The organism is Nitratireductor indicus C115 (genome assembly GCF_000300515.1).
In the GTDB taxonomy this organism is placed as follows: Bacteria; Pseudomonadota; Alphaproteobacteria; order Rhizobiales; family Rhizobiaceae; genus Nitratireductor; species Nitratireductor indicus.
This window is the reverse complement of record NZ_AMSI01000005.1, coordinates 1-113,766: the sequence shown is the minus strand read 5'-3', so window position 1 is coordinate 113,766 and position 113,766 is coordinate 1. Positions and strand designations below refer to the sequence as shown.

The following is a 113,766-nucleotide window of genomic DNA, read 5'->3' as shown; positions in this document are numbered from 1 at the left end:
GCCAGAAGCACATTGGAGGTGCCGGTGAAAGAATCGCCGATACCCTCCTTCAGTGCCTCCACGCACCAGCGCTGCCAGAGGAAGGAGTGGCGGCGGCGGGTGCCGAAATCCGAAATCTTTATGTCGGGCAGTTTCTTGAGCCGTTCGACCTTGGACCACACCTTTGCCTTGGCGCGGGCATAAAGCACATCAAGCGCGAAGGGGCCGAGCGCGCGCATGGCGGCGCGCGAGCGTAACTCGTTGATGATGGCGAGCGCAGGAATCTCCCACATGGTGGTTTCCATCCACCGGCCATGGAAATTCAATTCGTACTGGCCGCCATCGCGTTTGAGTTCGTATTCCGGCAACCGGAAATCGGCGAGCCAGTTCAGAAATTCCGGCTGGAAGATCTGTTTGCGGCCATAGAAGGTATTGCCCGCCAGCCAGATCATCTCCTTCTTGCTGAAGCGAATGGCGCGGGCATGGTCGAGCTGTTCGCGCAGTTCTCCCTCATCGATTTCGTCGGCGAGAAACACTTTTTTGTTGCGGTTGATGAGCGTGAAGGTGGCGTCCACATGCGGATAAAGCCCCCAGATCATCTGCAACATCAGGAGTTTGTAAAAATCCGTATCCAGCAGGCTGCGGCAGATCGGATCGAGCTTCCAGGTGTGATTGTAGACCCGTCGGGCGATATCCGTCTTCGGCATTTTAAAGGTCGATCCTGCAGTGGCGCCGCAGCGCCTGTTTCGGGAGAGGCAGACGACAACGGGAGAGGGGGCTTTGTCAATCTCGCGGTGTCGACCGCAAGGTTTCACCGCCAGTCTCTTAAGATGCGATTAATGTCGTAAAGCTTTTGTTAACCATGCGGGAGAACAATCGTCCTCGGGAGGAGATCCGAGGAGACGATGATGTCCAGCTCAGGATCCGCTCCCATTTTGCGCGCAATGGCGAGCACCGCATTTTCCAGCGCAATCCTCCTATCGTTTGTCTTGTCGGTATCTGCCCATGAGGCCAAAACCGGCTGGCGCTATCCCTATGCCTGTTGTTCGGATCGCGATTGCCGTGAGGTGCAGGATGCCGCGATTTCCGAAATCCCGGACGGTTACCGCATTCAGGTGACGGGCGAGGTGATCGCCTATAGCGACAAGCGTATTCGGAATTCGCCTGACGGGGTCTTTCACTGGTGTTCGGTGGCGGGCAAGAACGATTCGCGCACGATCTGCCTGTTCGTCCCGCCGCGCAGTTTCTGATCGGGCGGGACAAGGGCACTTTAGGATGCGCGTGAGGACGGAGCGTGCCGCTCCCTTCTCAAAGGGGAATATTGTCGTGCTTCTTCCAGGGGTTCTGGAGATCCTTGTTGCGCAGCATGCGCAGCGCCCGCGCTAGTCTCTGGCGGGTGGAGTGGGGCATGATGACCTCATCCACATAGCCGCGTTCCGCCGCCACGAAGGGTGAAAGGAAGCGATCTTCATACATTTTCGTATGGGTGGCGATCTTCTGCGGATCGTCGATGTCCTTGCGGAAAATGATCTCGACCGCGCCCTTGGCGCCCATCACGGCGATCTGTGCCGATGGCCAGGCATAGTTGATGTCGCCGCGCAGGTGCTTGGAGGCCATGACGTCATAGGCGCCGCCAAAGGCCTTGCGGGTAATGACGGTGATCTTCGGCACGGTGGCTTCCGCATAGGCAAAGAGCAGCTTGGCGCCATGCTTGATGAGGCCGCCATATTCCTGTGCCGTACCCGGCAGGAAGCCCGGAACGTCCACATAGGTGACGATGGGAATGTTGAAGCAGTCGCAAAACCGGACGAAGCGTGCCGCCTTGCGAGAAGCATCCGAATCGAGAACACCCGCCAGCACCATGGGCTGGTTGGCGACGAACCCGACGGTGCGACCCTCCACACGCCCGAAGCCGGTCACGATGTTCTTCGCAAAGGAGGCCTGAATCTCGAAGAAGTCGCCTTCGTCGCAGGTCTTCAGGATGAGTTCCTTGATGTCGTAGGGCTTGTTAGCATTGTCGGGAACCAGCCTGTCGAGCGAAAAATCCTTCTCCGTCACCGACTGATAGCACTCCACTTCAGGCAGTTCAGCCGTGTTGGAGGCGGGCAGATAGTCGATCAGGCGACGCATCTGCAAAAGCGCCTCCACGTCGTTGTCATAGGCACCGTCGGCGATGGAGGATTTGACCGTATGCACCGAAGCGCCCCCCAGTTCTTCCGCGGTCACGGTCTCGTTGGTGACGGTCTTCACCACATCCGGGCCGGTCACGAACATGTAGGAGGTGTCGCGAACCATGAAGATGAAATCGGTCATTGCGGGAGAATAGACATCGCCGCCGGCGCAGGGGCCCATGATGACGGAAATCTGGGGAATGACACCGGAGGCAAGCACGTTGCGCTGGAATATCTCCGCGTAGCCGCCGAGCGCCGCGACGCCTTCCTGGATACGCGCGCCGCCAGCATCGTAGAAACCGATGATCGGCGCGCGGTTCTTGAGGGCCATTTCCTGCACCTTGACCACTTTTTCGGCATGGGCTTCCGAGAGGGAACCGCCGAAAACGGTAAAGTCCTTGGCGAAGACGAAGACGGTACGCCCGTTTACGGTGCCCCAGCCGGTCACCACACCATCGCCTGCGATCCTCGTATTCTCCATGCCGAAATCCGTCGAGCGATGCTCGACGAACATGTCGAATTCCTCGAAGGAGCCTTCATCCAGGAATGCTTCGATGCGCTCTCGCGCGGTCAGCTTACCCTTGGCGTGCTGTGCGTCGATGCGTTTCTGGCCACCACCTTCGCGAGCATTGGCCCGGCGGCGTTCCAGTTCGAGAAGCACTTCCTTCATGCGCGTCTCCCCCAGGGATTATGACTATGGATTATGATCTCATTACGTGCTGTTAGCATGCCGGCGCGAGGAGGCAAATACGACCTTGCGCCGGCATTGGGAGATCACCAGCTTCCAATGTTCTGCATGGAAGCCCAGGGCTCGGCCGGAGCCTTGGCCTCGCCCTTCTGCAGCAGTTCGATGGAAATGCCGTCGGGGGAGCGAATGAAGGCCATGTAGCCGTCGCGCGGGGGCCGGTTGATGGTCACCCCCTTGTCCATGAGATTCGCGCAAAGCGCGTAGATGTCGTCCACCTCATAGGCGAGGTGACCGAAATTGCGTCCACCCTGATAGTCCTCCGGATCCCAATTGTAGGTGAGTTCCAGGAGAGGCGCCTTCTCGCGCTGTCCGCGCTCCTTATCCTTGTCCGCTGCGAGGAAAACCAGCGTAAAGCGACCCTTCTCGCTTTCGGTGCGTCGCGTTTCGACCATGCCGAGCTTGTTGCAATAAAAATCAAGAGCTTCGTCGAGATCCCTCACTCGAACCATTGTGTGCAGATAACGCATGTTTCACCTCGCTTTCATCGTTACGTAAACAGTACTTCGGAGCTACTCCGCAATCCGGTGTCCTTGACCGTTAATGGATTGTCGAGCGCTGTTGAAGCCCTTCAAATCCCGGCATCTGCACCTTTTGTTGAAAATCGAAACTGGGTCTTGCTATGCCACAAAGCGCAAATGTTATCTTCAATCCTGACAATGAGTCGGGCGGGCTTGAAAAAAGGCAGGTCGGGATGGAAGACAAATCCTCTGCAACCAGGGGATACGGGGCGGATAACCGGGCAACGTCTACCGACGATGCCGCGGAGAGCGGGGAAGTTGTCGAGATTTCCGGCGCGATCAAATGGTTTGATGTCGCAAAAGGCTATGGCTTCGTCCTCCCCGACGAGGAAGGGCACGGCGACGTGCTTTTGCATGTGACATGCCTTCGTAAGGATGGCTTTCAAACGGCGCTCGAAGGGGCCCGCATCGAATGCCTGGCCCGTCAGGGCGACAAAGGCATGCAGGCTTTCAAGGTTATTTCCATCGATCTTTCGACCGCCGTTCATCCGGTTGAAGATCAAACGCCGCGCACCCATGTCACAGTCACGCCCGAAAGCGGACTGGAACGTGCGCTCGTCAAATGGTTCAACCGTACCAAGGGTTTCGGCTTTCTCACACGCGGTGAGGGGACGGAGGATATCTTCGTTCACATGGAAACCCTGAGGCGCTATGGCGTGACCGAGCTTCGCCCCGGTCAGGTCGTGCTGGTTCGTTTCGGCCGTGGCGACAAGGGCCTTATGGCTGCCGAAATCTATCCGGATAAAGGGACGCTGAACGCCGCGCATTGAGTCTGCATGGCGGTTTCCTTACGCTTCGCGGCGTGCAAATTTCGTGTGCCACCTTTGGGTGCCCGAATTTGGAAGTGACCAGACCGGATGTGATTTGATGGTTTCGACCGCAAACTGTTTCCTGCTCCGTAGAGTGGTTTTTCCCAGTCTTCAGCGTGTTCTGTTCTTGCTGGCATTCTTGCTTGCGAGCGCTGCTGGCGCCCTGGCGCAGACGACGGTCATGCGCTTGCCGGTCGATCCCGATCCGCTCATTATTGAAACGGTTTCGGGGGAAAAGCGCTTTGCAATCGAGATCGCCGACGAACCCGTCGAGCGGCAACGGGGGCTCATGTACCGGCAATCCATGCCTGAAGATCGCGGCATGCTGTTCATTTTTCCCTCCGAGGGGCGCCAGAGCTTCTGGATGAAGAACACGCCGCTCGCACTCGATCTGCTTTTCATAGACGCGGGTGGCAAGGTACGCGCGATCGGCAAGGGAGTGCCATTCTCCACGGCTGCCATTGCGCCAGGAGTCGAGGCCCAGTTCGTGCTTGAACTTGTCGCGGGAACCGCGCAGAAGACTGGCATCGAGGTCGGCAGCCGCCTGAGCCATCCGCGCATTGAGGCGCCCGCTGGCCGTTGATACGTTTCGGAGCGGAATATCATTCCGCTCCGTTTCAGGAAACGAGGTTGGAGCGGTCGCCAGTTCTGCGGCCGATCCGCGTTCACACGGTGTGCTAGCGGTTGCAATGAAGTTTTTCTCCCATGATGGGTTCGATATCGCCTTCATCGACGAAGGCGCAGGCGACCCGATCCTTCTCATCCACGGTTTTGCCTCCACCCATTTCGTCAACTGGGTGGCGCCCGGCTGGGTGAAGACCCTGCGAGATGCCGGATACCGCGTCATCGCGCTCGACAATCGCGGCCACGGCCAATCGTCGAAAAGCCACGACAAGGCCGATTACACGCCTCCGAAAATGGCCAGTGATGCTGCCGCCTTGCTCGATCATCTGGGTATAGAACGGGCCCATGTAATGGGCTATTCGATGGGTGCGCGCCTCTCTACCTTCCTGGCGTTGGCTAACCCGGAAAAAGTGGCGACGCTTATCCTGGGTGGGCTTGGCATGGGCATGATCGAGGGGGTGGGCGATTGGGACGAGATCGCCGAAGCGCTTCTAGCACCCGATCCGGCAAGCATCGTTTCCGAACGCGGCCAGATGTTCAGGAAATTTGCCGATCAGACGAGGAGCGATAGAAACGCGCTTGCCGCCTGCATCTCCACTTCGCGGGAATTGTTGAGCGCCGACGATGCGCGGCGGATCGCGCAGCCGACGCTCGTTGCGGTAGGAACACGCGACGATATTGCGGGCTCGCCTGAGGGGCTTGCCGATCTGTTGCCTGACGGTACGGCATTTGCGATTGAGAAAAGAGATCATATGCTGGCCGTGGGCGACCGCAGCTTCAAGGCGCGTGCGCTGGCTTTTCTGGAGGAACATCCCCTTGCTCGAGACTGAGGGCACGTTTTTCACCGGCGCTGAAGGCAACAGGCTCGCGGCCGATATCATGGATGGCGGTGGCCATCCCGTGATTTTTCTGCATGGCGGCGGCCAGACGAGACGTGCCTGGGACGCAACGGCAGAGGCTGTGGCGCGGCAGGGGATGCGGGCGGTTCTGGTGGATCAGCGCGGCCATGGCGAAAGCGATTGGGTGGAAAGCGGCAATTACGGTTTCAGCCATTACGGCGCCGATGCGGCTTGTCTGATCAGGCAGGTGGAGGAGCGCTTTCATGCGCGCCCCTCGCTGGTGGGCGCTTCGCTGGGCGGTCTTGCCGCCCTGACGGCGGAAAGCCGCGAGGGTCCGCTTCTCGAAACACTGATCCTCGTCGATATAACTCCGAGGCTCGATCCGCGCGGCGTCGACAAGATACAGGGTTTCATGGCCGATCGCATGGAAGAGGGGTTCGCAACGCTGGAGGAAGCTGCGGAGGCCATCTCCGCCTATCTTCCGAACCGCGCGCCCCGCCGTTCGCTCGATGGCTTGCGCAAGAATTTGCGCCGCGATGCCGATGGTCGCTACCGCTGGCATTGGGACCCTGCCTTCATCAAGGGCGAGGCAAACATCAACTCGGGTTCCGAAGAACTGATGCAGGAGCTGATGGCGGGGCTTCCGGCACTCCATCTGCCGGTGCTTCTGGTGCGCGGCATGCGCTCCGAACTGGTTCAGGAAGAGCACGCGCGCGAATTCGTCTCGCTTGCTCCTGGGGCATCCTATGTGGATGTTGGTGGAGCGGGGCATATGGTCGCCGGTGATCGCAATGATGTATTCGCTGCGGAAATCCTGAAATTCCTGGCCCGCGATCAGGCGGCCTGAGGCTTATTTCCCGATGAAACGAGCTGGCCGCCGTTCGCGGAATGCGGCTCGCCCCTCGGCGTAATCCTGGCTTTCAAAGGTGATGTCGCCGAGTTCCTGCGCCCGGATCGTGTCTTCGGGGCGCCCCGAAAGGGCTGCGGCGATGGAAGCCTTGGAGGCGCGTATCGAGAGCGGCGCCGCCTGCGCAAGCGAGTTGGCGATTTCACGTGCCCTAGGAACAAGCGAATCCATGTCGACGATTTCGAGCAGAAACCCGCATTCGAGCGCGCGCCTGGCGTCGATCCGTGCACCGCTGAAGGTCAGGTAGCGCGCCATCTGCGCGCCGGTGGACGCCACGATATCGGCCATTGCCTCGACGGGATATCCAAGGCCGAGCTTTGCGGCCGGCACTGCAAAGCGTGCGTCCGGCGCCGCGATGCGTAGATCGCAGCTTGCAGCAAGCCCGAAACCGCCGCCGAAACAAACACCGGAAATCATTGCAATCGTCGGTTTCGCGCAATTACGGATTGCCGAGAAGCTTGCCGCGTTGAGCGCCTCATAGTTGCGTGCCGTATGGGCATCGCGGCGCACTGTTTCGAATTCAGCGATGTCCGCACCGGCACAGAAATTGCCACCGTCGCCGCTGATGATCACGACCCGCACCCGCTCGTCAGCGCTCAGCTCTTCGAGACTTGTTGTAAGGGCCTGCCACATGGCAGCCGTCACGGCATTCAGCTTTTGTGGCCGTTCCAGCGTCAAATGGGCGATGCCATTGTCCACGCTGACGGAGAAGCCGTGTTCGGCGGAAGCGTTTTCGACAGCCATGGATCAATTCCCTGCAATGATGATCAAGGTTTTTTCGGTTCAATCGAAAGGGCTTCTGGCGTATGTTTTTGCACAACGCAAGATTCAAGCCCGACCGGAGACCTTTCATGAGCGTCCGTAAAGCGGTTCAGGAAACCGGCTCCCGCCAGGATAGCCTGCAACCTGTCGATCCCATCTGGCGCGCCGTGCGCAGCGAAGCGGAGGAGGCCGTCGCCAATGATCCGCTTCTGGCGGCTTTCCTTTATGCGACGATCCTCAACCATGACGATCTGGAGAGCGCGGTCATTCACCGTGTCGCCGAGCGGCTCGATCATCCCGATATGGGAGCGGATCTGATCCGCCAGACATTCCATGCCATGCTCAATGAAGAGCCGGAATGGCGCACCAATGTGCGTGTCGACATTCAGGCCTATTATGACCGGGACCCGGCATGCGACCGCTTCATCATGCCGGTGCTGTATTTCAAGGGCTTTCATGCGATCCAGACGCACCGCCTGGCGCACTGGCTCTGGAACGAGGGGCGCAGGGACTTCGCGCTCTACCTGCAGAGCAGGTCGTCGGCGGTTTTCCAGACCGACATCAATCCTGCCGCCCGCATGGGCAAGGGCATATTCATCGACCATGCGACGGGTGTCGTGATCGGCGAAACGGCGGTGGTGGAAGACAATGTCTCCATGCTTCATAGTGTGACGCTCGGCGGCACCGGCAAGGAGACGGGCGACCGGCATCCGAAAATCCGTCATGGCGTTCTGATCGGGGCAGGAGCAAAGATTCTGGGAAATATCGAGGTCGGCCATTGCGCGCGCGTTGCCGCCGGGTCCGTTCTCCTGTCCCCGGTTCCTGCAAACAAGACGGTTGCGGGCGTGCCCGCGCGTGTCGTGGGTGAATCGGGATGCAGCGAGCCCTCGCGCTCCATGGACCAGATATTGCGCGGTGAAGAATAGGCGCCAAGCGGGCCGGAAAATGCCCTGTTGACCTTCTGCCATCAGGAGGACGATATTTCGTGGCAAGGGTTTACATCGCAGCGGGGCTCGTGTCAGAAGCCCGTTCGATCCTGACGCACCGGCGCGAAAAGCGGAATCGATTTTCGGAAAGCACGGTGTGTGAATTCAATCACTTGCAGTGTCCTTCGTGTGTCTGAAGGGATGCACGGCGCTGTATAGCCTGCGGAGACGTTTCTTGAAGCCCGAAGAAGTCAGAAAACTCGAAGCCTATTTCAAGCGCACCCTGAATCCGGCCCTGACCGTTAAGGCGCGTCCGCGCAAGGAAGATTCCTGCGAGGTTTATCTCGGTGACGAGTTCCTCGGCATCGTCTTCAAAGACGAGGAAGAGGGCGAGCTTTCCTACAACTTCTCCATGGCCATTCTCGACATCGACCTGTGAGATAGCGGGCCGTCTGCCAGGGATGCCGCCTGTGTCGATGACGGGAACCACTTGAGAACCCGGAAGCCCGAAGGCTTCCGGGTTTTCTTTCGACCGTTCAGCAGTCGGATGGAAAAGTTCGCCGTCCGCATCAACAAGTGACAGCTCTCAGCGCGGGCCGCGTATGAGGGTGGACGCCTTGTCCCGCACCGCATGTTCCATCATGCGCCATTCGGCCAGAAGGCTCGCGGGGAAGCGATAGGTCATGCTCATATCGTTGCCGACCACCTCATCGCGCTCGCATGGGGCGAGCGCCTGCCGTGCCGCTTCACCGCTTAGGCAACGTGCGACGAAGGGCAGGGTCTGTCCTTCTTCATGGCCTACGGCGAGAACCTCGTCGCCGAAACCTGCTTCCGGCTTGAAACGGTAGAATAAAATGCCATTCGGTCCCTCGATGGGACCGGGTTCGATTATCTTGGAGTAGACGGTCTCGAAACGGTTGCTCATGTCGCGGGAGGTCATCTGTTCTTCGAAAGAGAGAAAGATGATCTGTTTCGAGCTGTCCACGTGGTTGAAGTCGTTGCGCGTTTCGCGGCTATATCCCTCAAGGTTCGGCCATCGCAGATAAAGATCGAGTCGCTGTGCAATACCATCATGCCTTGCCTCGGCGAAGCGGATGGCATTGTCCGGTACGGAAAGCACATTGTTGCCGATAACGATTTCGCGGAGCGTGGTCGCTTCGCTGTGACCGGCGTCCGCAAGCTGGGCACCGAACCATCGCCCGCCAAAGGCAATGCTGATGGACAATAGGAGAAGTAGGACACAGGCTTGGAACATGCGTATTACAAAGCGCGGCCTGAGCGCCTGCGGTCTTGTTTCCGATCCATCTATTTCAAGTCCTGCCGTCATCTCGCACGCCCCCAACGCTATGTCGCGCAGATCATGCGCGTGAAACGTCTACTGACACGGTTCGTTTCAACCTGACCCTGCGGCAACGTGGTAAATGCCCGGTAAATACACCGGCGATTGCGAGTGCCGCCGTCTGAAAATCCAATACTGCTGCGCAAGCATCCAAAGTGCTCTACAGCACCGTGCATCCTTTTGGACGCAGAACGGAGGCTGTAGGGTATTGAATGTGCGCATACTCCCTTCCGAAAGCCGATTCCGGTTTTCGGGCCGATACGCTAGGTTTGCCGGAACCGAAAGACAGGCCGGAACCGAAAGACAGGATTGAAAATATGCCGATCTATCAGCTTGCCGACATCAGCCCCGAATTCGACGACCGCGACAGCAACTGGATCGCTCCAGATGCTTCGCTCATGGGGCGTGTGAGGTTGGGGCGCAATGTGGGAATCTGGTTCGGTGCGGTGCTGCGCGGCGACAATGAATTGATTCATATTGAAGATGACAGCAACATTCAGGAACATTCCGTCCTGCACACGGACATGGGCTTTCCCCTGACCGTGGGACGCGGCTGCACCATCGGTCACCGGGCGATGCTGCACGGTTGCACGATTGGCGACAATTCCCTGATCGGCATGGGCGCCATCGTCCTCAATGGCGCGAAAATCGGCAGGAATTCACTGGTCGGTGCCGGAGCCTTGGTGACGGAAGGCAAGAGTTTCCCCGACAATTCCCTGATTGTCGGAAGCCCCGCAAAGGCTATCCGCACACTGGATGAGGCCGCTGTCGAGGGACTCAGGAAATCAGCTCAAAGCTATGTGAATAATGCCCGGCGCTTCAAGGCAGAGCTCAAGCCCGCCTGACTAGAGCATTTTGCAGTCAGGTGAAATCACCTAATCACCTGACGTCTGCATAAATACAAAGAGATAGATCGGTTCAGGGTTTCCGTGAAACGGTGAACCGATCTTGAGAGGCGGAGCCGGCCCAGGGGATGGGCCGGCTCCTGACCCGGTCGTTTGGGGACGGGGAGGTGGGGACTCGACCGGGTGTCCCGCACCGGGCCCGATCCCGATCTTGAACGATCGAGCAAGGCGGGCCCGGAAACTTTTTTGACAGGGTCGCGGCGCTTGGCATTTGGGCTGCGCGCCGCGACAGAGAGATTGGTTAGCGAGCCGTACCCACGCTGCCGACGGCCACGGCACGGCCATCGTTGACGCTGACCCATTTGCCCGAATTCATCGCCGACTGGCGTTTCAGGTAGGTGTAGGCCGTGTCGCTCCACAGAAGGACGCGTCCTTCCAGATTATCGAGAATATAATCTCCGAGATCCGTGACCACGGTCAGCACTGCATGACCATCGCCATTCGGTTGACGGACGACGGTGATGAGCAGGTTGCTTGCCGGCACGCCCGCCTTGATGAGCAGCCGGCGCTTCTCGAGAACATAATCCTCGCAATCGCCATATCCGTCGGGATAGGACCAGAATTCCTCGACGCCCCACATTTCCTGGTCCGTGCGTGGAATAACGGCGGTATTGACCGCGTTGTTGACGTCGATCAGCGTTTTCCAGAGCGCGCGGCTGAGTGCCACGCGGCGCGGACTGCTGGCGGTCTGGCGGCACTCGGAAGGCGAGCGCTGGCAAAGTTCGTAGTGGCCGATAGGCTGCGTTGTCAGACCCTCGGTCTTCATGAAATTCGGCGTGGCATTGGCGCTTGCCCCGAATGCGGCGAAAATTGCCGCAGCGCCAACGGTAAGCCGCAAGAGCTTTGAAGTCCCCATCGAAATGTCTCCCCGTTTGAGGCGACAATGGCAGGGGCGAATTTATTCCCGGCAAAATACCGAAGTAGAAATTGGCGTAAATTGTATGGTTATTTTCGGAAAACAAATAGAAAATCAGATTTTATTTTGATTTTTATTTGAATAGAATTTGTATAAAATTTTATCGATTGAGCCTGCATCTGTTGGTTTCTATGGTTCTGTGATTGCGGCGCAGCGTATGAAGAGGGATGCGGTTTTGCCGCAACAGCCTTTGTGCACGGTTGTTCAGGGGCGCTCGAAGGGCTCGGATCGAGACTGGTTTTTTGCGAAATATTTGCGCGAAGAGGGGAGCGAGGAATGGCGAATATCCGTGCACTGGTGTTTGATGTCTTCGGAACAGTCGTGGACTGGCGTGGCGGGGTTGCCCGCGAAGCGGAGAAATTTCTGAAACGGCATGCTGCGGATGCGCTGGATCCGGGCGTCTTTGCCGATGCATGGCGGGCGCGTTATCAACCGGCCATGGAAGAGATGCGCAGCGGCCGTCGGCCCTTTACGCGCCTCGATGTCCTGCATCGCGAGAATCTTGAGGCGATCCTTCCTGAAATGGGCATTGACCTCGAGGATGTTGCCGAAGATGAGTTGGCTGCGCTCAATCTTGCCTGGCACAGGCTCGATCCGTGGCCGGATGCTGTGGCCGGACTTCAGCGTTTGAAGCGCGGCTTTATCATCGCCCCTCTGTCCAACGGCAATGTGATCCTGATGTTGGACATGGCAAAGCGCGCGGGCCTGCCCTGGGATGCGATTCTGGGAGCGGAAGTCGCAGGTGCCTGCAAGCCGTCTCCGCAGGCTTATCTGCGCACCGTCGACATCTTGGGAATGTCGCCGGGCGAGGTGATGATGGTGGCTGCCCACAATAGCGATCTTGCCGCAGCTAGACGCTGCGGGCTGAAGACGGCGTTCGTGGCGCGCCCTCGCGAACACGGACCTGAACAGACCAGTGACCTTGTTCCGCTGGAGGACTGGGATATCTCTGTTGGAAGTTTTCTTGAGCTTGCAGAGGCACTAGGCGTCTAGAGCATACCGTACACTCTTCCGGGCGCACGATCCGCATTCTTCTGCTGTTCCGCGTGCGTCAGTGCAGGTCGCTGCAAACTGTCTGCGCGTCAATCGTCCTGTGCAAGCGAAAATTCCGCTTCCAGTGCCTGACGGTCCTGGATGCTGGCGAACTCGATGGCGATACCGTCTTCGAAATGGCGCACCACCTGGCCGCGCAATGTGCCAAGATGAACCAATGTTCCCTTTTCCGGACGGATATCGCTCTCGATGGCTGCACCCGAAAGGGAAAGGTCGATGATGCGGCTGCGGTATTCACTGCCATCGGGCAGGCGCAGCATGCAGTAGGGATTGCGCGGTGCGACGCGCTCGTGTCGGCGGTCTTCCGGCAGGTCCAGTTCGTGTTTGTTGGCGAGCCAGGTAAGCTGCGCGGCGAGCTTGTCGCGCTTGCGGTCGGAGGCTGAGATCGTCATGGCAAACCCGTTCTCATGGGTTCGCGTGATGACACCCTCTATGCGTCCGATATGATCCAGATAGGCAATGACCTTTTCACCGGGTCTGCCAGAGCGCTCGGCGATCAGCGAGACGTTTCCAGGCGACATGTCGGTGACACGGCATGCATGCTCGGTCCGGTCTTCAAGCATGTAGCGGCCATAGATGGTGACCCGCACACGCTGAAAGTTGCGTCTCTCGCTACCCAAGGAAGCCGGATTGAGCGCCGTCGCCATCGTTTTTCCATACCCTTTTCCCGGCGCGGGCCGGAAATGCTGACAAAGCAGGGTGAAAATACGCTGTGCCGGTTAACAAGCCGTAAGGGCTTCGCTCAGTCCGTGCGCCCACCCTCGAACACAACCAGATGCCGGAAGCGCCGGCCCTGGCCTGGCTCGATCAGGCTGTCGGTGATGGAGCGCCGCTCCGGCGCGAGCGGAGGAACGGCCATCGCCGGACGGTTTTTCAGGAACACTGGATCGCGATCCGGATCGATAAGGCGCAGCGAGCTGATGCGGCAGTCGACCACCGGTTCCGTCCCGAGCCAGAAAGGCTTGTCGCAGGCGATGATCGAACCGAGCGCGCGGGGGCTTTCCACGCCGCCATCGAGCGGAAGAAGCAGCAGTTCGAAATTCGCGGGTTCCCCGCTTTGCGTCCTGCCCTCGAAGGAGAAGGTGACCACCGATTTGGCGTCGAAGGCGCTGCGGGCGAGCTTCGCTGCAACGGACCGGTCACGCCCCGACCACAGCGAACCGAAGGCGAAGCCTTTCAGCTCCTTGCCGAAGATGGCGCAAAGCCGCGTACCTGCCAGACGGAACACGGCTTCGCCACGCGCATCCTTTTCCAGAATGAACGTATCGGCCAAAAGCATCTTGATGTCGGCTGGCTCGACCTCCGTACGCTTCGGCGCCGGCCGATTGCCTCGCAACCTGTCCCAATATTGGAACAGTGTTACAGAACCATCCTGTCTCATGCCTCTTGGCTCCCTGATTCCGGCCCGGGCCTGTCCCATAGGCGAACAGGCGAGGGTGTTTTCAATAGCGACATGTGGATGGCTGCAGATTGCGTGCCAGAGGAGCGGCGTTTGCCCCTGCGCACGCATCATTAAGGTTAAAAAAGGGTTTAGATTGCCGGCCTTGCGGCGTGGTGGCAGTGTGACGGTCACAGGGACACGCCGAAAAGGCGGGACGACGGGCAGTGCGCCGCGCTTTCAACAGATCGGCCAGGGGGGCTCGACCAAAGCCGTTCGGGAGAAATCCTGAGCGGCTTTTTTCCGTCCTGATCCTCTGCTACCGAAGGGCATGAGCGAAGAACAGCACGGCTTGCCGGAACCAGAAACCGGCCGCAATCATTCCGCAGGGCGCGAGCCCGTTTTCAACCTGGCGCCTGCCGTGGTCGGTTTCGCACTGATCTGCATCGCGATCTATGCGGTGCAGGCCATGCTTCTCGACGAGCAGGGCCAGATATGGCTCCTGGTTAACTTCGCATTCGTGCCGATCCGTTACACCGGCCCCTATGCGCTGGATTTGGCGGCGTTCATCAGCCCCGTCAGTTATTCGCTGCTGCACGGCAGTCTCGCGCATCTTTTCGTCAACATGATATGGCTTGCCGCCTTTGGCTCGCCTTTGGCGAACCGCATCGGCACGGCCCGGTTCGTAGCCTTCTGGGTCGCCGGCGCGCTGGCGGCTGTGGCGCTCCATTTTGCCATCTACCCTTCGTCGGCAACGCCGCTGGTCGGCGCCTCTGGCGCCATCTCGGCCATGATGGGGGCTGCGGCGCGTTTTGCCTTTTATGTCGATCGCAGGCAATCCAAACCGGCCTTCAACGGTCCCCTGCTGCCAATCTCCCTCGTGCTCTCCTCACGTTCGGTTCTCGTGTTCCTTGCCGTATGGATGGTGGTCAATGTCGTGACGGGAGTGGGCTTCGGAGGAGGGCCTGATTCGCAGCAGATCGCCTGGGAGGCACATATCGGCGGCTTTCTGCTGGGCTTCCTTGGGATCAAGTTTTTCGACCGGCCGTCTCGAAACGAGAACCTGCGCGAAACCCGGACAGAATAGGGGTATAGCTCCCGGTTGCACCGGCCATCACGCCCTAACATCCTCTTTATCAACGATCTTTGCAGCACTCTCCACCCTTCGGAGGCTTGCCAAGGGCGATTTCCGGGCGCAACATTCCTGTGTCTGGAAAGAGGAGGAAACTGCCATGACGGTTAAGGCCATTCTCGATTCCAAGGGGCGCAATGTTGTGACCATCAGCCCCGACAAGAGCCTTGCGGAAGCCGCAGGTCTCTTGGCCGAGCGCGGCATCGGCGCAGTGGTGGTGACGCGCGAGGAGGGCCTGATCGCGGGAATTCTCTCCGAACGCGATATTGTGCGTGCATTGGGACGCAATGGAGCCGAAGCTCTCGATCAACCCGTATCCGAGGTCATGACGGCGAAGGTGCAACGCTGCAAGGAGGCGCACACGGTCAACGAGGTCATGCAGATCATGACTGCCGGCCGTTTCCGTCATCTTCCCGTTGAGCACAATGGGCGGATTGCCGGCATCATCTCCATCGGCGATGTGGTCAAGAAGCGTATCGAGGAAGCGGAACGCGAGGCGGAAGAAATCCGCACATATATCGCAACCGCCTGAGACAGGAGGCTGTCCGGCTTCGCCCCGGTTCCGGCGAGATGAAGCCGGGCTTTCATCGAGCATGAGGTTTGCTGCAGTCAGGCGTTGCCGCCTGACTGCAAATGCGCCTACCTGTTGTCGGGTTGCGAGCGCACGAGTTCGAGCCCCCGTCTGGTGATCCGGTAGGGGCCGCCATTCACCGATCTGATAGCGCGTTTGCGCTTCAGTTTGCGAAAGAGCGTCATGTCGAGGCAGGCAAGGTGCCAGCCCTCGCGTGTGACGCAACTCAAATCGATGATGAGGCCGGTATCGTCTTTTTCGATGTCGATCCGGCCGCCCTGCGCGAGAATGTGCAGGACGCGCTGTTCCGCGCGTGAAATGTCCATGGTTTGAAATCCCGGGAAAACCGTTGGCAAAAAGCCAACACAAAACGCCGCGCCGTTTTGCCGGCACGGATGCTTGCGGTTTTCTCGCCCCGATCCTGATCCTCAGGTCGGGGCTTCAGCAGGACTCACTGTTGGTAGACATAAAAACTCCGAATGTCGGCGCTTCATAGCGCAACAAGCTGGCGGAATAAAGCCGCTCGGCTTGCCACGGCGGGATGATTGGTCTAGCGAAAGCGCAGTCCTTTCGAACAATCCGACCGCACGGCTCATGACCATTATCGACACGCGCACGCCCGATCCCAAGCGTTTCATCTCCGGCGCCACCGGCGACTGGGAAATCATCGTCGGCATGGAGATCCATGCCCAGGTGACGTCGCAGTCCAAGCTTTTCTCTGGTGCATCGACCGCATTCGGCGCCGAGCCCAATGCCAATGTCTCGCTGGTTGACGCAGCCATGCCCGGCATGCTGCCCGTCATCAACGAGGAATGCGTCAAGCAGGCGATCCGCACCGGCCTTGGCCTGAAGGCGCAGATCAATCATCGCTCCGTCTTCGACCGGAAGAATTATTTCTATCCGGACCTGCCGCAGGGCTATCAGATTTCCCAGTTCAAGCAGCCCATCGTGGGCGAGGGCAAGGTGGCGGTCTTCGTCGGCCCAGCCAAGGATGGCTCCTTCGAGGAGATCGAGGTGGGCATTGAACGCCTGCATCTGGAGCAGGATGCCGGCAAGTCCATGCACGACCAGCACCCGACCATGTCCTATGTGGATCTGAACCGTTCGGGTGTGGCACTGATGGAGATCGTGTCGAAGCCCGACATCCGTTCTTCCGACGAGGCGAAGGCGTTTCTCACCAAGCTGCGCACCATCCTGCGCTATCTCGGCACCTGCGACGGCAACATGGACGAAGGTTCCATGCGCGCCGACGTGAACGTTTCGGTGCGCCGTCCAGGCGGCGAATTCGGCACGCGCTGCGAGATCAAGAACGTGAATTCGATCCGTTTCGTCGGCCAGGCCATCGAATCGGAGGCCCGCCGCCAGATCGCCATCCTCGAGGATGGCGGGAAGATCGATCAGGAAACGCGCCTGTTCGATCCGGTAAAGGGCGAGACCCGCTCCATGCGCTCCAAGGAAGAAGCGCATGACTACCGCTATTTCCCGGATCCGGACCTGGTGCCGCTCGAGTTCGACCAGGCCTATGTGGACGCCCTCGCTGTTCATCTGCCGGAATTGCCCGACGACAAGAAGGCCCGTTTCATGGGCGATTTCGGACTGTCGGAATATGACGCCTCCGTTCTGATCGCCGAGAAGGCCACCGCCGACTATTTCGAGAAGGTGGCCGAAGGGCGTGACGGCAAGACCGCGGCCAACTGGGTTATCAACGATCTGCTGGGAGCCTTGAACAAGGCGGGCGAAGACCTTGAAACCACCCGTGTCACGCCCGATCAGCTCGGTGCCATCATCGACCTGATCAAGGATGGCACGATCTCGGGCAAGATCGCCAAGGATCTGTTCGAAATCGTTCTTGCCGAGGGCGGCGATCCGCGCGCCCTCGTTGAGGAACGCGGTCTGAAGCAGGTGACGGACACCGGCGCTATCGAGAAGGCCGTGGACGACGTCATCGCGGCCAACCCTGAAAAGGTCGAGCAGGCCAAGGCAAAACCGACGTTGGCCGGCTGGTTCGTCGGTCAGGTTATGAAGGCCACGGGTGGCAAGGCCAATCCCCAGGCCGTCAACGCGCTTGTGAAGGAAAAGCTCGGCATCGATGAGTAGCGCCGGGAATTATTTCATCCGCACCGCGAGCCGCCGGGACCTGCCGGCGGTTCGGGCTCTGCTGGTTGAGACCTGGCACGACACCTGCGATTCCATTTATGGCGCTGCGCGGGTGGGCGAGATCACGGATAGCTGGCACAGTCCGGAGGCGCTCGAAGCGCGTCTCGGGCAGCCAAATTCCGAGTTCGTCATTGCAGACAATGGCAGCGAGATCGCAGGCATGGCCTATGCGGTCAGCGGCGAAGGGGGCGGGGCGCTGCACCTTCAGCAACTTTACGTCCTGCCCGCCAGGCAAAGGCTTGGAATAGGCCGCGCCCTGCTTGCCGAAATCGAGGACAGCTTCCCCGAGGCCCGGGAAATCCGGCTGGAGGTCGAGGAGGCGAATGCTTCGGCGATCGCCTTTTACGTGGCCAACGGCTTCTCTCGTCTGGGCCGCGCCGACGCGGCGGACCAAACTGCCGGCAGCCTTCCTGCGCTGATCTACGGAAAGACCCTTTGATGGAGAGGCGTGCGCAAGAAGGCGCTGACGGTCTTGTCATTCGTGAAGCGCGGGAAAGCGATGTGCCGGCTATCGTGGCGCTCTTTGCCTCGGACGCACTTGGGGGCCATGGCGACACGACGGATCCGGCAGCCTATGACGATTATCTTGCGGCATTCCGGCGCATCGCGGCGAGCGCCGGCGACACGCTTTATGTGGCGGAACTGGATGCGCAGGTGGTTGGCACGTTTCAGACCACTTTCATCACCAGCATGACCGGACGTGGCGGCACCAGCATGACCATCGAGGCCGTGCAGACCCGCGAAGACATGCGTGGCAAGGGCATCGGCGCGACGATGATCGCTTACGCTGTCGAGGTGGCGCGGACCTCCGGCGCGCGTCTTGTCCAGCTCATGTCCAACGCCCAGCGCGACCGTGCCCACCACTTTTACGAACGACTTGGCTTTGCCCGCAGCCATGTGGGTTTCAAGATGAAACTGAAATGAGGGTAAGGCGTTATCTCCGGCCTTGCCTTCTGGCCGGACGGACGCCATAACGCAATCGAAGCCACATCGGATGATGACAGCGAGCGAACCGAGGAAGCCATGAAGAAGTTCCTGCTTCAGTTTTTTACCTGGTGGAACGGCCAGACACTGGGCACGCGCTTGCACACATGGCGCAAGGGCACCCGCGTGGGCGAGGACGAGTTCGGCAACGTCTATTTCGAGGGCGGCAAGGACTCGGAAGGACGCACGCGTCGCTGGGTCATCTATAACGGTATTTCTGACGCATCGCTGGTGCCGCCGGGCTGGCACGGCTGGTTGCATCACCGTGTCGACGTCGCACCCGTGAACGAGAATTACCGGCCGCATGAATGGCAGAAGCCGCACCAGCCGAATCTCACCGGCACGCCGGCCGCCTATCATCCGACAGGTTCGGTGCTGAGCGACAAGGAACGCCCGCGGGTCACCGGCGAATACGACGCCTGGACGCCCGGCAACTGAAACTGGCAGCAGAAACCTGCCGTCTTTCTTGCCACAATTGCGATTTAGTTCGGGCTCTTGCATGGACTCGGCGAATCCGTCGAGTTATCCCGGATAGAAATCGGACGAGACGGGTGTCGCACCACATGACTTCAGCCCTGAGCAAGAGGCGCCCCGGCTGGCGCGTCGCAGCATCGGCCCTTGCCTTGATCGTGGCGTCTTCCCTGCCGGCTTCGGCCGAGCGGCTGAAGAACCCGGTTGCCGAGTTCACCGGCATCGACAAGATCACCGGCCGTATCATTTCCTTTGACGTCTATATGGACGAAACGGTGCAGTTTGGCGCGCTGCAGGTCACGCCGCGCGTCTGCTATACCTCGCCCGAGACGGATGAACAGCGCACCGACGCCTTTGTCGAGGTGGATGAGATCACGCTCAATCGCGAGATTCGCCGCATCTTCACCGGCTGGATGTTCGCCGAAAGCCCCGGGCTGAACGCGGTCGAGCATCCGATCTATGATGTGTGGCTGAAAACCTGCAAAGAAAAATCCGACGTACCGCCACCTGAAAAGACCCAGTAATTCAGGCTGCCGGAAACCTCGATGACGAAGTTCCTTCTGTCGTTCGGCGTATCTTCCCTGGCGCTCCTGCACGCGGCGCAAGCCGAAGCGCGTACCGTCTGCACCCTCATGGTCGACGTGGAGACGGGAGATATTCTCCATGAAGAAGGCGATTGCGGAAGCCGCACCACACCTGCCTCGACCTTCAAGATACCGCTGGCCGTCATGGGGTATGACAGCGGCTTCCTGAAGGACGCAGAAACCCCCAGACTGCCCTTCCGTGCGGGCGATCCCGATTGGGGCGGTGCGAACTGGAAGAAGGACACGACACCGGAAAGCTGGCTACGCTATTCGGTGGTGTGGTACTCGCAGCGCATCACCCATGAGCTTGGCGCAAGTCGCCTGTCCGCCTACGCCCGCTCCATGGGCTACGGCAACGCCGATTTCTCCGGCGACAAGGGGTTCGACAACGGTCTGGACCGCGCCTGGATTGCATCTTCGCTTCAGGTCTCGCCCGGAGAGCAGGTTGCCTTCATGCGAGCGCTTGTGCTCGGGCGTCTCCCGGTGACGCAGAATGCCATCGAACGGACCCGCTCTATCGTCGAGCGCACGGGGATTGGACGCTGGACAATCCATGGCAAGACGGGCGGCGCCTATCCCCGGCGTGCAGACCGCAGCTTTGATTATGCACGCGGTTGGGGCTGGTTCGTCGGATGGGCAGAAGGCGAGGGCAGGAGAATTGCCTTTGCCCGCCTGACGCAGGATGAGCGGCGAGACGCTGTTTCCCCCGGCATTCGGGCTAAAAAGGCCCTGCTTGAGGAATGGCCCGCTTTGCTTGACGTAGCCCGATAAGCCCGCCGGGATGTTTTCCGCGTGGGAGCGGCCTCTGGCCTGGTGGCAGGAGTGCAAAGGTCGCGTTTGCGTTCGGCGCTGAAAAAGCCTCTCCATGGCGCTGCCAGCCGTCAGAATCGGGCTTCGCCGCGCAAGGCCTCCTGTAAAAGCTGCTCGTAACGCGCACGCGGAATATCGATGGCACCGAAGCGCTTCAAATGCGAGGTGGTGAATTGCGTGTCGAGCAGCACGAAGCCACGCTCGCGCAGCCGCTCGACCAGATGCACGAGGCAAATCTTGGATGCATCGGTCTGCCGTGAGAACATGCTTTCACCGAAGAAGGCGCGCCCCAGCGTGACACCGTAGAGCCCGCCCATCAGCCCGTCATCCGTCCAGGCCTCCACGGTGTGGCAATTTCCGCTTTCGAAGAGCAGGCTGTAGGCCTCCCGGATCGGCTCGTTGATCCAGGTGTCATCGGCGCCCGCCCGCTCTTCCGCGCAGCCTTCGATCACGCCTTCGAAGCTGGTGTCGAAGGCGATGCGGAAAGGATTGCGCCGCATGGTCTTGGCAAGGCTCTTGGGAATGTGAAATGCGTCGAGGGGGATGACGCCGCGCGTTTCGGGGCGCACCCAGAAGACTTCCGGATCGTCAGCACTCTCCGCCATCGGAAATACGCCCGTCGCATAAGCGCGCAGCAGGAGGTCGGGCGGAATCCTGTAACCAGGGGCAAAAGGGCGTGTCATTGCACAAACCGGCTTGTGGGCATTTTCGGCCGGACTTCAACCGGGCGGCAGGCAAGGCCGGTGGAGGGCGGGCAAGGCCCGCCCGTCACGGCATCAGTTTTCTTTCGCCAGATAGTTTTCCAGCCAATGGATGTCGTAGTCGCCATTGGCGATATCGGGGTTGCCGACGAGGTCCTGGAAGAGCGGCAGCGTCGTCTTGATGCCGTCCACGACGAATTCGTCGAGCGCGCGGCGTAGCCGCATCATGCACTCCACGCGATTGCGCCCATGCACGATCAGCTTGCCGATCAGGCTGTCGTAATAAGGGGGAATGCGATAGCCCGAATAGACGCCCGAATCGACACGGATACCCAGACCACCGGGCGTATGGAAATGCGAGATCGTGCCCGGCGAGGGCGTGAAGGTGCGCGGGTCCTCGGCATTGATGCGGCATTCGATGGCATGCCCTTCGAAGCGCACTTCGTCCTGCGTGCAAGACAAGCCGCCGCCCGACGCCACGCGGATTTGCTCATGCACCAGGTCGATCCCGGTGATCGCCTCCGTCACCGGATGCTCCACCTGCAGGCGGGTGTTCATCTCGATGAAATAGAACTCGCCGTTCTCGTAGAGGAACTCGATCGTGCCAGCACCGGAATAACCGAGATTGGCCATGGCGGTGGCGACCGTATCGCCGATCCTCGTTCGCTGCTCGATGTTGAGAGCGGGAGAATTGGCCTCTTCCCAGACCTTCTGGTGGCGGCGCTGCAGCGAACAGTCGCGCTCGCCGAGATGGATCGCCCTGCCAGCTCCGTCGCCCATCACCTGCACCTCGATATGGCGCGGCTTTTCGAGATATTTCTCGATATAGACGGCATCGTCGCCGAAGGCGGCGCCCGCTTCGCTGCGCGCCGTGGCAAGCGCTTCTGCAAGATCGGCTTCCGTCTTGGCAACCTTCATGCCGCGTCCGCCGCCGCCGGCCGAAGCCTTGATGAGGACCGGATAGCCGATATCGGCGGCAATCCGCTTGGCGTCCTCTTCGTCGGTAACCGCGCCATCCGAACCCGGAACGACAGGAATACCCAGATCCTTCGCCGTCTTCTTGGCGGTGATCTTGTCGCCCATGATGCGGATGTGATCGGCCGAGGGGCCGATGAAGGTGATGTTGTGGGCTGCCAGAATGTCGGCGAATTTGGCATTCTCCGACAGGAAGCCATAGCCAGGGTGAATGGCATCGGCGCCGGTAATTTCGCAGGCCGCCAGAATCTGATGGATGTTCAGATAGCTCTCGCGCGAGGGCGGGGGACCGATGCAGACGCTTTCATCGGCCAGCCGCACATGCATCGCGTCGGCATCTGCCGTGGAGTGAACGGCCACCGTCTTGATGCCGAGCTCCTTGGCCGCGCGCAGTACGCGGAGTGCGATTTCGCCCCGATTGGCGATGAGAATCTTGTGAAACATACGCTGAGGTCCCGGCCTATTCGATCACGACCAGCGGCTCGCCATATTCGACCGGCTGCGCGTCCTCGAAAAGGATCGCGGTCACCGTACCGGAGCGCGGCGCGGGAATCTGGTTCATCGTTTTCATGGCTTCGATGATGAGAAGCGTCTGGCCTTCGCGGACGGTCTGGCCGATCTCGATGAAGGCGTTGGCGCCGGGAGCCGGCGACCGGTATGCCGTGCCGACCATGGGCGAGGGAACGGCATTCTTGGAATCGGCTGCAGCAGGCTTCTCGTCGCCGGCGCGCGGCGCAGCCGCTGCTGGCGCGGCAGCAACCGGGGCAGGCGCTGGCGCATAGGCCTGAACCGCGGCTGCCGGAGACTGCTTGGAGACGCGTATGCGCAGGTCGTCCTGCTCCACTTCGATCTCGGTCAGCTGCGTCTCGTTGAGGATCGTCGCGAGCTCACGAATGAGTTGCTGATCGATGCCAGGTTTTTTTGTCGACATTTTTTCGTCCTGTTTGTTTTCAGCCCTGCAGGCGGGCGGCAAGCGCATCGAGCGCGAGTACATAACCGATTGTGCCCAGACCGCAAATCATACCTGTTGCAGCGGGCGCGAGCATCGAGCGATGCCGAAAGGGCTCCCGCGCATGAATGTTCGAGATATGCACCTCGATGACGGGGAGAGGATCGACCGCGCGCACCGCATCGTGCAGCGCGATTGACGTGTGCCCATAGGCGCCCGGATTGATGATCGCCCCGACAGCCTTGTCGCCGGCTTCCTGAACCCAGTCCACCAGATCGCCCTCGTGGTTGGATTGGCGGAACACGGGCTCCAGGCCGAGCACGGCTGCCTTTTCGGCGCACATCTTCTCGATGGCCTCGAGAGAGAGGGCTCCATAGATACCCGGCTCCCGTCTGCCAAGCATGTTCAAATTGGGTCCGTTCAGAATGAAGACCGTTTTTGCCATAAAAGTCCCCTTGGCCCCGCGCGGCACAATCAAGCGCCCTCTATAGAGGGCTTAGACCGCGTCGCAAAGATGGCAAGGGGCTTCTTGCTCTGTCCACAAAGGCCTTATAGGCACTTTACAGCGCCATGCGTCCTTTAGGACGCACAAGAGGCGCTGTAAATTATGCAATTGCGCATTGCGCTTGTTGAAAGCCGGTTTCCGATCGTCAGGCAGACGCGCCATCTGAAAATTGCCGAAAGAGGCTCAGCATTTCGTCGTCAGGCAAGCGCGGGCTTCCTCGATCTTCTCCTCCAGCGTAGCCTTGCCCAGGGCTCCGAAGACGACTTCATTGCCGATGACATAGGCCGGGGTGCCGGTCACGGCCAGCTTGTTGGCGAGATCGTAGGTCTTTCCGAAGACTTCCTGGATCTTGGCATCCTTCATATGTTCGCGAATGGCGGTCTCATCGATGCCGAGGCCGGTGGCGATCTGCATGGCAAGCTCGCCGTTCGCGCGGGCCTCTCCGCCGAGGAGCTTCTGGTGGAATTCAGCGTATTTGTCCGGGGCGGCCGCATGCACGGCCATCGATACCACATGGGCCTCGCGCGATTCAGGCGAAAGGATCGGGAACTCCTTCAGGACGAAGCGCACATCCTTGTTTTCCTCGACCAGAGCCTGCATGTCGCCAAGGGCGCGCTTGCAGAAACCGCAATTGTAATCGAAGAACTCGACGACGGTGACAGGCGCATCCGGATTGCCGATCACGCCGTCATAAGCGCTGCTGAAGATGGCTTCCCGCTCGCTTTCAAGAACGGCGCGCTGCGCGACTTCCTGCTGTTCGCGCTGCTTCTTCTCAAGCGCATCCTGCACTTCAAGCATGATTTCGGGGTTGGCAAGCAGATATTCGCGCACGATCGTCTCGACTTCAGCGCGGTCCAGCTCGGCGGCTGTTGACTGTGCAACGCCGGAAAGCGGGGAGACCAGAAGCGCGGTGGCGGTCAGGAGAACGCCGGCTTTTTGTGAAATTCGCATATTCGGTTCCAGTTCTTGGTGAGAAACGGTTTCAAGTCTGTGTGCCGTGAGCGGCAGAAAGGTTCATCGGTATCAGCTCTAAAGCGGCTGCCCCTAACGCGGCTGCCCTAACGCGGCTGCTTGTATTGAACGATATCCTGGGCGCGCAGCCAGCCGGGTGAGCCGCGCTTCATCTTCTGTTGTGCCCGCATCGCGAAAATTTTTGCATCGCGATATTGGCCCGAATGGAAATGCCCCTCGGCGGTTGCGAGGTCTGCCGCCGCAATATCGCCGCTCTGTCCATAGGCCTGTGCGAGATAGCGGTAGCCATTGGCGAATTCGGGTTCGCGCGATAATCCGGTGGCAAGCTCCGATGCCGCCTTTTTCACAAGTGTGGGCTTTCCGGTCGCAAGCAGTGCTTGCCCGTAGCCGACCTGCAGCAGCCCCGGTGTTCCAGGCGCAAGCGCGATGGCCTTCGCATAGGCGTTCGCCGCCTCCTCGGCCCGGTTGAGCTTGATGAGGACATCGCCGCGCAGCTCCTGAAGATAGGGATTGCGCGGCATGGACGAGATGAGTGCATCGGCCTTCTTCAGCGCATCGCGCGGATTGCCGGTAAGATAGGTCGAGATCGCATTTCCATAGCGTGCGGGAATGCCGTTCGGATCCTTGCGGAAAAGGCGGGGCACAGCCTGCGCGCCCTCGGTATAGGCGGCGACCTTCGCCCGCATCATATCGTGGCGCAGTTGCAGTTCCGGAGGATCCTTGCGGTCGAAATAGGGGCTCTTGCGGGCCTGTTCCTCAAGATTGGCGATACGCTCGCGCGGCAGGGGGTGGCTGACCTGATAGGGGTCCACATTCACGCCGGCGAGCGCCATTCCACCTGCGAGCCGCTGGAAGGTGGTCAACATGCCCTTGGCGGATTGTCCGGTCTTGTTGAGATAGTCGATCGCGGTGCGGTCGGCGGTTGCCTCTTCCGAACGCTGATAGCTCAACAGACCGCGCCGCGCGATCTCTGCACCGCCTGCAGCGATGCCTACGCCCGCCTGCGCCAGGTCTCCCGACTTGGAGGCCGCGCCGGCGACACCGGCACCAAGCCCGACAAGCGCGGCCACAATCGCCATGGTCTGCGCCCGGGCGATCTGCTGGCGCAACCGTTCCTGGTGTCCGCCGGCGATATGGCCAGCTTCATGCGCGATGATGCCGATGATCTCGTTCGGCGATTCCGCTTCCATCAGCGTTCCGGTGTGAATGAAGATGCGCCGGCCGGCCACAAACGCGTTGAAGCTGCGGTTGTTGACCAGAACGATGTCGATACCGGAGCGTGAAAGCCCCGCCGCCTTGAGGATGGGACGCGCATATTCGGTAACGAGCGCCTCGATCTCGGCATCGCGGACGATGGCGACACGTTGCTGCGCCACGGCGGCCGGCGGCGCCGCAAAGACGAAGACATGCGCGCAAGCCAGAAAAAGCGCCGCAAAACGGGACGAAGACAACCGGAAGAGGGGCCATTTTTTCCACATGGCCCGATAGGTAGACGAGCAAAAAGGCGTTGGAAAGACAAAACAGGCGCCGATCATGGAGTTTTGATCGGCGCCTTTGGACGCTGCGGAAAGAAAAAGGACCGGCTCATCGAGCCGGTCCCGTTCATTTCATTCCGTATGCCCCGTTCACCACGGGTGCATTGAGAGGCCAGACCTCAGAGGAAGCCCTTGCGCTGCCACCAGCCGGTTTTGCGCGGCGCATCGGCGTTTGCAGACTCGGAAGAAGAAACCACCGGCTCGAGCTTGGCTGGTTCCTTGGTTTCGGCCGCTGCAGTGTCGGCTTTTGTCTCGACCTCTGGCTCGGCCACGACCTCCGCCTTGGTTTCGGCTTCCGCTTCCGCCTTCGCCTTGCGGCGCGGTGCTGCGCGTTTGCGGGCAGGGGCCTTGGCCGGCTTTTCCTCATCTGCCGTTTCTGAGACCGCCTCGGTTGCCACGGTCTCTCCTGCTGCAGCCGGAGCCTCCCCCGCCTCATCCTTCGCTGCGGCCTTACGTGTACGCCGGCGCGGCTTCTTGGCGGGCTTCTCGTCCTCGGTGGCCTCGGGCGCTGCCACCTCGGCGGCAACCGGCGCATCAGCCTCCACGGTGTTCGCGGCATCCGCAACGGCGGTTTCCGTTTCGGTCACCTCATCGGACTGGCCGGAAAGCTCGGCTCCTGCCTCGGCGGTACCTTCGGCGGCGTCGCCTTCGGTCTCACCCGTTGTCTCGGCCTGCTGTTCGCCACGGCGATTGCGGCGACCGCCGCGCTTGCCGCGATGACGCTTCTTGCGCTCGCCCGTGCCCTCTGCCTGAGCGGCGTTTTCATCGCCATCTTCAGCCGGTGAAGCGGCCACAACCTCGCCGTCGTCAGTTTCGGCATCGGTGTTCTCGGCAATCTGATCGCCATTGGCCTGTTCGGCCTGCGCGTTGCCGTTGCGGTTGCGCCCGCCGCGGCGTTTGCGCTTGCGCCGCCGCTTGCGGCCTTCACCGTCCTCGTTTTCGTTTACCTCGGGAATGGGAGCCTCTTCCTCCTCATCCTCGATCTCCACATGGGCAATCACCGGTGCGGCGGGTGCCTCATGGGCGGATTTGTCGGCGAGCTGTTTCTTGACGATGGCGAAATGCTGTGCGCCCACCTCATCGTCCGCCTCGACCATGATGGAAACGCCGAAGCGGCTCTCCATCTCGATGAGGTTGGCCCGCTTCTGATTGAGCAGATAGAGCGCCGTCGCAGCCGGCGTGCGCACCACGATGTCGTTGCGTGCGTCCTTGAGCAGATACTCCTCGATGGAGCGCACCACATAGAGCGCCACAGAGGAATCCGAGCGGATCTGCCCGGTGCCGCCGCAATGGGGGCAGGGCTGCATCGTGCTTTCCAGAACGCTGGCACGGATGCGCTGGCGTGACATCTCCAGAAGGCCGAAATGCGAGATGCGCCCCACCTGGATGCGGGCACGATCGTTCTTCAGGCAATCCTTGAGGCGCTTTTCCACCGCACGGTTGTTGCGGTTCTCTTCCATGTCGATGAAATCGATCACGATGAGACCGGCCAGATCGCGCAGGCGGAGTTGGCGGGCGACTTCCTCCGCCGCTTCCAGATTGGTCTGCAGCGCGGTGTCTTCGATGGAATGTTCCTTGGTCGAGCGACCGGAGTTCACATCGATTGCCACCAGAGCTTCTGTCTGGTTGATGATAATGTAGCCGCCGGACTTCAACGTCACCTGCGGCTGCAGCATACGGTCGAGCTGTGCCTCGATGCCGTTGCCCGCAAAGATCGGCGTGACCTCGCGATAGGGCTGGACGACCTTTGCATGGCTCGGCATGAGCATGCGCATGAAGTCCTTGGCTTCGCGATAGCCTTCCTCGCCTGCCACAAGGATTTCGCCGATATCCTTGTTGTAGAGGTCGCGCACCGAACGCTTGATCAGGCTGCCTTCCTCATAGACGAGGGCGGGCGCCGTCGATTCGAGCGTCAGGCCGCGCACCTTCTCCCAAAGGCGCATCAGATAGTCGTAGTCCCGCTTGACCTCGACCTTGGTGCGGTTGGCGCCTGCCGTGCGCAGGATAACGCCCATGCCCTCCGGCACTTCGAGGTGGCGCACGATGTCCTTGAGCCGCTTGCGGTCCTGAACATTGGTGATCTTGCGCGAAATGCCGCCGCCACGCGCCGTGTTGGGCATCAGGACGGAGTACCGGCCGGCCAGCGACAGATAGGTCGTCAGGGCGGCGCCTTTGTTGCCGCGCTCTTCCTTGACCACCTGCACGAGCAGAATCTGACGGCGCTTGATAACTTCCTGAATCTTGTAGTTCTTGCGCGCCGGACGCCGGCGGTTTTGCGCCTCGTCGAGCGCATCTTCCGCGCCGACCGTGTCGACATGGTCGTCGTCGCCACCGTTTTCGTTGCCATTGGCGGCGCTGTCGTCGGAACCCGAGGCGTCTTCGCGCACTTCTTCAGAAACCGTTTCGTCGGAAACCTCTGCCGCGATGGCGGCCGGGCTGTCCTCGCCGTCGGTCTCGTCCTTTGCCTCGTCGTCGGCCCCGTTATCGGCTTTGCCGGCTTCTTTGCGGGGGGACTTCTTGGTGTTGGCGCGCCGCCGCTTGCGTCCGCCCTTCTGGGCTTGACGGGCTTCGTTTTCCTCGTCCTCGTCTTCCGCCTTGGCCTCTTCTGCCTCTGCGTCGATCAAGGCCTGCCGGTCGGCAACAGGAATTTGATAGTAATCGGGATGGATTTCGCTGAAGGCGAGGAAACCGTGCCGGTTGCCTCCATATTCAACGAACGCCGCCTGAAGCGAGGGTTCGACGCGCGTTACGCGCGCCAGATAGATGTTTCCCCTGAGCTGCTTCTTGTCTTGCGATTCGAAATCGAATTCTTCGATGCGGTTACCGCGAAGGACGACGACCCTTGTTTCCTCCGGATGGGAGGCGTCTATAAGCATTTTGTTCGGCATTAATTCTTGTCTCCCCGGCACCGCGCGAAAGCCTCAAGCCGTAAGGACTGTCGGTGTCGGATAATTTGAGGTCCGCTGGCGCCGGCAACCGCGCGAAAAAAGTCCGAGCTCCCGAATGAACGGGGCATGTTAGTCTGGAGCTTTTCTCTATCGCGCCTGCAGCCATTACATCGCCCGGCAGAACCGTTTCAACTAAGGCCCGAGCAGCGGGCCAGCTTTTGCTCACAGCGAGCCAGCAGGTGTTAAGACCCACCGTTTCTTGAAGTCAGAGCTTCCATCGTGGGGAAGGACCCTGAGAAATTCCTCTGAATCACCGCTCGTGCACAATATGACGGCGCGAGGTGCGGCGGCAGAAATGGTTCGCCCCATCTTTCATCGCCGGTGTCAGCGCGGACACTATTGAGGACGAGTAGCGCGATGATTCAAGACGCTTTTATGTTCTGGCAAATGCGTTGGCAACCCGTATTTCCATCGGCTGCCCCTGCGGCAGCCGTGCTGGGCAAAATGTCGGCCTCTTCGTGAAGGCCATTGTTGATTGCCTATCAACAATGTGGTTTGCGAAGCTTATGGACCCGTGCTGCAGTGATTCGGGCCCCAAAATCACCGCCTTTCCATACCAAATGGTCCCTGATTCGACGATGTCCCTGGCGACGCACCGGAGAAACATGGTTTTGAACAGAACGGCGATGTTCATGGCGGCGCTCCTTGCCGCACTTTTTCTGTGCATGCTTTCCGCGCGTGCCGAGGACAAGGCCTTCAAGGCATTCGACTACAAGATGGCAGGCGATCAGCAATATACGCGGATCGTCATGCATTTCGATCGTGACCCGGGCGCCAGATGGTTCCTGCTGCGTGATCCCTATCGGCTCGTGCTCGACCTGCCGAAGACTGAATTCGCTTTCGATCAGCGCGAGCTGGAAGCGCGCGGCCTTGTAAGCGCGGTTCAATACGGCGCCCTGGACGAAAAGCGGGCGCGTATCGTCTTCAGGACAGTGGGGCCTTTTGCCGTAGAAGCCGTCGAAACCGTCAAGAACGAGAATTCCGAAGGATATCGCCTGATGATCGGCCTGAAGGCCGCTTCACGCAAGGATTTCGATATTGCCCTGCGCAACAGCATGGGCGGGAGTGCGAGTGGGGCTGATGCGTCCGGGCTTAAGGCGCCTGTCGATACCGTGGAGCAGGACGAGCGCTTCACCGTCGTGCTCGACGCGGGGCATGGCGGAGCGGATGGTGGCGCGCGCGGCATCAACGGAACGGTCGAGAAAACGATCACGCTTCTTTTCGCGTTGGAATTGAAGAAAAAACTTGAAGAAACAGAACGTTACAAGGTTGTCCTGACTCGCGACGCGGATCGTTTCCTGCGCCTGGATCAGCGCGTGCGTATCGCGCGCGAACATGACGCCGATCTCTTCATCTCCATCCATGCGGATGCAATCGGGCTGCGCAACATGCGCGGCGCGACGGTCTATACTGTCTCGGACAAGGCGTCCGATGCGGAGGCCGCTGCCACTGCTGCGCGCGAAAACCTGTCCGATGAGATCGCGGGCATGGTTGTGGAAGAAAGAAAGGATGAGGTCGAGGATATTCTCGTTGAGCTCATTCGCCGCGAAACGCACGCTTTCTCGATCCGCTTTGCCCGCAATCTGGTCGGCGAGCTGTCGCATACGCTTCACATGGTCAACAATCCGCATCGCTATGCCGGATTTCGCGTCTTGCGCGCTCCCGATATCCCTTCGGTTCTTCTTGAACTGGGATATCTTTCGAATGAGAAGGATGAAGCGCAACTGCGCGATCCGGCGTGGAGATCGAAGACAATGGATGCAATCGTCACCGCAATCGGTTATTTCGCGAAGGCGAGGGCCGGGGCAGGTGGTTGAAGTGCCTATACTGCCTTGGAGCCGTTGCGTTTCTGCAACGTGACGTGGTTTAATGACGATCTGTTACAATCGCGATTCAATCGCCGTATTTTGCCCACAAGGCTGAGGCAAAAGCATGGGATATTATTGGTCCTCCGCATTACAGGGTGTCCGGCCGCGCCGCATGGCTTAGGCGGGGTTCTCCGGGCGGGGGCTTTGGGCAACCGGCCTGTCCTTATCGGGCGGCTGAATGCGACAGGGGCGCTCCGGCTGGACGGTACCGCTCCTGCGCGACTTGAGTGGAAAGGCATCGCAGCGCGCAACGGGTGGCAGCGTGGCGATGCATGAATTGGAGCGGGCATGATACGTCTGATCGGATATTTCTTTGGCGTCGGCATTGTGCTCGCCTTGCTGGTGGCTGCCGGCATCGCTCTTTATGTGAGCGACCTCACCAAGGACCTGCCCGACTACGAGGTGCTCGCCAAATACGAGCCGCCGGTAACGACCCGCGTTCATGCGGGCGATGGCGAGCTCATGGCCGAATTCGCCCGTGAGCGGCGCCTTTACCTGCCGATCCAGGCAATCCCCGACCGCGTCAAGGCGGCGTTTCTTTCTGCCGAAGACAAGAATTTCTATACGCATCCCGGCATCGACGTGACGGGTCTCGGCCGTGCCGTGCTGACCAATCTGCGCAATTTCGGTTCCGGCCGGCGTCCTGTCGGCGCTTCAACGATCACCCAGCAGGTGGCGAAGAACTTCCTTCTCAGCTCCGATCAGACCATGCAGCGCAAGATCAAGGAAATGGTCCTCGCCTTTCGCATCGAGCAGGCCTATTCCAAGGATCGAATTCTCGAGCTCTATCTCAACGAGATTTTCTTCGGTCTCGGTGCCTATGGTATCGCGGGTGCGGCACTCACCTATTACGACAAATCGGTCAACGAACTGACGCTTGCCGAGGCCGCCTATCTCGCTTCGCTGCCCAAGGGGCCTTCGAATTACCATCCTTTCCGCAACACCGACCGTGCGATCGAGCGCCGCAATTGGGTGATCGATCAGATGGTGGCCAATGGCTATGCCACGCGTGAGGAGGGAGACAAGGCCAAGGCAACCGGCCTCGATGTGAAGCCGCGCCGCGGCGGCAGCTATCTTTTCGCCAGCGAATATTTCACCGAGGAAGTCCGCCGCGATATCATCGCCCGCTATGGCGAGGACGCCCTTTATGAGGGTGGCTTGTCGGTGCGCACCACGCTCGATCCGAAGCTGCAGCTCTATGCCCGCAAGGCACTCCAGAACGGCCTTTTGCGCTACGACACGCTGCGTGGCTACCGCGGTCCGGTCAATACGATTGACGTCTCCGGCGATTGGGGGGCTCCGCTTGGCGAGGTTGACGGGTTGAGCGACGTGCCCGAGTGGCATCTGGCCGTGGTGCTTGGCACCGAGGATGGCAAGATTTCCATCGGCCTGAAGCCTGATCGCGAAATTTCCGGAAAGCTGTCGGAAACGCGCGAAACCGGTACCATCGCGGCCGAGGACATGCAGTGGGCGATGCGCCATGTGGTCGACGGCAAGCGCGTTAAGGCGAAATCCATCGAGGATGTGTTGAAGCCCGGCGATGTGGTGTTCGTCGAAAAGAAGAAGGACACCGAACGCTCTTGGCAGCTTCGCCAGCCGCCCGAGATCGAGGGAGCCCTGGTGGCCATGGATCCGCATACCGGCCGCGTGCTCGCGATGGTCGGCGGATTCTCCTACGCCGAATCCCAGTTCAACCGCGCAACGCAGGCCTATCGCCAGCCGGGATCCGCCTTCAAGCCGATCGTCTACGCTGCCGCGCTCGACAATGGCTATACGCCGGCCTCCGTGGTGCTGGATGCACCCATTTCCATCCAGGTGGGCAACAGTGTCTGGGAGCCGAAGAATTACGGTGGCAAGTCCGCGGGTCCCTCGACACTGCGCGCTGGCATCGAGCGTTCGCGCAACCTGATGACCGTGCGCCTGGCGAAGGACATGGGTATGAACCTCGTTGCCGAATATGCCGAGCATTTCGGCATCTACGACAAGATGCTGCCTGTGCTCGCCATGTCCCTCGGCTCCGGTGAAACGACCGTCATGCGCATGGTTTCGGCCTATGCCGTCTTCGCCAATGGCGGCAGGCAGATCACCCCCTCCTTGATCGACCGCATCCAGGACCGCTACGGCAAGACCGTCTACAAGCACGATCGCCGCGAATGCGAGGGCTGTGTCGCTCCCGATTGGGAAGGGCAGGCCGAACCGGAGATCGTGGACGATGCCGAGCAGGTGCTCGATCCGATGACCGCCTATCAGATCACCTCCATGATGCAGGGCGTGGTTCAGCGCGGCACCGCGGTGACGGTTTCCGAGCTCGGTCGCCCGATTGCCGGCAAGACCGGCACCACCAACGATGAAAAGGACGCCTGGTTCATCGGCTACACGCCCGACATCGTGGTTGGCGTCTTCATGGGTTTCGACACGCCACGCCCGATGGGGCACGGCTCGACGGGTGGCGGTCTTGCCGCACCGATCTTCAAGGATTTCATGACCAACGCGCTGAAGGACATGCGCCCGGTCGACTTCCAGGTTCCCGAGGGCATGAAAATCATCCCCATCGATCGCAAGACCGGTATGCAGGCTTCCGCGGGGCAGCCTGGCGTCATCATGGAAGCCTTCAAGCCCGGAACGGGTCCGGCCGACAGCTACTGGGTGATCGGCATGGAAGACCTGGAAGGCCAGGGCGGCCCCAGGGCCATCTCTCCGCAGGCCAACCGCGCCATCAGTTCCGGCGCCGGCGGGCTCTACTGACCCGCCCTGTCATCTCCGGCATGCCTGCTTTACAGCGGCGGGCATGCCTCTTATGTTCCGGTCCGATTCACAGGGTCTGACCCAAAGCAATCCTTTTAATCCGGGGTGTTGATCTGCCATGCGTGCGGAGACCGAAAATCTTGTCGACGAAATCAAGCAGGCCATAAGCCTGCTGAGGAGGCATCTTTGACTGGGACGAGGCGGTAAAGCGACTCGACTATCTCAATGCCCGCGCCGAAGAAGGCGACCTGTGGAACGATCCGCAGGAAGCTCAGAAGCTTATGCGCGAACGGCAGATGCTGGATGACGGCATCAATGCCGTGCGCGGTTTGTCCGCCGCGCTTGAGGACAATGTCGGGCTGATCGAGCTCGGCGAGGAAGAAGGCGACGACAGTGTCGTGCGCGAGGCTGAAGCGGCGCTGAAGGCGCTGAGCGAGGATGTCGCGGCGCGTCAGGTGGAAACGCTGCTCTCCGGCGAAGCGGATAGCAACGACACCTATCTGGAAGTCCATGCGGGCGCCGGCGGTACGGAGAGCCAGGACTGGGCCCAGATGCTGCTGCGCATGTACACGCGCTGGGCCGACCGTCACGGCATGAAAGTGGAAGTGCTGGAAATGCATGACGGCGAGGAAGCCGGCATCAAGTCCGCAACGCTTCTCATCAAGGGGCGCAATGCCTATGGCTGGCTGAAGACGGAATCGGGCGTGCATCGTCTCGTGCGCATTTCGCCTTTTGACAGCAATGCCCGCCGCCACACGTCATTTGCCAGTGCCTGGGTATACCCGGTGGTCGACGACACCATCGCGATCGATATTCCTGAATCGGAAGTACGCATCGATACCTATCGCGCTTCCGGTGCGGGCGGTCAGCACGTCAACACGACCGATTCTGCCGTGCGCATCACGCATATTCCCTCCGGCATCGTCGTGCAGTGCCAGAAGGAGAGGTCGCAGCACAAGAACCGTGCCACCGCATGGGAGATGTTGCGCTCGCGCCTCTATGAGGAAGAGCTGAAGAAGCGCGAGGAAGCTGCGAGTGCGACTGAAGCGAGCAAGACCGATATCGGCTGGGGCCACCAGATTCGCTCCTACGTGCTTCAGCCCTATCAGCTCGTGAAGGATCTGCGCACCGGTGTGGAAAGCACCAGCCCGCAGGACGTCCTGGATGGCGATCTCGACACCTTCATGGAAGCTTCCCTGTCCCAGCGTATCGAAGGCGGTGCGGGGGCTGAGGTCGAGGATATCGATTAGGGCACCGTGCAGTCAGGTGGAAGCACCTGACGTCCGCATATTGCGGCAGGCAGTATGATGAAACGCCGTGCGTTCAAGTGGATGCACGGCGTTTTCTTTTGATGCGGGCTGTGAGGGCGTTTTGGTAGCCCACATGCGGGCTGCCACCCCCAATGCCCATGCCCGTTGCTCACTCCAGATGCCCGCCTGCTGCGCCGATGATTTCAGCCAAGGGAGACCGGGCGGGCACGGGACGCTTTCTGAGCAGCGAGTTCCATAGATGGATCGCGATCGTTCGATGCGTGGTGATGTCCTTCAGCGACAATCCGGGCTCGAACAGGAGATTCGTATTGCCGTAGGAGAGCGGGTAGAGGAAATCGATAGGCAGAGCCTGGTCGCCGAGCTCCATTTCCGCAATCAGATGCGTCAGCAGCATAGGGCCGATTGTGCCCCAGGGCATTTTCGTTACTGGCTTTGCAATCCCCAGGCGCTTGCGCCAGCGGAGCTTTTCCTTGCGGCTGCGCTTGAGCCATGGCGGGATGAAGGTGGGGTCTTCCGCAGCCTTGCAAAGCGCTTGCAGCAAGGCGCACTGCGCCGGCATTTTGAGCACGGCGCCATTGATGCTCGTGTCGTTTTCCCAACCGAAGAGATATTCCGTGTCGGGCAGGGGGCGCAGGCAATAGACATCCGCATCGATCCACGCCCCCATATCGGCTTGCAGCATCCTATAGCGATAGATGTCGGAGGAAAGCGCGTAGCTCTGTTTCCAGTGTTCCCGGCGCAGCTCATCCTGTTTCATGAGGCGCGCTGCATCGAACAGTTCCACCCCGGTCGGCGTGTCCTGCGGTGGTTCATACACATGCAGGATCACCCTGTGCCCATGGCGCAGGAATGAATTCAGACACGCGGTGTGCAATACCCCCAGTCTCGGCCCGACCCACAGGCTGTTGACCGTGCAAGGTCCTGATTGATGTTTCATCCCCGGTCCCACCCGTATGCGGAGTAATTCACACGCATGAAGATGAAAACTCAAGGCCTGAGCGCGCGCGTCGGAAAAACGACGGGCTTGGTCCCGGCTATCCGGTGGGCATGATCAGGCGAGGGAATGGTGGGCGATGAGAGACTCGAACTCCCGACATCTTCGGTGTAAACGAAGCGCTCTACCAGCTGAGCTAATCGCCCATTCCAAGCGGTTCGTTTAGGGTGTTCGCGGCCTGATCGCAAGCGAAAATCGGTTTCCACAGGGCCATTCAAACTAATCGCAACAAAGTCTGATAAAGCGTGCGAACCCTGCTTGACAGCACCTCAAGAACCGCCTAATTCACCGCCCAACGACGCGTTGCTGCTTCGGCACAACGCCTCAAGCGCGGGTGTAGCTCAGTTGGTTAGAGTGCCGGCCTGTCACGCCGGAGGTCGCGGGTTCGAGCCCCGTCACTCGCGCCACTTTCCAAGCCTTGGAAAGTGGCCAGCGCAAAAGCCGAAGCGGCATTTCAACAAATCCCCATGATTTTCAGTGTAGACGCGCGGTTTCTTCATGTCGTGCTGCAAGCTATGCCGAATCGGTCGTTCTTTGATTCGACGAGCAAGGCCGGAATTCGGAGAAGCCGAAATGACTGCGACATTCACGATAGAGGGCAACGCCATTCGCGATATTCAGTCATTCTATGACGAGATCAACCGCCTCTTCATGGCGAATGAGGACTGGGAGCTCGGTCCCAGCCTGGATGCCTTGAACGACCTGCTTTACGGCGGCATTGGTACGCTCGAGGCGGGAAAGCCGGTGCGGATCGTTTGGCGGGACATTGAAAGAAGCAGGCTTGCTCTTGGTGTCGAGGCAACCCGCGCCCACCTGCGTCGGAAGCTGCTGCAACCAAAGACTTACGATGCCCGGCGCATGGCAAAAGAGCTTGCTGCGCTCGATGACGGTTCGGGCCCGACCTATTTCGACACGATCATCGAGATATTCGCCCAGCATCCGCATATCGAGCTTGTCGCGGCCTGATGATCGAACGCAAAAAAAAGCCCCCGCGTAAGGGCGGGGGCCTGAGTTGCGGACCTGCTGTTACTGAACCAGAACGGGCCGCTGGCAACTCACGCCAGTCACACGGATATCCGCCTCGCCGACCTTTACGCCCACCAGCGCCAGCACGTTGTAGAGAAGGGTGTCGATCGGAGCGGTGACATTTGCCAAAGTCGCCGAGAGCGCGGCCTTCAACAGGGGCTCAAGGCCGAGAGACAGCGTCAGCACTTTCACATCCAGATCGAGATTGTTGATCAGCGTTGAAGTTGTCGAGCTCAGTATGTCCTTTGTCGACACCGATTTGACGCGTGCCTGCGAAATATCCGAGCTTGAGAAGTTGAGCCGCGAAATCGAGAGGTTCTTGGCCTCGGTGTGGGCCATTCCCGAAATCTTCACGAGACCGATGGCGTTCACCAATTCGGCCTTTGTTACCCGTGCATCGTCTGAGAAATTCGACAGAACCGAAGGATTGACATCGCCGACGGCAAGTTCAAGCACTCCCGGCACGGCATCTATTGCCACTGTGCCGCTATTCTTCGAACTGTTGCTGCATTGGATATCGGCAATCCGCGCCTCCGCATGGGCGACCTCCACATAAAGGGGCAGTCGGATCTTGGTTCCGGCAAGAAGCTGAAGCCCGTCCACGCTCACTTCCAGCGTCAGTCGCGTCTGGGCCGTGCGCACGGCGGTTCCGATTGGGGCAAGTGCATGGCTCGGCGTGCCGACCGGCGGTTCGCCGATGGCGATGTTGAGCTTGACGCCCGCCAATCCCGGAAGATTGAGCCCGGTATTGATGCTTATCTGATTGGTACCGTTGGAAAGCGCCACCGCCGCGGTCACCATTTCCAGAGCTCCGATCTTCATGTCCCAGGGGGCATCGGTGGCAATCGTCAGCGGTCCCTTCGGGTCGAGGTTCAGGAGTTGCTCCAGCTTGAATGTGCGGTTGTCCTTCGAGGTGATGGTCTCAAGGGTGCGCAAAACCGTTTGCACGGTCGGCGGCACGCCACTCGTCAGGCGCATCGACGAGAGGAGCTGCGGAAGCGTCAGGTCTGTCGACAGGATTTCATCATAGGTGAGGGCGGTCAGGTTCAGCCTCGTCGCCAGCACATTGATGAAGGACAGGACATTCACATCGGCATCGAGCAGTGCCTCGTAATCCATGACTTTGAGCGACACGGTGGTGCCAAGCATGGCGCCGAGGAGGCTGTTGAGAATGCCCCCGTCGAGGCTTGCAAGGCGCGACCCTACCGAGAAGCCGGCAAGCTTTTCGGCAGATGAAGTTCCTTCCGCGCTCAATTCCGGCGCGGAACTGAACATCTTGCCGAAATAGAGGTCTCCCTCCTTGCGTATCATGACCTTGGCCGCATCCGGCGACGTGTTCATGGCGACGAAGCGCATATTCGTATCAATCGAAGGGTCAGGATAGTACCGGCCCAGTATAAGATGCGCTATTCCGCCTTTCGCATCGGCGACATATTCCTCACGAGGGATCAAATCGTTTCCAAGAAGAAGACCGTTGCTTGTCTCGACGGCAATCTTTTCATTGTTCAGTGCGAAGAATTGGGCGACAGCCTTTTCTGCATTTTTGATATCGGCGGCTGCAATGATCGAGGCAAGATCCGCAGTCTTCTGAAGCTTGCGCTGCTGAAGTGTCAGATTGCCATAGTCCACGCCGAGCGCCAGGCAGCCGATCATGATTGGCATGAACAAGGCAAAGAGCGTCGCCGTATTGGCGCTGCGGTCGGAAATGAGCTTGCTGACGGCTTTGGGGACACGCAACATCATGTCATATCCCTCCCAGCCGGATTGTTGAGAAGCCCTTGATTTCCTTGTCCGGCATGGCGAACGCGTAGAGCGACCAGATCGGCAGGTCCTCCGCGTTGTAGGACAGCGTAACGGTGAATTGCCCAGGATTTGCCGGGTCATCAGTGGTCAACACGCTGAGTTTCTGCGCATTGATGAACGGATGTCTGAGCGTCGACTGCTGAATGTAGTTCCGCGCCAGATATTGCCGTTCGGTCAGCGATAGGCCGGCAACGGCGGCTCGCGCCGCATCGGCACTCAATTGTTGAACGGAATGCGCGGCTCCCAGATAGATGCCATAGGCAATCATCGAAAAGACGCTCATGAAGAAGACGGGGGCAATAATGGCAAATTCGAGCGCCGCTGCACCGTCTGTCTTACGGATAAAACTGAAGAGGGATTTCCTTCTCACAACACTTACTCCCAAGCCCTGTGAGAAGGATTCAGGAGGAGAAATAAAAAAAGTATAAACTGGAAATTAGACTTGTATATACAATTTATGCAATCAAAGGTTACAAAAAATATTTTTAATCAACCTAAGATTATCATTGAAAATGACGATACACAACAACTTATGGTGTTGCAATAGGTATTTTATATTTGGATCATCGATCCGAAAAGCCCCGAATAACCTTGAGAATCAAGCCTTGCAGGGTCTGCATCTTTGGATTGAAGTTGAGAAAGAAAAAAATCGGTACATCCGTCTTGCTGAAAAAGCATTCGTTCCAGTTGGAGGAGAAAATCCGCCTGTATTCGGAAAAAATTTTTTCTGAAATCGTTCGTCATTCAAAAGCTACATACAAATCTGCGCCGTCTCTTTCACCGATCTGGCCGGTCCGCGGAATCAGCTTTCCAGATGGGCTTGCAGTATTTTGTCGAATTCTCCCCGTCCTTTTACCTCGATCTGATCGAGGCTGAGCCACTGGCACATTGCTGAGAGATTTTCCGCCAGGGCATCGACCGTATGTTCGGGCGCACCTTTTTCGCGATGTGCCGATTGAACGAGAAGCTTCCGGCCCGCCCGGTCCGCCTTCAGGTCAAGACGGGCCGCGATCCTGTCTCCAAGGAGGAAGGGCAGCACATAATAACCGTGAACGCGCTTGTGCGCGGGCGTATAGATTTCGATCCTGTAGCGGAAGCTGAAGATGCGCTCGGCGCGCGATCGCTCCCATACGACCGGATCGAAGGGGGCAAGCAGTGCCGAACGCTCTATTCTTCTGGGAAGGCGGGCGTCGCGATGGAGATAGGCCTGCTGGCGCCAGCCCTTGATCTCGACGGGAATGAGGGTGCCATCTTCCACCAGTTCGGGAATGCGCGGCGCCGCGTCGCTCGCCGAAAGCCGATGATAATCGCGCAGGTCCTGCTCGCTCGCCACGCCTAGCGAACGGGCGGCGAGGGCAAGGAGACTGCGATGGGCCTCTTCGGTCGAAGGCGTGGGGGTGTCGAGCACCGATGCAGGCAATACACGCTCCGGCACGTCATAAAGACGCTCGAAGCTGGGTCGGCGTGAATGGGTGGTAATCCGGCCGGCCCAGAACAACCACTCCAGGGCGCGTTTTGTGTCGCTCCATCCCCACCAGCCGCCGCTGCCCTTTTCTCCCTCGAAGTCTGAGGCGGCGAGGGGGCCGCGCATTTCAACCTCCCGAAAGAGCGCTTCGATGAAATCGCTGCGCGTTCGTGCGAAATGAGCAAGCCCCTTGTAGATGCCTTCGCCACGCTCCGCCCGCTGCATGCGCCAGCGAAACAGCGGCTGCATTTCCACCGGCAGCAGCGAGGCTTCGTGAGCCCAGTATTCGAACAGCATGCGCGGCTTGCGACCCTGTGCGCGGTCGAGAAGATCGAGCGGGTAGGGGCCGAGGCGCGAAAAGAGCGGCATGAGATGGGCGCGCGCGATCACGTTGACGGAATCGATCTGCAGCAGTCCCGTGCGTTCGATCGCGCGCCGCATATGATTGCGTCCGACCTGCGAAACAGGCCGCCTGTCGCCAAATCCTTGAGCGCCAAGGGCAATTCGCCGCACCTCGGAGGATGTCAAACGGTCTGCTCGCATCAGTTCATGCCTCTTCTGGTGCCTTTCGCTCAAAAAGAGTTAACCGCTGCTGCAAGGCGGTGCCACCCGTTTCGAAGGCGGTTGCGTGAGTCTCCTGACAGTGGATAAAACATTCTGTGGGGGCGTGAATGATGTGAAAACATGCTGCACGGACGGGGTGCCGAAAGGCATTATTTGCGTCATTCGGTGACTAAGCGACGCACAATGCCGTAATCTCGCCAAGGTTTGACTTGCGTCGCCAAGCGCCCTGCGCTAACCCTCGCCGCGTTGCAACATGAGCCAGCCTTGCCGCCTCGGCTGAAGAGCGCAAAGGCCGGTCTCGGGCCTTGATACGCAGCCTCGCCCGCGGCGGGCAACGGAAAGTCGGACCATGAATGAGCTTCTGAGTTCATACCTGCCTATCGTGATCTTTATCGGCGTCGCGCTGGTCGTGGCGCTTGCGCTTGTGGTGGCGCCATTCCTTGTTGCCTACCGCAATCCGGATCCTGAAAAGCTGTCGGCCTATGAGTGCGGGTTCAACGCCTTTGACGATGCGCGCATGAAATTCGACGTGCGTTTCTATCTGGTCGCGATTCTGTTCATCATTTTCGATCTGGAAGTCGCCTTCCTTTTCCCGTGGGCTGTTTCTTTCGGCGAGATCGGCTGGCTCGGTTTCTGGTCCATGATGGTCTTCCTCGGGGTTCTGACCATCGGCTTCATCTATGAATGGAAGAAGGGAGCGCTGGAATGGGATTGAACCAGGGCAGCACGCTCATAGCACCCGAGCCCAAGGGGCTCATAGATCCCCGCACTGGCAATCCGGTTGGTGCGGACGATCCGTTTTACACGGGGCTCAACAACGAACTGTCCGACAAGGGCTTTCTGGTCACTTCTTCTGAGGCGCTGATCACCTGGGCGCGCACCGGCTCCCTGATGTGGATGACCTTCGGTCTTGCCTGCTGCGCTGTGGAGATGATGCATATTTCCATGCCGCGCTACGACGCGGAGCGGTTCGGCATCGCGCCGCGGGCCTCGCCGCGCCAGTCCGACGTGATGATCGTTGCGGGCACGCTGACCAACAAGATGGCGCCGGCGCTGCGCAAGGTCTACGACCAGATGCCCGAGCCGCGCTATGTCATCTCCATGGGCTCCTGCGCCAATGGTGGCGGCTATTATCATTATTCCTATTCGGTGGTGCGCGGCTGCGATCGCGTCGTGCCCGTCGACATCTACGTGCCCGGCTGCCCGCCCACCGCGGAAGCGCTGCTTTACGGCATTCTTCTCCTGCAGAAGAAAATCCGGCGCACCGGCACGATCGAACGATAGAGGCGGATATGAGCGAAGCGCTGAAGGACCTGGCGGCTTACGTCACGGAAAAGCTCGACGCGCAGATTCAGGATGCGGTGGTCGCCTATGGCGAGCTGACTTTCCTGGTCGAGGCGGGCGATATCGTGGATGTGCTCAATTTCCTGAAGAACGACGTCCAGTGTCAGTTCTACGCCTTCATTGACATTTCTGGCGCCGATTATCCGGCCCGCGAGAAACGTTTCGAGGTGGTCTACCATCTTCTGTCGCCGCGGCAGAACCAGCGCGTGCGCGTCAAGCTGTCTACGGATGAGGACACGCCGGTTCCCTCCGTTGTCGAAGTTTTCCCCGCCGCCGACTGGTTCGAGCGCGAGATTTACGATCTTTACGGCGTCCTGTTCACCGGCCATCCGGACCTGCGTCGCATTCTCACGGACTATGGTTTCGAAGGGCATCCGCTGCGCAAGGACTTCCCGGTCACCGGTTTCGTCGAGGTTCGCTACGACGACGATCTCAAGCGCGTCGTCTACGAGCCGGTCGAGCTCAGGCAGGAATTCCGCAATTTCGATTTTCTCTCGCCCTGGGAAGGCACGGATTACGTGCTGCCGGGCGATGAGAAGGCGAAAGACTAGAGGTTGGGCCGCGTCATATGCCTGAAACATCCGTCCGCAATTTCAACATCAACTTCGGCCCTCAGCATCCGGCGGCCCATGGCGTTCTGCGCCTGGTGCTGGAGCTCGACGGCGAGGTGGTGGAACGCGTCGATCCGCATATCGGCCTCCTGCATCGCGGCACCGAGAAGCTGATCGAGCAGAAGACCTATTTGCAGGCCGTGCCCTATTTCGACCGGCTCGACTATGTCGCGCCGATGAATCAGGAGCATGCTTTCGCGCTCGGCGTCGAGCGTTTGATCGGTATCGATGTTCCCAGGCGCGGCCAGCTCATCCGTGTTCTCTATTCGGAGATCGGCCGCATCCTGAACCATCTCCTCAACGTCACTACGCAGGCCATGGACGTGGGCGCGCTCACCCCGCCGCTGTGGGGCTTCGAGGAACGCGAAAAGCTGATGGTGTTTTATGAGCGGGCCTGCGGCGCGCGCATGCACGCGGCTTATTTCCGTCCCGGCGGTGTCCATCAGGACCTGCCTGAAAAGCTGATCGAAGACATCGGCAACTGGATCGATCCGTTCTTCAAGACGCTGGACAATCTCGACAATCTCCTGACGGGCAACCGCATCTTCAAGCAGCGCAATGTCGATATCGGCGTGGTGACGCTGGAAGAAGCATGGGCCTGGGGCTTCTCCGGCGTCATGGTGCGCGGTTCGGGCGCTGCCTGGGATCTGCGCAAGAGCCAGCCCTATGAGTGCTATCCGGAGATGGATTTCGATATTCCGGTTGGCAAGAACGGCGACTGCTACGATCGTTATCTGATCCGCATGGAAGAAATGCGCCAGTCGGCGAAAATCATGCGTCAGTGTGTCGAGCTTCTTCTCGGCAAGGATCGTGTCGGCCCCGTTTCCAACATGGATGGGAAGGTCGTTCCGCCCAAGCGCGGCGAGATGAAGCGCTCGATGGAAGCGCTGATCCATCACTTCAAGCTTTACACCGAAGGTTATCACGTGCCCGAGGGTGAGGTTTATGCGGCCGTCGAGGCGCCCAAGGGCGAATTCGGCGTCTATCTCGTCTCCGACGGTTCCAACAAGCCCTATCGCTGCAAGTTGCGCGCTCCGGGCTTCGCCCATCTCCAGGCCATGGATTTCCTGTGCCGCGGTCACCTTCTGGCCGACGTCGCCGCCATTCTTGGCTCCCTCGATATCGTGTTTGGTGAGGTAGACAGATAAATGTCAGTCCGCCGTCTCGCAGACGAAGCCGTCCAGCCTGCTTCCTTCGCCTTCTCCCGCTCCATGAGCGGGGAGGTGAAGCGCTGGATCAAGAAATACCCCAAGGGCCGCGAGCAATCCGCTGTGATCCCGCTGCTCATGCTGGCGCAGGAGCAGGAAGGCTGGGTCACGCGCGCGGCCATCGAGCATGTAGCCAATATGCTGAACATGCCGCTGATCCGCGTTCTGGAAGTGGCGACTTTCTATACCCAGTTCCAGTTAGCGCCCGTCGGCACCCGCGCCCATGTGCAGGTCTGCGGCACAACGCCCTGCATGCTGCGGGGCGCGGGCGAACTGATCGACCTGTGCAAGAGCAAGATTCATCCCGAGCCGTTCCATCTGAACGAGGGCGGCACGCTTTCCTGGGAAGAGGTCGAATGCCAGGGCGCCTGCGTGAACGCGCCGATGGTCATGATCTTCAAGGACAGCTATGAGGATCTGACGCCCGAGCGCCTTTCCGAGATCATCGACGCCTTCGAGGCGGGCAAGGGCGACACCGTCAAGCCGGGCCCGCAGATCGACCGCATCTATTCCGCTCCGAAGGGCGGATTGACTGCACTGACCGACGAAAAGGCCGTCACCGGCAAAGGACGCGGCAAGGCTGCTGGCACTGCCAGGGCGAGCGCTGCGAAGGTGCCCCCGTCCAACGCGGCAAAGCCCAAGACGGATGCCATCGAGACCGCGAAGGCCGTCGCATCGCCATCGCCTGTGAAGACCGATGAGGCCGCGGCCCGCAAGGCTCCTGCCAGGAAGACACATGCAAAGAGCGCTCCGGCTGTTGCAAAAGCTTCCCCCGCGAAGGCTGCTGCAGCAAAGGCTGCCAAGCCTTCTCTCGAGGACAAGAACCGCCCGCAGGGCATTGCCCGACCGGTCACACCCGACGATCTCAAGATGATTTCCGGCGTTGGTCCCAAGATCGAAGGCATCCTGCACGATCTGGGCATTTTCACCTTCGCTCAGGTTGCGGCCTGGAAAAAGGCCGAGCGTGAGTGGGTCGACGGATATCTGAGCTTCCACGGCCGTATCGAGCGTGAAGACTGGGTCAAACAGGCCAAGGCGCTCGCCAAGGGCGGCGAAGCCGAATACATCAAAGTTTTCGGCAAGAAGCCGCGGTAAGGGACGTAAGCCATGCTAGCTGACAAGGACCGCATCTTTACCAATATCTACGGCCAGTTCGACCGGTCGCTGAAGGGCGCGATGGCGCGCGGCCACTGGGACAACACCAAGGGGCTGATCGAGAAGGGGCGTGACTGGATCATCAACGAGATGAAGGCCTCGGGCCTGCGCGGTCGCGGCGGCGCGGGCTTCCCGACCGGTCTCAAATGGTCCTTCATGCCCAAGGAACCGGGCGAGCGTCCGCATTACCTCGTCGTCAATGCCGACGAATCGGAGCCTGGCACCTGCAAGGACCGCGATATCATGCGCCACGACCCGCATACGCTGGTCGAGGGCTGCCTGATTGCCGGTTTCGCCATGGGGGCCCATGCCGCCTATATCTATGTGCGCGGCGAGTTCATTCGCGAGCGTGAAGCCCTGCAGCGCGCCATCGACGAATGCTATGATGCGGGCCTGCTCGGCAAGAACAACAAATGCGGCTGGGACATGGACGTTTTCGTCCATCACGGTGCCGGCGCTTATATCTGCGGCGAGGAAACCGCGCTGCTCGAAAGCCTTGAGGGCAAGAAGGGCCAACCGCGCCTGAAGCCGCCATTCCCGGCAAATGTTGGTCTCTACGGTTGCCCGACCACGGTCAACAACGTTGAATCCATAGCCGTTTCGCCGACCATCCTGCGTCGTGGCGCGTCCTGGTTCTCTTCCTTCGGGCGCGAGAACAACAAGGGCACCAAGCTCTTCTGCATCTCCGGACACGTGGAAAACCCGTGCACGGTGGAAGAGGAGATGTCCATTCCCTTCCGCGAACTGATCGAGCGCCATTGCGGCGGCATTCGCGGTGGCTGGGACAATCTTCTGGCGGTCATTCCCGGCGGATCCTCGGTGCCGCTGGTGCCTGCTGCCGAGATCATCGACACGCCGATGGATTTCGATTCCCTGCGCGCCCTGCGTTCGGGTCTTGGAACCGCGGCCGTGATCGTGATGGACAAGTCGACCGACATCGTGAAGGCGATTGCCAGGCTCTCCTATTTCTACAAGCACGAGAGCTGCGGCCAGTGCACGCCGTGCCGCGAGGGCACGGGCTGGATGTGGCGTGTGATGGAACGTCTGGTTGTCGGCCAGGCTCAGAAGCACGAGATCGACATGCTGCTCGACGTGACGAAGCAGGTGGAAGGCCACACGATCTGCGCCCTTGGCGACGCGGCTGCATGGCCGATCCAGGGCCTCGTGCGCCATTTCCGGCCTGAGATCGAGCGGCGCATCGATGAATTTACCCGCAACGCGCACCAGGCCCGGCCGGTGCTCGTGGCGGCGGAATAAAATACAAGTTTTGCTCCGGAAGGGGCGAGAGGTAAGCGGACAGCGACCATGGCAAAACTGATAGTTGACGGCACGGAGATCGAGGTACCCGATCACTACACGCTGTTGCAGGCAGCCGAAGAGGCTGGCGCGGAAGTGCCGCGCTTCTGCTTCCATGAACGCCTGTCGATTGCCGGCAACTGCCGCATGTGCCTCGTCGAGGTGAAGGGTGGGCCGCCCAAGCCGGCCGCTTCCTGCGCCATGGGCGTGCGCGACCTGCGTCCCGGCCCGAACGGCGAGCCGCCGGAAATCTTCACCAACACGCCGATGGTCAAGAAGGCCCGCGAAGGCGTGATGGAATTCCTGCTCATCAACCATCCGCTGGATTGCCCGATTTGCGACCAGGGTGGCGAATGCGACCTGCAGGACCAGGCGATGGCCTTCGGCGTCGATTCCTCACGCTACCATGAAAACAAGCGCGCGGTTGAGGACAAATATATCGGGCCGCTCGTCAAGACGATCATGACGCGCTGTATCCATTGCACGCGCTGTGTTCGCTTCACGACTGAAATTGCAGGTATTTCCGAGCTTGGCCTGATCGGCCGCGGCGAGGACGCCGAGATCACGACCTATCTCGAGCAGGCCATGACGTCCGAGCTCCAGGGAAATGTCATCGACCTTTGCCCGGTCGGCGCGCTGACCTCGAAGCCCTACGCCTTCCAGGCGCGTCCGTGGGAATTGAACAAGACGCAATCCATCGATGTGATGGATGCCGTTGGCTCCGCGATCCGCGTCGATACGCGCGGCCGTGAGGTGATGCGTGTCATGCCGCGCGTCAACGATGCGGTCAATGAGGAGTGGATCTCCGACAAGACGCGCTTTATCTGGGACGGGTTGCGCACGCAGCGCCTCGACCGTCCCTATGTGCGCCGCAATGGCCGTCTCCAGCCGGCAAGCTGGGCGGAAGCCTTCGACGCCGTGGCAAAGGCCGTTTCAAAGGCTGCTCCCGAAAAGATCGGCGCCATTGCCGGCGATCTGGCCAGCGTCGAGGAGATGTTCGCCCTCAAGAAGCTGATGCAGGCGCTTGGCTCCGCAAATTACGATTGCCGCCAGGATGGCGCAGCGCTCGATCCCTCGCTCGGTCGTGCAAGCTATGTCTTCAATCCCACGATTGAGGGTATCGAGAATGCGGATGCGCTTCTGATCGTGGGCTCCAACCCGCGTTTCGAGGCGTCCGTACTGAATGCGCGCATCCGCAAGCGCTGGCGCATGGGTGATTTCCCCATCGGCGTCATCGGCGACATGGGCGAGCTGCGCTATGACTACGAAATGCTTGGCGCCGGGCCCGAGACGCTCAAGGAGCTGGTTGAGGGCACTCACAAATTCGCTTCCGTTCTGAAGAAGGCGAAGCGCCCGATGATCCTGGTGGGGCAGGGTGCCCTGTCGCGTTCGGATGGTGCCGCGGTTCTGGGGCTCGCCGCCAAATTGGCCGGCAATGTGAAGGCTGTTTCGCCCGAGTGGAACGGCTTTGCGGTGCTCCACACCGCTGCAAGCCGCGTCGGCGGCCTCGACCTCGGCTTCGTGCCGGAGAAGGGCGCCAAGGACGCCGCCGGCATGATGGGCGCCATGGATGTGCTCTTCCTCCTCGGCGCTGACGAGATCGACATGAATGCCATTGGCGAGGCCTTCACCGTCTATATAGGCACCCATGGTGATGCCGGCGCACACCGCGCGGACGTGATCCTGCCGGGCGCTACCTATACGGAAAAGTCGGCCACCTTCGTGAACACCGAAGGCCGCGTGCAGATGGCCAACCGGGCGGGTTTCGCTCCCGGCGAGGCCAAGGAAGACTGGGCGATCCTGCGGGCGCTCTCCGACGTGCTCGGCCACAAGCTGCCATTCGATTCGCTGAATGCGCTGCGCGCCGGCCTCTATGCCGAATATCCCCACTTCGCCGCCATCGACACGATTGCGCCGGCCGATGGGGCAGCGGTGGAAAAGGCTGCCAAGCTGGGTGGCCGCTTGACCAAGGCTCCCTTCGCCTCCGCGGTGAAGGATTTCTATCTCACCAATCCGATCGCGCGCGCCTCGGCCGTCATGGCCGAATGTTCGGCGCTTGCGCGGGGCGAAATGAAACAGGCGGCCGAGTAGAGACGCATGGAACCTTTCTTCGCAACCTACGTCCTTCCGGGGCTTCTGATCCTTCTGAAGTCGGTGGTGTTGATCGTCGTCCTGCTGATCTTCGTCGCCTACATCCTCTATGCCGACCGCAAGATCTGGGCGGCGGTTCAGCTGCGCCGCGGCCCGAACGTGGTCGGTCCCTGGGGATTGCTGCAGGCCTTTGCCGATCTGTTCAAGTTCGTCTTCAAGGAGCCGGTCATTCCGTCCGGTGCCAACAAGGGCGTGTTCCTTCTGGCCCCTGTGATCGCGGCGACGCTCGCCATCGCCTCCTGGGCGGTGATCCCGGTCAGCGAAGGCTGGGCGATCGCGAATGTGAATATCGGTATCCTCTATGTTTTCGCCATCGCTTCTCTCGAAGTCTACGGCGTCATCATGGGCGGCTGGGCCTCGAACTCCAAATATCCGTTTCTGGGCGCGCTGCGCTCGGCGGCGCAGATGGTGTCCTACGAAGTCTCGATCGGTTTCGTCATCGTGACGGTGCTTCTTACGGTCGGTTCGCTGAACCTGACGGACATCGTGCTCGCACAGGGCGATGGCCTTGGCACCATGCTCGGCCTGCCGAACACCTTCCTCGACTGGAATTGGCTGGCGCTGTTCCCGATGTTCATCGTGTTCTTCATTTCCGCTCTGGCGGAGACGAACCGTCCGCCCTTCGACCTGGTGGAAGCCGAGTCGGAACTGGTCGCCGGTCACATGATCGAATATTCCTCGACGCCGTTCCTGCTCTTCTTCCTTGGCGAATATGTCGCGATCGTCCTGATGTGCGCGCTCACCACCATCCTTTTCCTTGGCGGGTGGCTGCCGCCCTTCGACTTCGCGCCCTTCACCTGGGTGCCGGGCATCATCTGGTTCGTGCTCAAGGTGTGCATGGTCTTCTTCATGTTCGCCCTGGTGAAGGCGTTCGTGCCGCGCTACCGCTATGACCAGCTGATGCGTCTTGGCTGGAAGGTGTTCCTGCCGCTGTCGCTGTTCATGGTCGTGGCCACCGCGGCATTCCTGAAAATCACGGGGCTCGCATGATCATGTCGCTGCCCTTCAACACGCGCGCCGGAGAATAGTCATGTCTGCGCTCGCTCAAGCCGCAAAATCGCTGCTTCTGAAAGAGTTCGTGGGGGCCGTTTTCCTCTCCATGCGCCAGTTCTTTGCGCCGAAGCCGACGCTGAACTATCCGCATGAGAAGGGGCCGGTTTCACCGCGCTTCCGTGGCGAACACGCGCTGCGCCGTTATCCCAACGGCGAGGAACGCTGCATCGCCTGCAAGCTGTGCGAGGCGATCTGCCCCGCGCAGGCCATCACCATCGAGGCTGGCCCGCGCCGCAACGACGGCACCCGCCGTACGGTGCGCTACGACATCGACATGGTGAAGTGCATCTATTGCGGCTTCTGCCAGGAGGCTTGCCCGGTGGATGCGATTGTCGAGGGACCGAATTTCGAATTCGCCACCGAGACGCGCGAAGAGCTTTACTACGACAAGGACAAGCTGCTCGCCAATGGCGACCGCTGGGAGCGGGAACTGGCGCGCAACATTGCCTTGGACGCACCGTATCGGTGAAGATTTGAACCACGGACGGGGCAGTGTTCTCGTCTGACACATGCGAATTCGTTGCCTGGCGGGGCCGGGCGATCACACTCAGCCGGGCACGACCCGGCCAGGGCTAGTAGGGTACCGAGGGAACCATGCTGACAGGACTTGAGGCGATCTTCTTCTATCTCTTCGCCTTCCTAACCGTCGCGGCGGCCTTTTTGGTCATCTCCGCGCGCAATCCCGTGCACTCGGTGCTGTTTCTGATCGTCGCCTTCTTCAATGCGGCCGGTCTCTTCCTGCTCACGGGCGCCGAGTTTCTCGCCTTCATCATGCTCGTCGTCTATGTCGGCGCGGTGGCGGTGCTGTTCCTCTTCGTCGTCATGATGCTGGATGTGGACTTTGCCGAGCTGAAGCGCGGTGCGCTGCAATATGCGCCAGTCGGCGCGCTGGTGGGCATCATCCTGGCGGCGGAGCTTGTCATCGTGCTCGGTGGCTATGCATTCGCGCCCGAGCTTGCCAGCGACATCTCCAAGCCGATACCGCCGGCCGATGTGCGCCACAACACGGCTGCTCTCGGCGACATCCTCTATACGGATTACATCCACTTCTTCCAGATCGCCGGCATGGTGCTTCTGGTGGCCATGATCGGCGCCATCGTGCTGACCCTGCGCCATAAGACCAATGTGAAGCGGCAGAGCATCTCCGCGCAGGTCGCGCGCACGCCCGAAACGGCGATCGAGATCAAGAAAGTCGAAACGGGCGAGGGAATCTGACCATGCTGGAAATCGGCATCGCACACTATCTGACCGTATCGGCCATCCTCTTCACGCTCGGCGTGTTCGGCATCTTCCTGAACCGCAAGAACGTCATCGTCATCCTGATGTCGGTGGAGTTGATCCTTCTGTCGGTGAACCTGAATTTCGTCGCCTTCTCCTCGGTGCTTGGCGATCTGGTCGGTCAGGTCTTCGCCTTGTTCGTTCTCACCGTCGCGGCGGCGGAAGCCGCGATCGGTCTTGCCATCCTCGTCGTCTTCTTCCGCAATCGCGGCACCATCGCCGTCGAAGACATCAACATGATGAAGGGCTGAGAGCCGGGTTATGTATCACGCGATCGTTTTCCTTCCGCTCGTCGGATTTCTGATTGCCGGGCTCTTCGGCCGGTCGATCGGCGCGAAGGCGTCCGAGTACATCACCTCGGGCCTGATGGTTATCGCCGCGCTTTTGTCCTGGGTGGCCTTCTTCTCGGTTGCCATGGGCAGCGGCGAGGCCTTCACCGTTCCGGTTCTGCGCTTCATCACCTCGGGCAGCCTGGACATGTCCTGGGCGCTGCGCATCGACACGCTGACCGTGGTCATGCTGATCGTAGTCAACACGGTCTCCGCGCTCGTGCATATCTACTCCATCGGCTACATGCATCATGACCCGCATCGGCCGCGCTTCTTCGCCTATCTGTCGCTGTTCACCTTCGCCATGCTCATGCTGGTGACGTCGGACAACCTGATCCAGATGTTCTTCGGCTGGGAAGGCGTGGGCCTGGCGTCCTATCTGCTGATCGGTTTCTGGTTCAAGAAGCCATCGGCCAATGCCGCGGCCATGAAAGCCTTTGTGGTCAACCGCGTCGGCGACTTTGGCTTCCTGCTTGGCATTTTCGGCCTCTTCATGCTCTTCGGTTCGGTGAATTTCAGCACGATCTTCGCCAATGCGGCTACCTATCTGCCCGCCGAAGGCGCTGAAGCGGGCGAGGCGGTTCTGACCTTCCTCGGCTATGCGCTCGACAAGGGGGCCGCCCTCACGGTCATCTGCCTTCTGCTTTTCATGGGTGCCATGGGCAAATCGGCGCAGGTGCCGCTGCACACCTGGCTGCCTGACGCCATGGAAGGCCCGACGCCGGTCTCCGCGCTCATTCACGCTGCCACCATGGTGACGGCCGGCGTGTTCATGGTCGCGCGTCTGTCACCCATCTTCGAACTGTCCCACACGGCTCTGACCGTCGTCACCTTCGTGGGCGCCTTCACGGCCTTCTTCGCCGCGACCGTCGGCCTCGTTCAGAACGACATCAAGCGCGTCATCGCCTATTCGACCTGTTCGCAGCTCGGCTACATGTTCGTGGCGCTTGGAACGGGCTTCTACGGCGCGGCCATATTCCATCTCTTCACGCATGCCTTCTTCAAGGCGCTGCTGTTCCTCGGTTCGGGCTCGGTCATCCACGCCGTTTCCGATGAGCAGGACATGCGCAAGATGGGCGGCCTTCGCAAATTGATCCCGACCACATACTGGATGATGGTCATCGGAACGATTGCGCTGACCGGCGTCGGCATTCCGCTGACGGTCATCGGCACGGCCGGTTTCTTCTCGAAGGATGCGATCATCGAAGGCGTCTTTGCGGGAGAGAACTACTTCTCGGGCTTTGCCTTCGTGCTTCTGACCGTCGCTGCGGTGTTCACGAGCTTCTATTCCTGGCGTCTCATCTTCATGACCTTCCACGGCAAGCCCCGCGCTTCGGCCGATGTGATGCATCATGTTCATGAATCGCCGCTCGTCATGCTGGTTCCGCTGTTCATCCTGGCTGCTGGCGCTCTCTTTGCAGGCGTTGCCTTCAAGGAGTTCTTCATCGGCCATGATTACGAGCACTTCTGGAAAGCTGCCCTGTTCACCCTGCCGGAAAACCACATTCTGGAAGAGTTCCACCACGTTCCGCTGTGGGTGAAGCTTGCGCCCTTCGTCGCGATGCTCCTCGGCCTTTACGTGGCCTGGGTCTTCTATATTCGCTCGCCCGAGCGTCCGAAGGCGTTGGCGCGCCGCTTCAGCGGCCTCTATGCCTTCCTGCTCAACAAGTGGTATTTCGACGAGGCCTACGACTTCCTGTTCGTGCGCCCTGCCAAGCGCCTTGGCCACTTTCTCTGGAAGAAGGGCGATGGCATTGTCATCGACGGGCTTGGCCCGGACGGCATCTCGGCCCGCGTGGTCGATGTGACCAACCGCATCGTCAAGCTGCAGAGCGGTTATCTCTATCACTATGCCTTCGCCATGCTCATCGGCGTTGCGGCTCTCGTTACCTGGATGATGCTTGGAGGCACGTTCTAAGCCATGACCGACTGGCCCATTCTTTCCACGGTCACCTTCCTGCCTCTGGTAGGTGCCTTCCTCATTCTCCTGATCCGGGAAGACGGTAACGGCGCGCGCCGCAACATCCGCAACGTTGCGTTGTTGACCACGGTCTTCACCTTTGTGCTGTCGCTGTTCATCTGGGCGGGCTTCGATGCTTCGTCGCCCGGTTTCCAGATGGTCGAAAAGAGCGAATGGCTCGGCTCCGGCATTTCCTATCACATGGGTGTCGACGGTATTTCGATGCTGTTCGTCATCCTGACGACCTTCCTGATGCCATTCTGCATCCTGGCGAGCTGGGAAGCCATCGAGCACCGCGTCAAGGAATACATGATCGCGTTCCTCATTCTGGAAACGCTCATGATCGGTGTGTTCTGCGCCCTCGACATCGTGCTCTTCTACGTCTTCTTCGAGGCGGGCCTGATCCCGATGTTCATCATCATCGGCGTGTGGGGCGGCAAGCGGCGCGTTTATGCGAGCTTCAAGTTCTTCCTCTACACGCTGCTCGGTTCCGTCCTGATGCTGCTCGCGATGATGGCGATGTACTGGCAGGCGGGCACCACGGACATTCCGGCGCTTTTGACCCATGTCTTCCCCGTCGGCATGCAGTACTGGCTATGGTTCGCCTTCTTCGCGTCCTTCGCGGTGAAGATGCCCATGTGGCCGGTTCACACCTGGCTTCCCGATGCGCACGTCGAGGCGCCGACGGCGGGGTCGGTTATCCTGGCGGGCATTCTCCTGAAGATGGGCGGCTACGGCTTCCTGCGCTTTTCGCTGCCCATGTTCCCGGTCGCCTCCATGGATCTCGCGCCGCTGGTCTTCACGCTTTCGGTCGTCGCCATCATCTACACCTCGCTGGTGGCGCTGATGCAGGAAGACATCAAGAAGCTGATCGCCTATTCGTCGGTCGCACATATGGGCTTTGTGACCATGGGCATCTTTGCGATGAACCAGCAGGGCGTGCAGGGCGCCATCTTCCAGATGCTCTCGCACGGCCTCGTCTCCGGCGCGCTGTTCCTGTGTGTCGGCGTGATCTATGACCGCATGCACACCCGCGAGATCGCGGCCTATGGCGGCCTGGTCAACAACATGCCGAAATACGCCACAGTGTTCATGATCTTCACCATGGCCAATGTCGGCCTGCCGGGCACCAGCGGCTTCGTCGGCGAATTCCTGACGCTGCTGGCCGTGTTCGAGGTCAACACCTGGATCGCGCTCTTCGCCGCGACGGGCGTGATCCTTTCGGCCGCCTATGCGCTGTGGCTCTACCGCCGCGTGGTGTTCGGCGCGCTCACCAAGGAAAGCCTGAAGGGCCTGCTCGACCTTTCCGCCCGCGAGAAGCTGATCCTCTACCCGCTCGTGGTTCTGGTCATCTTCTTCGGCGTCTATCCGGCGCCCATTCTCGATGCGACGGCGGTTTCGGTCGAAGCGCTTGTCAATAACGTGTCCCTGGCAGCCGACGCTGCGCGGGAAGCGGCCTCTTCGGCAGCCGCACAGTAAACGGACGAAATGAAATGACGCCAGATCTGACGATAAGCCTGATCCTTGCCATGCCGGAGCTGCTTTTGGCGGTGGGCGCCATGGCGCTTTTGATGATCGGCGTCTTTTCCGGTTCGCGGGCAAACAGCACCGTAACCGGTCTCGCCGTTGCGCTGATGGTTGCCGTCATCGCGCTGATGCTGATCTTCCCCTCCGACGGGCGCGCCTTCGGCGGGGCCTTCGTGAGCGATGCCTTCGCCCGCTTCATGAAGATTCTGACCGTGCTCGGCTCGGTCGTTACGCTGATCATGTCGGTCGGCTTTGCAAAGGCCGAAAAATTCGACAAGTTCGAATACCCGGTCCTTATCATGCTCGCCACGCTCGGCATGATGCTGATGGTCTCGGCCAACGACATGCTGTCGCTTTATCTCGGCGTTGAGCTCCAGTCCCTGGCGCTTTATGTGGTGGCCGCCTTCAACCGCGATAGCGCGCGTTCTACCGAAGCGGGCCTTAAATATTTCGTTCTGGGCGCGCTGTCGTCCGGCATGATGCTCTACGGTATCTCGCTGGTCTATGGCTACACCGGCAACACCGGCTTCGATGTGATCGCGGCTTCCCTGTCGGGGGCGGAGCGTCAGCTTGGCCTCGTCTTCGGTCTGGTCTTTGTTCTTGCCGGCCTCGCCTTCAAGATTTCCGCTGTGCCGTTCCACATGTGGACGCCGGACGTTTACGAAGGTGCGCCGACCCCGGTTACCGCCTTCTTTGCGGCTGCACCCAAGATGGCTGCCATGGCGCTTCTGGTGCGCGTCACGATGGGCGCCTTCGAGCCGATCGCGCTCGACTGGCAGCAGATCATCGTCTTCGTGTCCATCGCCTCCATGGTGCTCGGCGCTTTTGCGGCCATCGGCCAGCGTAACATCAAGCGCCTGATGGCTTACTCCTCCATCGGCCATATGGGATATGCGCTGGTCGGTCTTGCGGCCAATTCGGAAGCCGGCATCCACGGCGTGGCGATCTATATGCTCATCTACCTCGTGATGACGCTGGGCACTTTCGCCGTCATTCTTGCCATGCGCCGCAACGAGGGCAATGTTGAGCAGATCGACGATCTGGCCGGCCTGTCTGCCACCAATCCGATGATGGCCACGATCATGACCATCCTGATGTTCTCGCTGGCCGGTATTCCGCCGCTCGCGGGCTTCTGGGGAAAGTGGTACGTGTTCCTGGCGGCCATCGATGCGAACCTCTATGCGCTCGCCGTGATCGGCGTTCTGGCCTCGGTCGTCAGCGCCTATTACTATCTGCGGGTCATCAAGATCATGTGGTTCGACGAGCCGGTGGCCGGTTTCCAGCCCATGGCCGGCGAGTTGCGCCTTGTTATGCTGCTCTCGGGGGCCTTCGTGCTCTTCTATGTCCTGATCGGTGGTCCGGTCGGGCGGTATGCCGAGGCCGCCGCCAAGTCGTTCTTCTGACGGCATGACGACCTTCCGCCTGGCGCCGTCCGCCATCGCAGCGGGCTACCGGCTGGAGGCCCATGAAACCGTTGGATCGACCAACGCACTCGCCATGGAGCGGGTGCGGGAAGGAGATCGGGGTGATCTGTGGATCGTCGCCTCGCGCCAGGAAAGCGGTCGTGGCAGGCGCGGGCGCGAATGGGCGACCCCGACGGGCAATCTGGCGGCCACGCTTCTGACGATCGGTACTTTCCAGCCTGCGGCTGCCGCGACGCTGGGATTTGTCGCGGGGCTTGCGCTTTCTGATGCGCTTGCCGCCGTCGTGCCCACTGTGCGGATCGGTGTTGCCGCCGATGGCGGCAATCTGAAATCGGGTCGTTTCGAACTCAAATGGCCGAACGATGTCCTGGCCGACGGGGCTAAGTTGTCCGGCATTCTGCTTGAATCGGCCCTGTTGCCGGATGGCCGGTTTGCCATTGCCGTCGGCATCGGCGTGAATGTGGTGGCCCATCCCGAGGATGTGCCTTACCCGGCAACCTCGCTGCGCAAACTTGGATTTGCGGGGGATGCGGGCGACCTCTTCCTTGCGCTTTCCGATGCCTGGGTCGATAACAGTCGCCTTTGGAACGGTGGGCGCGGCCTGGAAGCCATACGTAAGCGCTGGCTGGAACGGGCGGCAGGCTTGGGTGCTCCGGTGTCCGTTCGTATTGATGGCCGCGTGGTTCGCGGTGTTTTCGAAACCATTGACGAAGCCTGCTGCTTCGTGATCCGCGAGGCGGATGGTTCATTGCTGAGGGTCGCCGCCGGCGACGTGCATTTTGGCGCCGTTGCATCGGCGCGTGACGATTGAGAGAAAGGGAACCCATGGCGCGTTCCACCACCAACAAGCAGGCCGCAGGGGCCGAACTGGTTTTTTGCCCTCTGGGCGGTGTCGGCGAGATCGGCATGAATTTCGGTCTCTATGGCTTCGGGCCGGCGGGCAAGCGTGAATGGATCATCGTCGACTGCGGCGTCACCTTTCCGGGACCGGATATGCCGGGCGTGGAGCTTGTCCTGCCCGATATCAGCTTCATCGAGGATGAGATCGACAATCTGCGCGGCATGATCATCACCCATGCCCATGAGGATCACTATGGCGCGGTGCTCGACCTCTGGCCGCGCCTTCAGACCGATGTCTGGATGACGCCCTTTTCCGCGGGGCTGCTGGAAGCGAAGCGCCAATCCGAATCCAATGCGCCGAAAGTCCCCATTCAGATTTTCCGGGCTGGCGAGACCTTCGAGGTCGGCCCGTTCCGCATCGAGGCAGTGGCTGTCGCCCATTCCATTCCCGAGCCTGTTTCATTGGCGATCACCACGCCGCTCGGCACCGTGATCCACACGGGCGACTGGAAGATCGACCAGGCCCCGTCCATTGGCCCCAAGACGGACGAGGCGCGCTTCCGCGCGCTCGGAGATGCGGGGGTTCTGGCACTCGTATGCGATTCCACCAATGCCATGCGCGAGGGTGAATCGCCCACCGAGGAAGCTGTGGGCGAGGGGCTTCGCGAGGTGATCGCCGCCGCCAAGGGGCGTGTGGCCGTCACCACCTTTTCCTCCAATGTCGGGCGCATCCGCTCGATTGCCGAGGCGTCGCGTGACGCCGGGCGCGAGGTTCTGGTGCTTGGCCGTTCGCTCAAGCGCGTGATCGATGTCGCGACCGAACTCGGTTATCTCGACGGACTTCCCGGGTTCCTCGACGAGGAGGAATTCCAGACGATCCCGCGCGACAAGGTGGTGATCCTGTGCACGGGCAGCCAGGGCGAGGGACGTGCCGCCCTTGCCAAGCTCGCCCGCGACGAGATGCGCAATGTCAGCCTGGCGCCGGGCGATGCGGTTGTGTTTTCCTCCCGCGTCATTCCGGGCAATGAGAAGGCCATTCTGGAAATTGAGAACCAGCTCATAGAGCGCGGTATCCGCATCATCGGCGATGGCGATGCGCTGGTTCATGTTTCCGGCCACCCGCGCCGCAGCGAATTGCGGCGGATGTACAACTGGACGCGGCCGCAGGTTCTCGTGCCGGTGCACGGCGAAGCGGCGCATCTGGTCGCACAAGGCTCGCTCGGCGCCATGGAGGGGATTCCCGACGTGGCCCAGGTGCGCAATGGTGACATGCTGCGTCTTGCTCCCGGCAAGGCCGAAATCGTCGGCGAAGTGCCCCATGGCCGCATCTTCAAGGATGGCCGGCTGATCGGTACGGATCAGGAAGTGGGGCTGCGCGACCGGCGCAAGCTCTCCTATGCGGGCCACGTGGCCGTGAACATCGTTCTCGACGAACGTCGCGAACTGGACGGCGATCCGGACATCGTCGCGATAGGCGTTGCCGAACTGGATGAGAGCGGAACGCCGCTCGAAGAGATCATGCTGGAGGCGGCGATTGGCGCCGTGCGCAGCATTCCGCGCGCCCGCCGCAAGGATCTCGATCTGGTGTCTGAATCCGCGCGTCGCGCGGTCCGCAATGCGGCCAATGCTGCCTGGGGCAAAAAGCCCGTTGTGACGGTCTTCGTGACGCAATAAGCAAGGGAAGCCCGTCACCGCACAGAAGACGAGATAATCTCATGCTCGGACGCTTGAACCATGTGGCCATCGCCGTACCCGATCTGGCGAGCGCCACCGCTCTTTATCGCGATACGCTTGGCGCGAAGGTCTCCGCGCCGCAGGCGCTGCCCGATCATGGGGTGACGGTAGTCTTCATCGAGCTCGATAACACCAAGGTCGAGCTTCTGGAGCCATTGGGTGAGGCTTCGCCCATTGCGGGTTTTCTGGCAAAGAACCCCGATGGCGGCATGCATCACGTCTGCTACGAGGTGGAGGATATCGTTGAGGCCCGTGACCGGCTGAAGGCTTCGGGCGCGCGCGTTCTGGGCGATGGGGAACCGAAGATCGGAGCACATGGAAAGCCCGTGCTTTTCCTGCATCCGAAGGATTTTTCCGGAACGCTGGTCGAGCTAGAACAGGTCTGAGAAACGATGAACTGGGTTTCGCTTTTCGCTGTCTTCTTCATCATCTGGTGGGTGGTGCTCTTTGCAACCTTGCCGTTCGGCCTGCGCACCCAGGACGAGGATGACGATGTGACGCTTGGCACGACTGCGAGTGCACCGCGTGGCCCACATATGCTGCGGGCGCTCATTCGCACCACCATCGTGTCGCTGATTGTCTTCGGTTTTCTCTATTTTCTCACCCGCGGCCTGGGCCTGTCGATAGACGACATCCCACGCATCGTTCCGCGCTACGACTGAAATTCGAGCATTCTGCTGTCAGATGACGCCGCCTGACAGCAGAATGAAGGCGGGAAAACATATAATTGAGCACTGTGCATCCGAAAGGAAGCACGGCGTTTTATCGCTGATTGTATCCGTAAATGGAAAATCAGTCGCCTTGCCGGACGGGAAGACGCAGGCCAGATACTACACGATAGCCTGCGCATACGAGTTTACCTGATAAACCCTGAAGCCGTCCGATGCTGTAGGCGCAAAAAAAAATGCAAGGCTCAAGGCCTTGCTAAACTCAACGCGTCCGATCCTTTACCGTATCATCGTCGGCGGCTGCGAATAACCGCGCCTGGATCGCATCCTCCCAAGACTTTGACCGCGCAATGAAGGTGAATTTCAGCTTCACCCTCTTGTTATGGGTGCGCACCATAGAGCAAGTTGAGACGAATTGTCACGAGGAAAATTGTGTTTGAAATGCATTGTTATCATTGACGGCTGCAGGCCTTGCTCTGCAACGCCCCAACGTCGGGTCCTGCGCGTAAACAGGGTGTTCCTGCGGGTTTTCAATCCATTGCGAAATGGTTAAGAAGCCGCACTCGGGTCGTTTTGCGGCTCTGATTCCGATCATGGCTCCCGGAGCCGACCAAATGGATGCGTCTATGCGACTGTCGCGCTATTTCCTGCCGATTCTGAAAGAAACTCCCCGTGAGGCGGAGATCGTCTCCCACCGCCTTATGTTGCGCGCCGGCATGATCCGCCAGCAGGGCGCGGGCAGCTTCTCCTGGCTGCCACTCGGCAAGCGCGTGCTCGACAAGGTCTGCGCCATCGTGCGTGAGGAACAGGACCGTGCAGGCGCCCAGGAAATCCTCATGCCGACCATCCAGTCGGCCGATTTGTGGATCGAGAGCGGCCGCTACGATGACTATGGCAAGGAGATGCTGCGCATCACCGACCGTCACGAGCGCAAGATGCTTTTCGGCCCGACCAACGAGGAGATGGTGACCGACATCTTCCGGTCCTATGTGAAGTCCTACAAGGACCTGCCGCTCAATCTCTATCACATCCAGTGGAAATTCCGCGACGAAGTCCGCCCCCGTTTCGGCGTGATGCGCTCGCGCGAATTCCTGATGAAGGACGCCTATTCCTTCGACTTGGACTATGAGGGCGCGCGCGCTGCCTATAACCGTATGTTCGTGGCCTATCTGCGCACCTTCGCCCGCATGGGTCTGCAGGCGATCCCGATGCGTGCCGATACGGGCCCCATCGGCGGTGACCTTTCGCATGAATTCATCATTCTCGCCTCCACTGGCGAGAGCGAAGTGTTCTGCCACAAGGAATTCCTCGATCTCAAAGTGCCCTCGGCGGACGTGAATTTCGGCGATGACCGCCAGATAGCCGGTATTGTCGAAACCTGGACGACGCCCTATGCGGCGACCGACGAGATGCATGACGAGGCGGCATGGGATGCCATTCCCGAAGCCGAAAAGGTTTCTGCCCGCGGCATCGAGGTCGGCCATATTTTCCACTTCGGGACGAAGTATTCCAAGCCCATGAACGCTTCGGTCACGGGGCCGGACGGCAAGGAGCATTTCGTGTCCATGGGATCTTACGGCATCGGTCCGAGCCGTCTTCTGGCGGCCATCATCGAGGCGAGCCACGATGAAAACGGCATCATCTGGCCGCAAAGCGTGGCACCCTTCGACATAGGCCTGATCAACATGAAGGCGGGCGACGGGGAGTGCGACCGGGTTTGCGAAGAGCTTTACGAGAAGCTGCAGGCCGCCGGCAAGGACGTGCTCTATGACGACACCGACCAGCGCGCGGGCGGAAAATTCGCAACCGCCGACCTGATCGGTCTGCCCTGGCAGCTTATCGTCGGTCCGCGCGGCGTGGCCAATGGCGAGGTGGAAATCAAGAACCGCGCTACGGGCGAGCGCGAGACCATGCCGCTTGAAGCCGCCCTCAACCGCCTCGCTGCCAACCCGGCGGGGACTGCCGCCTGATGAAGCGGCCCGGCCCGGCCACGATCCGAGAGGTTTGGAAATGAGCGACGCCGCCACCACAGGGGTAGCCGCCGCACCGGGAGACGCCGCTCCGAAGGGAGCTGGACCGTTCTCGCATTTCGAGAGGCTCGTGGCCTGGCGCTACCTGCGTTCGCGGCGCAAGGAAACGGTGGTTTCCGTCATCGCCATCATTTCCTTTCTCGGCATCATGCTTGGCGTTGCCACGCTGATTGTGGTGATGGCGGTGATGAATGGATTCCGGGCGGAGCTCCTGACCCGCATTCTGGGCGTCAATGGCCATCTGATCGTTCAGCCGGTCGACATGCCGCTTAACGACTTCGATGCCGTTGCAAAGCGGATAGAGGGCGTTACGGGCGTCAAGCTGGCGATGCCTATGGTCCAGGGACAGGTGCTGGTCTCAGGCACATCGGGTGCTGGAACGGGCGCCATCGTGCGTGGGGTGCGGGCAGAAGACCTCGCGCGCCTCGATCTGGTTTCCAGGAACATCCGTGATGGCTCGATGGTGAATTTCGCCGCCGGCGAGGGGCTGGTGATCGGCACCCGCATGGCGCAGAATCTCGGCCTGTCCGTCGGCGACATGATTACGCTGGTGGCGCCGGAGGGAGACATCACGCCTTTCGGCACGACGCCGCGTGTCAAATCCTATCCCGTTGCCGCGACTTTCGAGATCGGCATGTCGGAATATGATTCCTCCGTCATCTACATGCCGCTCGAGGAAGCGCAGCTCTATTTCAATGCGGAAGGCCTGGTGCAGTCGATCGAGCTCTTCGTCGACAATCCCGATGCCGTGGACACATTGCGCCCGGCGGTGGAGGCGGCGGCCCAGCGTCCGATTCTGCTTTCTGACTGGCGTCAGCGCAACAGCACCTTCTTCTCCGCCTTGCAGGTGGAGCGCAATGTGATGTTCATGATCCTGACCATGATCGTGCTCGTCGCATCGCTCAACATCATCTCCGGTCTGGTGATGCTCGTTAAGGACAAGGGGCATGATATCGCCATCCTGCGCACCATGGGGGCGACCAGCGGGGCGATCATGCGCATCTTCCTGATGACGGGGGCTGCCATCGGCATCGCGGGCACGATAGCAGGGCTGGTCCTCGGTGTGGTGATCTGCTGGAACGTGGAATCGATCCGCCAGTTCTTCTCCTGGCTGTCGGGCACGACGCTCTTCAATCCCGAGCTCTATTTCCTGAGCCAGCTGCCCGCGAAGATGGAACTTGGGGAAACGGTTTCCGTGGTCGTCATGACACTGACCCTGTCCTTCCTGGCAACGCTGTTTCCCGCCTGGCGCGCCTCGCGGCTCGATCCGGTCAAGGCTCTGAGGTACGATTGATGGCGGCTCCAATCCTGCAATTGAAGGGAATAGAGCGCAGCTATCGGGAGGGAAGCGGCAGCCTGACCATTTTGAAGGATGCGGAATTCTCGCTCAAGCGCGGCGAGATGGTCGCCCTGGTTGCGCCTTCCGGTGCCGGCAAGTCCACGCTTCTTCATCTTGCCGGGCTACTCGAAGCGCCGGATGCGGGGCAGGTCATCGTTGGCGGCCGCGATTGCGGCGGTCTTTCAGACGATGCGCGCACCGCCATCCGCCGCAACGAGATCGGCTTCGTGTATCAGTTCCATCATCTTCTGCCGGAATTCTCGGCCGAAGAGAACGTGATGGTGCCACAAATGATCACGGGCATGGCGCCTGCCGAGGCGAGCGCCCGTGCCAGGCAGTTACTGGATTATCTGCGTGTGGGACATCGCGCCAGCCATCGGCCGGCCGAACTGTCGGGCGGCGAGCAGCAGCGCGTGGCCATTGCCCGCGCCGTTGCCAATGCGCCACGGGTTCTGCTTGCGGACGAGCCGACCGGCAATCTCGATCCTGTGACGGCAAGCTATGTGTTCGATGCCTTGGAAGCGCTTGTGCGCCAGTCGGGCCTTGCAGCCTTGATCGCCACCCACAACCATGAGCTTGCTGCCCGCATGGATCGCGTGGTCACGCTTGATGGCGGCAAGGTCGTTCCCTTCAAGGCATCACCGTTTCACGGAAACCCTGAGCCGATCTATCTCTTTGTTTTTCCGCATTTATGCAGACGTCAGGTGATTTCACCTGACTGCAAAATGCTCTAAGGCCTGCATCAAATCCCAAGCACCGGGCCCTGTTCGAAAGACCTTGCACGGTGCCGGACCTCGTATGGTGTAGGCCACGCGCTGGGCTCTGGGAGAAGGCTGCTGCTTTACCCTTCCCGTCACTTTTGGGTTGCAGCCTTTCGGCCCGCCCTCACAAGCGAGAGGATGGCCTCAAATTGTATTGAAAATCAGAACGCGCCGATGAAGACGGCGGCGACCATGATGAATGAACTGACGGCGACGAGCGAGATGACATCCTGAAACAGATCGGTCATAATTCCCTCCTGATCTCTTTATGAACCCTTTATGTTCTATTTATGTTCACAAGTCAAGGCAAGCTTGGCCCACCCCTTGACGCAGGGGAAAGAGGGTTGACGATTCGTAAATTCGGAAAGCCGGCTCTGGCGCCGTGGAGTGCCATGGGCGCTGAACGAGCGGGCCAGCTCTGCCGTGAAAAGCCGGCGGTGGAACTGTAACCACCGCCGGCAGTCAATGCGGCCTGAGTTCAGTCGCCGAGGGCGACGCCCTCGCGGCGCGGATCGGCAGCGCCTTCGAGCGCACCGGGAAGAATGGCGATGCCATGCAGGCCCGAATTGAGGTCTCCAACGGTTGTCTTGAAGCCGAACGCTGCAAGATCCTTTTCGAGGGTCTCAGCCGAGGTTCCTGCTTCGACCGTATAGGTGCCGAAACGGTTTGTCAGATGCGGCAGGTCGATTGCTTCCTGCATGTTCATCTTCCAGTCGACCAGCGCGATGATCGTATTGGCCACATAGGGGATGATGTTGCTGCCGCCGGGAGAGCCGAGCGCGTAGACCGGCTTGCCGTCCTTCAGGACGATGGTGGGCGACATTGAGGAGCGTGGCCGCTTTCCGGGTTCGACACGGTTGGCTACGGCCTGGCCATCCTCTTCAGGCGAGAAGGAGAAGTCGGTCAGCTGATTGTTCAGGATGAAGCCGGCGGCCATCTGGCGCGAACCGAAGGCGCTTTCCACCGAAGTGGTCATGGAAGCGATGTTGCCCTGATCGTCCACGATGACGAAATGCGAAGTGGAAGGCTGCTCGAGGTTCAACCCGTCAATGCGCAGCTCGGCCTTATCCCATGGCGGGGTGCCCGCCTTGACCTCGTCGGCGCTGAGCGCGGTGGGGCGCCGGATGAGATTGGAACGGTCTTTCAGATAGTCCTGATTGAGAAGCCCGTCCGGCATCTTCACGAAATCGGCGTCGGCCATGTAGCGACCGCGATCGGCGAAGGCCAGGCGCGTTGCATCCCCGATGATGCGCCAGCTTTCGGGATCTTCGGGGCCGAGTGCCGCAAGGTCGAAGTGCGACACCATGCCGAGAATCTGGCCGACGGTCAGCGCTCCGGAGGAGGGCGGTCCCATCCCGCAGACATCGAGGCCCCGATAGGGAGCGCATACGGCTTCCCGTTCCTTGACCTCATAGGAAGAAAGATCGTCCAGCGAAAGCAGGCCCGGATTGCCTTCATGCGCCTTGACGGCGGCGACGATCTTCTCCGCGACCTCTCCGGCGTAGAACCCGTCCGCACCCTTTTCGGCGATGAGTGTCAGCGTTTGCGCATAGTCGGGATTCTTCAGCACCGTGCCGGTGGCAAGCGGCTCTCCGGCCTGATCGTAGAAATAGGCGCGTGCCACAGCTTGCCGATCGAGCTTGCCCTTGTCCTCGCCCAGCAGGGCGTTGAGGCGCGGCGAAACGGAAAAGCCCTCCTGCGCGAGCTTGATGGCTGGTCGAAGCGTGTCGGCCCAGGAGAGTTTGCCGGCCTTTTCGTGCACGGCTTCCATCAGGCGCACGACGCCGGGCGTGCCGACGGAGCGCCCGCCCACCACCGCATCGAAGAATGCGAGGGGCTCACCCTTGTCGTCCAGAAAGAGCTTCGGCGTGACGGCGGCGGGCGCTGTCTCCCGGCCATCGAAAGTGGAGAGCTTACCGCTTGCGGCATCGTACCAGACCAGGAATGCCCCACCGCCTATGCCGGAAGATTGCGGCTCCACAAGGCCAAGGACGGTCTGAACTGCGATAAGCGCGTCGGCCGCGCTTCCGCCCTTGCGCAGGATTTCAAGGCCGGCTTCGGCGGCCAGAGGATTGGCGGCGGCAACCATATGGGTCTTGGCGTGGACGACGCTTTTTTCGGCCATGCCGCTCGCGGCTTCGGGGGCATGGGCATCCGTTGCCTGTTGGGCAAGCGCGCTGCCGGTCGCAAGCAGCAGGCTGGACAGGAGAGCAAACGATGTCAGATTTTGCGATAAGTGCACTGTCGATCCTCCTTGACGCTAGAGTTTGCAGTCAGGTGAAATCACCTGACGCCCGCACGAATGCGGGAAACAAGAGAGCGGTGCGCTCGTAAGAGCGCATGAAACTCTGAAGGATGACCACGAGATGCGCAGCCATCCGCCGGGGCGCTGGGAGTAGAGCATATTATGGCCCGCGGGGAAGGCCGGCCCCGATCGAAACTGGCCGAATCTGGCCAAATCTGGCCAAATCTGGGGAGAACGCAGGATGCATAGGAAGGCGCTTATGCGCTTATAACGCTACCGGCGTTCGGCGGGACCGAAAATTTCCTCGAAGGCGTTTTTCAGCGCCAGGTCGAAATCCTCCATCGTCACCGGCAAGCCGAGATCGACCAGGCTGGTGACGCCATAACCGCTTATACCGCAGGGAACGATGCCGCCGAAATGAGCCAGTTCCGGTTCGACATTGACCGCAATGCCATGAAAGCTGACCCACCGACGAATGCGGATGCCGATTGCTGCGATCTTGTCTTCGGCGGCCTGTCCGCCGGGAAGCGGCGGCTTTTCAGGGCGGGCAACCCACACGCCGACCCGGTCTTCGCGGCGTTCGCCTTTAACGTTGAAGCTCGCGAGCGCGGTGATGATCCAGTCCTCGAGTGCCGCGACGAAGGCACGGATATCCTCGCGCCGGGTTTTCAGGTCGAGCATCACATAGGCCACGCGCTGGCCGGGGCCATGATAGGTGTATTCGCCGCCGCGCCCCGCCTTGAAGACGGGAAAACGATTCGCGTCGAGAAGGTCTTCGCTCTGTGCGCTGGTTCCGGCGGTGTAGAGGGGAGGGTGTTCCACCAGCCAGATAAGTTCGCCCGCCTTGCCTTCCCGGATAAGGCCTGCCCGCTCTTCCATGAAGGCGAGGGCTTTCTCGTAATCGGTCAATCCCGGTTCGATGCGCCATTCCACCGGCGGCTGGTCACCGCGAGGCAGGAAAACGGTATCGATCTGGCCGCGTTCGCTCATGGCTGGTCCCGTTTCCAAATATGTCGACGCTTCATGACCCGTGCGGAGCCATGAGGAGCGCTTCATCACCTTGCATTCAGGCATTCCGCCAGAATTCGGATGGCTTCATCGAAGTGCAAGATGCTTCAGCTGCACATATGGCGATTAACCGCGTTGCGGTCCAGCGTCATTGGCAAAAACTGTCATGGAGGAGAGAATTACCCAGCGGCTTGTCCGAAAGACAGGCAGCTACAGACAGAGGATTTGGGAGAGAGATGGTGCGGTCGAGAAGACTCGAACTTCCACGGGTTGCCCCACAGCGACCTCAACGCTGCGCGTCTACCAATTCCGCCACGACCGCACGCAACGAAAGGCCGGTTCGCACCGGCACCGGGCATGTAGCAAATAGGATTTCGCGACACAAGAGCGCCAATGAGCGATTTCGCAAAATTCTTCACAGGTTGAATGTTTCTGTCTCAGCTATCTGTTGGCTGGCTTGCCCAAAGCTGCGGAAAAGGCACAAAATCGGGCGATCCCCACTGGGATCGCCCGGTCTCCAGAATCATCGGGCCTTCTGTCGTAACTGAAAGCGCTGCACGCCTTTGAGAGCTGCCGCGGTCAATGCGGCCATGCAGAGACCGTAAGCAGCCAGCGGCCAGATTGTGTCGCTCCCCAGGCCGATCACGAAGAAGGTCCCGAGAAGGCCCACAATCAGGCTTTGAACACAGAAATGCAGCGCAACGGCCGTTCCCGCAATATCGCTGAATTCGGCCAATGCGCCGTTTGCCGTGACCGATCCTGTGAAGACTATCCCCACCGCGATCAGCCACATGGGCACGATGAAGCTGGTGAACGAGGGGGAGAAAACGAAAGCACCGCCGGCAATCAATGCCGAGCCGGTCGCAATAAGAGCCATGCCCCGATAAGCGCTTCCCGGAATACCCCAATGTTCCACGCAGGTCTTCGCGAAACGGGTAGTGATGATCATCGCACCGGCAACCGTTGCGAACGCAAGGCTGAAACCCAATTGCGAAAAGCCGGCCCGCTCGATGAGGATGCGCGGTGCCGTTGAGAAGAACACGAAAAACGTGCCCATCGCGGTGCCGAATGCCATTGTATAGGCCCAGAAAACGGGGCTTCCCAACACCCTGCGAAACGATCCTGCCCGCAGGGCTTCGGTCTTTACCGGCCGGGTTTCCTGCCAGGCGGGCAGGGCGGCGATGAAGGCGATGAGCGCAGGAACGCCAAGGGCGATGAAAATTGACTGCCAGCCCAGCTTTTCAGCGAGAATAGCTCCGATGATGGGCCCAAGCGCTGGAGCAAAGGAAAGCATGGCGTTCATCAGGCTGTAGACGAGCGCGCTCTCGGGGCGGTCTCCATAAACGTCGCGTACGGTGGCGAATACGCCGACCAGCGCCGCTGATGCGCCGACCGCCTGAACGAAGCGCAGGGCGAGAAAAGCCATGGGGGAAACCGCGATGGCCAGAAGAAAGGATGCGGTCGTGAAGACAAGCGCGCCTCCCAGAACCACGGGGCGGCGGCCGAACCGGTCCGATAGTGGTCCGAAGATGATCTGCCCCACGCCTAATGTCAGCATGTAGAGCGTGAGGGTCAGTTGGACGATCTGCGGGGTTGTTCCGAGGATGACGGGCATGGCAGGAACCACCGGCAGGTAGATATCCATGCCAAGCGAAGCAAGAATGTTGAAGGGAGCCAGCAAGGCAAGCGCCACCGGCAGGCTGTGGCGCCAGGGCCGTTGTTTATGAAAATTCATGACGAAATCCGCTCAAATGATTGGCATTTGGCGGCGGCCTGTAGAGCCGGAAAAGAGATGGAACCGGTCAGACTGCCGCAACAATTTGAAAAACTGTTGCGGCCTAGCGGTCTGCTTTCTTGGCGTCCATCTTCCTGATCCTTTCCATGGCAAGATGCCTTGCCGGTCTATACGTCGTTCCTGAAAATTTAAAAGGCGAGAATGACGGTTGCTGCGATTGCCATGGCGATGGAAAGCACAATCAAGCCCATGAAGCTGCGGGCCCAGTCGAAGAACATGGCATAGCCGGCAGCCCAGGCGGCGGTGGCCGCTCCAAGCGCGAACATGAATGCGTCGCGCTCGCCGCTCGCGATGGCGGCAGCCATCAGCCCACCGATGATGATCGCCCCGAAGGTTACGATGATCGCGACCGCATAGGCGTCGTAACGTTCGTTCATTCCCTATCCTTTCGATGGTCGCCGTGCGGCGCGCACGGCAGTCCACCCGCCAAGGATTTTCTAGCAGCATCCAAGCTTGCAGGGAAAGCCCTGCAAGCCATCAAGCGGTGCAAAGACGCTCGATCGCCCCGCCGCACCCATCAATCCCAGGGAAGTTTGCAGGCAATAAGTGCATCCCACAATTCGCGCGCATGGTCCCAGCTTTCCTGCGCCTTGTGCTGGCGCGCACCCAGAATGCGGCCGATGGCGCGCTGCGTGGAAATGTCTTTCATATCCCTGAAAGGCGGCTGGGTGAGGAGGGCCTCCACCATGGTTGCATCATTGAGATCGCCGAACACCACCTGCAGTGCCCGGAGCTTCCCCAGGAACCGCGATGTGGCTTTCTCGGGGAGCAATGGCGCTGAAAATTCAAGAGAGTAACGAAGCTTTTTGAGCTCCTTGCGCAGCGCGTGGCGTTGCTCGAGGTCAAGCATGTCGATCCTGCCGGCGCGCTGTATGACCCGCTTCCAGCGTTTGTTCAGGGCCTTGCGGGCAGCGTCGGAAAAACTGCGCTCCCCGCCGGCATCGCCCGTCAGCCGTCCCGTCTCGATGAACTGGGCAAGCGTGATCAAAAGATCCTGGACCCGGGGGCCGGTCAGAATGAGGCGCAGTATGCCGCGCACCGCTCCCGCCTGTTCGCCGATGCTTGTGCGCAACAGGTCGAAACCGGTTTCTTCGGGGTGGGCGGCCGCCTCCTGGGGGATTATCTGCGTGCAGATCACATCCAGGTCCCGCAGTCTGCCGACTTCCCGGCCGAGCCAGCGGCATTCTTCGCGCAGGCTTTCGAGGTCGAAACTGTCTTGCCCGTCTTCTGGTTCCCCGGCGAAGGCAAGGGCGCTTCGCAGGCGGCGCAGGCCGATCCGCAATTGATGCGGCCCCTCCGGCGCTTCAAGAAGCCGGACCGCTTCGATATTGGCGCAAAGCTGGTCGAAGCACTCGCGCAGCATGGCACGCAGCGCTTTTTCGCAACTCTCTTCCGGGTCGAGAGGAACGGGAAAAGCCTTGCGGGGGATCACTGCGGGCTCGATACAGCCTTCATCGAGAAGCATGAAGCCGCGGGCGGCCTTGGAATAGCGCGAAGGCCGAAAGCCGCCATCGGGCAGGAGAAAACGGGCGATCTCGTAAAGGTCGCGCGGGGCGCCTTCCACAAGCTCGATCTCAAGCTCGTGGAGAGGCGCGCTTTTTCCCGACGCATGGATTTCCCCATTGTCGAGCGCCAGCACTGCTCTGGTGCCGTTCAATTCCACATCGAAGCCGTGACGTTGAATCTTTGTCTCAAGTACCGGAATCAAAATCTGAGGCTCTGGGATCAGTCTTTTGATTTTCTTGCGTAACTTCTGGTTTTGAATAACCTCGAAGGAAATCGTGTCGGTTTCGATCTCCTGTTCGTCTTCCTCGGCTTTGGAAAGGCCACCGGCCAGTTGTCCGCGCCATTTCACGGTTTGCAGCCAGCGCTCGCCGTCATGACGAAGCCTGAGCGCCATCTTCTCATGCCGTAAGATGCCCTCTGGCGTGTCGAAATAGATGCTGTGAAGCGCGTTCTGCCGGGGCTCTCCCCGGATCATGTCGAGGCCGGGAAGCAACGCTGCAAGGTCTTTGGCGCGTTCTGCGCCGATGAGGACTTTCAATTCGATTTCACGCATGCAGGACCCCAAAGGCAGTCACGATGAGCGCGATCTATCCCGCCATATTCACAGGAATAAGACAAATAATGTTTATCGCCGGCGCGCATAAAGGCGTCGGCCAAGAGGGGGGCTGGTGCGGTTACGGGGTGGCCGCCCTGACGGCCCCGGTACAGCAATGCGCACCGCAATTCACATCAATCCCGCCGGGAATTGGACTTTCGGTCGTCCAAAAAGGGCACAGCGAGCCCCGCAGCAACGAGTATGAGCACACAGCTGCCAATATACGCGTACAGATATAACACGCGTTAACTCTCGATACACGGCGCATGGCGCCTTCGTTCAACATCGAGACCGCAACGGGGCCGAAACGATTCAGCCTGCGCGCAAGTCCCCCCAATCAAAGGCTTTTAGCCACCTCACTCCCCAAGAATGAGGTAACTCCCTTTAGGATTATTAAACACGGTTGACGTTGCGGAAGCAATAGCCGGCTATGGGCTTTCTTGGGAAATCCCGACGCTTCCTGTCTATTGTGAAGGAGGCTTGTAAATCGGAACTTCCAGCTTGAGAGGGCGCGGGGTCAAAAGGGTCTTCACATCCCGCTGCTGGTCGCGCCAGCGTTGATGCTCCCGATCGAGCAATTCCTGGCTTCTTTCAGCGGCATCCGCGGCACGCTGGTCCTGCGCACTCCAGGTGTCGAGCGGTTTGGTAATGGTGTCGGCTGCTGCTGCGTGAATGCCGACCGCTGCCGATAAGATCGCTAATGCCAAGACTTTCATCTTCATGCTCCGTGATTCGAAGCGCCACCCGCACAAATTCCCGATGCAAACACAATGTAGTAATCGCATGTGTTTATCGCCACCCATGTTCGCTTCAGTTGAGCACCATGATCGATCCGTTCAACAGCGCTGCAAAGGCGACCCAGGCCGCATAGGGCACGAAGAGAAGGGCAGCGGGCCGGTCGGTGTCCCAGCAATCGCGGATGAAGGCGAAAATCGTTGCCAGAAGAGCCAGGATGACGACGAACGCCAGCGGAATCTGGTGAGCGACAAAGAATATGGGTGACCAAAGGAAGTTGAGCACAAGCTGTAGCCACCAGGCACGCATGGCCATGCTTGAAGCTGCCCGTTGACAGGTGCGTGCACCGGCAATCGCGATGAGAATGTAAAGCAGGGTCCAGACTGGGGCAAAGACGGCGTTGGGTGGATTGAAGGCCGGCTTTGCGAGTGCTGCATACCACTCTCCCGGGCGGGTCACATAACCGATGAAGAGTCCCCCTACCATGACGAGGAGAAGGAAGGGCAGGAGTGTTCTGGCGCGGGGCATAGGGTTTTCCTGACGGGTTTTTGAAGGGATGTAGCCCCGAAAGATCAGCCGGCAAGCCTTGCCGCGCGCTTTGTGTCGCAAGGAAGCGCCCCGTGGCCCCGTGACTTGAATTTCTTCGGCGAAAAGCCTTGCCGACCGGTTGCAGTGCCGCGTGCGGCTCTATATTGCCGGGGAGGGCTGAAAGCCGATCCGAAACCCGTTTTCCGTTCCAGGGAGTTGCCATTGAGCGAGCCGGAAGGACTGGACACCGACGCCGGAACCGATGCGGGCATTCCGCCCGACATGGGGATTTATGATGAGGATGGCGTCGTTTCCGCGCCGTTCCTTGCCCATATCGGCGCGGCCATAGCCGACCGGGACACGCTGACGCTCAAGAAGGATGTCGGCTCCCTTCACCAGTCCGAGATAGGCGATCTTCTGGAAGCCCTGCTTCCCGAGCAGCGTCTGGCACTCGTCGTCCTGATGGGCGACGATTTCGACTATACGGCCCTGACGGAAGTGGACGAGGCGATCCGCCTCGAAATTCTCGAAAACCTGCCCAATCGGCAGGTGGCGCGCGCCGTTGAGCAGCTCGATTCGGATGACGCGGTCTACATCCTGGAAGACCTCGATCAGGCGGACCAGGATGAAATTCTAGCCGAACTTCCCTTCACGGAACGCGTCCGCCTGCGTCGCTCTCTCGGCTACCCGGAAGAGACGGCCGGTCGGCGCATGCAGACGGAATTCGTCGCTGTGCCGCCGTTCTGGACCGTGGGTCAGACCATCGACTACATGCGCGAAGAGCAGAACCTGCCGGAAAGCTTCTCGCAGATTTTCGTCATCGATCCGACCTTCCGGCTGGTTGGTGCGGTCGACCTCGACCGTATCCTGCGCACCAACCGCACGACGAAGATCGAAGACATCATGCGCGAGACGCGCCATGCCATTCCCGCCACGATGGACCAGGAAGAGGCGGCGCAGATTTTCGAAAAATACGATCTTCTGTCGGCTGCCGTTGTGGATGAGAACGACCGGCTCGTGGGCGTTCTGACCATCGATGACGTCGTCGACGTGATCCAGCAGGAAGCGGAGGAGGATCTTCTGCGCCTTGGCGGTGTGGGCGATGAGGAACTGTCCGACCGTGTCATGGCCGCCGCGCGCTCGCGCGTGCCGTGGCTGATGGTCAATCTTCTGACCGCTTTTCTGGCGGCCTCGGTGATCGGGCTTTTCGACGGAACGATCGAGAAGATCGTAGCGCTCGCCGTTCTCATGCCGATTGTCGCCGGCATGGGGGGCAATGCCGGGTCGCAGACCATGACGGTGACGGTGCGCGCGCTCGCGACACGCGATATCGACATCTACAATGCCGGCCGCATCATCCGTCGTGAAATGGGCGTAGGGCTTCTCAACGGTCTCATCTTCGCGGTCCTGATTGGCACCGTGGCGGCGCTCTGGTTCCAGGACCCGAATCTTGGCGGCATCATTGCCGCAGCCATGGTCATCAACATGTTCGTGGCGGCACTTGCGGGCATCCTCATACCGCTTTTGCTTGACCGGGTGGGCGCCGATCCAGCTGTCGCCTCCGCTGTCTTCGTAACGGCAATGACCGATGTGGTTGGCTTCTTCGCGTTTCTGGGGCTTGCCACCTGGTGGTTCGGTCTTCTCTGAAATGCATGCGCCAAGGGAAAAGACGTGAAATGACGGTTTCGGCCATTCTCCCGCATGCAGGCATGGCGCGGGTCCTGATCTGCGATCTGATCGGGCTTGCTTTCGATGCCAATGGCAAGATCGATCATGGCGAGGTGAAGGCACATGTGGAGGCACGGGGCGGTGTTTTCCATGAAGGCCCGCTCGGCACGGCGGGGCCGCTTGAAGAGGGCCGGGTACATTTTTTCTACCTGCCGGATTTGTCGACCCGCGAGGAATTGATCGCGGAAGCTGGCGACGGGCGCTACGACGCAGTGATCGCTGCTGCAACCTTTCTGCCGGCGGAGACCTGTTTTCCCCTGGGGGGCGTGCGCATTGGCGCGGGCACCGGCAATATGGGTTCGCGGTCCTGGGGTGGAGGAAACGGTGAGGGCGGAACGGCCCCGCTCATGAACACGCCCGGCATCAACAGCCGCGCCACGGCACAGATGGCAATGAAGGCGGTGCTGCGCGTTCTGCCGGACTTGCCGGTCGCCGATCTCAATCGACAGGTGCAGTCGGGCGATTTCGACACTGGACGCCAGTTGCGCGACGTGCCGACAGCCAAGCTGGAAGGCAAGCGCTTCGGCATCGTCGGCTACGGCAATATCGGCCGCGAACTGGCAAAGCTCGCGCGTGCCTTTGGCATGGAAGTGGTGGTGCACGCCCGCGCCCATCACCGCGAATGGATCGAGGCTGAGGGGTTCGTCTATGCCGAAACCCCGCTTGAAGCCGCGCGGGGCGCTCACGTCTTCTCCGTGCATGTGGGGCTCGGCAATCTCGATGCGCAAACGGGCCGCTACGCCAATGCGGGGCTTGTCGATGCAAAAGTGCTTGCTGCACTCGCCGAAGGCGCTGTCCTCATCAATTACGACCGTGGCGAGCTGGTGGATGTGGAGGCGCTTGCCGAGGCGATGGCGGTAGGCAGGATCACCCATGCGGCCATCGATGCCGATCTCTTCAAGGATGCCGCCACCGGCGCGCTTTCGGGCCCGATGCTGCCCTATCTCTCGCTGGTCGAGCGGTTCGGCGGGAGGCTTGAACTTCTGCCGCATGCCGCTGCCGACACGGATCATCCCTCGCGGGTGGCGGGCGCCAGGCAGGCAGTGGACCAGATTCTCATGGCCATAAGAGACCGCCGCGTCGTCAACCTGAAGGGCAGTCTCCCGGATGGATATGAGGACGGGGGGACAGACGTTCCGGCAGGTATCGGCGGCACGTCCGCCGCACAGCTTGCACGCATCGCTGGCGATGGGACGAATGCGGAAAAGCTTGCTGAACAGGCGGAGGTCTTGTCTGCCTTCTGGAGAGCCATTGTGGCTTGTCCTAGCGCGGAAGAGCGCGAGCGCCTGATCGGAAAGCAGGGGCTGGACATGATGCTTGCGGCAAACAAGCTTGCAACATTGTTGCAAGATCGAGGCTTGTCTGGGCCGTTCAAGACATGAAACGCGCCTGAATTTGCCGTTTGACGGCTTTCAATTGCATTTTCTGCGAATGACCGGCTAATTATAGCCATGTCTGATGCTCTGCGCATTGCCAGAGGCCGCTTTGGGCGTGTCGCGCTTCTGGATATGGATCGCCCTCTGGTGCGCCACGCGCACCCGCATTGCCATGTCCTTTTGAAAGTCGAGGGCGCAGACACCCAGTTTCAGGTCAAGGACGGGATTGCCCGCCTTACCGATGAGAGCGCGGTTCTGATCAATGCGTGGGAACCGCATGCCTATGAGCACGATCTGGAACGGCCCAAAACGGTCATCCTCGCGCTTTATATCGAGCCGCACTGGCTTGCGCATTTCCGCCCCAACTGGGCTGCCAGCAATGCGCCCGATTTCTTCGACCGTAGCGTCGGGGCGATCACACCGGAGATCAGGCGGCTGACGGAACTGCTCGCCTCCACGATGATTTATGCCCCGCAGGATGCCCATGTGCACGAAGAGCTTCTCGGCCGGCTGATGATTGCCGTCATCGAGCGTTTCACCGCCTGGCGCGGCCTGCCCAACTCGATCCGCAGCCTCGCCGATGGCCGCATGATGGATTACCGCATCCAGAAGGCGGTGCGGCGCATTCAGGATGCGCCGGGCGAGGTGGATGACATGAACGCATTGGCGCGCGATGTCGGCCTGTCGCGGGCCCATTTCTTTCGTCTGTTCGAGAACAATACGGGCGTCAGCCCGCGTGTCTTTCTCAACGTGCAGAGGCTGGAATGCGCGGTCCAGCAGGTTGTGGAGAGCGAGGACACCTTCGCTGCCATCGGTGAGAAACTCGGCTTTTCCGTACCTGCGCACTTCTCCCGGTTCTTCCACGACCATGCCGGATCGTCCCCGAGCATTTTTCGCCGGGTCACCCGCCTGAACGAGCGAATTTGAGACTCCAGGGTAAGTTATAAGACTTAGCGGTATCGTCGCCGCGCTTCTCCTTGCGCATGAACGCCCATGAGGGCCGTCCATGTCGGACGGGGAGGAGTGAATGTCCGTCAATCAGGAAAGCACCGGCCTTGTCGGCCGTTCGATGCCGCGTGTGGAAGATGCCGCGCTCCTGACCGGTCGCGGCCGCTACATAGATGACCTGCCGACCCGCCGCGACACGGCGCATCTTGCCATTTTGCGTTCCCCGCATGCCCATGCCGAAATCCGTTCCATCAATGCTTCGAAGGCGCTGGCGCTCGATGGCGTCCACGCGGTCATTACCGGCGATGATGTCGCTTCACTGACCCGTAGCCTGACCGTTGGCGTGAAGGCCAATGTGGAATGCTGGCCCATGGCGCGCGAGCGGGTGCGTTATGTGGGTGAGCCGGTGGCGCTTGTCGTTGCTGAAACGCGCTATCTGGCCGAGGACGCGCTCGATCTGATCGAGGTCGACTATGGCGTCCTGCCGGTGGTGATGGACCCGAAAGCGGCCCTTCAGGATGAAGCGCCGCTTCTGCACCCTTCACTTGGCAGCAACTGCATTTCCGAACGAAGCTTCCGTTATGGCGATCCCGAAAAGGCCTTTTCCGAGGCAAGGCATCGGATCGCCGTCGAGATTTCCTATCCGCGCAATTCCTGCACGCCCATCGAAACCTATGGCGTGATCGCCGAATACGATCCGGGCGAGGATGCCTATGACGTGACGGCGAATTTCCAGGGGCCGTTCTCCATCCATGCGGTGGTGGCGCTGGCGCTCAAGGTGCCGGGCAACCGGATGCGGCTCAGGACACCGCCTGATTCGGGCGGCTCCTTCGGCGTCAAGCAGGGTGTGTTCGTCTATGCGATCCTTGCTGCGGTCGCCGCCCGTATCTCTGGCCGGCCGGTCAAATGGATCGAAGACCGGCTGGAACATCTTATGGCTTCCGTCTCGGCGACCAACCGCGTCACGCGGCTGGAGGCCGCCGTCGAGCCCGACGGCCGCGTGACGGCGCTCTCCTGGGATCAGATCGAGGATTGCGGCGCGCATCTGCGCGCGCCTGAGCCTGCCACGCTGTACCGCATGCACGGCAACATGACGGGCGCCTATGCGATATCCAACCTCGCCATCCGCAACCGTGTCGTTCTGACCAACAAGACACCGACGGGTCTCAACCGTGGTTTCGGCGGCCCGCAGATCTATTATCCGCTCGAGCGGCTGATGCATCGCATCGCCGACGAGTTGGGGCTCGACCGACTTGAGGTTATCCGCCGCAATCTCGTGCCCTCCGGTGCCTTTCCCTACCGCACGGCTTCCGGTGCGTTGCTCGATTCGGGCGATTACGTTGCGGCCTTTGAGGCGGCATTGAAGGACGGAGGCTTTGATGATCTCGTCGAACGGCGCAAACGCGCCCGTGAAGCGGGGAAGCTCTACGGCATCGGGCTTGCTGCCGCCGTCGAGCCCAGCGTTTCCAACATGGGCTATATCACCACGGTCCTGACGCCGCAGGAACGTGCCAAGGCCGGTCCGAAGAACGGCGCGCAGGCGGTTGCCACCATCGGTATCGATCCGCTTGGCGCGGTCACCGTCAAGGTCGCCTCCGTTCCACAGGGGCAGGGGCACCGCACGGTGCTGGCGCAGGTGGTGGCCGACCGCCTCGGCCTGCCTTTCGAGGCAGTACGCGTGAACACTGAACTCGATACCGGTCGGGATGCCTGGTCGATAGCGTCTGGCAATTATTCAAGCCGTTTCGCGGCAGCCGTCGCCGGCACGGCGCGGCTTGCCGCGGACCGTATCCGCGAGCGGCTGGCCGCAATCGCCGCAAGCCAGCTCAATGTCGAGGCGGCGCAGGTCGAATTCGCCGGCGGGCGCATCTTCGACCGCAACAACCCGGACAACTCGGTTTCCTTCAACCGTGTCGCAGCCTCCAGCCATTGGGCACCGGGAACGTTGCCCGATGGCATAGGCCACACGATCCGCGAAACCGTCTTCTGGACACCGGAACAGCTTGAGGCGCCCACACCGGTAGACGGCATCAATTCCTCGCTCTGCCACGGCTTCATCTTCGATTTCTGCGGCATTGAGATCGATCCGGCGACAGGGGCGGTGCGCATCGACAAATATGTGACCATGCATGATTGCGGGCGCATCCTGCATTCCGGCATGGTCGAGGGGCAGGTGCGCGGCGCGTTCGCGCAGGCCGTGGGTGCAGCCCTGTTCGAGGAATACGCCTATGGCGAAGACGGGTCTTTCCTGTCCGGCACGCTGGCGGATTACCTCATGCCGACGGTGATGGAGACGCCCGAACCGGTCATCCTGCACTATGAGAGCCCGTCTCCCTTCACACCGTTGGGCGCCAAGGGTGTGGGCGAGGGCAATTGCATGTCCACGCCGGTCTGCATTGCCAATGCAATTGCCGATGCGACCGGAGCATCCGATATCACCTTGCCGCTCTCCCCCGGCCGCATCGCCGATCTGATCTTTGGCGAGGAAAAGCCTTCTTCGAACCCGCAGGCCCGGAAGCCTGCAAAGGCCAGACCTGGCGAGCGCCAGCTGACCGGAGAGGGCAGTGCCACGGTTGCTGCTTCTCGCGAGGCGGTCTGGAAGATGCTGCTTGATCCGGCCACGCTGGAAGCCATCATCCCCGGCGCCCATGGCGTCGAAAAAGTCAGCGCCACGCATTTCCGCGCCGATGTGACGCTCGGCGTCGGGCCGGTCAAGGGGCGTTACCGCGCCGAAATCAAGCTGTCGGATATGGTTGAGCCCGAAGCGGTGACCCTGAGCGGTTCCACGCAGGGTGCGCTGGGCTTCGGCAGCGGCGTCGGGCGCATCACGCTGACCGACGCTGATGGCAAGACGGTTGTGGGATATCGCTATGAGGCGGGCATAGGCGGCAAGGTTGCCTCCGTCGGTGGACGGCTTCTCGATGGCGCGGCGCGCGTGGTCATCGGTCAATTCTTCCAGGCGCTGGCGCGTCATGCCGGCGGCGGATCAGGCGGCGGCGGAATTCTCGCCCGCCTGAAGGCACTGCTGGGAGGCCGCTCATGAAGCCGCCCGCATTCGATTTTCTGAGGCCCGACACGCAGGAAGAGGTGCTCGAGACACTGCACCGCGCAGGGTCCGACGCCCGCATCATCGCCGGAGGTCAATCCCTGGTGCCGATGCTGAACATGCGCCTGGCGCGTCCCGGGGTCCTGATCGACATCATGCCTCTCCATGCGCTGCGCGCGATCCGCGAGGAGCGGGGCGAGGTGATCGTCGGCGCCGGCGTTCGACAGGCGGAATTCGAAGCCTGGCCGCAGCTTGCCGAAAAACTCCCGCTCCTGTCGCAGGCGATCGGCTGGATTGGTCATGTGCAGACGCGGGCGCGCGGCACGGTATGCGGCTCCATTGCCCATGCGGACCCGAGCGCCGAACTGCCGCTTTCGCTGATCGCACTTGGCGGTTCGGTAAGGCTCGCGAGCCGGCGCAGGAGGCGCACCGTGCCTGCCGCCGAATTCTTCCTGGGCATGATGTCCACGGCCATCGCCGAAGGCGAGATGATCGAGGCGGTTGCCTTTCCGGTGGCGGGCCGTGGAACTGGCCACGCTTTCCGTGAGATCGGCAGGCGTCATGGCGACTTTGCCATCGTTGCCTGTGCCGCGGTCAGCGACGGTCAAACCACCCGCCTTGCGGTGGCCGGCGTGGACGATCACCCCCGCCGTTTCGATCTCCCGCAGGAGGATGGTGGGGCACTCGATGACGCGCTCAACGATATCGCCTGGTCGCTCAACGCCCGCGACGACCTGCATGCCAGTGCGCGCTACCGGCGCGAACTCGTGCGCCGGCTCGGCCGGGAAACCGTGATGGAGGCCCGTTCATGCCGCAGCTGACCGCTCGAAACCGACACCGCGTCGCCTTCCGCCTCAATGGCAGGCAGGTGGAAGCGCTTGCCGAGAACCGGATGCTTCTCAGCGATCTTCTGCGCCACGAGCTTGGCGCCACCGGCACCCATGTGGGCTGCGAACACGGTGTCTGCGGTGCCTGCACCATCCAGGTGGACGGTGCACCCGCGCGGGCCTGCCTCATTCTCGCTGCCCAGATCGACGGTGCGGATGTGCGCACGGTCGAGGCGCTGGCGCCGCAGCCTGGCCGGCTCTCCGTCCTGCAGGCAGCGTTCCGCGAAAAGCACGGCTTGCAATGCGGCTTCTGCACGCCCGGCATCCTGATGACGCTCGATGCGTTTTTGACCACGCGTCCCGATGCCAGCGAGGCGGAGATACGCGAGCACTTGTCGGGACATCTGTGCCGCTGCACCGGCTACGCGACCATCGTGGCGGCCGCGCTGGCGGCCGTGGAGGAATTGAGGAAGGAGCAAAAAGAAAATGCTTGATCTGGGAGCGAGTTTTCTGGCGAGCGTGAGCCGGGACCCGGCTGCGCTGGCCGTGGTCGATGGTGATACGCGCCTAACCTATGCTGAATGGTATCGCAAGATTTCAGCGCTCGTCGCCGGATTGGACCGGCTGGGCCTGAAGAAGGGCGATCACGTCCTCACCCTCATGATGAACCGCTGGGAGAACGCCTCCCTGCACTGGGCCTGCCAGTTCGCCGGCCTGATCGTCACGCCGCTCAACTGGCGCGCCAAGGGCGATGAAGTCGAATACGCGATCAACGATGCCGGTGCCAGGGCGATTTTCTATGAGGAGATGACGCGTGAGGCGGTCGGCGAAGCTCCCGCTGCAGCCGGGTTGCCCTCTGTTTCGGCGGAAGAGCTCGTCTCCATGATGCAGGGCGACGCGCCCGACGCAGCGCCGCGCGCCGATGCGGGCGACTGGTCGCTGATGCTCTACACCTCCGGCACCACCTCGCGGCCCAAGGGCGTGCCGCGCCGCCATCGCGCGGAGCGGGCAGGGGCTGTCGCCCATGTGGCGCAGAACCTTTATCGCCACGGAGAGCGCACGCTCGGCGTGATGCCGCTCTACCACACGATGGGCGTGCGCTCGTTGATCTCCTCTTCGCTGACGGGCGGCGCCTTCATCTGCCTGCCGCGCTTCAATGCGGCCCGCGCCATCGAGCTGATTGAAGCGGAGAAGATCACCAATCTCTATCTCGTGCCGACGCTTTACCATGACGTCATTCACGACCCGTCTTTTGCGCCTGAGCGCGTGAAGAGCGTTACCAAGCTCGGCTTTGCGGGCGCCTCCATGACCGATGGCCTTCTGAAACGTCTCGATGAAGCGTTCATGCCGGAGCTTTTCGTCAATCACTACGGTTCTTCGGAAATCTACACCTTCACCATCGAACAGAATGCGGTGGCAAAGCCGGGGTCGGCCGGCCGCGCCGGCATCAACCAGATAATCCGGGTCGTGAAACTTGGCGCGAAGGCTCCGGACGAGCACGCGGCAACCGATGAGGAAGGCGAGATCATAGCCTATCTGAAGGGCGACGAATCCTTCGAGGGCTACTGGAACCGCCCCGATGCCGATGCCAAGGCGTTGCGCCAGGGCTGGTATTTCACCGGCGACACCGGCTTCTACGATGCGGACGGCGATCTTTTCGTGACGGGCCGTGTCGACGACATGATCATCACCGGCGGCGAGAATGTCTCGCCGGTCGAGGTCGAGAGCTGTCTGTCATTGCATGAGCAGGTCGCGGAGGTTGCCGTGGTCGGCCTGCCCGATGAGCGCTGGGGCAAGATCGTCACCGCTTTCGTCAAGCGCAAGGGCAATGTCTCGGCTGAAGAACTGGACGCCCATTGCAGGACGTCGGGCCTCGCCAATTTCCGCCGCCCGCGCCGCATCGTCTTCGTTGACGAAATCCCCAAATCCCCGGTCGGCAAGATCCTGCGCCGCATGCTCGTCGCAGGCGAATACAGCACCGAGCGCCCGCTCGAAGCCGACCAGACCGCCCAATAGCAGACCGAAAGGATTCCATTCAGATGGCTGAGACAATGAAATTCGCCGATCCACGCCTGGCCGAGCTCGACGGTTTCACCGTAACGGTGGACGCTGTCCGCCAGCGCGCCGACATCACGCTCGACCGCGCTCCTTACAACGTCGTGTCGATGGACCAGCGCGATCAGCTGCGCCTCGTTTTCGAAGCGCTCGACGCCGATGAACGGGTGCGTGTGATCGTTGTGACGGGGGCGGGCGCGCATTTTTCCTCGGGCGGCAATATTCGCGGTTTCCTCGAGGCGACGCCCGAGCATGTGGCTCATCTTGCCTGGAACATCGCGGCACCAGCCCGCTGCTCCAAGCCGGTTATCGCTGCCAATCGCGGCTATTGCTTCGGCGTCGGCTTCGAACTGTCGCTTGCCTGCGATTTCCGCATCGCCAGCGAAACCACGCTTTACGCGCTGCCGGAACAGAAACTGGGTCAGATTCCGGGATCGGGTGGTTCCGCCCGTCTTCAGAAGATGGTTGGCGTGACCCGCACCAAACACATCGTCATGCGTTCCAAGCGCATTACCGGCCAGCAGGCCTATGACTGGGGCATCGCAACGGAAGTGGTTCCGGACGCTGAACTCGAAAGCACCGTCGACGCCCTGGTGGAGGAGCTGATCGCCTTCTCGCCGATCGCCCAGCGCACGGCGAAGAAGCTGCTCAACGACACTGACGACGCGAACCTGTCCATTGCCATCGATCTCGAGGGCCATTGCTACAGCCGTCTGCGCACGTCGGACGACTTCCGCGAAGGCGTGAACGCCTTTCACGAGAAACGCGCGCCGAAATTCATCGGCAGCTGACCGTAAGGAGCCGCGCCTGGCGGCCGGACGGTTTTATCGGGTCGGGAGCCGGCAATCGGGAAAATGCCGGCCTCCTGCCAGTCCAGGGAGGAAGTGACATGGAAAAGCGTCAGATCATCGAAGCGGGGCCGGGCATTGCCAGCGGCCTGCGCGATCTCTTCAAATATCTCAATCTCAAGACGGCAAGCGCCGGTCTCGTCGCGGCCATCTTCGGCTGCTCTGGGCCTGCACTGATCGTCATCGGCGCGGCCAACAAGGCCGGCCTCAGCAATGGCCAGACGGTTGCCTGGCTTTTCGCGATCTATTTTCTGGGCGGGCTCATCAGCCTGTTTCTGGCCCTGCGCTACAAGCAGCCGGTCACGGGCGCCTATTCCATTCCGGGCGCGGCACTTGTGGCGGGGTCCCTTGCCGCTTTCTCGTTCGACCAGGCCGTGGGCGCATTCATCATGGCGGGCATCATCGTCTTCCTTCTGGGCATCAGCGGCCTCATCGGCAAGGTGATGCGCTGGCTGCCCATGCCCATCGTGATGGCGATGATCGCAGGCGCCCTGATCCGCTTTGCAACCGGTGCGGTTTCCGCGCTTGGCACGGCGCCGATCATCGCCGGAGCCGCCATCGTCGCCTTCTTCGTGTCGATGCGCTTCGTGAAAACCGTCCCGCCCGTTCTGGCTGCTTTCGTCGTCGGCCTCATAGCGGCCTTTGCGACGGGATCGGTTGGCGGCGGCAGTGCCGAGATCGCCTTTGTGATGCCGGAATTCACCGCGCCGACATTCACGCTCGATGCCTTCCTGGCGATTTCCGTTCCATTGGCTCTTCTCGTCATCGGCGCTGAAAATGCGCAGGCGACCGGCGTGCTGATGGCCGAAGGCTATCGCCCTCCAATCAACATGATGACCATAATCTCGGGCATTGGCGGCATCGCCGCCGGCTTCCTGGGCGGTCACAATGCCAACATCGCAGGCCCGATGACGGCTATCTGCTCTTCGGAACAGGCAGGCGAGGACAAGGAAGGGCGTTACGCCGCAACCGTGGTGAACGGTATCCTCTTCGGGGCTTTCGGCCTGGTTGCCGGCGCGGCTGTGCCGGTGGTCATGTCGCTTCCCGGCGCCCTGATTGGAACGGTCGCCGGTCTCGCCATGATCGGTGTGCTGCTGGCCGCTTTCCAGAATGCGTTCGGGCGGTCGCTCGGCAATCAGACCGGTGCCTTCGTGGCGCTTGCAGTTGCGATGTCGAACATCTCGCTCATGGGCATCAGCGCACCATTCTGGGCGCTTGTCGCCGGTGTTGTCGTATCTTTTATCGTGGAGCGCGATGCGCTGATCTCGGCGCAGGCCGCACCCTCGAAGGCATCCTGACCCTTCCAACGGGCGGCTGACGAACGCGGAGCGCCGGAAACGGCGCTCCGTTTTCTTTTGCAAAGGGGATTTGCCCGAGCGGGGAAAGTGTGGCGACGGAACGTTTCCGCCGCCCGTGCGGTGCACAATCCAACAGATGTGAGTTTTATGCTCAACCTTTGCGGGATCAATGATGGTCGAACAACTCGTCTGATAGCGCTTGCCGCGCTTTGATCGGTGATTGAAGGCATAATTTCTCTAGTTAATTCAATCCATTAAACTGTGTTTGTGAAATCTCGAAACCCCTCAGTTGACAAGCAAACCGGGTTCATGGCGTCATCAATGCAGCAGAAGTGACTAAATATCACAAATGCTGATTGCCGGGAGGGCAATCGTCTTTTGCTTTGTTTGGGAGGAACGCATGAACACCCGTCGTACATTTCTGGCCAGCCTGACCGGCGCGGCCTCCGCCATTGCATTACTGGCAATCTCCGGCGTCTCGGCCCATGCCGAAGGCCTGAAGATCGGTTTCAGCCAGGTCACGCTGCAGTCGCCCTTCTATGTCCAGTTGAAGAACGGCGCAGAGGCTGCGGCCAAGGCTTCCGGCGACACGCTTGTCTTCCTCGACGCCAATGGCGACGTCAGCAAGCAGAACAATGACATTCAGGACCTGATCACTCAGGGCGTCGATGCGATCATCATCAACCCGGTCAATCCCGATGCGGTGGCGCCGTCTCTTGAGGCTGCCGAGGCTGCCGGTATTCCCGTCATCACCGTCGACCGGCCGACCAATGGTGGCAAGGTTGCTGCCCATGTGGGACGCGACAACAAGCAGATGGGCAAGCTGGTCGGCGAGGCGGTTGTCGCCAAGCTGAAGGCCGATGGCGTGAGCGGCGCCAAGATCATCGAAATCCAGGGCGATGCGGGCGGCGCCGTCATGATGGACCGTCGCGATGGTTTCCATGCGGCCATCGAAGGCTCGGGCCACACCATCGTCGAGGGGCCATACGCCGAATATATCCGCGCCAATGCGGTGACGGCTATGCAGGACCTGCTGCAGGCGAATGCCGACGTGAAGGTGGTTTATGCCCACAATGACGACATGGCGCTCGGCGCTCTGCAGGTACTCAAGGAAAGTGGTCGCAACGACGTGTTGATTGCCGGCGTCGACGGTCTTTCCGAGGCTCTGGAGACCATGAGCTCGGGTGGCGAATATGTCGCGACCGCGCTCAACGATCCGCAATATCTGGGCGACGTGACGATTCAGGTTGCGCGTGAAGCGGCTGCTGGCAAGGACGTGCCTTCCTTCGTCGATGCGGGCACTGCTCTGGTGACACCGGAAAATGTCGGCGAGTTCCCGCACTCGGCCCTCTTCGCCGAATACCGCCCACAGGTTCTGGGCAAGTAAAGCTCCCAAGCAAAGAGGGAGGGGCGCTTTCGCCCCTCTCTCCCGCGCATGCGGCCGCCGGCGCGGCGTCGCAGGCGATGACAGGCCTATTCAGGAGGAAGATTTTCATGCGCGCAGCCGTCCTTCATACCCCGGGTGACATTCGTCTCGAAGATGTGGCAAAGCCTGCTCCGGGACCCGGCGAGGTGCTTCTGCGCGTGGATGCGGTTGGGGTTTGCGGCTCGGACCTGCCGCGCATGCTCATCAAGGGCGCGCACAAGATGCCGATCATCTGCGGTCACGAGTTCTCGGGCCGCATCGAGGAATTCGGAGAGGGTGTGAGCGGTTATGCGCTTGGCGACCTCGTCACGGTTCCGCCCATGCTGCCCTGCGGAACCTGCGATCAATGCGCGACCGGAAATTTCTCCCGTTGCCGCAACTATGATTATTTCGGATCGCGCCGCGACGGTGCCTATGCCGAATGGGTCTGCGCGCCGGTCGAAAACCTCCTCAAGGTTCCCGAGGGGTGCGACCCGCGTGCGGCCGCCATGGTCGATCCAGCCTCCATCGCTCTGCATGCGATCTGGAAAGCGGGCGGTGTGCGCATGGGCGACCGCGGCGCAGTGATCGGCTGCGGCCCGATCGGACTCTTCGCCATTCAGTGGATGCTCCTGATGGGGGCAAGGGAAGTTGTTGCCATCGACGTTTCGGAGGAAAAACTCGATCTGGCGCGCCAGGCGGGCGCGACCCACACATTCCTTTCGAGCGCCGAACTGCCGAAGGACCTCCTGTCGGACGTGATCGTTGAGGCGGCGGGGCATCCAAGTTCCATCGAGGCGGCGGTGCGGCTGGCTGCGCCCGGCGGGCATGTGGTCTTCATCGGCATTCCGGTCGGCGAAGTGCCGATCTCCAACGCGGCCTTCCAGCATTTCCTGCGCCAGGAAGTCTCCCTGCATGGATCATGGAATTCCTTCGGCGCTCCCTATCCGGGACCGCAATGGACCGTAACCCTGGACAAGCTTGCCTCGGGCGCCCTGAAATGGGAATTCATGATCACGCATGAACTGGGGCTGGAGGAACTGCCGGGCGTGTTCGAGCGGCTGCGCACCGATCGCAGCTTCTTCTTCTCCAAGATCATGTTCCGCCCGTGACGGGCGGTTCCGGGCGAGGAGGCCGGGAACTGTCGCAGGCGGCGATGTGAGGGAGGGCAGATTGATATGGCTCGCATACTGAGCTTCGATTTCGGCACGGGCGGTGTCCGGGCGGGGGTGTACGACACCGACCGGCGGCAGATGCTTGGTCAGGAAGACGCTCCTTACGCCACCCGCTATCCCCATGCCGGCTGGGCGGAGCAATCGCCGCAGGAATGGCGCGCCGCCTTGCGTGCCGCCGGCCGCGCTGTCCTTGAAAAGACGGGCTCAACGACCGTGGATGCCGTCTGCACCGCCACGACTGCCTCGACGGTCGCACTCTGTCTGCGCGATGGAACGCCCATTGCGCCGGCACTTCTCTGGATGGATTGCCGGGCTGAGGCCGAGGCGCGGGAGACCGCTGCGCTCGACCATCCCGTCATGCGCTATTGCGGCGGCTCCGACGCGGTGGAATGGCTGGTGCCCAAATCCATGTGGCTGAAGCGCCATCAGCCGGAAGTCTGGGCAAGGGCCGAAATGGTCTGCGAAGCGCTCGATTACGTCAATTTCGACCTCACGGGAGAATGGGTGGGCTCGCGCATGAACGCGGCCTGCAAATGGAATTACGACAGCGCCGAACAGCGTTTCGTGCCGGAGATATATGAGGCCTTGGGCATTCCCGAGCTGAAGGAACGGCTGCCGCAGCGTATCGTGCCGGTCGGCGGCGTCATCGCTCCGATGCGCGAGGCCATGGCTGCAGAACTCGGCCTGAGCAATTGTCCCGTGGTCGCCCAGGGCGGTATCGATGCCCATATGGGCATCCTGGGAGCGGACACGGTCGAGCCGGGTGGCATGCTGTTCATCGGTGGAACCTCCATCGTCCAGCTGGTGCAACTGGCGGAAGAAGCCGATGTATCCGGTTTCTGGGGGCCATATCCCAACGCATTGACGGACGGACATTGGCTCGTCGAATGCGGTCAGGTTGCCGCGGGGTCCATGCTCAACTGGCTCACGGGCGAGATGTTCGGCCTCGACGGGAAGGGGCATGCCGCGCTGATCGATGACGTGGCCGCCACACCGGCGCGGGCCGAAGGGCTTCTGGGCCTCGACTACATGATGGGCAATCGTACACCCTATCGCGACGCAGCCCTGCGCGGCGCGCTGCTCGGCTTGACGCTTGGCCACACGCGAGCTGATGTCTACGCGGCGGCAATCGATTCCATCGCTCTCGGCTCGGCGAACATTCTTTCGGTCCTCTCGGGCAGGGGCATTCCGGTCGAGCGCGTGATGATGGCCGGCGGCATCGTTAAGAATCCGGCCTGGCTGCAGGCTACGGTGGATGCGCTCGGCATCTCCGTCGAAGTCGCGCGAGAGGACAATCTTTCCCTGGTTGGCGCGTCGGTTGCCGGCGCTACGGCAATCGGTGTGTTCTCCGACCTTCAGGCTGCGGCAAAGGCCTGTGTAGCGCCTGCCGGTCGATTGGAGCCGCGTCCCGAGAGGGCGGAATGGTATGCGCGCACCCTGCCGCTTTATCGCGAAGCGACGGAGGAACTGCGTCCCGTGCTGCATCAGCTCGCTTACCGTCAGATGGGCCGGGAGGGGAAGTGAGCATGGCTGAACGCAACGTCTACGCCGCCCGGCTGCCGATCAATGAGCAACGTGACCATCTGATGGTTCAGGTGGCGAAGCTCTATTACGACCTCGACCGCACGCAGTCCGACATCGCATCCGAACTGGGTTTGACCCGCTGGCAGGTGGGCAGGCTCCTGACCGAGGCGAAGGAAGGGGGTATCGTTCGCATTGAAATCACGCCGCGCGGCGGCAGGCGCACGTCGCTCGAGGTGGAGCTGCAGCGTCGCTTCTCCGTGCGTGAGGTGATCGTCGTCCCCACCGGAGATATCGAGGACCCGAGCCTCATCATCGACAGTGTCGCCCAGGCGGCCGCCAAGCATCTGGTCAGCCTGAGCCCAAAACCGGCTCTGATGGGCGTGAGCTGGGGCCGGACCATGGCGGCTGTGGCGCGTGCTCTTCCCAAAGACTGGTGTCCGGGGCTTCACGTGGTCCTCGTCAATGGATCGACCGCGCTCACCACAACGACCAGCCGCAATTCCGCCGTGGCCGAGGAATTCGCCCAGTCCGCTGGCGGTCGCGCCACGCTTCTGCCGGTGCCGGCGATCATGGGGTCGCGCTCCACGCGCGATGCGCTGGAGCAGGACCCGATCATCGAACGTGTCCTGACCCTGGCCGAGGAGGCGCCCGTCCTCTGCTTCGGCCTTGGCGGACTGACACACCAGTCGGTTCTCCTCGGCTCCGGCTATCTGGACGAGGACGACATCGCCCGGCTGCGCAAGCTCAATTCGGTGGGCGACATCATGGGCCGTTTCGTCGACCGGCAGGGCCGCATCGCCGACACGCATCTTGATGACCGCACTATCGGCCTGCGGCTCGAGGCGCTGTCGCGCAAGGAGCGCGTCATCGGTGTCGCGGCGGGGGAGGACAAGCACCTGATCGCCGCTGCCTGCCTCGGCGCAGGCTATGTCACCGATCTCGTGACCGACGAGGGTACGGCCCGCCGGATACTCGAGGAGGCGGCCTGATGGCGGATTTGCTGACGATCGAAAATCTCTCCAAGCGCTTTCCGCCCAATATAGTGGCGCTGGAACAGGCAACCGTCTCCGTGCGCAAGGGCGAGGTGCACTGCCTTCTAGGTGCCAATGGCGCCGGAAAGTCCACCTTCCTGAAGCTGATCGCCGGCGCTCTGTCGCCGTCGGGTGGCGAAATCTGCATCGAGGGACATAAGGTCAATTTCCGCGCGCCGGTCGAGGCTGCGGCGGCCGGAATCTCGATGATCTATCAGGAACTGGATCTTGTGCCGCAGCTCACCGTTGCCGAAAATCTGTTTCTGGGACATCCGCCATCCCGCTTCGGCTTCCTGGACAAGCGTGCACGCCGGACGAGGGCCGTAGAGGCGCTGGCCCGCGTGGGAGCGAATTTTTCGCCCGACGACCGGGTCGGAAGTCTGTCCATCGCCAACCAGCAGCTCACCGCGATTGCCCGCTCGCTGACGCGCGACGCCAAGGTCATCATCATGGATGAGCCTTCGGCTGCCCTCAATGAAACCGAGCTGGAAGCCGTCTTCCGCGTGATCCGCGAGCTGACCGCACAGGATGTGGCGATCCTTTATGTCAGCCATCGGCTTGGCGAATTGCGGGAGATCGGCGACCGCGTCACCGTCCTGCGCGGTGGGCGCACCATCGAGACCTTCGACGTCGATGGCACTCCCGACAGTGCGCTGGTCGAGGCGATCCTGGGTCGTGACAGGGCCTTCGTCGAGCGGCGCGAGCGTCCGCCGGTCACCGGCGAGGTGGTCTTGAGCGTCGAGCGGCTTAAAGGTCCGCAAGGACTCGACATTCGTGGTTTCGAGCTGCGCCGTGGCGAGATCGCAGGCCTCACCGGGCTGAATGGGTCGGGCCGCACCTCGTTCCTGCGCTCGCTGTTCGGCGCGCAGCAATGCGAGGCAGAGATGATCCTGCATGGAAGGAGCTATGCACCCGGGACGCCGCGGGATGCGATCCGCGCTGGCCTTGGCCTCGTGCCGGAAAGCCGCAAGACGGAGGGGCTGATTCTCGATGCGCCAATCTATCGCAACGCCACCTTGCCCACCATGCAGGGCCGGTTCTGGGCGCGTCACGGCGACCTGAAGGCGCGAACCGAACCGGTTCTAAAGCAGCTCTCGACCAAATATGGCGCGCCGGAGCAAAAGGTGATCCAGCTTTCAGGCGGCAACCAGCAGAAGGTCGTGCTCGCCAAATGGATCATCAAGGGTGCCGATCTGCTTCTGCTGGACGAGCCATCGCGGGGGCTGGACATTGGCGCCAAGGCCGATCTTTACCGCCTGGTTTCCGAACTAGCCGCCAATGGCGCCGCCGTCATCGTCGCTTCCTCGGAACTTGAGGAACTCTATGCGGCCTGTGATACGATCTGGGTCTTTCACGAGGGGCGCAACATTGCGCGTTTCGACCCGGCCACCACCGATCAGGACACGATCCTGAAGCATCAGATTCTTGGAGAACATCACCATGACTGAGACCGTGACGGGAGCAGCGCCCGCGCGGCGCCCCGGACGCCGCCTCATCGATCTGGCGATCGAATACAACTTCATCCTCATCTTCCTGGTCGTGGTGGCGATTGCGGCGACCCTGTCACCCAACTTCCTGACGGCCACCAACATCGCCAACCTTTTCCAGCAGGCAGCCGTGGTGGGCGTCGTCGCCATCGGTATGACCTTCGTCATCCTGACCGGCAATATCGATCTTTCGGTCGGTTCGGTGGTGGCATTGTGCGGCATGCTCGCAGCCGTGCTTCTTGCCGACGGAATGCCGATCATGCCGGCAATCGCGATCACCATATTGGCCGGCGCGATTGCGGGCGCCACGATTGGCCTTATCAGTGCGCTTGCCGAGGTGCCGAGCTTCATTGTCTCGCTGGCCGGTCTGGTCTCGTTTCGGGGCATCACCTATCTCATGACCGATGGCGTGCCGGTTTCAGGACTGCCGCAGGGCTTCGGCGCGATCTCCTCCACAATGGTGCCGGTTCTGCCCGGTCTCCAGATCAGCTCCATGGGCCTGATCTTCATCGTGTTGTGCATTGCCGCCGGCGCCCTTTTGCGCCTCACTGTGTTCGGCGAATCCGTTTACGCGACGGGCGGCAACGCGGAAGCATCGCGCCTTTCGGGTCTTCCGACCACGCGCATTCTGGTCATGGTCTTCACCGTATCGGGCATCATGAGCGCTCTGGCCGGCATTCTTCTGACCTCGCGCCTGCGCATTGGCCAGCCGACGGCGGCTCAGGGATTGGAGCTCGATGCCATCGCCGCTGTGGTTTTGGGGGGAACCTCGCTCTTCGGCGGCAGGGGCGGGGTTCTCGGCACGTTTTTCGCTGTGATGCTGTTGCAGGTCCTGCGCAACATCTTCAATCTGCTTGGCCTCGGCTCCTTCTACCAGATGACCGTGACAGGCCTTATCATCGTCGCCGCGATCCTGCTCAATCGCTTCATCGACATTCGTCGCGGTCGGGCCTGAACCAATCGCCAAATGCTGGATTTCGAAATGACAGATCATTTTCCCCGCCCGGAGGGCACGCCCCTCACGCTCGACTGGTTCGAGGGCCATGAGGTGAACCTCAGCGCGGCCGAGCGTCGCGCGGCCACGCTGCCCACCCGGCGAACGGTCAAGAAGGAATGGCAGGCCGCCTGGCTTCTGCGCGCCGTCTCCTGCATCGATTTGACCACGCTTGCCGGCGACGATACGGAAGGCCGCGTAAACAGGCTCTGCGCCAAGGCAAGAGCGCCGGTTCGGGCCGATCTTCTGGAGGCGCTGGGCGTCGAAGGGCTCACCGTCGGGGCGGTCTGCGTCTACCCGACCATGGTGCCCCACGCGGTCCGCGCGCTCGAAGGTTCCGGCATTCCCGTGGCTTCCGTCGCGACCGGCTTTCCGGCGGGCCTTTCGCCGCTGCCGCTCAGGCTTGCCGAAATTCGCTATGCGGTGGAAGCGGGCGCCCGTGAGATCGATATCGTCATCACCCGCGAACATGTCCTTAAGGGCGAGTGGGCGGCTCTTTACGATGAGCTGAAGGCCATGCGCGAAGCCTGCGGCGACGCTCACATGAAGGCCATTCTGGCAACCGGCGATCTGAAGACCCTGACCAATGTCTACAAGGCCTCCATGGTGGCCATGCAGGCCGGCGCGGATTTCATAAAGACCTCCACCGGCAAGGAGGATGTGAATGCCACATTGCCGGTTTCGCTGACCATGGTCAGGGCATTGCGTGATTATGGCGAGCGCACGGGCCAGATGGTCGGCTTCAAGCCTGCCGGCGGCCTGAAGACGGCGAAGGACGCCATGAACTGGCTGATCCTCATCAAGGAGGAGCTGGGAACGCGTTTCATGATGCCCGATCTCTTCCGCATCGGCGCTTCCTCGCTGCTCGGCGACATTGAACGCCAGCTCGAACACCATGTCACGGGCCGCTACTCGGCCGCCAATCGCCACGCGCTGGCCTGAGGATAGACCATGCCTTCCATCAAGGACATCATGCAGACCATGGAATACGGTCCCGCTCCCGAAAGCAATTCAGAGGTCAGGGCCTGGCTCGATGAGCGCGCCGCGGGCCTCGGCCACTTCATCAATGGCAGGTTCACCGCCCCTGGCGACGACCTGATCGAGGTCGTCAATCCGGCAACGGAAGAGGTGATCGGCCGGGTGCCGAAGGGCGTCGCCGCCGATGTGGATGCAGCGGTTCGCGCCGCACGCGCTGCCCTTCCCAAATGGGCCGCCCTTTCGGGCTTCGAGCGCGCCCGCTATCTCTATGCCATCGCCCGCCATATCCAGAAGCGTGAGCGTTTCTTCGCCGTCCTTGAAACCATGGACAATGGCAAGACCATCCGCGAGACGCGCGATATCGACATTCCGCTCGTCGCCCGTCATTTCTATCACCATGCGGGCTGGGCCGAGCTTGTCGATGACGAGTTTCCCGATCACACCCCGGTCGGGGTCTGCGGCCAGATCATTCCGTGGAATTTTCCGCTCCTGATGCTGGCCTGGAAGGTGGCGCCGGCGCTGGCCGCCGGCAACACGGTGGTGCTCAAGCCCGCCGACCTGACACCCATGACGGCCTCGGCTTTCGCCGAGCTTCTGGTGGAGATCGGGCTTCCCGCAGGCGTCGTCAACATCGTTCATGGCGATGGCGAGACGGGTGCGGCGATTGCCGGCCATGCCGACATCGACAAGGTGGCCTTCACCGGCTCCACCGATGTGGGCCGCGTCATCCGTCGCCAGATTGCCGGATCGGGCAAGAAGCTCAGCCTGGAACTCGGCGGCAAGTCCCCCTTCATCGTGCTCGAGGATGCCGATCTCGACGGTGCGGTGGAAGGCGTCGTCGATGCGATCTGGTTCAATCAGGGCGAGGTTTGCTGCGCGGGCTCGCGCATTCTCGTGCAGGAAGGCGTTGCTCGGCGCTTCTTCGAAAAGCTCACGCAGCGCATGAAGACCCTTCGCGTCGGAGACCCGTTGGACAAGACCATGGATATCGGCGCCGTGGTCTCAAAGAAGCAATTGTCCCGCATCGAAGCGCTTCTTGAAACCGGCAAGGCCGAGGGCGCGACGTTGAATGTCGCGCCTGTCGAACTGCCAAAGCGCGGAGCCTTCTGTGCCCCCGGCTTTTTCACCGGCACGGCATCGTCCCACACTGTCTCCCAGGTCGAAATTTTCGGCCCCGTCGCCACCACCCAGACCTTTCGCACGCTTGGTGAGGCGGTGGCGCTCGCCAACGATACGCGCTACGGGCTTGCGGCCTCCGTCTGGTCTGAAAACGTCAATCGCGCCATCGAGCTTGCCGCGCGGGTGAAGGCCGGTGTGGTGTGGATCAACGGCACCAACATGTTCGATGCGGCAGCTCCCTTCGGTGGTTACCGAGAGAGCGGTTTCGGACGCGAGGGCGGGCGCTCCGGCATGCTTGAATATCTGGCGCTTCCCGCCGACAAGAAAGGCAAGCCGCGCCCGGCTCCGACACTTGTTCCGCAGGTGCAGCCCTTCACGGGCAAGGCCGACCTGCCCGAGATCGACATTACGGCAAAGCTCTATATCGGCGGCAAGCAGGCGCGTGCCGACGGCGGGCAGAGCTATACGGTGATTGGCAAATCCGGCCAGGCCATCGGCCAGGCGGGCCTCGCCAACCGCAAGGATGTGCGCAACGCCGTCGAAGCGGCGGGCAAGGCAACAGGCTGGGGCAATGTCACCGGCCACAACAGGGCGCAGGTCTTGTATTTCCTTGCCGAGAATTTGAGCCAGCGGCGTGCCGAGTTCGCTGCTGCTCTGGCCGCCTCCGGCGCAAGCCCGAAAGCCGAGGATGAGGTGGAACTGACGATCCGCCGCGCCTTCTGGTATGCGGCCCAGGTCGACAAATTCGACGGCGCGGTGACGGCGACGAAATCGCGGCACGTGACCATGACCGTCAACGAGCCCTTCGGAACCATGGGCATCGTGGCGCCCGACGAGGCACCGCTTCTGTCGCTCCTGTCGCTGATCCTGCCGGCCATCGCGCTCGGCAACCGCGTTGTCGCGGTGGCCTCGCAAAGCCACCCGTTGATTGCCGCGCGTCTCTATCAGGTGCTTGAAACCTCTGACATTCCTGGCGGCGTGGTCAACCTCCTGACGGGTGATCGCGACGTACTCGCCAGAACGCTGGCCGAACACGATGACGTTGCAGCGCTCTGGTATTGCGGCAGCGAGGAAGGATCGGCGATGGTCGAAAAAGCCTCCGCCGGAAACCTCAAATCGACCTGGTCCGACAATGGAAGGCTGCGCGACTGGCGCGATCCGAAACAGGGGCAGGGCAGGGAATTTCTGCGCCGCGCCTGCCAGGTGAAGACGATCTGGCTGCCCTACGGCGAATAAGAAGACGAAAGCGGGGAGCCTGCGCTTCCCGCTTTCGTCCTTTTGCGCGTAAGCATGGCGCCAAGCGATGCAATGCGGACTGGAGGACGAGAAATGGTGAGGACGGTTGCCGTTGTTGGGTGCGGCACGGTTGGAGCAAGCTGGGCCGCTTTGTTTCTGGCTGGCGGTTATGATGTGGTCGCGACCGACCCGGCGCCTGGAGCAAAAGCCGGACTGATGGCATTCATCGCGCGCGCCAGGCCGCAGCTTGCCGAACTCGGCCTTGCCGGAGATGGCGCGCTGTCCTTCACCGAAAATCTTGAGGAGGCGGTCGGATCCGCCGATTTCGTGCAGGAGAATGCGCCTGAGAACGAGGCCTTCAAGCGCGATTTCCTTGCCCGCATCGATGCGCTTGCACCCGAGCAGACCATCGTCGCCAGCAGCACGTCTGCGCTTCTGCGCAGCCGCATCGTTGCCGATTGCGCCAGGAAACATCGCCACATCGTGGCGCATCCCTTCAATCCGCCGCATCTGTTGCCGCTTGTCGAGATCGTCGGGGAGGACGATGCCGTCGTGGAACGCGCTTGCGCCTTCTACCGCTCACTCGGACGGCGGCCCATCGTGTTGAAGCGTGAGGCGCCCGGGCACATTGCAAACAGGCTCTCCTCCGCGCTTTACCGCGAGGCTGTCTCGCTGGTCGAGCAGGGGATTGCCAGCGTCGCGGACATCGATGCCGCCGTCAGCGATGGACCGGGGCTGCGTTGGGCGATCATGGGGCCGCACATGACATATCATCTGGGAGGCGGTGCGGGCGGCATTGCCCATTATCTCGATCACCTCGGCCCGAGCCAGGAGCGCCGCTGGGCATCGCTCGGCACGCCTCAGCTCAATAGCGAGGTCAAGAAGGCGATTGTCGAAGGGGTCGAGGAAGAGGCCCAGGGACGCGATATCGCTGCGTTGGAAGCCGAGCGCGACCGGCTCCTGTCCGAGATCGTTCGGTTGAAGGCCGCTATATCCAGCGACTGACCCTCCCGAGATCAGCGCATTCCGACCTTGATGTTCAGCGCCTTGGGCAGCCACGCGCCAAACCGTGCGGCAAGCCCCGGTTCCTGTCCGAGATCTTCCGCCTCCTCGCAGGAAAGGATCGCAGCCCGGACCATTCTGCCGCCAACGGTTCGGAAGGGCTCGGGCGGAAATCGCGGCACATCGCGGCGGCAGAACAGAGAGTTCGTCCATCGGTTGCTCTCTCCGAGAACAAGCGAGCTCAGGCATTCGCCGCCGATCCGAGTGGCATTGACGCCGTGCCCTGAATAGCCGCAACCGACATGCACCCGCCGGTTCGCCGAACTTTTGAAGAAGGGCAGCCGGTCGGCGGAGATGTCTATCCCGCCGCCCCAGGATTTTTCGATACGTGGTCTGCCGAGGCCGGGCATGAGGCGGGAAAGTGCGGCCGCAGCACGTCCAGCCGATGCCATGTCCTCGCTCAACACGGGATCGAGATAGCGCGCACCATAGGCGATGGGTCCGGAGCCAGACCCCATCAGGATGCGATTGCCTTCGGCCTTGCGGAAATAGTGTACGAACATACGCAGATCGGCGAGACCCTCATCACCATCCCAGCCGATCTTGTCGTGCAGATCGGGAATTTCCTCGCTCATCACCGCGTAGGAGGAAAAGACGGCGATATGACCGCTTGCAAGCGCATGGCCGGCAAGCCCCGTATTGGTGGCGAGCACCACCTGGTCGCAGTGGATTTCGCCGCGGGCGGTGCGCACGATGCATGGTCCGCCGTCTTCCATGCCGGTCATGGTCGTGTTCTCGAAGATGCGGACGCCGGCTTCGATGCAGCTCTGGCGCAACGCGCGCGCCAGGCGGGCCGGTTGCAGATTGGCTCCTTCAGGCAGATAGATGCCCTGCCGGAACACGCGTGAGCGGATGCGCTCGTCGAGCATCTTCTTGTCGAGCGCGACGGCTGTTTCTGGAACGCCGAGACGGCGGGCTGCCGCGACAACGCCCTGCAGTTTGATATCCTGCGCATCGGAAGTGGAGACCCGGATATTGCCGGCCTCGCGCCACCAGATGTCTCTGCCGTGAGCGGTGGCGTAGACCCTGATCGCGTCCTGCGCCAGCGTTCCCAGTTTTGCAGCCTCAAGCGCAGCGTCGGCGCCAAAATTTGCGGCAAGCGTTCCAAGGGAACCCCAATAGCCATGAACCTTGCCACCGTTCATGCCGCTGGCGCCCGACCCGCAAAGGCCTGCTTCCACGAGCACGATATCAAGATCGGGCTTGCGCTCCTTGAGGAGAAGGGCAGTCCAAAGTCCCGTGAAGCCACCGCCGACGATTGTCACATCGGTGCGCTGAACCCCTTCCAGGGCCGGGGAAGGCGCGGAACCGTCATGGCGAAGTGCCTCCTGGAACCACCATGAAATCCTGTCTGGTTTTGGAGTGTCGGAAGGCGTTGGGCTCATGGTGCGTTTTCTTTGCGGGTTTGATTCAAACGAAATGACAGGCGACGGACTGGGGGGAGCCGTCGCGCTGTTTCAGCTCCGGCTGTTCGATAGCGCAGCGTTCCTGTGCCATCCAGCAACGGGTGCGGAAGCGGCATCCGGAGGGAGGGTCGGTAGGTTTGGGAATTTCGCCCTTCAGGATGCGCGGCGTGCGGGATTTCTCCAGGGCCGGGTCGGGCACATTCGCACTGTCGACCAGGGCCTGCGTGTAGGGATGGCGTGGCGATTGCAGGACGTCCTGCGCCCGGCCGTATTCCACCACCTTGCCAAGATACATGACCGCGATCAGGTCGGAGATATTCGCGACAACGGCAAGGTCATGCGACACGAACACGTAGGAGACCTGCAGGGAGGTTTGCAGTTCGCGCAGAAGGTTGATCACCTGCGCCTGCACGGAGACATCGAGCGCCGAGACAGGTTCGTCGCAGATTACCAGCCGCACATCCGATATCAGCGCGCGTGCGATGCCCACACGCTGCTGTTGACCGCCGGAGAGCTGATGCGGCATTCGCTGCGCCATCTCCTTACCGATACCCACCCGCTCCAGCATTTCAAGGGCGCGCTCGCCGCGTTGCTTCGCGGAAAGGTCCCTTCGGTGCACATCGAGCGGCTCACGCACGATATCGGCAATCCTCATGCGCGGGTTCAGTGAACTGTAGGGCGATTGAAACACCATCTGCACATGTTGCAGTGCCTTGTTGCGCTGGCGTTCGGGCAGGTTCGTCACATCCTGGCCTTCCAGCAGGATCCTGCCGGACGTGGCGCCCGTCGTCCCGGCAAGCATGCGCGAAAGCGTGGATTTTCCGCAGCCGGATTCACCGACAATGCCGAGCGTCTGGCCCTTATCGAGACGCAGCGACACGCCGCTCACCGCATTGAGCTCGACAGGCTCTCTGAAAAGCCCTTGCCCTATGAAATAGGTTTTGGAGAGATCCCTGATTTCGAGAAGGGGAATGCCGTTGCCTGAAGGTTCATGCATCGGTTGGCTCCCTCGAAGCGAAGTGGCAGGCAACCCGGTGTCCGTCCCGCAGGAGCGCTTCCTCCGGTGCGATCCTCATGCAAACCTCGCCCATCTGCTCGCAACGCGGATGGAAGGCGCATCCGGCGACGGGGTTGCTCGGAACGGGCGGGCTTCCGGGAATGGAAACCAGCGCTTCGCCGGGCCGGTCGAGCCTGGGCATCGAGCGCAGCAGCGCACGCGTGTAAGGATGCTGCGGCGCGGCGAACACGTCCGTTGCCTGGCCGACCTCGGCCGCCTTGCCGGCATACATCACGAGCAGCCGATCAGCGAGCCGCGCGACGGCCCCCATGTCGTGCGTGATGAGCAGAACGGACATGCCGAACCTGGCGCGCAACGACGACAGAAGCTCCAGTATCTGTGCCTTGATGGTTGCATCGAGCGCCGTGGTAGGCTCATCGGCGATGAGCAGTTCCGGTTCGAGCGCCAGCGCCATGGCGATGAGCGCTCTTTGCCGCATGCCGCCAGAAAATTGATGAGGATAGTGGTTCACCCGTTCCTCGGGCGCAGATATTCCCGTCAGCGCAAGCAGCTCGACCGCCCGTTCCATGGCTTGGCGGCGCGGTGTTCCGCGATGCACCATCATCACCTCGGCGATCTGGTAGCCGACGGTGGTGCAGGGGTTGAGGGCGGAAAGCGCATCCTGGCTGATGAAGGAAATCCGTTGTCCCAGAAGCCGCCGCCGCGCGCGGGCGGAGATATGGGCGATATCTTCGCCGCCAAGCAGCAGGCCGCCGCTCACGCGCGCATGATCGGGCAGAAGCCCCATGATCGCTTGGGCGGCGGTCGATTTGCCGGAGCCCGATTCCCCGATGATCGCGAACACCTCGCCCTTGGCAATGTCGAAGGACACGCCGCGAACGATGTCCACATGGCCCGCCCGGGACCTGAACGAGACGTTCAGGTCCTCGACGCGGAGCGTGGGTGTCGGGGGCGGAAGGGTCACGCCGACCGTCACTGCTGGGAGAGCTTGAATTCCGAGAGAGCGAGATTCTCCCCGAAATTCGCGGTCCAATCCAGCTTCTTGGAGAAGCCGTAAAGGGACGAGGCCTGCCATACAGCGGCGATGAAATACTGGTCGTGCACATATTTCTGCACCTGTTTCCAGATTTCCGTGCGCTTGGCGTCGTCCGGTTCCTGTCCCGCAGCAGCCACGAGCCGGTCATATTCGGCATCCTGCGTCACCGAAAGCGCCGAACTCGATTGCAGGAAGGAGTTCATCTTGCTGGCATCGCCTTCGCCGAAGTCCCAGCCGATAATGTAGAATGGGCCACCGCTGCGGTTCTGCATCATGTTGATGAAGCGCCCCCATTCCAATGTCTGTGGGGTGATCTCGAAGCCGACCTGGTCAAGCTGCGAATTGATGACCTGATAGAAGTCGCGGTCGTTCACATAGCGCCCGTCCGAGGTGAAGGTGTCGAGCTTTATCGGCGTCTTGCCTTCGAGAAGCTTCTCCGAAAGGTCGGGATCGTATGCATAGGGTTCGATAGTGTCGTCGAACTGGACGGCATTCGGCCCAAGCGGGACGCCAAGCACACGGCCATATTCTCCCAGAAGGCCGTCCACCATGTCTTCTGTGTCGAGCGCATGGGCAAAGGCCTTGCGGACATCGATATCGTCGAAGGGCGGCTTGCTGGAATCCAGGAGCAGCGTGTGAACGAGACCGTTCGGGCTCGACACGACATGGGCGTTATCGGATTGCTTGACCCGCTCCACATCGGAGATGGGCAGGCGCTGAATGACGTCCACTTCACCTTGGAGGAGGGCATTCACGCGCGTGGAGTTCTCGGGAATGAAGGTGAAGATACCCTTTTCGATGGCCGGCTTCTCGCCCCAGTAATCTTCGTTGCGCGCCAGCGTGAGCGAATTGCCCTTCTGCCAGCTTTCCAGCTTGTAGGGACCGGTCCCCATGGGCTGGTTGATCAGTTCTTCTGGCGTGTGGCTTTCGAAATAGGCCTTGGAAACGATGAACACGCGTCCGCTGCCGCCGATCGGCTGCATGCGGCGCATCAGGACGGGATTGGGCGTCTCCGTCTCGATTTCGACGGTATGGTCGTCGACGGCGCGCACTTCCTTGATGCTGGTGAGCTGCGAATAGTGGGGCGAGCCGAGATCCTTGTCGAGAAGGCGTTGGAGCGTGTATTTCACATCCGCTGCCGTCAGCGGCGTTCCATCGTGAAACGTCACGTCTTTGCGCAGCTTGATTTCCCAGACCGTCGGCGATTTGGCCGAATAGGATTCAGCGAGTTTCGGCTTCAGTTCGCCCGTTGCCGGATCGATCTGCAAAAGGGTCTCGTAAATCTGCGACATCACCACGAGATCGGTGCCGTTGGCGCTCATGGAAGGATCGAGCCGGTCGAGGCCGCCGCTCAGAGCAATACGGGCGGTGGCGGTTTGCGCCAGCGCATCGGACAGCGAGAACGGGGCTGCCGTGAGCGAGAGCCCGAAGGCAAGCATCGCCGCGCGTGTTCCGTGAAGGGCTGTGAAACGTGCCCGGGTTCTAGAATGCACTCCCATTTCATTCTCCTTTGCGGTGTTATTGTTTGCCTGCTTGTTTTGGGTCCGTAATGTCCCGAAGCCGTTCGCCGCACACATTGATCGACAGGACGAGCAGAAAGATTGCGAGACCGGGAAAGAAGGTCAGCCACCAGGCGGTGCTGATGTAGTCGCGCCCTTCCGAGAGCATGCGTCCCCAGGTAGGCGTCTTGGTCGGCACGCCGAGGCCGACAAAGGAAAGCCCGCTCTCCATGACGATCGCTGTTCCAAGGGCGAAGGTGGCGAGCACCAATATGTTGGGCAGGATATTGGGAAGGACGTGCCGCAGGAGGATGCGGGCTGTCCCGCCGCGCATGACGCGAACCGCCTCGATATATTCCTGCTCCACCACCTGCATTGTCTCCGAATAGGAGATGCGGGCGAAAGGCACCCAGCAGCCGAGCGCGATCACGAAGACCACGAGGGGGATCGAGGGGCGCATGATACCGACGATGGTTACGGCGAGCAGGAAGAAGGGAAAGGCGAGCTGGATATTGGTAATGTAGAGCAGCAATCCGCCCATGCGTCCGCCGCGATAACCGGCAAACATGCCGAGCGACACACCGAACAGCGCTGCGAGCGCGACGGCAAATCCCGAGACGAGAATGGCCGGTCGCGCGCCTGCCACGATCAGGGAAAGGATGTCGCGGCCCACCGAATCGGTACCCAGCCAGTGAATGCCCTGCCGCCCCTCGAAACCGGGTGGCATGAGACGGGCTCTCAGGGATTGGCGGGCGGCGTTCATCGGAGCCATCAGGTCGCCTGTCACCGCCATCACGGCCAGAACCAGCAGAAAGACCAGGGCCAGCGCCACGATGATCTGACTGCCGCGCAAGGAGGTGAGCTTTCGCGCCATCGCCGCCATCACTTGTGCCTCAGCCGCGGATTGACAAAGCGGATTGCGACTTCGGCGAGGAAGGTTACGATCACGAAGCCGACGGCCACATAGGCCACGACGCCCTGTACCACGGGGAAGTCTCTCCGCTGGATCGAGGTAATGGCAAGGCGGCCGATCCCCTCCCAGGCGAAGACGGTTTCGGTCAGCACGGCACCGCCGATCAGATTGCCGATTTCAAGCGCCAGCAATGTGAGCACGGGAACCATGCCGTTGCGCAGAACGGTGCGGCTGATGACACGGCTTTCCGGCATGCCCTTGGCTCGCGCCGCCATCACATAGCTCTGCGGTAATACTTCCAGCATTGAGGAGCGTGTAAGGCGGGCAAGGCTCGGAAAGGCATAGATGGCGAGCGTCAGGGCAGGGAGGGCAAGATGCGCCGCAGAACCTGTCCCGTAGGTCGGGAAGAGGTTGAGGCCGACGGCGAAGACCTGGATCAGAAGCAATCCCACCCAGAAGGAGGGCATGGAAGCCCCGATGACCGCGGCGACCTGCACGAAGCGATCCACGGGACCGTCGCGCCAAACCGCCGCCATCACGCCAAGCGGCAGGGCAAAAAGGCAGGCGATCGCCAGGGAAGCACCGGCCAGAACCAGCGTGTTGGGCAGGTGGCGCATGACGATGGAGGTCACGGATTCGGAATCGAAATAGGATTTGCCAAAATCCCCCGTCACCGCGTTTCCAAGGTAGGAAAGAAACTGTGTCACCAGGCTCTGGTTCAATCCGAGCTGCTCGCGCAGCAGGGCGCGCTGCGCCTCGGTTGCATCCTGCGGCAGGATGATGCTGGTCGGATCGCCGCTCAGCCGGACCAGGATAAAGGTCAGGGTCAGCGCCGAAAGAACGACCAGAATGCCCAGAATGGCCTGTCGCAGGAAAACCTGCATTACGCCTTGTCCTTTCCGGAGCCAAAACGGTTTTCACGCCACCTGAGCGCCGCGCTCGTGCCTTCGCGCTCGAGTATCTTTTGAAACTCGCTGCCTTCCTCCTCGATCACATAGCCGAGATAAGCCGTGCTTTCCGCCCAGCTTTCCAGATGCGGTCCCATGCCCATGGTTTCATAGGCGCGGTTTATGCCGCGCTTGTTCATGGCGATGGCGGGCGCGGGTATGGCGCACAGCGTCCTGACCAGGCGCTCCGCTTCTTCCTCATGCGTGCCGGATGCGACGACGGATGTGACGAGCCCCATGTCGAGCGCTTCGCGGGCACTGATCCTGCGACCGGACAGAAGAACGTCCTTGGCACGTTTATGCCCAGTCATCCACGGCACCATCATGAAGGCAGGGCCGGCACCGAACAGGATTTCCGGTTCGCCGAGCTGACACTCTTCCGAAGCGATCGTGAAATCGCAGGGAAGCATGAGTTCGAAGGCGCCGCCGAGGCAGTAGCCGTGGATCGCCGCCACAACCGGTTTGGGCGAGCGCCATATGGCCCAGCGCAGCCGGTTTGCGACATTCTGCAGCGTGTGGAGTTTCTGCGCGTGCGAGCGATGCGAGACCTCGAGCTTGAGATCGAAACCCGAGGAAAACGCGCGGCCGGCTCCCTTCAGGACGATTGCCTTGCAATCATCCTTGCCGCTCGCTTCCTCGATGAGGTCGCCAAGCGCCTTGTATATATCGGGTGTCAGGGCATTCAGCTTTTCGGGCCTGTTGAGGGTCAGCGTGAGAACGTTTTCCTCGAAGGTATGCACGAGATGATCCATCACGCATCTCCCGCTTTTCCGAAGGGCGGTTCTGACCATGCGCCCGTTGTTGCATCGAAGGTTCCTGTCAACACCTGTCCCTCGCCGTCCTGCAGGCGCTTCTTGGCGATCTTGTTGGAACCCGTGCGCGGGAACACTGTGTAATACTGGATGTAGCGGGGCACCTTGAAGCGCGCGAGATGCCCGCGAGCATGGTCGAGGACGGCTTCGGGTGGCAGGTCCTGAGGCGTTTTGCCTTCCTTGAGGACGAGGCATGCCTTCACTTCCTCGCCGCGCTTCTCGTCCTTCACGCCGTGAACGGCAACGTCCTCGATCTCGCTTAGGGTCGAGAGGGCGCTTTCCACCTCCGTTACGGAGATGTTCTCCGCACTGCGGCGGATCATGTCCTTGATGCGGCCGACGATGTAGTAGTAGCCATCTGCATCGCGGCGCGCGAGATCGCCTGTGCGGAACCAGCGACCATGGAAGGCGCCGTCGGTAGCTTCTTTCTTCTTGTAATATCCCTGCAGGATGCCGGGGCCTGTAATGCACAATTCCCCGATTTCGCCATCGGGCAGTTCATTGCCCTCAGGATCGGCGATCTTTCCCTCACGCAGAGGCAGTATCTTGCCGCAGGTGCCGATGCCCACGGAACGGTCGTCATTGAGCCGGCAACCGATGGCAAAGCCGATTTCTGTCATCCCGAAGGCATCGCGAACCGGAACCTTGTAGCGCCCGGCGATGGAGGATTGCAGGCTGGGGCCCATACCGAAGGTGGCAATCATGGTGAGCTTGTGCTCATCCTCGATGGGGGCCGGTTCCAGCATGGCGACCGGGTTCGTCATCCACGCCATGTCGTATTCATAGTCGCGCACGCGTTCCCGGAAACGCGACAGGCTGTAGGCGGGCGGAACGTAGAGGGCAGCCCCCTGAAACGCGGCCATCGTGAAGCGCCAGAGAGGTCCCATGTAGTAGAAGGGCAGGTCGCACTGGATGCGCTTGAGGCCCGGCCACATCTCCGAAACCACCTTGCCGCAGACGATCCAGTATCGATGCGAGAGGAGGCAACCTTTCGGCCAGCCGGTCGAACCGGAGGTGTACTGGATACTGACGATGTCATCGATATCGACCGTCTCGCCTTCGCTGAAGCTGGGCGATGCCGTATCGAGAAGGTTCTGCCAATGCTTGAAACCGTCGATTGGATCGCCCCAGATCGCCATGCGCTCGCGTGAAAGAAGAGGGGCATCCTTTTCCACGGCCAGAAACGTGTCGAACTTGGCTCCGTCCATCAGGAGAAATTCCGCGTCCCCGTCAGTCAGCCAGTATTTCAGCTCATCGGGCGTGTAGCCCGGATTGATGGGGATCATGCGCGCGCCAAGCCGGGCGAGGCCGAGCCAGGCGGCAAGACTTTGCGGGATGTTCGGCAGCATCACGCCCACATGCGATCCCTTGCGCACACCCATGGCGGCGAAAGCGTTTGCCGAGCGCGACACGAGTTCCGAAAGATCGCGCCATGACAGCGCCGGCAGGTCCTGCTCGACGAACACCCATGCCGGATCGTCCGCGAAGCGCTCGACCGCTTGGTCGAGCAGCGCGCCGAGATTGCAGGGCAGGGGCTCGGCCTCGACCCGTCGGCGGAACGCCTCGTCGCTTTCGGCAATCCTCTCCATCAATGTCACGTCAAACGTCCTTCTTTTTGCTGCGACCGGCGAAGAAGCCCTCTTCCGAGCCGTAACCCTCGTAATTGGTGCGATGCAGCTTGTAGAGCTGCTGTCCGAAGCGTGCGGCATCGTGGCGGTCCATTGTCTGGCCGATCTCCAGCGCCTCCATCTCCACCCGCACCGCCGTCGGCGGATGCCGGGCAATCAGGCGGGCAATTTCGGCCGCACGCTCCAGCAGCCTGTCCTTGGGCACCACTTCATTGATAAGGCGCATCCGCGCTGCTTCTTCCGCCGGCACGAATTCGCCCGTCAGGGCGATCCAGGCCGCATCGGCCGGTGCGATATGGCGGGCAAGCCGGGTAACACCGGAGAGGCCAGCAGCCCCGAAGGAGACTTCGGGCAGGCCGAAACGCGCTCCGGGTTCAGCGATGCGGATATCGCTGTGCTGGAGCATGCAGGCCATGCCTGCGCCAAGACAATATCCGCTCACCGCCGCGATGATCGGCTTGTAGCGCCGGTGGCGATAGACATCTTCTTCCCAGCCCGGTCGTGACGGCGTGTCCCCCTCGTCCTGATGGAGGAAGAGGAAGGCTTCAAGCTCTTCCTGACGCGTTCGTTTTGGTCGATATTTGTTTTTGATGTCGTCGCCGGCGCAAAAGGAGCGGCCTTCGTCGTAGCCGGCCCCGTAAAATATTCCTACACGGGCTTCACGATCGATTTCGAAATCGCAAAGAAAAGAATAGAAGTCCTTATATGCCTGAGGCGTAAGAACATTCATTTTCCCATTGTCTAAGACAAAATGGGCAATTCCATTTTCTATATGATAGCGCACGAAATACCTACTTTCTCTTGTAGATATTTATTTATGTTCCCGCGAATACAGGGTTATTCGCCCTGTTTTATTTTTCTTTGATCACGGTAGTGTGCAGTTCATTTCTTGACAATGAATATCTTTTCATGAATCCATAACCGCTGGTTATGGAGGTTTCATGGATATTCGGCAGCTGAAGGTGATCCAGACGGTCTGCAAGACCGGTTCGGTAACCGAAACCGCGAGAATGCTGCATGTCTCGCAGCCTGCCATCAGCAAGACGGTGCGCCAGGTGGAGGAGGAGACGGGGCTTACCCTGTTCGAGAACATTCAGGGGCGTATTTTTCCCACCGAGCAAGCCCATTCACTGCTGCCGGTACAGCCAGCCTTGCCGACCTGATTGCAGCCGAGAAGGCATTCACGTCTACGGCCATTGCTTCGGGAATATCGAAGGAGGCGTGGACCAGTATGTACGCTCTCCGCCACGCGGCGGACCTTCTTGAACACGCTTCTTCTCTGATTGCCCAAGGGGCGGAGATCAGCGACCCCGAAGTAATGAGCTATTTCCGTTGGGGCATCATGAAGGCGTTGGAGTTCAACAATGCCCTGCCGGAGCATCTGCGTGGAGACCTTTCGCGGGATTGTTTCGTGGACCGGACAGGCGGGCGCTAACATGGAGCGGAGGAAGCGCAAAGGGCGGAAGCCATCCGCAACCCTGTATCGTGCCCGCTTGGGATTGCTTTCACTGCCTATCCAGCGTCGGAAGGTTCCCCGGACAGTTGATCGGTTCGGGCGGGTGCGCGCCGGGCGGCGGGCGGAGTAGTGCAGCGCCTTGGCGGAATGAAGATTGGCTCGGGTGTCTGCTCGGGCCTTTCTTGTTTGTTGGGGCGCGCAATTACCCCCTGCTACAAGATAGCACACTCCGATTTCGCAATTACCCCCTACCATTAGATACCCGTGCATCATTATCATTTGACACAGCCCGGATAGCTGGCCGCTTGAGCATCGCCGCGAGACCCTGCGGGGTTTCCTTTGGTTGTTCGCGGCCAGCTTTCCGGTTTGTGTGTGTGTTGTATAATTGCAACAGTGTGCGAGCCTATCAGTCTTCCAAGATTTTTTGTGATGTACCATCTGGGAAGATGAACTTTTTGCGACGGACATTCGTCGCTACCCCGCCTTGATCCAGACCTCCCGAAATTGCGGCGTGATTCTTCCGAACGCGCCCCTTTTAGGCCCTGCGGCACACGCTGCGGGGTCTTTCTTTTTGCGATGTGCAAACCGGCACTCGCCGCAACCGAACAACCACCGCTCGGTGATCGGGGGCGCTCTCTCTATGGGAGGTTCCGCCACTCATCGTTTGGCTTTCCCGCGCTTCCCCGGCACAATCCGCCAGTTCTCGGGTCGGAGGTCGGTCCAATCAGTCCCGATCATTTCGACAACCTGCCTATAACCGGCCCGTAGAATGAGCCTTGAGACGGTTGCCTGTTTCAATCGCTCACGACGGCGATGAACGCGGACATACTTCCGCTCCTGCGCAAGCTCTCCGTCGCGCCCTCGCCCATTCCCGTTGACGTGCCACGTATCGGCAAAATCGCCACTTTCGCTGATGCGCCGATAATCGGCTTCAAGCACCGTCGCCCAAATGGTTCCCTGCCGGTTCAACGGAACGCGCACACAAGGGCGGTTGTAGGGGTCTGTGTAGCGCTCGATTGGAGGCCGCTTGATTGTTGTCTTGTTCATTTCATGTCGTCTCTCTCGTTGTTCTTTAGGTTGTCGGCCCAAGAGGCGGCAGAGATCATCTTCGCCAAGTCGGCATCCAACCGGGACTTCCTTGGGTTGTCCGGGCAGGAGCAGAACGACACATTATTCGCGCTTGCCGAGGAGTACGCCGAACAGGGCCGAGAGGACTTGGCACGGGCGCTTCTTGAGGGGAGCCGAAAGGGCGCTGATGGGAAACCTCTCCCGTCCCTGATGGATATTCCACGGTACTCGACCAAGGCCATTAAGCTGATTGAGCGGGCGGGGAGCCTCCACGACGCCAAGCTCCGCGCCTTGGTGAAGACGTGGCAGCGATAGGCTATCCGTTATCGCAAATCCTGTCCGACAGCGTGAAGATAACCACCGGCAACATAAACTCCCTTGTCGGAATGGGAAACGACACGCGCTATCTGCAAATCTCGACACCTATTCAGCCGGGGAACTCCGGGGGACCGTTAGTAGATCGGTCTGGGGTGGTTCTGGGGGTTAATTCCGCGACCCTGGGATTGGGAGTGATTGCGCAAACGGGCACCGTTCCTCAGAACGTGAATTTTGCTCTCAGGGGCAGCGTTCTGGGACTGTTTCTAGAAGCGCGGAACATAGCCTATGAGAGCGCCGACGGTTCAGAGCTTGAGTTATCTACAGCGGACTTGGCGGAAAGAGTGTCGCCTTCCACTTTCAAAATCTTGTGCTACGGCGAGCCAAGCCAGAATCCGAAGGTTTCGGAGCAACCACAAGCCCCCGCAGATGCGCCCGTTTCATTGCCGCAGCCAGAGCCATACAGCCCAAAGCGGGCGTTCGTTGATAAAGCGGGATACGATGTCATTGGCTTCGATTATGCGACCCTCAAATCCGTCTCTTTCAGTCAATGCCGATCTGCATGTATTGAGGACCCGGCGTGCAAGGCGGTAACTTACAATCGTGCTGTCCGATTTTGCTTTCTAAAGGACGATGCGGCTCTATTGGTCCGCAACAAGGACGCGTTGGCAAGCATTGCCGGGACCAAGAGCCGCGATGTCTACACGAGCACAATTTCGGTGCATTCGGGCTTCGATATTTCGGGCCGGGATTATCGGAGAGCCCGAGGACAGACTTTCATAGGTTGTTTCGCAGAGTGCTTGAGAGACGATATGTGCAGGGCCTTCTCCTATGTTCGAAAGACCAACGACTGTTGGTTGAAGAACAGCGTTGGAGCGATTACCAAAAAGGCGGGAGTTGATCTGGGGATAAAATAAAGGCTGAGGAAGCTATTTCGCATCCAGCCGCTGGCGGGGGTTGTTCCTTGGCCGATTAATCCACCAAGGCAGCCTCCAATGCCCTAGCGGCCACCTCAAGGTGCGCCCCGACACTCCCATAACGTTCGCTCATGCTGCCCGTGGAGTGGCCTAAGACAAGGTTGCGATCGTACTCGCTGACCCCGGCGCGCGTAAGGCAGTCTTCCATCCGGTGCCGTAGCGAATGAACCACAATCTTGCGCTCGTCAGTTACCGTTCGGATATGCTTCATAAGGATTTTCGACGCCGCATCTGCGCCGCGTACGCGACCATAACGAGGAAACAGATAAGGGCTCTTTCCAGCGGCCTCCACGGCCTCCTTAGCGGCTTCCAGCGCTTCGCCTATCAGGGGAACGTTTCGGGCCGAACCGTTGTTCTTGAGGCGTCTGTGGGGGTGGTGGGTCAAAGTGAAATGCGGAATGTCGCTGTCTAGCGAAACGTCCGATACAAGCAGCCCGGTCACCTCGCCCAATCGGCATCCCGTTCCTTCGACAATTCGCCAAACCGCCCACAAATCGGCTCCGGCGTGTTCTGAAATTCGTGCGCGGAGAAGCGGGAGCAACTTATCTGAAATGGGGTCGCGTTGGTGAACCGCCGCAACGTCGTGTCGAACGGGCAAGTTCAAAAACGGATTGACTGCATCACGAACGCCTAGCTCGGTTATCCCGATGCTGACCATTGCACGAACATCGTTTAGATAGCGCTGGACGGTGGTCGGGGACATGTCGAGATCGCGCAGCATGTAGTCGCGAACGCTTCGAGCATCGTCCCTTGTGAGGCTGTCTAGGCGGCGGTCACTCCCAACCGACGCGGCCTTCATGTGCTTAATCACAAGGTTCAGGCGAGCGACTTTTTTGGCCTCGCTGATGTCCCCGGTGATCCGCTCTTGAACGTATAGGCGGCGCGCGTCTTCGAGCGTCGGAGCAGGGCGGGCGAGTTGTCCACCATTCACAAGCAAACTGATTGCGCGGGCTTCCACGTCGGGGACGCCGACGGGTTCGCCGGTTTCTTCGTCAGTCCTGTGTGATGAGAAGATGCTGTCCCGAATGATGTCCGCAGCATTGGGGTCGCTCGCTGAGAGCGTTTCGTCACCTAGATACACGACACCCTGAGCCATTTCACGCGCCAGCCTTTCCGCCTCGCGATGAACCTCAAGCGGAGTGGTCGGCAGAATCGTTTGGGCGCGGGCGTTTCTGACGAGGCGTTCAAACTCGGCGTTGACTTTCGGGTAGTTCCGAAGTGCTTCTCGCTCGGTTTCGCCAAGGCGGCGCTTGAACTCGCCCTGACCAATTATGTCTGCAACGGCCTTTGGAAACCTTCGACGGTAGTGAATCGTCCCCGCCTTGGTGTGGACAATGTGTTTCAAAACAAGCCCCATTGTGTACCTCCGGTGGACCTGAATGTGGACCGGAAGGAACTCTTATGCCCTGAAACTATTGAGAAAATTCGCTTTTCTAAAGAAAAGTGGCTCCCCGGGCCGGATTCGAACCAGCGACCAACCGGTTAACAGCCGGTTGCTCTACCGCTGAGCTACCGGGGAATGCCTGTGCTCTTGCAAGTGAGCGTGCCTATAGCAAACCGAATTCGGCTTTGCAAAGCGCCAATTTCACTTTTTTTGACTTCTTGCCCAAACATGCCTCGCTTTCGTGCAAGTCAGCACGCATATCAAGGGACAATTGGCGCCCCGAATGACTCTGTTCCTGTGGGAAAGCAAGCGTTGGGTCGCATGTGAAGTGCATGTGTGAAACGGAGTTTGCTGATGCGGGACGAATCGCAGGAAGACGAGCGCGACGATCAGCCATCCGTCGTTCTGATGGGGCGCCGTTTCCGCATTCCCAGTTCGCGTCCCGCACGCCTGTGCGCAGGCGGCGCTCTGGTGGTCCTTGGAATGTTCGGCTTCCTGCCTGTTCTGGGGTTTTGGATGATACCGCTCGGGCTTCTGATTCTGTCCTATGATCTTGCTTCGGTGCGCCGCCGCAGGCGCAAGCTCGCAGTGTGGTGGAACCGCCGCAATCAGAAGTGATGCTGCGCTGAAGAGGTGAAATTTCCGGTTTCCTTCGGGTTCTTTGTCCGGTCGCCGGCCTATTCCGGGTAGTCGAGATAGTCTTCGAACCATTCGAGTGGCCAGCCGTCGCCTTCCAGTCTGTTCTTTCCCAGGCGTTTGCTGTCTGCCAGGTCCGTCTCAGGTCCCTTGTTCCAGATCAGCGTGCAATTCCTGAACGTACATCCTGGCCACGCCTTGCCCGTAAGATCGACGCGCGCGTTTTCGAAATGTCTGCCCTTTACGATTTCCATCAAATCCCCCCTTCGACAGGCTTCGCATATATTGGCAATCCGAATGCACGCTTATTTACAACTCATCATATTATTAAGGATGGCACTTTCATTGAGAGCATTGAGCTTTCAAGATATGCAACTTTCAAGATGAGTGTCGTTTTTAACCTGAGGTCGCCAACTCTTGCCATGAAGGGCGTTCGACAGGGCAATATTACTATGGATAACGCCTATGGAGCCGCGGTTTGCAGGCAAAAATCGCCTCAAATGTCATAGGAGATGAGAAGCGCAGGTCCATGAGGAGAGGATGATGTCCCCATCGGACCGACTGTGACGGCCTGAATGCGAAACCCGGTAGACCGGCGCGATGCGTTCGCAAGGGCCTGGCGATGAGGATTTCCGCACCGGTGATCCAAAGAGGAAAAAGCTCCATGAAACAGGAAGGCGTTATTGACGCAGGCGGAATTGCCTCCTGGAACGGCCTGCAGACCTGGGTGAACCGCACTTTCGTTCATCCCGAGGACCTGACCTATGATCCCGAGAGGGGGCAGGCGCTTTCCAGGCTCTTTTCAGGCCCGGTGGTCGCCATCTACATGGTGTTGGCGGTTCTTCTGGCGCCCGAACGGCCCTGGGCCCTGACGGAGCTGATCGCCGTCATCATTCCGCTTTATCTGATTTCCTCATGGCTGTTGTTCATGTGGGTGCTGCAGCGGCCCGGGCGAAGCCTTCCCAGACGCGCCTGCGCAATGGCGCTGGACTACGCGGCGATGGCCTACACCCTCAGCATGACGGGACCGCAATCGCTGCCAGTTTATGCGTTCGTGTTATGGGTAACCGTGGGAAACGGGATCCGGTATGGCCCCCGCACCCTGCTATTCGCCACCATCTGTGCCTTTGCCACGCTGGCCACTGCCTGGGCGTTCAATGCGTATTGGCGCGGAGAGCCATTTCTTGTTCTGACGCTGTTTCTCACCTGTGCCCTGGTGCCGGCCTATGTATTCGTGCTGCTGAGCCGGATTCAGCGCGCCCGTGACGTCGCCTTGGAAGCGAATGTCGCAAAATCACGTTTCCTGGCGCAGGCAAGTCATGACCTGCGTCAGCCGATCCACGCCATAAGCCTTTTTATTGCCTGTCTGCGCGATGCAGGTCTCGGTCTGGAGGAGCGCAAGATGGTCGAGCATATCGACCATTCCCTGCAGAGCCTGATGCGCCTTTTTCGCTCGCTTCTCGATATCTCGACGCTGGATAGCGGAAAGGTGAAACCCAATGGGCGCAAGGTTGCCGTTGGTGCTTTGCTCGATGAACTGAAACAGAGGAATTCGCAGGCCGCCGAATGGGCTAATGTGACGATCAGGCTCGTCCCGTGCAGCAGCTATATCCGGGTGGATGACGTTCTTCTTTCCACCATCCTGCAGAATGTGATCACAAACTCCCTGAAATACGCTCCCGATGGCAAGATCCTTATCGGCTGCCGCAGGAGGAGCGGTAAACTTGTGATCGAAATCTACGATACGGGGCCGGGGATTCCCGAAGCTCACCTCGCGAGGGTCTTCGATGAATTCTATCAGGTGCGTGAACGCGGGGATCGCGACATCGAAGGTGTCGGCCTCGGGCTCACGATCGTGAACCGGCTGGTGAAGCTGCTCGGGCTTTCGGTGAAACTGCGCTCGGTGGAGGGCAGGGGGACATGCGTTGCCATAGGCGGGCTCGACATTGTCGAGGCGCCGCGCCTTGAAGAGATGAACACTGCCCCCGCATATCCGGCGCCGGGTGCGATGTCGGGCGTGCGGGTTCTGCTGGTCGACGATGATCGGGAAGTGCTCGACGCGACTGCCGCCATGCTGAAACGCTGGGGATGTATCGTGCAGGCCGAGGCGGCCCCCCCGCCCGTGCCGGCCGATTGCGACATGGTCATTACCGATTTTGATCTGGGCGACCGTCAGACGGGTGCGGATTGCATTTCCATGGTTCGCGAATCGGTCCGGCGGCGCGTCCCTGCGCTTGTCATGACCGGCCATGACGAGGCGAGAGTGCGCGCTGAACTGGACGACGCCTCCATTCCCGTGCTGACGAAACCGGTTCGGCCCGCGGAGTTGCGTTCGGTGCTCAACACTCTGGCGCTGGCCAATGCCAGCCAAAAGGATGCGCAGGATCGCAATACGTGACCGCCTGTTCGATTACGGGTCATTTTCCGGGCGCTGCCGTATCGGCTGGCTGCGCCCAAGATCTTGAAAATATTTTTCTATTGGGAAAATGGAGGCCTCGCCCGGAATCGAA

General features: G+C 60.7%; 105 protein-coding genes and 4 tRNA genes (1 of these 109 only partly in view). 67 read left to right on the top strand and 42 right to left on the bottom strand.

Annotation, left to right across the window (positions count from 1 at the left end; genetic code table 11):
• A protein-coding gene (pncB, locus tag NA8A_RS08760) for a nicotinate phosphoribosyltransferase (protein WP_009450067.1) crosses the window boundary here: on the bottom strand, positions 1-686 show its 5' portion. The gene continues 619 nt to the left of window position 1, outside the view; 686 of the gene's 1,305 nt are visible here — the first part of the coding sequence; its start codon is at positions 684-686; its stop codon lies off the left edge, out of view.
• A gap of 198 nt (positions 687-884) precedes the next feature.
• Between pncB and NA8A_RS08755 the strand changes: the two genes are divergently transcribed.
• Positions 885-1,229, top strand: a complete 345-nt coding sequence (locus NA8A_RS08755) for a hypothetical protein (RefSeq protein WP_009450066.1) — start codon at positions 885-887, stop codon at positions 1,227-1,229.
• 58 nt (positions 1,230-1,287) lie between these two features.
• Here NA8A_RS08755 and NA8A_RS08750 read toward each other — a convergent pair whose 3' ends face one another.
• Positions 1,288-2,820, bottom strand: coding sequence for an acyl-CoA carboxylase subunit beta (locus NA8A_RS08750; protein WP_009450065.1), 1,533 nt, complete (start codon positions 2,818-2,820; stop codon positions 1,288-1,290).
• A 104-nt stretch (positions 2,821-2,924) separates the two neighbouring features.
• The gene (locus NA8A_RS08745; protein ID WP_009450064.1) at positions 2,925-3,365 is read right to left on the bottom strand and encodes a VOC family protein; all 441 of its coding nucleotides are present in this window, start codon (positions 3,363-3,365) and stop codon (positions 2,925-2,927) included.
• A 224-nt stretch (positions 3,366-3,589) separates the two neighbouring features.
• Between NA8A_RS08745 and NA8A_RS08740 the strand changes: the two genes are divergently transcribed.
• The 4 genes from NA8A_RS08740 (at position 3,590) to NA8A_RS08725 (ending at position 6,535) form a co-directional block, all read left to right on the top strand.
• Positions 3,590-4,186: a cold-shock protein gene (locus NA8A_RS08740; protein ID WP_040672246.1), complete on the top strand. Its 597-nt coding sequence runs from the start codon at positions 3,590-3,592 to the stop codon at positions 4,184-4,186.
• Between the two features lie 166 nt (positions 4,187-4,352).
• Positions 4,353-4,808: a DUF192 domain-containing protein gene (locus tag NA8A_RS08735; RefSeq protein WP_240532760.1), complete on the top strand. Its 456-nt coding sequence runs from the start codon at positions 4,353-4,355 to the stop codon at positions 4,806-4,808.
• A 106-nt stretch (positions 4,809-4,914) separates the two neighbouring features.
• Complete coding sequence (locus tag NA8A_RS08730) at positions 4,915-5,679, top strand: alpha/beta fold hydrolase (protein ID WP_040672172.1); 765 nt, start codon at positions 4,915-4,917, stop codon at positions 5,677-5,679.
• The gene (locus NA8A_RS08725) at positions 5,666-6,535 is read left to right on the top strand and encodes an alpha/beta fold hydrolase (protein ID WP_009450060.1); all 870 of its coding nucleotides are present in this window, start codon (positions 5,666-5,668) and stop codon (positions 6,533-6,535) included. The genes NA8A_RS08730 and NA8A_RS08725 overlap by 14 nt, the downstream gene beginning before the upstream one ends.
• Before the next feature lie 3 nt (positions 6,536-6,538).
• On the opposite strand, the gene NA8A_RS08720 is transcribed toward NA8A_RS08725, so the two are convergent.
• Positions 6,539-7,339, bottom strand: a complete 801-nt coding sequence (locus NA8A_RS08720; RefSeq protein ID WP_009450059.1) for an enoyl-CoA hydratase/isomerase family protein — start codon at positions 7,337-7,339, stop codon at positions 6,539-6,541.
• Between the two features lie 107 nt (positions 7,340-7,446).
• On the opposite strand from NA8A_RS08720, the gene cysE reads away from it, so the two are divergent.
• The gene (gene cysE, locus NA8A_RS08715) at positions 7,447-8,283 is read left to right on the top strand and encodes a serine O-acetyltransferase (protein ID WP_009450058.1); all 837 of its coding nucleotides are present in this window, start codon (positions 7,447-7,449) and stop codon (positions 8,281-8,283) included.
• A gap of 235 nt (positions 8,284-8,518) precedes the next feature.
• Positions 8,519-8,722 carry a DUF3126 family protein gene (locus NA8A_RS08710; protein ID WP_009450057.1) on the top strand — a complete coding sequence of 68 codons (204 nt, stop codon included), beginning with the start codon at positions 8,519-8,521 and terminating at the stop codon, positions 8,720-8,722.
• Positions 8,723-8,869: 147 nt separating this feature from the next.
• Here NA8A_RS08710 and NA8A_RS08705 read toward each other — a convergent pair whose 3' ends face one another.
• The gene (locus tag NA8A_RS08705; protein WP_081581927.1) at positions 8,870-9,538 is read right to left on the bottom strand and encodes a hypothetical protein; all 669 of its coding nucleotides are present in this window, start codon (positions 9,536-9,538) and stop codon (positions 8,870-8,872) included.
• A 401-nt stretch (positions 9,539-9,939) separates the two neighbouring features.
• Here NA8A_RS08705 and NA8A_RS08700 point away from each other — a divergent pair, with 401 nt between their 5' ends.
• A complete protein-coding gene (locus NA8A_RS08700) occupies positions 9,940-10,467 on the top strand; it encodes a gamma carbonic anhydrase family protein (RefSeq protein WP_009450055.1) in 528 nt (175 codons plus the stop codon).
• A 301-nt stretch (positions 10,468-10,768) separates the two neighbouring features.
• Here NA8A_RS08700 and NA8A_RS08695 read toward each other — a convergent pair whose 3' ends face one another.
• Complete coding sequence (locus tag NA8A_RS08695; RefSeq protein WP_009450054.1) at positions 10,769-11,383, bottom strand: transglutaminase-like cysteine peptidase; 615 nt, start codon at positions 11,381-11,383, stop codon at positions 10,769-10,771.
• 336 nt (positions 11,384-11,719) lie between these two features.
• Here NA8A_RS08695 and NA8A_RS08690 point away from each other — a divergent pair, with 336 nt between their 5' ends.
• Positions 11,720-12,436 (top strand): haloacid dehalogenase type II, encoded by a 717-nt coding sequence (locus NA8A_RS08690; protein ID WP_009450053.1) that lies wholly within the window; start codon positions 11,720-11,722, stop codon positions 12,434-12,436.
• An 89-nt stretch (positions 12,437-12,525) separates the two neighbouring features.
• On the opposite strand, the gene NA8A_RS08685 is transcribed toward NA8A_RS08690, so the two are convergent.
• The gene (locus tag NA8A_RS08685) at positions 12,526-13,143 is read right to left on the bottom strand and encodes a PilZ domain-containing protein (protein ID WP_009450052.1); all 618 of its coding nucleotides are present in this window, start codon (positions 13,141-13,143) and stop codon (positions 12,526-12,528) included.
• Positions 13,144-13,238: 95 nt separating this feature from the next.
• Entirely contained in the window at positions 13,239-13,877 is a 639-nt protein-coding gene (locus tag NA8A_RS08680; protein WP_009450051.1) for a PAS domain-containing protein, read from the bottom strand.
• Between the two features lie 328 nt (positions 13,878-14,205).
• On the opposite strand from NA8A_RS08680, the gene NA8A_RS08675 reads away from it, so the two are divergent.
• A complete protein-coding gene (locus tag NA8A_RS08675) occupies positions 14,206-14,961 on the top strand; it encodes a rhomboid family intramembrane serine protease (RefSeq protein WP_009450050.1) in 756 nt (251 codons plus the stop codon).
• A 145-nt stretch (positions 14,962-15,106) separates the two neighbouring features.
• Entirely contained in the window at positions 15,107-15,538 is a 432-nt protein-coding gene (locus NA8A_RS08670) for a CBS domain-containing protein (RefSeq protein ID WP_009450049.1), read from the top strand.
• A gap of 107 nt (positions 15,539-15,645) precedes the next feature.
• On the opposite strand, the gene NA8A_RS08665 is transcribed toward NA8A_RS08670, so the two are convergent.
• Positions 15,646-15,903, bottom strand: coding sequence for a YjhX family toxin (locus NA8A_RS08665; RefSeq protein WP_009450048.1), 258 nt, complete (start codon positions 15,901-15,903; stop codon positions 15,646-15,648).
• A 268-nt stretch (positions 15,904-16,171) separates the two neighbouring features.
• Here NA8A_RS08665 and gatB point away from each other — a divergent pair, with 268 nt between their 5' ends.
• The 6 genes from gatB (at position 16,172) to blaOXA (ending at position 20,544) form a co-directional block, all read left to right on the top strand.
• On the top strand, positions 16,172-17,674 hold the full coding sequence (gatB, locus tag NA8A_RS08660) for an Asp-tRNA(Asn)/Glu-tRNA(Gln) amidotransferase subunit GatB (RefSeq protein WP_009450047.1): 1,503 nt from the start codon (positions 16,172-16,174) through the stop codon (positions 17,672-17,674).
• Positions 17,667-18,173 (top strand): GNAT family N-acetyltransferase, encoded by a 507-nt coding sequence (locus NA8A_RS08655; protein WP_009450046.1) that lies wholly within the window; start codon positions 17,667-17,669, stop codon positions 18,171-18,173. Before gatB ends, NA8A_RS08655 begins: the two co-directional genes overlap by 8 nt.
• The gene (locus NA8A_RS08650; RefSeq protein WP_009450045.1) at positions 18,173-18,658 is read left to right on the top strand and encodes a GNAT family N-acetyltransferase; all 486 of its coding nucleotides are present in this window, start codon (positions 18,173-18,175) and stop codon (positions 18,656-18,658) included. Before NA8A_RS08655 ends, NA8A_RS08650 begins: the two co-directional genes overlap by 1 nt.
• A gap of 99 nt (positions 18,659-18,757) precedes the next feature.
• Positions 18,758-19,156 (top strand): NADH:ubiquinone oxidoreductase subunit NDUFA12, encoded by a 399-nt coding sequence (locus NA8A_RS08645; RefSeq protein WP_009450044.1) that lies wholly within the window; start codon positions 18,758-18,760, stop codon positions 19,154-19,156.
• Between the two features lie 125 nt (positions 19,157-19,281).
• Complete coding sequence (locus tag NA8A_RS08640; RefSeq protein WP_009450043.1) at positions 19,282-19,713, top strand: DUF2155 domain-containing protein; 432 nt, start codon at positions 19,282-19,284, stop codon at positions 19,711-19,713.
• 21 nt (positions 19,714-19,734) lie between these two features.
• On the top strand, positions 19,735-20,544 hold the full coding sequence (gene blaOXA, locus NA8A_RS08635; protein ID WP_009450042.1) for a class D beta-lactamase: 810 nt from the start codon (positions 19,735-19,737) through the stop codon (positions 20,542-20,544).
• 110 nt (positions 20,545-20,654) lie between these two features.
• Here blaOXA and aat read toward each other — a convergent pair whose 3' ends face one another.
• The 7 genes from aat to NA8A_RS08600 form a co-directional block, all read right to left on the bottom strand.
• Positions 20,655-21,266, bottom strand: coding sequence for a leucyl/phenylalanyl-tRNA--protein transferase (aat, locus tag NA8A_RS08630; protein ID WP_040672169.1), 612 nt, complete (start codon positions 21,264-21,266; stop codon positions 20,655-20,657).
• Positions 21,267-21,359: 93 nt separating this feature from the next.
• Positions 21,360-22,703, bottom strand: a complete 1,344-nt coding sequence (accC, locus tag NA8A_RS08625) for an acetyl-CoA carboxylase biotin carboxylase subunit (protein WP_009450040.1) — start codon at positions 22,701-22,703, stop codon at positions 21,360-21,362.
• 16 nt (positions 22,704-22,719) lie between these two features.
• Positions 22,720-23,190, bottom strand: a complete 471-nt coding sequence (gene accB / locus NA8A_RS08620; RefSeq protein ID WP_009450039.1) for an acetyl-CoA carboxylase biotin carboxyl carrier protein — start codon at positions 23,188-23,190, stop codon at positions 22,720-22,722.
• 19 nt (positions 23,191-23,209) lie between these two features.
• The gene (gene aroQ, locus NA8A_RS08615) at positions 23,210-23,653 is read right to left on the bottom strand and encodes a type II 3-dehydroquinate dehydratase (RefSeq protein ID WP_009450038.1); all 444 of its coding nucleotides are present in this window, start codon (positions 23,651-23,653) and stop codon (positions 23,210-23,212) included.
• A gap of 243 nt (positions 23,654-23,896) precedes the next feature.
• Positions 23,897-24,664 carry a DsbA family protein gene (locus NA8A_RS08610; RefSeq protein ID WP_009450037.1) on the bottom strand — a complete coding sequence of 256 codons (768 nt, stop codon included), beginning with the start codon at positions 24,662-24,664 and terminating at the stop codon, positions 23,897-23,899.
• A 107-nt stretch (positions 24,665-24,771) separates the two neighbouring features.
• Complete coding sequence (locus NA8A_RS08605) at positions 24,772-26,163, bottom strand: M48 family metalloprotease (RefSeq protein WP_040672245.1); 1,392 nt, start codon at positions 26,161-26,163, stop codon at positions 24,772-24,774.
• A 176-nt stretch (positions 26,164-26,339) separates the two neighbouring features.
• Entirely contained in the window at positions 26,340-29,108 is a 2,769-nt protein-coding gene (locus NA8A_RS08600) for an Rne/Rng family ribonuclease (protein ID WP_009450035.1), read from the bottom strand.
• 665 nt (positions 29,109-29,773) lie between these two features.
• Between NA8A_RS08600 and NA8A_RS08590 the strand changes: the two genes are divergently transcribed.
• From NA8A_RS08590 to prfB, 3 genes are all read left to right on the top strand, one after another.
• On the top strand, positions 29,774-30,985 hold the full coding sequence (locus tag NA8A_RS08590) for an N-acetylmuramoyl-L-alanine amidase (RefSeq protein WP_240532759.1): 1,212 nt from the start codon (positions 29,774-29,776) through the stop codon (positions 30,983-30,985).
• A 339-nt stretch (positions 30,986-31,324) separates the two neighbouring features.
• On the top strand, positions 31,325-33,781 hold the full coding sequence (locus NA8A_RS08585) for a penicillin-binding protein 1A (protein WP_009450032.1): 2,457 nt from the start codon (positions 31,325-31,327) through the stop codon (positions 33,779-33,781).
• 118 nt (positions 33,782-33,899) lie between these two features.
• Positions 33,900-35,031, top strand: a protein-coding gene (gene prfB, locus NA8A_RS08580; RefSeq protein WP_143087962.1) for a peptide chain release factor 2 whose coding sequence is annotated in 2 segments (ribosomal slippage) — positions 33,900-33,965 and positions 33,967-35,031 — 1,131 coding nt in all. Because the reading frame shifts where the segments join, the coding sequence is not laid out codon by codon here.
• 169 nt (positions 35,032-35,200) lie between these two features.
• On the opposite strand, the gene NA8A_RS08575 is transcribed toward prfB, so the two are convergent.
• Positions 35,201-35,869, bottom strand: a complete 669-nt coding sequence (locus NA8A_RS08575) for a hypothetical protein (RefSeq protein WP_009450030.1) — start codon at positions 35,867-35,869, stop codon at positions 35,201-35,203.
• Between the two features lie 247 nt (positions 35,870-36,116).
• Positions 36,117-36,192, bottom strand: a tRNA-Val gene (locus NA8A_RS08570).
• A 184-nt stretch (positions 36,193-36,376) separates the two neighbouring features.
• Between NA8A_RS08570 and NA8A_RS08565 the strand changes: the two genes are divergently transcribed.
• Both NA8A_RS08565 and NA8A_RS08560 read left to right on the top strand, forming a co-directional pair.
• Positions 36,377-36,453 (top strand) — tRNA-Asp (locus NA8A_RS08565).
• A gap of 166 nt (positions 36,454-36,619) precedes the next feature.
• Complete coding sequence (locus NA8A_RS08560) at positions 36,620-37,012, top strand: barstar family protein (RefSeq protein WP_009450029.1); 393 nt, start codon at positions 36,620-36,622, stop codon at positions 37,010-37,012.
• Positions 37,013-37,072: 60 nt separating this feature from the next.
• On the opposite strand, the gene NA8A_RS08555 is transcribed toward NA8A_RS08560, so the two are convergent.
• The 3 genes from NA8A_RS08555 to NA8A_RS08540 all read right to left on the bottom strand — a co-directional run bounded on the left by NA8A_RS08555 (position 37,073) and on the right by NA8A_RS08540 (position 40,883).
• Positions 37,073-38,815 (bottom strand): pilus assembly protein TadG-related protein, encoded by a 1,743-nt coding sequence (locus NA8A_RS08555; RefSeq protein ID WP_009450028.1) that lies wholly within the window; start codon positions 38,813-38,815, stop codon positions 37,073-37,075.
• 1 nt (position 38,816) lies between these two features.
• Entirely contained in the window at positions 38,817-39,245 is a 429-nt protein-coding gene (locus NA8A_RS08550) for a TadE/TadG family type IV pilus assembly protein (protein ID WP_009450027.1), read from the bottom strand.
• A gap of 432 nt (positions 39,246-39,677) precedes the next feature.
• On the bottom strand, positions 39,678-40,883 hold the full coding sequence (locus NA8A_RS08540; protein ID WP_009450026.1) for a winged helix-turn-helix domain-containing protein: 1,206 nt from the start codon (positions 40,881-40,883) through the stop codon (positions 39,678-39,680).
• A 370-nt stretch (positions 40,884-41,253) separates the two neighbouring features.
• Between NA8A_RS08540 and NA8A_RS08535 the strand changes: the two genes are divergently transcribed.
• From NA8A_RS08535 to NA8A_RS08435, 21 genes are all read left to right on the top strand, one after another.
• Complete coding sequence (locus NA8A_RS08535) at positions 41,254-41,619, top strand: NADH-quinone oxidoreductase subunit A (RefSeq protein WP_009450025.1); 366 nt, start codon at positions 41,254-41,256, stop codon at positions 41,617-41,619.
• Positions 41,610-42,188, top strand: coding sequence for a NuoB/complex I 20 kDa subunit family protein (locus NA8A_RS08530; RefSeq protein WP_009450024.1), 579 nt, complete (start codon positions 41,610-41,612; stop codon positions 42,186-42,188). The genes NA8A_RS08535 and NA8A_RS08530 overlap by 10 nt, the downstream gene beginning before the upstream one ends.
• Before the next feature lie 8 nt (positions 42,189-42,196).
• Complete coding sequence (locus NA8A_RS08525) at positions 42,197-42,799, top strand: NADH-quinone oxidoreductase subunit C (RefSeq protein ID WP_009450023.1); 603 nt, start codon at positions 42,197-42,199, stop codon at positions 42,797-42,799.
• 17 nt (positions 42,800-42,816) lie between these two features.
• Positions 42,817-44,007: an NADH-quinone oxidoreductase subunit D gene (locus NA8A_RS08520; protein WP_009450022.1), complete on the top strand. Its 1,191-nt coding sequence runs from the start codon at positions 42,817-42,819 to the stop codon at positions 44,005-44,007.
• Positions 44,008-45,162 (top strand): NADH-quinone oxidoreductase subunit E, encoded by a 1,155-nt coding sequence (locus tag NA8A_RS08515; protein WP_009450021.1) that lies wholly within the window; start codon positions 44,008-44,010, stop codon positions 45,160-45,162.
• Between the two features lie 12 nt (positions 45,163-45,174).
• The gene (nuoF, locus tag NA8A_RS08510; RefSeq protein WP_009450020.1) at positions 45,175-46,479 is read left to right on the top strand and encodes an NADH-quinone oxidoreductase subunit NuoF; all 1,305 of its coding nucleotides are present in this window, start codon (positions 45,175-45,177) and stop codon (positions 46,477-46,479) included.
• 48 nt (positions 46,480-46,527) lie between these two features.
• Entirely contained in the window at positions 46,528-48,609 is a 2,082-nt protein-coding gene (nuoG, locus tag NA8A_RS08505; protein WP_009450019.1) for an NADH-quinone oxidoreductase subunit NuoG, read from the top strand.
• A gap of 6 nt (positions 48,610-48,615) precedes the next feature.
• On the top strand, positions 48,616-49,659 hold the full coding sequence (nuoH, locus tag NA8A_RS08500) for an NADH-quinone oxidoreductase subunit NuoH (protein WP_009450018.1): 1,044 nt from the start codon (positions 48,616-48,618) through the stop codon (positions 49,657-49,659).
• A gap of 40 nt (positions 49,660-49,699) precedes the next feature.
• Positions 49,700-50,191: an NADH-quinone oxidoreductase subunit NuoI gene (gene nuoI / locus NA8A_RS08495; protein WP_009450017.1), complete on the top strand. Its 492-nt coding sequence runs from the start codon at positions 49,700-49,702 to the stop codon at positions 50,189-50,191.
• A 125-nt stretch (positions 50,192-50,316) separates the two neighbouring features.
• Positions 50,317-50,937: an NADH-quinone oxidoreductase subunit J gene (locus NA8A_RS08490; RefSeq protein ID WP_009450016.1), complete on the top strand. Its 621-nt coding sequence runs from the start codon at positions 50,317-50,319 to the stop codon at positions 50,935-50,937.
• Between the two features lie 5 nt (positions 50,938-50,942).
• Positions 50,943-51,251, top strand: coding sequence for an NADH-quinone oxidoreductase subunit NuoK (gene nuoK / locus NA8A_RS08485; protein WP_040672241.1), 309 nt, complete (start codon positions 50,943-50,945; stop codon positions 51,249-51,251).
• 10 nt (positions 51,252-51,261) lie between these two features.
• Positions 51,262-53,247 (top strand): NADH-quinone oxidoreductase subunit L, encoded by a 1,986-nt coding sequence (gene nuoL / locus NA8A_RS08480; protein WP_009450014.1) that lies wholly within the window; start codon positions 51,262-51,264, stop codon positions 53,245-53,247.
• 3 nt (positions 53,248-53,250) lie between these two features.
• Positions 53,251-54,768, top strand: a complete 1,518-nt coding sequence (locus NA8A_RS08475) for an NADH-quinone oxidoreductase subunit M (RefSeq protein ID WP_009450013.1) — start codon at positions 53,251-53,253, stop codon at positions 54,766-54,768.
• A gap of 14 nt (positions 54,769-54,782) precedes the next feature.
• Positions 54,783-56,219, top strand: a complete 1,437-nt coding sequence (gene nuoN / locus NA8A_RS08470; protein WP_009450012.1) for an NADH-quinone oxidoreductase subunit NuoN — start codon at positions 54,783-54,785, stop codon at positions 56,217-56,219.
• Positions 56,220-56,223: 4 nt separating this feature from the next.
• Positions 56,224-57,051: a biotin--[acetyl-CoA-carboxylase] ligase gene (locus tag NA8A_RS08465; RefSeq protein ID WP_009450011.1), complete on the top strand. Its 828-nt coding sequence runs from the start codon at positions 56,224-56,226 to the stop codon at positions 57,049-57,051.
• A 14-nt stretch (positions 57,052-57,065) separates the two neighbouring features.
• Positions 57,066-58,754 (top strand): ribonuclease J, encoded by a 1,689-nt coding sequence (locus tag NA8A_RS08460; RefSeq protein WP_009450010.1) that lies wholly within the window; start codon positions 57,066-57,068, stop codon positions 58,752-58,754.
• Positions 58,755-58,795: 41 nt separating this feature from the next.
• Positions 58,796-59,200 carry a methylmalonyl-CoA epimerase gene (gene mce / locus NA8A_RS08455; RefSeq protein ID WP_009450009.1) on the top strand — a complete coding sequence of 135 codons (405 nt, stop codon included), beginning with the start codon at positions 58,796-58,798 and terminating at the stop codon, positions 59,198-59,200.
• Positions 59,201-59,206: 6 nt separating this feature from the next.
• On the top strand, positions 59,207-59,476 hold the full coding sequence (locus NA8A_RS08450; RefSeq protein WP_009450008.1) for a DUF1467 family protein: 270 nt from the start codon (positions 59,207-59,209) through the stop codon (positions 59,474-59,476).
• A gap of 632 nt (positions 59,477-60,108) precedes the next feature.
• Entirely contained in the window at positions 60,109-61,452 is a 1,344-nt protein-coding gene (gene proS, locus NA8A_RS08445; RefSeq protein WP_009450007.1) for a proline--tRNA ligase, read from the top strand.
• 40 nt (positions 61,453-61,492) lie between these two features.
• Positions 61,493-62,806 (top strand): lipoprotein-releasing ABC transporter permease subunit, encoded by a 1,314-nt coding sequence (locus tag NA8A_RS08440; RefSeq protein WP_009450006.1) that lies wholly within the window; start codon positions 61,493-61,495, stop codon positions 62,804-62,806.
• Complete coding sequence (locus NA8A_RS08435) at positions 62,806-63,585, top strand: ABC transporter ATP-binding protein (protein ID WP_009450005.1); 780 nt, start codon at positions 62,806-62,808, stop codon at positions 63,583-63,585. The genes NA8A_RS08440 and NA8A_RS08435 overlap by 1 nt, the downstream gene beginning before the upstream one ends.
• Positions 63,586-64,090: 505 nt before the next feature.
• Here NA8A_RS08435 and ggt read toward each other — a convergent pair.
• The 8 genes from ggt to NA8A_RS08390 all read right to left on the bottom strand — a co-directional run bounded on the left by ggt (position 64,091) and on the right by NA8A_RS08390 (position 72,024).
• Positions 64,091-65,854, bottom strand: coding sequence for a gamma-glutamyltransferase (ggt, locus tag NA8A_RS08430; RefSeq protein ID WP_009450004.1), 1,764 nt, complete (start codon positions 65,852-65,854; stop codon positions 64,091-64,093).
• A 276-nt stretch (positions 65,855-66,130) separates the two neighbouring features.
• The gene (lipB, locus tag NA8A_RS08425; RefSeq protein ID WP_040672235.1) at positions 66,131-66,847 is read right to left on the bottom strand and encodes a lipoyl(octanoyl) transferase LipB; all 717 of its coding nucleotides are present in this window, start codon (positions 66,845-66,847) and stop codon (positions 66,131-66,133) included.
• Between the two features lie 255 nt (positions 66,848-67,102).
• A tRNA-Leu gene (locus NA8A_RS08420) sits at positions 67,103-67,187 on the bottom strand.
• A gap of 201 nt (positions 67,188-67,388) precedes the next feature.
• Positions 67,389-68,600 (bottom strand): CmlA/FloR family chloramphenicol efflux MFS transporter, encoded by a 1,212-nt coding sequence (cml, locus tag NA8A_RS08415; protein ID WP_009450002.1) that lies wholly within the window; start codon positions 68,598-68,600, stop codon positions 67,389-67,391.
• 188 nt (positions 68,601-68,788) lie between these two features.
• Entirely contained in the window at positions 68,789-69,037 is a 249-nt protein-coding gene (locus NA8A_RS08410; RefSeq protein ID WP_009450001.1) for a hypothetical protein, read from the bottom strand.
• A 140-nt stretch (positions 69,038-69,177) separates the two neighbouring features.
• A complete protein-coding gene (locus NA8A_RS08405) occupies positions 69,178-70,719 on the bottom strand; it encodes a CYTH and CHAD domain-containing protein (RefSeq protein ID WP_009450000.1) in 1,542 nt (513 codons plus the stop codon).
• A gap of 506 nt (positions 70,720-71,225) precedes the next feature.
• Positions 71,226-71,477 (bottom strand): hypothetical protein, encoded by a 252-nt coding sequence (locus NA8A_RS08395; RefSeq protein WP_009449998.1) that lies wholly within the window; start codon positions 71,475-71,477, stop codon positions 71,226-71,228.
• Positions 71,478-71,571: 94 nt separating this feature from the next.
• Positions 71,572-72,024 (bottom strand): TspO/MBR family protein, encoded by a 453-nt coding sequence (locus tag NA8A_RS08390; protein ID WP_009449997.1) that lies wholly within the window; start codon positions 72,022-72,024, stop codon positions 71,572-71,574.
• A gap of 282 nt (positions 72,025-72,306) precedes the next feature.
• Between NA8A_RS08390 and mgtE the strand changes: the two genes are divergently transcribed.
• The 18 genes from mgtE (at position 72,307) to NA8A_RS08300 (ending at position 96,104) form a co-directional block, all read left to right on the top strand.
• Positions 72,307-73,671 (top strand): magnesium transporter, encoded by a 1,365-nt coding sequence (gene mgtE, locus NA8A_RS08385; protein ID WP_051017980.1) that lies wholly within the window; start codon positions 72,307-72,309, stop codon positions 73,669-73,671.
• A gap of 29 nt (positions 73,672-73,700) precedes the next feature.
• Positions 73,701-75,134 (top strand): NAD(P)-dependent oxidoreductase, encoded by a 1,434-nt coding sequence (locus NA8A_RS08380; protein WP_009449995.1) that lies wholly within the window; start codon positions 73,701-73,703, stop codon positions 75,132-75,134.
• 69 nt (positions 75,135-75,203) lie between these two features.
• Positions 75,204-76,055, top strand: a complete 852-nt coding sequence (locus NA8A_RS08375) for a helix-turn-helix transcriptional regulator (RefSeq protein WP_009449994.1) — start codon at positions 75,204-75,206, stop codon at positions 76,053-76,055.
• Between the two features lie 100 nt (positions 76,056-76,155).
• Positions 76,156-79,119 carry a xanthine dehydrogenase family protein molybdopterin-binding subunit gene (locus NA8A_RS08370; protein ID WP_009449993.1) on the top strand — a complete coding sequence of 988 codons (2,964 nt, stop codon included), beginning with the start codon at positions 76,156-76,158 and terminating at the stop codon, positions 79,117-79,119.
• The gene (locus NA8A_RS08365) at positions 79,116-79,943 is read left to right on the top strand and encodes an FAD binding domain-containing protein (RefSeq protein ID WP_009449992.1); all 828 of its coding nucleotides are present in this window, start codon (positions 79,116-79,118) and stop codon (positions 79,941-79,943) included. Before NA8A_RS08370 ends, NA8A_RS08365 begins: the two co-directional genes overlap by 4 nt.
• On the top strand, positions 79,931-80,443 hold the full coding sequence (locus NA8A_RS08360) for a (2Fe-2S)-binding protein (RefSeq protein WP_009449991.1): 513 nt from the start codon (positions 79,931-79,933) through the stop codon (positions 80,441-80,443). The genes NA8A_RS08365 and NA8A_RS08360 overlap by 13 nt, the downstream gene beginning before the upstream one ends.
• A complete protein-coding gene (locus NA8A_RS08355) occupies positions 80,436-81,965 on the top strand; it encodes an AMP-binding protein (RefSeq protein WP_009449990.1) in 1,530 nt (509 codons plus the stop codon). The genes NA8A_RS08360 and NA8A_RS08355 overlap by 8 nt, the downstream gene beginning before the upstream one ends.
• Before the next feature lie 23 nt (positions 81,966-81,988).
• Complete coding sequence (locus NA8A_RS08350; protein WP_009449989.1) at positions 81,989-82,795, top strand: enoyl-CoA hydratase/isomerase family protein; 807 nt, start codon at positions 81,989-81,991, stop codon at positions 82,793-82,795.
• 98 nt (positions 82,796-82,893) lie between these two features.
• Complete coding sequence (locus tag NA8A_RS08345; protein ID WP_009449988.1) at positions 82,894-84,150, top strand: benzoate/H(+) symporter BenE family transporter; 1,257 nt, start codon at positions 82,894-82,896, stop codon at positions 84,148-84,150.
• Positions 84,151-84,550: 400 nt separating this feature from the next.
• Entirely contained in the window at positions 84,551-85,537 is a 987-nt protein-coding gene (locus NA8A_RS08340) for a substrate-binding domain-containing protein (RefSeq protein ID WP_040672229.1), read from the top strand.
• Between the two features lie 107 nt (positions 85,538-85,644).
• Complete coding sequence (locus tag NA8A_RS08335; protein ID WP_009449986.1) at positions 85,645-86,667, top strand: galactitol-1-phosphate 5-dehydrogenase; 1,023 nt, start codon at positions 85,645-85,647, stop codon at positions 86,665-86,667.
• 66 nt (positions 86,668-86,733) lie between these two features.
• Positions 86,734-88,254, top strand: a complete 1,521-nt coding sequence (locus tag NA8A_RS08330) for an FGGY-family carbohydrate kinase (RefSeq protein ID WP_009449985.1) — start codon at positions 86,734-86,736, stop codon at positions 88,252-88,254.
• 2 nt (positions 88,255-88,256) lie between these two features.
• Positions 88,257-89,243, top strand: a complete 987-nt coding sequence (locus tag NA8A_RS08325; RefSeq protein ID WP_009449984.1) for a sugar-binding transcriptional regulator — start codon at positions 88,257-88,259, stop codon at positions 89,241-89,243.
• Positions 89,243-90,733 carry a sugar ABC transporter ATP-binding protein gene (locus NA8A_RS08320; RefSeq protein WP_009449983.1) on the top strand — a complete coding sequence of 497 codons (1,491 nt, stop codon included), beginning with the start codon at positions 89,243-89,245 and terminating at the stop codon, positions 90,731-90,733. Before NA8A_RS08325 ends, NA8A_RS08320 begins: the two co-directional genes overlap by 1 nt.
• On the top strand, positions 90,726-91,727 hold the full coding sequence (locus NA8A_RS08315) for an ABC transporter permease (protein WP_009449982.1): 1,002 nt from the start codon (positions 90,726-90,728) through the stop codon (positions 91,725-91,727). The genes NA8A_RS08320 and NA8A_RS08315 overlap by 8 nt, the downstream gene beginning before the upstream one ends.
• Before the next feature lie 27 nt (positions 91,728-91,754).
• Complete coding sequence (deoC, locus tag NA8A_RS08310) at positions 91,755-92,708, top strand: deoxyribose-phosphate aldolase (RefSeq protein WP_009449981.1); 954 nt, start codon at positions 91,755-91,757, stop codon at positions 92,706-92,708.
• A gap of 9 nt (positions 92,709-92,717) precedes the next feature.
• Entirely contained in the window at positions 92,718-95,099 is a 2,382-nt protein-coding gene (locus NA8A_RS08305; RefSeq protein ID WP_009449980.1) for an aldehyde dehydrogenase family protein, read from the top strand.
• 93 nt (positions 95,100-95,192) lie between these two features.
• A complete protein-coding gene (locus tag NA8A_RS08300) occupies positions 95,193-96,104 on the top strand; it encodes a 3-hydroxyacyl-CoA dehydrogenase NAD-binding domain-containing protein (protein ID WP_009449979.1) in 912 nt (303 codons plus the stop codon).
• Between the two features lie 11 nt (positions 96,105-96,115).
• Here the strand turns inward: NA8A_RS08300 and NA8A_RS08295 are convergent, their stop codons facing one another.
• From NA8A_RS08295 to NA8A_RS24315, 9 genes are read right to left on the bottom strand one after another with little or no spacing between them, the layout of a single operon-like run.
• Entirely contained in the window at positions 96,116-97,546 is a 1,431-nt protein-coding gene (locus NA8A_RS08295; protein WP_009449978.1) for an NAD(P)/FAD-dependent oxidoreductase, read from the bottom strand.
• A gap of 25 nt (positions 97,547-97,571) precedes the next feature.
• Positions 97,572-98,564 (bottom strand): ABC transporter ATP-binding protein, encoded by a 993-nt coding sequence (locus tag NA8A_RS08290; RefSeq protein WP_009449977.1) that lies wholly within the window; start codon positions 98,562-98,564, stop codon positions 97,572-97,574.
• Positions 98,557-99,549 carry an ABC transporter ATP-binding protein gene (locus NA8A_RS08285; RefSeq protein WP_040672222.1) on the bottom strand — a complete coding sequence of 331 codons (993 nt, stop codon included), beginning with the start codon at positions 99,547-99,549 and terminating at the stop codon, positions 98,557-98,559. Before NA8A_RS08285 ends, NA8A_RS08290 begins: the two co-directional genes overlap by 8 nt.
• 8 nt (positions 99,550-99,557) lie before the next feature.
• Positions 99,558-101,120 carry an ABC transporter substrate-binding protein gene (locus tag NA8A_RS08280; protein WP_143087958.1) on the bottom strand — a complete coding sequence of 521 codons (1,563 nt, stop codon included), beginning with the start codon at positions 101,118-101,120 and terminating at the stop codon, positions 99,558-99,560.
• A gap of 19 nt (positions 101,121-101,139) precedes the next feature.
• On the bottom strand, positions 101,140-102,003 hold the full coding sequence (locus NA8A_RS08275; protein WP_009449974.1) for an ABC transporter permease: 864 nt from the start codon (positions 102,001-102,003) through the stop codon (positions 101,140-101,142).
• Positions 102,003-102,917 (bottom strand): ABC transporter permease, encoded by a 915-nt coding sequence (locus tag NA8A_RS08270; RefSeq protein ID WP_009449973.1) that lies wholly within the window; start codon positions 102,915-102,917, stop codon positions 102,003-102,005. The genes NA8A_RS08275 and NA8A_RS08270 overlap by 1 nt, the downstream gene beginning before the upstream one ends.
• Positions 102,917-103,732, bottom strand: coding sequence for an enoyl-CoA hydratase/isomerase family protein (locus NA8A_RS08265; RefSeq protein WP_009449972.1), 816 nt, complete (start codon positions 103,730-103,732; stop codon positions 102,917-102,919). The genes NA8A_RS08270 and NA8A_RS08265 overlap by 1 nt, the downstream gene beginning before the upstream one ends.
• Entirely contained in the window at positions 103,732-105,381 is a 1,650-nt protein-coding gene (locus tag NA8A_RS08260) for a class I adenylate-forming enzyme family protein (protein ID WP_009449971.1), read from the bottom strand. The genes NA8A_RS08265 and NA8A_RS08260 overlap by 1 nt, the downstream gene beginning before the upstream one ends.
• Before the next feature lie 10 nt (positions 105,382-105,391).
• Positions 105,392-106,204, bottom strand: coding sequence for an enoyl-CoA hydratase/isomerase family protein (locus NA8A_RS24315; protein ID WP_074896645.1), 813 nt, complete (start codon positions 106,202-106,204; stop codon positions 105,392-105,394).
• A 157-nt stretch (positions 106,205-106,361) separates the two neighbouring features.
• On the opposite strand from NA8A_RS24315, the gene NA8A_RS08250 reads away from it, so the two are divergent.
• The gene (locus tag NA8A_RS08250) at positions 106,362-106,583 is read left to right on the top strand and encodes a helix-turn-helix domain-containing protein (protein ID WP_009449969.1); all 222 of its coding nucleotides are present in this window, start codon (positions 106,362-106,364) and stop codon (positions 106,581-106,583) included.
• 68 nt (positions 106,584-106,651) lie between these two features.
• Complete coding sequence (locus NA8A_RS08245; RefSeq protein ID WP_009449968.1) at positions 106,652-106,855, top strand: hypothetical protein; 204 nt, start codon at positions 106,652-106,654, stop codon at positions 106,853-106,855.
• A gap of 678 nt (positions 106,856-107,533) precedes the next feature.
• On the opposite strand, the gene NA8A_RS25085 is transcribed toward NA8A_RS08245, so the two are convergent.
• A complete protein-coding gene (locus tag NA8A_RS25085) occupies positions 107,534-107,923 on the bottom strand; it encodes a hypothetical protein (protein WP_143087957.1) in 390 nt (129 codons plus the stop codon).
• Between the two features lie 3 nt (positions 107,924-107,926).
• On the opposite strand from NA8A_RS25085, the gene NA8A_RS25080 reads away from it, so the two are divergent.
• Together NA8A_RS25080 and NA8A_RS08235 are read left to right on the top strand one after the other, a co-directional pair.
• Positions 107,927-108,259: a pseudouridine-5'-phosphate glycosidase gene (locus NA8A_RS25080; RefSeq protein ID WP_143087956.1), complete on the top strand. Its 333-nt coding sequence runs from the start codon at positions 107,927-107,929 to the stop codon at positions 108,257-108,259.
• On the top strand, positions 108,247-109,176 hold the full coding sequence (locus NA8A_RS08235; RefSeq protein WP_009449966.1) for a PAN domain-containing protein: 930 nt from the start codon (positions 108,247-108,249) through the stop codon (positions 109,174-109,176). The genes NA8A_RS25080 and NA8A_RS08235 overlap by 13 nt, the downstream gene beginning before the upstream one ends.
• A 55-nt stretch (positions 109,177-109,231) precedes the next feature.
• Here the strand turns inward: NA8A_RS08235 and NA8A_RS25685 are convergent, their stop codons facing one another.
• Both NA8A_RS25685 and NA8A_RS08225 read right to left on the bottom strand, forming a co-directional pair.
• Positions 109,232-110,593: a site-specific integrase gene (locus NA8A_RS25685; protein ID WP_009449965.1), complete on the bottom strand. Its 1,362-nt coding sequence runs from the start codon at positions 110,591-110,593 to the stop codon at positions 109,232-109,234.
• 87 nt (positions 110,594-110,680) lie between these two features.
• Positions 110,681-110,755: transfer RNA gene (locus NA8A_RS08225), tRNA-Asn, on the bottom strand.
• A gap of 219 nt (positions 110,756-110,974) precedes the next feature.
• Here NA8A_RS08225 and NA8A_RS08220 point away from each other — a divergent pair.
• Positions 110,975-111,238, top strand: coding sequence for a hypothetical protein (locus NA8A_RS08220; protein ID WP_009449964.1), 264 nt, complete (start codon positions 110,975-110,977; stop codon positions 111,236-111,238).
• Positions 111,239-111,297: 59 nt separating this feature from the next.
• Here NA8A_RS08220 and NA8A_RS08215 read toward each other — a convergent pair whose 3' ends face one another.
• Positions 111,298-111,510 (bottom strand): hypothetical protein, encoded by a 213-nt coding sequence (locus NA8A_RS08215; RefSeq protein WP_009449963.1) that lies wholly within the window; start codon positions 111,508-111,510, stop codon positions 111,298-111,300.
• A gap of 410 nt (positions 111,511-111,920) precedes the next feature.
• Between NA8A_RS08215 and NA8A_RS08210 the strand changes: the two genes are divergently transcribed.
• A complete protein-coding gene (locus NA8A_RS08210; RefSeq protein ID WP_009449962.1) occupies positions 111,921-113,654 on the top strand; it encodes a hybrid sensor histidine kinase/response regulator in 1,734 nt (577 codons plus the stop codon).
• Positions 113,655-113,766 lie beyond the last annotated feature (112 nt).

Excerpts from the sequence above, each read along its gene's own strand:
- NA8A_RS08390 (WP_009449997.1), bottom strand. The coding sequence starts at position 72,024 with ATGCCCCGCGCCAGAACACTCCTGCCCTTCCTTCTCCTCGTCATGGTA.
- cml (WP_009450002.1), bottom strand. The coding sequence starts at position 68,600 with ATGAATTTTCATAAACAACGGCCCTGGCGCCACAGCCTGCCGGTGGCG.
- mce (WP_009450009.1), top strand. The coding sequence starts at position 58,796 with ATGCTCGGACGCTTGAACCATGTGGCCATCGCCGTACCCGATCTGGCG.
- NA8A_RS08345 (WP_009449988.1), top strand. The coding sequence starts at position 82,894 with ATGGAAAAGCGTCAGATCATCGAAGCGGGGCCGGGCATTGCCAGCGGC.
- NA8A_RS08740 (WP_040672246.1), top strand. The coding sequence starts at position 3,590 with ATGGAAGACAAATCCTCTGCAACCAGGGGATACGGGGCGGATAACCGG.
- NA8A_RS25080 (WP_143087956.1), top strand. The coding sequence starts at position 107,927 with ATGTCGTCTCTCTCGTTGTTCTTTAGGTTGTCGGCCCAAGAGGCGGCA.
- NA8A_RS08325 (WP_009449984.1), top strand. The coding sequence starts at position 88,257 with ATGGCTGAACGCAACGTCTACGCCGCCCGGCTGCCGATCAATGAGCAA.
- nuoI (WP_009450017.1), top strand. The coding sequence starts at position 49,700 with ATGTCTGCGCTCGCTCAAGCCGCAAAATCGCTGCTTCTGAAAGAGTTC.
- blaOXA (WP_009450042.1), top strand. The coding sequence starts at position 19,735 with ATGACGAAGTTCCTTCTGTCGTTCGGCGTATCTTCCCTGGCGCTCCTG.
- NA8A_RS08450 (WP_009450008.1), top strand. The coding sequence starts at position 59,207 with ATGAACTGGGTTTCGCTTTTCGCTGTCTTCTTCATCATCTGGTGGGTG.
- nuoF (WP_009450020.1), top strand. The coding sequence starts at position 45,175 with ATGCTAGCTGACAAGGACCGCATCTTTACCAATATCTACGGCCAGTTC.
- NA8A_RS08720 (WP_009450059.1), bottom strand. The coding sequence starts at position 7,339 with ATGGCTGTCGAAAACGCTTCCGCCGAACACGGCTTCTCCGTCAGCGTG.
- NA8A_RS08375 (WP_009449994.1), top strand. The coding sequence starts at position 75,204 with ATGTCTGATGCTCTGCGCATTGCCAGAGGCCGCTTTGGGCGTGTCGCG.
- NA8A_RS08675 (WP_009450050.1), top strand. The coding sequence starts at position 14,206 with ATGAGCGAAGAACAGCACGGCTTGCCGGAACCAGAAACCGGCCGCAAT.
- aat (WP_040672169.1), bottom strand. The coding sequence starts at position 21,266 with ATGACACGCCCTTTTGCCCCTGGTTACAGGATTCCGCCCGACCTCCTG.
- NA8A_RS08270 (WP_009449973.1), bottom strand. The coding sequence starts at position 102,917 with ATGCAGGTTTTCCTGCGACAGGCCATTCTGGGCATTCTGGTCGTTCTT.
- NA8A_RS08475 (WP_009450013.1), top strand. The coding sequence starts at position 53,251 with ATGACCGACTGGCCCATTCTTTCCACGGTCACCTTCCTGCCTCTGGTA.
- NA8A_RS08260 (WP_009449971.1), bottom strand. The coding sequence starts at position 105,381 with ATGGAGAGGATTGCCGAAAGCGACGAGGCGTTCCGCCGACGGGTCGAG.
- NA8A_RS08215 (WP_009449963.1), bottom strand. The coding sequence starts at position 111,510 with ATGGAAATCGTAAAGGGCAGACATTTCGAAAACGCGCGCGTCGATCTT.
- NA8A_RS08290 (WP_009449977.1), bottom strand. The coding sequence starts at position 98,564 with ATGCATGAACCTTCAGGCAACGGCATTCCCCTTCTCGAAATCAGGGAT.
- NA8A_RS08340 (WP_040672229.1), top strand. The coding sequence starts at position 84,551 with ATGAACACCCGTCGTACATTTCTGGCCAGCCTGACCGGCGCGGCCTCC.
- NA8A_RS08555 (WP_009450028.1), bottom strand. The coding sequence starts at position 38,815 with ATGATGTTGCGTGTCCCCAAAGCCGTCAGCAAGCTCATTTCCGACCGC.
- NA8A_RS08670 (WP_009450049.1), top strand. The coding sequence starts at position 15,107 with ATGACGGTTAAGGCCATTCTCGATTCCAAGGGGCGCAATGTTGTGACC.
- NA8A_RS08560 (WP_009450029.1), top strand. The coding sequence starts at position 36,620 with ATGACTGCGACATTCACGATAGAGGGCAACGCCATTCGCGATATTCAG.
- NA8A_RS08330 (WP_009449985.1), top strand. The coding sequence starts at position 86,734 with ATGGCTCGCATACTGAGCTTCGATTTCGGCACGGGCGGTGTCCGGGCG.
- NA8A_RS08700 (WP_009450055.1), top strand. The coding sequence starts at position 9,940 with ATGCCGATCTATCAGCTTGCCGACATCAGCCCCGAATTCGACGACCGC.
- NA8A_RS08610 (WP_009450037.1), bottom strand. The coding sequence starts at position 24,664 with ATGCGAATTTCACAAAAAGCCGGCGTTCTCCTGACCGCCACCGCGCTT.
- NA8A_RS08685 (WP_009450052.1), bottom strand. The coding sequence starts at position 13,143 with ATGGCGACGGCGCTCAATCCGGCTTCCTTGGGTAGCGAGAGACGCAAC.
- nuoL (WP_009450014.1), top strand. The coding sequence starts at position 51,262 with ATGTATCACGCGATCGTTTTCCTTCCGCTCGTCGGATTTCTGATTGCC.
- NA8A_RS08745 (WP_009450064.1), bottom strand. The coding sequence starts at position 3,365 with ATGCGTTATCTGCACACAATGGTTCGAGTGAGGGATCTCGACGAAGCT.
- NA8A_RS08645 (WP_009450044.1), top strand. The coding sequence starts at position 18,758 with ATGAAGAAGTTCCTGCTTCAGTTTTTTACCTGGTGGAACGGCCAGACA.
- NA8A_RS08220 (WP_009449964.1), top strand. The coding sequence starts at position 110,975 with ATGCGGGACGAATCGCAGGAAGACGAGCGCGACGATCAGCCATCCGTC.
- aroQ (WP_009450038.1), bottom strand. The coding sequence starts at position 23,653 with ATGGCAAAAACGGTCTTCATTCTGAACGGACCCAATTTGAACATGCTT.
- NA8A_RS08360 (WP_009449991.1), top strand. The coding sequence starts at position 79,931 with ATGCCGCAGCTGACCGCTCGAAACCGACACCGCGTCGCCTTCCGCCTC.
- NA8A_RS08250 (WP_009449969.1), top strand. The coding sequence starts at position 106,362 with ATGGATATTCGGCAGCTGAAGGTGATCCAGACGGTCTGCAAGACCGGT.
- deoC (WP_009449981.1), top strand. The coding sequence starts at position 91,755 with ATGACAGATCATTTTCCCCGCCCGGAGGGCACGCCCCTCACGCTCGAC.
- NA8A_RS08410 (WP_009450001.1), bottom strand. The coding sequence starts at position 69,037 with ATGAACGAACGTTACGACGCCTATGCGGTCGCGATCATCGTAACCTTC.
- NA8A_RS08695 (WP_009450054.1), bottom strand. The coding sequence starts at position 11,383 with ATGGGGACTTCAAAGCTCTTGCGGCTTACCGTTGGCGCTGCGGCAATT.
- NA8A_RS08305 (WP_009449980.1), top strand. The coding sequence starts at position 92,718 with ATGCCTTCCATCAAGGACATCATGCAGACCATGGAATACGGTCCCGCT.
- mgtE (WP_051017980.1), top strand. The coding sequence starts at position 72,307 with ATGGGGATTTATGATGAGGATGGCGTCGTTTCCGCGCCGTTCCTTGCC.
- NA8A_RS08520 (WP_009450022.1), top strand. The coding sequence starts at position 42,817 with ATGCCTGAAACATCCGTCCGCAATTTCAACATCAACTTCGGCCCTCAG.
- NA8A_RS08300 (WP_009449979.1), top strand. The coding sequence starts at position 95,193 with ATGGTGAGGACGGTTGCCGTTGTTGGGTGCGGCACGGTTGGAGCAAGC.
- NA8A_RS08525 (WP_009450023.1), top strand. The coding sequence starts at position 42,197 with ATGAGCGAAGCGCTGAAGGACCTGGCGGCTTACGTCACGGAAAAGCTC.
- NA8A_RS08705 (WP_081581927.1), bottom strand. The coding sequence starts at position 9,538 with ATGTTCCAAGCCTGTGTCCTACTTCTCCTATTGTCCATCAGCATTGCC.
- NA8A_RS08265 (WP_009449972.1), bottom strand. The coding sequence starts at position 103,732 with ATGGATCATCTCGTGCATACCTTCGAGGAAAACGTTCTCACGCTGACC.
- NA8A_RS08605 (WP_040672245.1), bottom strand. The coding sequence starts at position 26,163 with ATGTGGAAAAAATGGCCCCTCTTCCGGTTGTCTTCGTCCCGTTTTGCG.
- NA8A_RS08540 (WP_009450026.1), bottom strand. The coding sequence starts at position 40,883 with ATGCGAGCAGACCGTTTGACATCCTCCGAGGTGCGGCGAATTGCCCTT.
- NA8A_RS08490 (WP_009450016.1), top strand. The coding sequence starts at position 50,317 with ATGCTGACAGGACTTGAGGCGATCTTCTTCTATCTCTTCGCCTTCCTA.
- NA8A_RS08600 (WP_009450035.1), bottom strand. The coding sequence starts at position 29,108 with ATGCCGAACAAAATGCTTATAGACGCCTCCCATCCGGAGGAAACAAGG.
- NA8A_RS08295 (WP_009449978.1), bottom strand. The coding sequence starts at position 97,546 with ATGAGCCCAACGCCTTCCGACACTCCAAAACCAGACAGGATTTCATGG.
- NA8A_RS08460 (WP_009450010.1), top strand. The coding sequence starts at position 57,066 with ATGGCGCGTTCCACCACCAACAAGCAGGCCGCAGGGGCCGAACTGGTT.
- NA8A_RS08320 (WP_009449983.1), top strand. The coding sequence starts at position 89,243 with ATGGCGGATTTGCTGACGATCGAAAATCTCTCCAAGCGCTTTCCGCCC.
- NA8A_RS08370 (WP_009449993.1), top strand. The coding sequence starts at position 76,156 with ATGTCCGTCAATCAGGAAAGCACCGGCCTTGTCGGCCGTTCGATGCCG.
- accC (WP_009450040.1), bottom strand. The coding sequence starts at position 22,703 with ATGTTTCACAAGATTCTCATCGCCAATCGGGGCGAAATCGCACTCCGC.
- NA8A_RS08210 (WP_009449962.1), top strand. The coding sequence starts at position 111,921 with ATGAAACAGGAAGGCGTTATTGACGCAGGCGGAATTGCCTCCTGGAAC.
- NA8A_RS08350 (WP_009449989.1), top strand. The coding sequence starts at position 81,989 with ATGGCTGAGACAATGAAATTCGCCGATCCACGCCTGGCCGAGCTCGAC.
- NA8A_RS08680 (WP_009450051.1), bottom strand. The coding sequence starts at position 13,877 with ATGAGACAGGATGGTTCTGTAACACTGTTCCAATATTGGGACAGGTTG.
- lipB (WP_040672235.1), bottom strand. The coding sequence starts at position 66,847 with ATGAGCGAACGCGGCCAGATCGATACCGTTTTCCTGCCTCGCGGTGAC.
- NA8A_RS08275 (WP_009449974.1), bottom strand. The coding sequence starts at position 102,003 with ATGGCGGCGATGGCGCGAAAGCTCACCTCCTTGCGCGGCAGTCAGATC.
- NA8A_RS08515 (WP_009450021.1), top strand. The coding sequence starts at position 44,008 with ATGTCAGTCCGCCGTCTCGCAGACGAAGCCGTCCAGCCTGCTTCCTTC.
- nuoN (WP_009450012.1), top strand. The coding sequence starts at position 54,783 with ATGACGCCAGATCTGACGATAAGCCTGATCCTTGCCATGCCGGAGCTG.
- NA8A_RS08590 (WP_240532759.1), top strand. The coding sequence starts at position 29,774 with ATGGTTTTGAACAGAACGGCGATGTTCATGGCGGCGCTCCTTGCCGCA.
- NA8A_RS08690 (WP_009450053.1), top strand. The coding sequence starts at position 11,720 with ATGGCGAATATCCGTGCACTGGTGTTTGATGTCTTCGGAACAGTCGTG.
- NA8A_RS08280 (WP_143087958.1), bottom strand. The coding sequence starts at position 101,120 with ATGGGAGTGCATTCTAGAACCCGGGCACGTTTCACAGCCCTTCACGGA.
- nuoG (WP_009450019.1), top strand. The coding sequence starts at position 46,528 with ATGGCAAAACTGATAGTTGACGGCACGGAGATCGAGGTACCCGATCAC.
- NA8A_RS08755 (WP_009450066.1), top strand. The coding sequence starts at position 885 with ATGATGTCCAGCTCAGGATCCGCTCCCATTTTGCGCGCAATGGCGAGC.
- cysE (WP_009450058.1), top strand. The coding sequence starts at position 7,447 with ATGAGCGTCCGTAAAGCGGTTCAGGAAACCGGCTCCCGCCAGGATAGC.
- NA8A_RS08530 (WP_009450024.1), top strand. The coding sequence starts at position 41,610 with ATGGGATTGAACCAGGGCAGCACGCTCATAGCACCCGAGCCCAAGGGG.
- NA8A_RS08465 (WP_009450011.1), top strand. The coding sequence starts at position 56,224 with ATGACGACCTTCCGCCTGGCGCCGTCCGCCATCGCAGCGGGCTACCGG.
- NA8A_RS08405 (WP_009450000.1), bottom strand. The coding sequence starts at position 70,719 with ATGCGTGAAATCGAATTGAAAGTCCTCATCGGCGCAGAACGCGCCAAA.
- proS (WP_009450007.1), top strand. The coding sequence starts at position 60,109 with ATGCGACTGTCGCGCTATTTCCTGCCGATTCTGAAAGAAACTCCCCGT.
- NA8A_RS08335 (WP_009449986.1), top strand. The coding sequence starts at position 85,645 with ATGCGCGCAGCCGTCCTTCATACCCCGGGTGACATTCGTCTCGAAGAT.
- NA8A_RS08585 (WP_009450032.1), top strand. The coding sequence starts at position 31,325 with ATGATACGTCTGATCGGATATTTCTTTGGCGTCGGCATTGTGCTCGCC.
- NA8A_RS08655 (WP_009450046.1), top strand. The coding sequence starts at position 17,667 with ATGAGTAGCGCCGGGAATTATTTCATCCGCACCGCGAGCCGCCGGGAC.
- NA8A_RS08380 (WP_009449995.1), top strand. The coding sequence starts at position 73,701 with ATGACGGTTTCGGCCATTCTCCCGCATGCAGGCATGGCGCGGGTCCTG.
- NA8A_RS08750 (WP_009450065.1), bottom strand. The coding sequence starts at position 2,820 with ATGAAGGAAGTGCTTCTCGAACTGGAACGCCGCCGGGCCAATGCTCGC.
- NA8A_RS08435 (WP_009450005.1), top strand. The coding sequence starts at position 62,806 with ATGGCGGCTCCAATCCTGCAATTGAAGGGAATAGAGCGCAGCTATCGG.
- NA8A_RS08535 (WP_009450025.1), top strand. The coding sequence starts at position 41,254 with ATGAATGAGCTTCTGAGTTCATACCTGCCTATCGTGATCTTTATCGGC.
- NA8A_RS08355 (WP_009449990.1), top strand. The coding sequence starts at position 80,436 with ATGCTTGATCTGGGAGCGAGTTTTCTGGCGAGCGTGAGCCGGGACCCG.
- NA8A_RS08315 (WP_009449982.1), top strand. The coding sequence starts at position 90,726 with ATGACTGAGACCGTGACGGGAGCAGCGCCCGCGCGGCGCCCCGGACGC.
- nuoH (WP_009450018.1), top strand. The coding sequence starts at position 48,616 with ATGGAACCTTTCTTCGCAACCTACGTCCTTCCGGGGCTTCTGATCCTT.
- NA8A_RS25085 (WP_143087957.1), bottom strand. The coding sequence starts at position 107,923 with ATGAACAAGACAACAATCAAGCGGCCTCCAATCGAGCGCTACACAGAC.
- NA8A_RS08365 (WP_009449992.1), top strand. The coding sequence starts at position 79,116 with ATGAAGCCGCCCGCATTCGATTTTCTGAGGCCCGACACGCAGGAAGAG.
- NA8A_RS08650 (WP_009450045.1), top strand. The coding sequence starts at position 18,173 with ATGGAGAGGCGTGCGCAAGAAGGCGCTGACGGTCTTGTCATTCGTGAA.
- gatB (WP_009450047.1), top strand. The coding sequence starts at position 16,172 with ATGACCATTATCGACACGCGCACGCCCGATCCCAAGCGTTTCATCTCC.
- NA8A_RS08395 (WP_009449998.1), bottom strand. The coding sequence starts at position 71,477 with ATGAAAGTCTTGGCATTAGCGATCTTATCGGCAGCGGTCGGCATTCAC.
- NA8A_RS08640 (WP_009450043.1), top strand. The coding sequence starts at position 19,282 with ATGACTTCAGCCCTGAGCAAGAGGCGCCCCGGCTGGCGCGTCGCAGCA.
- NA8A_RS08730 (WP_040672172.1), top strand. The coding sequence starts at position 4,915 with ATGAAGTTTTTCTCCCATGATGGGTTCGATATCGCCTTCATCGACGAA.
- NA8A_RS25685 (WP_009449965.1), bottom strand. The coding sequence starts at position 110,593 with ATGGGGCTTGTTTTGAAACACATTGTCCACACCAAGGCGGGGACGATT.
- NA8A_RS08440 (WP_009450006.1), top strand. The coding sequence starts at position 61,493 with ATGAGCGACGCCGCCACCACAGGGGTAGCCGCCGCACCGGGAGACGCC.
- NA8A_RS08245 (WP_009449968.1), top strand. The coding sequence starts at position 106,652 with ATGTACGCTCTCCGCCACGCGGCGGACCTTCTTGAACACGCTTCTTCT.
- accB (WP_009450039.1), bottom strand. The coding sequence starts at position 23,190 with ATGTCGACAAAAAAACCTGGCATCGATCAGCAACTCATTCGTGAGCTC.
- NA8A_RS08665 (WP_009450048.1), bottom strand. The coding sequence starts at position 15,903 with ATGGACATTTCACGCGCGGAACAGCGCGTCCTGCACATTCTCGCGCAG.